Origin of the sequence: Natrialba sp. PRR66 (genome assembly GCF_034808065.1) — an archaeon.
Classification (GTDB): domain Archaea; phylum Halobacteriota; class Halobacteria; order Halobacteriales; family Natrialbaceae; genus Natrialba; species Natrialba aegyptia.
This window is the reverse complement of the sequence record NZ_JAXHGN010000002.1, coordinates 279,993-394,442: the sequence shown is the minus strand read 5'-3', so window position 1 is coordinate 394,442 and position 114,450 is coordinate 279,993. Positions and strand designations below refer to the sequence as shown.

Here is a 114,450-nt window from a genome sequence, read left to right as displayed (position 1 = left end):
TGTCGACGCCGGCCGGGACGCAGACGGAGAACGCCCCACTCGAGGGCGTTCGCGTCCTCGACTGTACGCAGATGCTTTCGGGCCCCTTCGCGACGCAGATGCTCGCAGATCTTGGCGCGAACGTCGTCAAGATCGAACGGCCCGACCGCGGCGACATCACGCGAAGCGTCGGCCCCGAAATCGGCGAGTCCGGTCTCACCGCCTACTTCACGTCACTCAATCGGGGCAAGCGAAGCGTCGAATTGAACCTGGCCTCCGAGGAGGGTGCTGCCGCCCTCGAACGCCTCGCCGAAACGGCCGACGTGCTCGTCGAGAACTACCGCCCCGGCACGATGGCAAAGTGGGGCCTCGGCTACGACGACCTCCGCGAGGTCACCGACGAACTCGTCTACTGCTCTATCTCCGGCTTTCTCGAAGGCCCCTACCGCGACATGCCCGCCTTCGACATGGTCGTCCAGGCCCTCGGCGGCAGCATGAGTATCACCGGCCAGGCGGACGGCCCGCCGGCCCGCCCCGGCATTCCGATCGGCGACATCTGCGCCGGCATGTACGCCGTCATCGGCATCACGACCGCACTCTACAACGACGAGAGCCAGTACATCGACGTGCCCATGTTCGAAGGGCTCGTCTCCTGGCTCACCGAGCGGGCGGGGCGCACGTTCGTCACCGAGGAACCGTACCCGCGACAGGGTACCGTCCACCCCTCGCTGGCACCCTACCGCACCGTCGAAACCGCGGACGGCTGGTTCGCCATCGCCATCGGCAGCGACGACACCTGGACCGCGTTCTGTGAGGCCATCGACCGCCCCGAACTCGCGACCGACGACCGCTACGCGGCCAACAACGACCGCGTCGAGCACCGCGAATCGCTAACAGCTGAACTCGAGCCGATCTTCGAGCAGCGAACGAACGACGAGTGGTTCGAATTGTTCCGCGAGCGCGGCCTGCCGGGAGCGCCGGTTCAGGACACCGTCGAGGTCTTCGAGGACGAGCACCTCCGGGCGAGCGGAACGCTCGATGAGCTGACGATCGACGGCGTCGACCTTCCGTTCCCAACCTGTCCGATCGAGTTCGCCGGCAAGACGACGCGATCGGGCCACAAACCGCCGCAGCTCGGCGAGCACACGGAACCCGTGCTCTCGGCCGTGCTGTCCGACGAGGCGCTTGCGAGCGTCCTCGGGCGATAGCGCCGCTTGCTGACCGAGCTCGGTTCTCCTTTCGGTGGGACGGTATCTCTCACCAAAGAATATATACGATATCCAGTCGATGGTAGACTCACCATGGTTATTGGTAACATCAGCCGCCGGAGCGTCCTACAGACAGGTGCAGCGATCGGTGCACTCGGTGCGGCGGGCTGTTTGGGCGGCGGGGGCGGGGACACCGTTCGGATGGGCGCGTCCGCCGGCGGGACGTGGGACGTCGGACTGGCGTTCGAACAGGCCGTCTCCGACCACGGCGAGGACGTGGCGTACTCGACGATCGAGAGTCCGGGCTACGTCGGGACGACGAACCGGATGAGCGACGGCCAGGTCGACGGCGGCATCGTCGACACGAACACGATGTCCAAAGCGATGAACGGCGAGGACATGTTCGCGGACAGTTCGGTCGAAACGCTCCCCTGGCAGGGGTTTCTCGCCTTTCCCTACAGCATCTACGTCGTCGCCCGTTCTGACACCGACATCGAAACGTTCGACGACCTCGCGGGTGCCACCGTCTACCCGGCCGAGCCCGGCTACTCGACCCGCGCGACGACGCTCGACGTCTGGCAGATGCCCCAGATCGCGGACGTCTACGAGGAGATGGACATCGTCGACATGGGCGTCGACGACGCCCCCGGTGCGATGGAAGAAGGGACGATCGACGCCGCAATCGCTTACGGCACCCCCGGCGTCGGCAACACCGGCTTCGTCGTCGAGTACGACAGCCGGACCGACGTTCGATACGTCGAACACACGGACGAACTCGTCGAGGCGATCCAGGAGTACTCCGGTGCCGGGTTTTCGGAGTACGACGACGTCGTCGAAGACTTCCAGTGGCAACAGGACATCGGTGCTGACGGGATCGTCTCCTGGGACCTCGAAGTGACGTTTACGTTTCACCCCGAGACGTCCACGGATCAGGTCTACGAACTCACGCGGATCGCACACGAACACGGAGACGCCGTTCGCGACGCCGAACCGCGGTTCACCCCGGAATCGCTCGACGAGCTCACGTCGGCGGCGATCGACGATTACCCGTGGCATCCCGGTGCGGCGGAGTACTACCAGGACCAGGACGCCTGGAACGACGACTGGCTCGTCGGCGATCCCGACGAGGCCGGCTCTTACAACTGACGACGGGCGGCCGACCTGCGCGACTGACCCACCACTGCACCCATGACGACAGCACAACCGACATCGACGACCGTTCGAGAAACAACGCTCCGATACCTCAACTCCGCGATCACGATCGGCGCGCTGCTGTTCTGGGGAATCGTCCTCTTCTGGGCGAGTTCACCCGGCACGCTGAGCCGAGCGCAGTACGCCGTCGTGTTCCTCGGCAGCATTCTGGTACTGTACATCCTCAACGAGGCGGTTGGATCGATCGAAGCCGGCGACGATCTCGATCTGCTGATACTGATCGCCTGCGCCAGCGTGATGATCGTCGCCTGCGCCTACCTGTTTACGAACTTCGAAGCCGTCTACCAGCAGCGACAGGGACGGGCGCTGGAGCACGAGTACCACCTCGCCTGGCTGGTGGTCGCCGTCATCCTGTACCTGACCTGGCGGTCCTATGGGAAGATTTTCCTCGGTCTCGTCGTCGGCGCGATGGCGTACGCCCTCTACGGGTGGATGCTGCCCGGCATCTTCGGCCACGCCGGAATCGATACGCGGTACATGTTGCAGGTTCTGATCACCGATCTCGGCGGGTTCTTCGGCTCGCTGACGCAGCTTACGGCCACGCTGATCGCGCCGTTTCTCCTGTACGCTGGGCTGTTGTTCGCCTACGGCGCATTCGATCTCATCCTCCGGGTGGCGATCGCGAGCGCGAAGTACATCGAATCGGGCGTCGCCCAGACCGCCGTTCTCGCGAGCGCGATCATCGGATCGGTGAACGGGAGTTACGCCGCAAACGCCGGCATGACCGGCTCGTTCACCATTCCGACGATGATCGACAGCGGCCTCCGCCCGCGGACGGCGGCCGCGATCGAGGGGACGGCCTCGACCTCCGGGCAGGTCCTGCCGCCGGTCATGGGTGCCTCGGCGTTCGTGATGGCCTCGTTTCTCCAGATCGCCTACGTCGACGTCATCTCCGCCGGACTACTGCCCGCTGCGATCCTCGTCGCCAGCATCGTCATCGGCGTCCACTACACCTCGATCCGCGAGGTCGGGAGCCAGGACCTGCAGTTCGACGACCTCTTCGACGAGCGACTCACCCGCGGGGACAAACTCGTCGAGGGAATCCGATTCGGCGTCCCCTTCCTCGTCCTGATCGCCCTGCTCGGCGTGTTGCAGTGGACCGTCGCGACGTCCGCCCTCTGGACCATTGCCACCATGATCGGCCTCGGTATCGCGACCCCCGTGCTCCAGTCGATCTACGCGGTCGTCACCGGACGCCGGTCCGCGACCGTCGAACTCGACGACCGGCCATCGGCCCGGAGCCCGCGCCTCCGATCGGTCCGCCGATCCCGCATCGTCGACTCGCTCGTCACCGAACTCGGCAACACCGTCGCCGGCTTTCGCCGCGGCGCGATCATCCTCGCGCCGATCGCCATCATCCTGGCCGCCGTCAACGGCATCGTCGACCTGCTGATGGTGACCGGCACCCCCTCGAAGATCGCGCTGATGTTGATGGACATCTCCGGCGGCGTCCTGTTCATCGCCGCCATCCTCGGCATGCTCGTCTGTATCGTCATGGGCATCGGCATGCCGACCGTCGCGGCCTACGTGATCACCTCCACCCTCGTCGCCCCGGCGTTCGTCAACGACTTCGGCGTTCCCGAACTCGCGGCCCACTACATGGTGTTCTACGCCGCCGTCATGGCCGGCGTCACCCCGCCCGTCGCCATCGCCGTCGTCGTCGCCGCCGGCATCGCCGAATCCAACTTCTGGGAAACGTGCGCCACCGCGATGACGATCGCCGCGCCGCTTTTCGTCCTCCCCCTGTCGTTCATCTACCATCCTGAACTCGTCTCGACCGCACTCGGCGTCCAGTCGCTGATCACGGCCGGTGCCGTCCTGCTCGGCGCGGTGACGATCATCTACGGACTCAATTATCCGTTTTACTTCGACCGCCAGTACACCATCCCGATCCGCTTCGGCCTGTTCTGGCTCGGCGCGTTCATCATGGTCTACCCGACCCTGTTCGCCCAGGTCGCCGGCATCGCCGTCTTCGCACTAGTCTTCATCGCCGAAAAGTACCTCTCAGACAGCTGGACGGTACCGGTCGGATCCGAACTCAGCCGATAGTTCAACGATATATGTGATATGTTTCTATTCTGCTGACCTCACAGAATTCATAGCTATTCGCAATGGCAGATGTCCTCATCTGATCTCTGCAATACTATACGCAGCCTCAAGGAGTCTCGACCCGACTCTGATCGTTTCTCCGTTCACTCATCCTGTCGTTCATTCACGATCGGTTTCCTCACCTATTTCGCCACTATAATGCCGTACAAGGGCAAGTGACGGTGAGTCTTGAGTTCAACGGCAGTACTCAGCTTCGTTCTCTCCTCCCCAATACATCAGTACAGCAGATGGTTTGTAGAATCGGTATTAGACCGGGCTGAGTTCCTCCTGATACGCACCGTGATGATCCTCGAACACCTGCATGATCTCGCCCATCGTCGCGTAGGTCTTGACCGCATCGACGATGTACGGCATGACGTTTTCGTCCGTCGGAATCGCGTCCGAGAGGGCCGCAAGCGCCGCCTCGACCGCCTCGTCGTCGCGCTCGCGCTTGACCCGCTCGAGTCGCTCGAGTTGCCGATCCCGCGTCGTCTCGTCGATCTCGAGGATCTCCGGCGACGTATCCTCCTCGATCGTGAACTCGTTGACGCCGACGACGACCTCCTCGCCGCGCTCGACGCGCTGTTGGTACTCGTAGCTCGAGTCCTGGATCTCTCGCTGGAAGTACCCCTGCTCGATCCCGTCGAGAACGCCGTCGCGGATCGACCCGTCGCCCATCTCCCGGATTTCCTCGAGGTAGGCCATGATCTCGGCTTCCATCTCGTTCGTGAGCTTCTCGATCGCGAAACTGCCGCCCATCGGATCGACAATGTCGGCCGCGCCGGACTCGTCGGCGATGATCTGCTGGGTCCGCAGGGCGACTCGAACCGCCTTCTCGGTCGGCAGCGCGAGCGCCTCGTCGAAACTGTTCGTGTGCAACGACTGCGTGCCGCCGAAGACGCCCGCCAGCGCCTGAATCGTCACCCGAACGATGTTGTTGAGCGGCTGCTGGGCCGTCAGCGACTGGCCGGCCGTCTGCGTGTGGAACTTGAGCCGTTTCGACTCGTCGCGCTCGGCGTCGTACCACTCCTCCATGACGCGGGCGTAAATCCGCCGCGAGGCGCGGAACTTCGCCACCTCCTCGAAGATCGAGTTGTGCGAGTTGAAGAAAAACGAGAGGAGCGGCGCGAACTCGTCGACATCCAGGCTGCGGTCCAGACAGTCCTCGACGTAGGCGAAGCCGTCCGCGAGGGTGAACGCGGCCTCCTGGGCCGCCGTCGATCCCGCTTCGCGGATGTGGTAGCCGGAGATGGAAACCGGGTGGAACTTCGGCGTCTCCTCGACGGCGAACTCGATCGTGTCGGTGACGACCTCGAGCGACGGCTGGGGCGGAACGACCCACTCCTTCTGCGCGATGAACTCCTTTAACATGTCGTTTTGCAGCGTTCCTCGGATCTCCTCGCGCGGAACGCCCTGCTGGTCGGCCAGCGCGATGTACATCGCGTAGATAACCGCTGCGGAAGGGTTGATCGTAAACGAGGTCGATACCTCGCCGATATCGATGCCGTCGAAGAGGATTTCCATGTCCCGCAGCGTGTCCACCGCGACGCCCTCCTTGCCGACCTCGCCCTGACTCATCCGGTGGTCCGAGTCGATCCCCATCAGCGACGGCATGTCAAAGGCCGTCGAGAGACCCGTCTGGCCCTGATCGATCAAGTAGTGAAACCGCTCGTTCGTCTCCTCCGCCGTCCCGAAGCCGGCGAACTGGCGCATCGTCCACGTACGGCCGCGATACATCGTCGGATACGGACCGCGCGTGTACGGCGGCTCGCCGGGGAACCCCAGATCGTCCTCGTAGTCGAGTTCAGCGATGTCGTCGGGCGTATAGAGGCGGTCGACCTCGTGGTTCGAGACCGTCGCGAACCGATCCCGACGCTCGCCGTGGCGGTCGAGGGTCGGGTCGAGCGTCTCCTCGGTCCACTGCTCGCGCCGTTCGCGAATCCGGTCTATCTCTTCCTGGTCGAACATTAGTGAGGATATGTCTGGCAGGAATCTAAAGTCTTGTTGTTACTCGTTGAACGGTCGTCCGCCAGCGCCGGGGACGCCCATCTCGGACCGTTTCGACCGAGGGCGAGTCCGAGTTGAATCGGGCCGGCTCGAAATCGGTGTCGAAACCATAAAGACATGTGGTGTGATACCTACTGTCCATGGCGACCGATACGACCGCGGCGGACGGATGGGAGATTCCCGAGTCATACACAGTTACGGCGTGCGTTGCCGAGCACGCCCAGTCGTTCGGCGACCGCGTCGCCGTTCACTTCCGCGATGCGACGGGCGCGCAAAGCGAACGGACGTACGCCGACCTTCGAGACGACATGAACCGGTTTGCAAACGGGCTGGCCGAACTCGGGGTCGAGAAGGACGACCGAGTGATGCACCTGTTCCCCCGCCATCCGGACGCGTTCGCGATCCAACTCGGCGCGCTCACGACGGGCGCACTGTTGGTCCCCTGCTCGTCGATGCTGCGCGCGAACGACATCGAGTTCAGGGCGACCGACTGCGACGCGACGACGATCGTCGTCCACGAGTCGCTGACCGACATGGTCGAGCCGGTACTCTCGAAGACGCCGATCGAGCGGGTGATCGTGCTGGACGGAGACGACGCTGCGCTCGCAGATGAGCATGACGGAGAGAGCGAGAGCGACGCTCACTGGACCACCGTCCAGGCGGTCCTCGCCGACCAGCCGACCGACTACGACGGTCCCGACCTCGGTGCCGAAGACCCGATGTCGATCAACTACACGAGCGGGACGACGGGCAAGCCGAAACCCGTCCTGCACAAACACCGCTGGATGTACTGCTTCAATCGGGTCAACGCGCCCCACTGGTGGAACATCGATGACGAGACCGAACTCGCGGATGAACTCCTGTGGGCGACGACCGGAACGGGCTGGGCGAAGTGGTTCTGGAGCCCGGTCGGCGTCGGGCTGACGACCGGTGCGACCCAGCTCATCTACGACGGCGAGTTCAAGCCCGAGACGTTCCTCGAACTGCTCGAAACCGAGGGCGTCACGAAGCTCTGTGCCGTTCCGACGCAGTACCGAATGCTGGCCAATGCGGACCTCGACGCCTACGACGTCCAGGTGCGCGATGCGCTTTCGGCGGGCGAACCGCTCAATCGGGAGCCGATGGAGCGCATCGAGGACGCCTGGGGGGTGACCCCGCGCGACGGCTACGGCCAGACCGAGACGGTCGCGCTCGTGTCGAACTATCCGGGGATCGATGTCAAGCCCGGCAGCATGGGGAAGCCGACGCCGGACGTCGGCGCGACCATCATCGATGTCGACGACGAGGTGGAAGTCGAGGCGGGCGAAATCGGCGAAATCGCGGTGCCCGTCGACTCGCCGGCGATCTTCGACGGCTACTACGAGAAACCCCATCTGGACGAGCAGAAGCTCTCGGGCGAGTTCTATCGGACGGGCGACCTCGCGAGACGGGACGAAGAGGGCTACTTCTTCTTCGAGGGACGAGCCGACGACATCATCATCTCCTCGGGCTACCGGATCGGTCCCTTCGAAGTCGAGGACGCGCTCGTCAGCCACGACGCGGTCGCCGAGGCGGCCGTCGTCGGGAGTCCACACGAGGAGCGCGGGAGCGTCGTCAAAGCCTACGTGATCCTCGCCGACGGCTATGAGGGGACCGTGGAGCTCACGGACGAACTGCAGGCGTTCATGAAAGCGGAGACGGCACCCTACAAGTACCCCCGCCGGATCGAGTTCACCGACGAGTTGCCGAAAACCTCGAGTGGGAAGATTCGGCGGATCGAACTCCGCGAGCAGGAACAGGCACAGCACGGCTAACTTCCCTCGCGTTCGCGCGGTCGATTCGCTCAGCCGGCGAGTCGGCACACTTATACTGCTCGTGGCAGCAGAGACTGCGTATGCACCGGACCCCGGAGACGGTAGACCGCGTCGGCGTCGTCGGCGCGGGGACGATGGGCAACGGCATCGCACAGGTCGCCGCGACGAACGGCTACGAGGTCGTCATGCGCGACATCGAACGGGAGTTCGTCGACAGCGGCTTCGACTCGATCGACGAGAGCCTCGGCCGCCTCGACGACCGGGACGCCCTCCCGGACGACCCCCACGTGATCCGCGACCGAATCGAGGGCACGACCGACCTCGACGACCTCGCTGACTGCGACCTCGTCGTCGAGGCGGCGCTCGAAGAACTCGACGTGAAACGCGAGATCTTCGCCGAACTCGACGACATCGTCGGTGCCGAGACGCTGCTGGCGACGAACACGAGCACGATCTCGATCACCTCGATCGCGAGCGCGACCGACCGGCCGGCGCGAGTCGTCGGCCTGCACTTCATGAACCCCGTTCCGATTATGGACGGCGTCGAGGTCGTCGTCGGCGAGAAGACGAGCGACGAGGCCCTCAGCCTGGCCCACGAGTTCGCCGAGGACCTGGGGAAGACGACGTGGGAATCGGACGACAAGCCCGGCTTCGTCACGAACCGCATTCTGATGCCCTGGATCAACGAAGGTATCCGGGCCTACGACGAGGGCGTAGCCACGAAGGAGGACATCGACGCGGGGATGGAACTCGGAACGAACGTTCCGATGGGTCCGCTCACCCTGGCCGACCACATCGGCCTGGACATCTGCCTGCACGCCTCGGAGACGCTGCACGATGAACTCGGTGATCGGTACCAGCCGGCCTACCTCTTGAAGCGCAAGGTCGAGGCGGGCGAGCTGGGCAAGAAAGCGGGACGGGGCTTCTACGAGTACGACTGAGAGAGCCGCTGCGACTGTAAAAGCGGCGCAACTCAGCGCGACTTCAGCTCGCGCGCGATGATCTTCTTCTGAATTTCGCTGGTGCCCTCGTAGATCGTCGTGATCTTCGCGTCGCGGTAGTAGCGTTCGACATCGAAGTCCTTGGTGTAGCCGTAGCCGCCGTGGACCTGGACGGCCTCGTTGGCCACGTCGACGGCCGCCTCGCTGGCGAAGTACTTGGCCATGGCCGCGGCCGTCGGATCGACGCCGTCCTCGTTCTTGCGCGCGGCGTCTCGCGTGAGCAGGCGAGCCGCCTGCACATCGGTTTGCATATCCGCGAGCTTGTGGCCGATCGCCTGGTGCTCGATGATCGGCTGGCCGAACTGCTCGCGTTCGTTCGCGTACGCGGTCGCGGCGTCGAGCGCCGCCTGCGCCACGCCGACCGCCTGGCTCGCGATCGCAATTCGGCCGCCGGTCAGGATCGAAAAGGCGGCCTTGAGTCCCGATCCGACCTCGGTCAGCCGATTCTCGGCCGGAATCCGCACGTCGTCGAAGATGAGCGTCGTCGTGTCGCTCGCTCGCAGGCCCAGTTTGTCCTCCTTCTTGCCGACCTCGAGTCCCGCCGTGTCCTTCGGGATCAGGAACTGGGTGACCGTCTCGGGATCGTCCCGGTCCGTCTTCGCGAACAGCACGACCACGCCCGCCCGCTCCCCGTTCGTGATCCACTGTTTCTTGCCGTTGATGACGTACTCGTCGCCCTCGCGGACGGCCTCCGTCGTCATCTCCGCCGGGTTCGAGCCGGCGTCGGGTTCCGACAGGGCGAACGCGCCGACGGGCCGACCCGAGACCATCTCGGGGAGCCACTCCTCCCGGTGACTCTCGGACCCGAACTCGCGGATGCACGACGTTGCGAGACAGTGGACCGACAGCGCCGTCGCCACCGCGAGGTGGCCGTAGGCGAGTTCTTCGTTGACGATGCTGTAGGTCACTTCGTCGACGTCCATGCCGCCGAACTCCTCGGGGACCGTCAGTCCCGTCAGGTCGAGTTCGGCCAGCCCGTCCCACACGTCTTCGGGGAACGTCTGGGTCTCGTCGGCTTCGCGGACGTCGGTCCCGACCTCGTTTTCGACGAACTCTCGAACGGTATCCCGAACGAGTTCCTGTTCGCTCGTCAGTTCCATGGCCGAATATTCGTGAGCGGGATACTAAAGTGTCCGATTTTCAGGAAACGAACCATCGGACCGACCGCTATGCATTGTTTCCGGGAGAGTCGGAAACAGATCCGGCTCGGATCACCGCCGCTCAACACTCACGGTAGCAGCTGGGTGCCGCGCTCGACGGACGATAACAGTTAACCACCACCGTCACGAATCGCTGACTGACATGACTGACTACGAAAACCTTGCCGTCAATCACGACGACGGCGTGGCGACGGTGACGCTCGACAGCGCGGCCGGGCGGAACTCGCTCACCCTCGAGATGGCCGACGAACTGATCTCGGTCGCGACGACCCTCGGCGAGGACCGGGAGACGCGCTGTATCGTGCTGACCCACGCCGGCCAGTTCTTCGGTTCCGGTGCCGATCTCACCCAACTCGAGGGCGACGAGACCGACGCCGCGCGCCTCCGCGAACTCGCCGGCCGCGCCCACGAGGCGATCGTCCAGTGCCACCAGTCCGAAACGCCCGTCGTCGGTGCCATCAACGGTATCGCCGCCGGAATCGGCTTCAGCCTCGCGCTGATGCCCGACCTGCTCATCCTCGGCGAAGACACAACCCTGCGCTTTGCCTACCCCGGTATCGGGCTGACCGGCGACGGCGGCTCGACCTTCTTCCTCCCGCGACTCGTCGGCCTCCGAAACGCGAAGGAAATCGTCCTTCGAGACCGGCCGATTGGCCCCGAGGAAGCCGTCGACCTCGGACTCGCAACCGAGGTCATCCCCACCGACGAGTTCGACGCACACGTTACTGAACTCGCGAACGAGTTGGCAGCAGGGCCGACCCGGGCGCTTGGAACCGCGAGCCGACTCCTGACCGAGAGCTACGGTCGCGAACTCGAGGCCCAGCTCGCGGCCGAAACCGACGCGATCGCCGCGGCGGCCCGAACGGAGGACTACCAGCGCGGACTTGACGCCTTCTTCGGCGATGACGACCCCGAGTTCGTCGGCCGGTGAGCGTTCAGACGTAGTCCAAATTCACCTGCGTCACGTTCGCCGCGCGCTTGACGACTTCGGCGATTTCCTCACGGCGCGTCTCGCCGAGGCGACTCTCGGGACCGCAGACGCAGATCGCCCCCTGGATCTGCTCGCGTTTGTCGAGCACCGGTGCCGCAATGCAGACCATTCCGGCGATGCGCTCGCCTTCGTCGACCGCGTAGCCAGTCTGTCGGACCGTTTCGAGTTGCTCGAGTAGTACGTCAGGGTCGGTAACCGTCCGGGATGTTACTTCGACGAGCCCCTGATCGACGAGTTCAGCGACGCGCCCGTCGTCCATGTGAGCCAGCATCGCCTTGCCGGGTGCCGTCGCGTGAAGGGGCATCCGCGCGCCGGGGTAGGCGAACAGGTTGATCGCATCCGGCCCCTCCTGGACGGCGAGGATCACCGCCTGATCGTGCTCCTCGATCAGCAGCGTCACGTGTTCACCGGTCTCGTCGGCGACGGTCGCGAGTTCGTCGCGGACGGCCTTGACGACCTCCAGCCGGTGGCGCTGGCGGTGGCCGACCTCGAGAAACCGCGTCGAGGTCCGATATTCCTTGTTCTCGGCGGTCACGTACCCCGTTTCGACGAGCGCCTGCAGGTAGTCGTGGACGGTACTCACCGGCATCTCGAGTCGCGCCGCGAGTTCGGAGGCCCGACCGCCGCCGTTTTCCGAGAGTTCGTCGACGATCCTGAAGGCCCGTTCGACGGACCGGTTGGGGGTGTTTGTCATGACGACGACTACGACGGACGATCCACAGAAGTGTTTCGGTTGTGCCGGATAGTGTTTCGGCAGCTCCGGCGTCAATGATGTGCCTGTTTTCAGGGTAATCGACTACTAGTGAGTCGAGTTGGTAGCCTCTCTCCAATACCGGACGTGGGATTCATAAGGAAATATCCTTCCGAGAGAGTCGGATTCGAACTCAAGTGGGAATGACTTCTTCTCCGAAGCAGACCGGCTGTCAACTGTGTACTGCCATGTATTCGGTTATCCGACTGTGCCGAAATTGATTCCGTCTCTCAGTGTTACCGCTCGTACACGCACGGGTCTGTTGACCCAGTAGCCGAAGTCATCTGCGTTATTTACAATTGTACTCATGTATTCATCAGTGGTGAGTGTCACTCGTTCCCATGTATCGTTTAGCGGGAGCGATCCCCATGAACGACCGGATAGCGTATTGAACGAAATAGGATGAAGTGCATGATGATATATAGAATCGCCCAAAACGGCATATCGGAACTTCTCCCGTCCTGGATGGCTCTCGAAAAGTCCGCGACGAGTAGCGAGTCGGACACTGGCAGAACTCTCACCGCTCAAATCGGGTTCGAAATGGTCGCAGATGAGACTGTTGACACCCGCCGACGCTGAGTCTCAGTTCGCCGACGAAACAGGCTCGACCGCAGCAACGGCCTCCCCGAGCAGGTCGATTGCAATATCCAGTTCGCGATCGCGAACGTCGAGCGGCGGGAGCAAGCGAAGCGTCTTCGTCCCGCAACCGAGCGTGAGCAAGCCCCGCTGCAGCGCCGCGTCCACGACGTCGTCTCGGCAGTCCGCCGTATCGAACTCGACCGCCGTCATGAGTCCGAGGCCGCGCACGTCGACGACGGCCTCGTGTGCCGCCTCGAGATCGGCGAGTCGATCGAGTAGCGCCTCGCCCTGCTGTTCGGCGTGGGCGAGTAAGTCGTGTTCCTTGATCGCGGCGAGCGTGAGCGTCCCCTGCATCGAGGCGATGATATCGCCGGCACCCCACGTCGAAGAGAGTCGCGACTCCTCGTCCGGGAAGAGTTCAGATCGGGAGACCGTCGCGCCGACGCGCAACGCCTTCGCGGCCGTGATCACGTCCGGTTCGAACTCGTAGTGATCCGACGCCCACAGTTTGCCGGTGCGACCGACGCCGGACTGGATCTCGTCGGCGATGATCGGAATATCGTGTTCGGTACAGAGGTCGTCGACCGCGCGCATGAACTCGCCGTCGGGGACGCGGTAGCCGCCCTCGCCCTGGATCGGTTCGAGGATCAGGAAGGCGACCTGCTCGGGCGGAATGTGGCCGTGGTCGGGATCGAGTTTCTCTCGGAGGCGTTCGACACCCTCGAGACTGTGGGGCACGTCGTGGATGCCGCTGAGTTCGGGGAAGTCCCGCCGGTGGACCGACTTCGAGCGGTTCAGCGAGAGCGCGCCGAGGGTTCGGCCGTGGAACGCGCCCTCGAACGTCAGCCCGTACTTCGGCTGCTCGCAGTGGTCATAACACGCCTTGATCGCGTTCTCGACCGCCTCCGCGCCGGAGTTCGAAAGGAAGACGGTATCCATGTCGTAGTGAGCCGTGATCTCGGTCAGTTTGTTCATCAGGTGAGCGGGTCCCGGCAGCTCGGCCTCCTCGGGCGTCCCACCGGTGCTCACGTAGAAGTCCTGCCCAGCAATTTTCAGGGGGTCGACGAGATCGAACTCGCGGAGTTTGTCCGTGATCAGCGGGTTGTTGTACCCGAGCGGGGCGGCGGCAACGTGACTCGTGAAATCGAGAAGGACGTTGCCGTCCGGGTCCGTACAGAAGGGGCCCTCGGCGTCGGCGGTACTATCCCAGACGAAGTCGTAGACGTACGTACTCGTCGCAGCGGCTTGCTGGTGGTACTCGACCCACTCGGAGGCAACCGGTCCCGGCAACTGCGTTACATTCGGCACTGCTGTCTCACGTTGCATACCTTGGTTCTACTCACCAGGGTGCTTAAAACACGTGGATTCTGGACCCGAAACACGCACAACCGACGCGAGAAGACGACAGAAAAGCCAAGGAAAGCAGAGAAACGGAGGAGAGACTACAAAATCCGCTTCCCGAACGCGCTCGCAGCGAGTTCAGCCGCGACTTCGGCAGTCCGGTTGTCCCGATCGAGGATCGGATTCACTTCGACGACATCGATCGACCGCAGCAACTCCGCCTCCCGATCGCGCTCGGCGACGAGTTCGAGCGCCGCGTGGGCTTCGCGGTAGTTCACGCCGCCACGGACCGGCGTGCCGACACCCGGAACGACCGTCGGGTCGAGCCAGTCGAGGTCCAGGCTGACGTGAATCCCGTCGACGCCGTCGGTCGCGATTTCGAGTGCATCCTCGACGACGGCGGTAATGCCGCGTTCGTCGATTTCGCGCATGGTAAAGACGGTCGCCTCGCTCTCACGCAGCGCCGCTCGCTCCTCGTCGTCCAGGCTTCGAATCCCGACGAGAACGGTGTTTTCCTCGCTCACAGCCGGGGTTTCGGCCCACTCGACATCGGCGAACTCGCCGCGACCGTGAGCCGCAGCGAGCGGCATCCCGTGGACGTTCCCGCTCGGGGAGGTTTCGGGCGTGTTGTAGTCGCCGTGGGCGTCGAACCAGATGACCCCGATGCCGTCCTCGGCGTTCCGTGCCGCTCCGAACATCGATCCCATCGCGACCGCGTGGTCCCCGCCCAGAACGAGCGGCACCGCACCGTCGTCGATCGTCCCGGCGACCTCGGTCGCGAGCGTTTCAGTTACGCGCCCGATCTCGTCCAGGTACTTCGCGTTCCCCGTCGATTCCCGGCTGGCCGCTGAACTCGTCTCGAGTCGAGGGACGTCCAGATCGCCGGCGTCGGTACAGTCAACGCCGGCAGCAGCGAGTTCAGCCTCGATATCCGCGTATCGAATCGCCGAGGGACCCATATCGACCCCGCGCCGGTTCGCACCGAGATCGAGGGGCGCACCGAGCACACGGACCGATCGGGAAGTCGTCCGGTCGTGGTCACCCGTCATCGGTCTAGCCCTGCGCTGACCTCATCTCTGTTCGTGACGTTACCGGACCGAAAGACGCTCGCCTGCTCGATCGCAACCATATCCATCGTATGAACGACTCCGGGGCACAATCATATATCTTTTTTCTCTCTACAGGTTCGCTCTCGCCGGAAACCAAATGAGGTATCGATATCCGTGCCACGCCGAACCGTCGCTTACCGGTCAAACTGTGCCGTTTCGAGGGCGACCTCGATCAGATTCGCGGTTTCGATGACCTGCTTTGGCACCGCCGAATGGAACCGTTCTCCCTGGAGCCGGCTCGTTGGTCCCGTTACGCTCACCGAGCCGACGACGGTCTCGGTCGGGCCGAGCACCGGCGCGCCGACCGCTCGCATCCCCCGAATTTCCTCCTCGTCGTTGAGCGCGTATCCGCGGTCCCGGATATCCGCAAGCGTCTCCCGTAGCTCGGCTGCGTCCGTAATCGTATTCGCCGTCTGGCGTTCGAACTCCAGATCCGCGATGATTTCGTCCCGCCGCGTCGCCGGGAGGTGAGCGAGAATCGCCTTCCCAGCCGCAGTATCGTGTAAATGCTGGGGCGTCTCTCGCATCCGCAGATGATAGTCCATCGCGACGGCGAACTCGCCACGACTCTCATAAAGGACGACCTCGCGGCCGCGTTCCTCGGCGATGAGATGGGTGTACTCCCCGGTTCGTTCCGCGAGTTCGTCGACCTCGTTGTGGCCGGCCATGTAGAGGTCGGTTTCGTTCCGGACGTGTTCACCGATCGTGACGAACTGAAATCCGAGTCGATACTGGTCGCCGTCCCTAGTAACGAAGCCACAGTCAACGAGCGTCTGGAGGTACGTGTGAACGGTCGCTTTCGTCAGTTCGAGATCTGCTGTGATTTCGGCCAGCGTACCGCCCTGTTGCTGTTTAATGACATTGATAATGTCGGTCGCTGTCTGCACCGATTTGATCCGGCGTGGCCCGTCGTTCCCGGTCGAACCGGCTGTCATACCCGCGTTTACGCAATGGGATGTTTAAGTATTTGCGATTATCAAACGGCTTCGAACGGGAACCCTGGTCGGCAGTTCCGCCCACCCAGACGGTTCAGTTGTCCTGCGTGGTCATGTCGGAGAGAGACCCCGAACTGTCCGGATGCCTTTGGAATTGTTCATCGTTTGGGCGGTACGCTCAGTGATGATTTCGATGATTTCGCGGGTCGAGGGGGAACCGTTGCCGGACTTTTTGACTCCGACGAAGGGCAAGTGTACTTCGGTACCGAGACACACTTGAGCAGTAATTCGACGGTCAAGAAGTGCTATGGGGAACCTCGGCCCGAAAAACGAATAGCCGGTTTGAGACTATGAAATAGAACTCGTCCGCGGTTGCAAGGTGTCACGTGGTTTCGTGAGGAGACTACACGTTACCCGCGCTGAGAGACGACGAGTACCAACAATATCGAGAATACTGGCCGACGAAGTCATCTCTGAAAGCAATTTATTTGAGGACTGCAAACGACACCCGAATCGACCGAAATCGACCGGAATCTACGCGTTTGCTGCAGTTGCACTCGCAATGAGAGTAAGAGAGGTCACTGAAAGCCACCGTACACCCCATCACGCGATGGATGTGCGATCGGTGTGGAAACCGTTTCAGGTGTTACTATACCGGAACGCGAAGAAACGCGAATCTGAAGGAGGTCGAGCCAAAAGAGGAGAGAGCGGCCATTGTATATTCACTCGCCACAGATCCACTACGTATCAACACGGTTGAGCGCCGCTACCGCGAGAAATCCACATCGATACACTCACAATCTGCCGACTGCACTCGAGTTCCGTTTGAGGTTTACAATCTTACGGATGTAAACCCCGCCTGCTGACTCTCGGCTCACACATGATGACACTATCCGTATGTATTCGGAAAGATGTCTACTAACTAGTATCCCTGTGTCCTGCCAGCGCCGTTCGTGCGAAACCACCGGGAATCATGCAGCGACCACACCCCGTAAACGGGGTCGATTACGCCCGTATTGGTGTAAATACCACGGTCGGAACGCTTTTTAGACCGACTCGACTACGCACTAGTAGTGACCGAGCGCACTCTCGATACAGCGGCGAGTTCATCGTGTGGCTGCAAAGTTGGTCGTATCACGGACCAGTACGACCTGAACGGACTCGACGATGAACTCGTCAGCTACTGGACCGATAGAACGGACGAACGATACAGCACGCGCGATCTCGCAACGCACGTCAATCAGCGTGTACTTGAAGCGGCCCTCGACGAAGTGGGGCTCCAGTACAAGGACGGCGAGGTCGAAAACACCTATCGACTCCTGACCGGTGACGATGTCAGTAGCGGGACCCGCGTGCAGACGAGAAAAGAACTCGAGCGAGACTCCATCCCGGTCGAAGAGGTGGAGAGTGATTTCGTCTCCCACCAGACGGTCTACAACCACCTGACGGATTGTCTCGAAACGACACTCGAATCACCGAGTGACGAGGAGCGACTCGAACGGAGTCGGGATAAACTCGGTGCCCTCCGAAACCGGACGGCGGCGGTGACAGAAGACACGGTTGCACAGCTCGAACGAAGCGACGTACTCGACATCGGCGAGTTCAACGTCCTCGTGAACGTGACGGTAACCTGTGAGGACTGCAAACAGCAGTATACCATCAGAGATCTGCTTGACCAGGGTGGTTGTGATTGTGAGTGAGCGCCGTCCCGAGCGATAGTAACACCTGAAACGATTTCACACTGACCGCACACCCATCGTGCCATTCGGTCTGCACTGCTTTTCAGTAGTGCCGATAGCGAGGACAATCTGAACTCGTTTCAGTTATAGAATTCACTCACCGATTACCTACTTTTCGTAATTCGCCTTCCTCAACCAGGAGTTGAATTAGCGCCATCTATGACAGTATTTAATCTAACCTATATTATTGGGAACATAGACTAGTATATGACATGATAGCAGTAGTGTATGTGGGATGAGCTACTCAAGTGTGTCGCGTGAAGATTATGGTTATCCGAGGTGATGAGTGGGGACCAGACGAAGAACACGTCGACGGCCTTAACGGATGATTCAGTTCGTCCGCTCCGAAGGAATAGCGTCTCTTGTTGCACTCATCCACTGTGTCTTCAGCACGCCTTTTGTTGACAGTATCTGGGCAGATTCTGGTTCCATCTGGGATAACGTTCCTCTTGCTGTGATGATTGTTATACTAGTCAGCTGGGTAATAGAAGTCAGAAATCGACTTGCAAGGGTCAGCCATGAACTGAGCCCGCGATTTATTCATCACTTCCGCTTGCTGGATCGTAAGCAGCTCTGATGCTGTCGAACCTCGAAAGGTATTTTTAGGCTATCCTAAAATATAGCGTTATGCGACGTGTAGAATCAACGCGACGAGAGTTCTTAGGGACGAGTAGTGTGGTTGGCAGCATGGTCTTCGCGGGCTGTCTGAATGGTGACCCTTCGGATTTGGGCCAAAGAACTGGTGATAGAACCAGCTATACTGCTGGAATCGAGCCAGTGGGGGAAGTCGAGTTCGAGGGCCCACCCGAGCGATGGACCGCCCTACTGCCGACTTTCGCGGACATGGCGTTCGCACTCGGCGGCGGACAAACGCTCGGGATTCAGAACCACGACCGTTACGCGAACGAAGCCTTCGACGCTCTTCCTGGAGTTAAGCATAACCAAGATGATATCGTAGATCTCGTCAGTAGCGATGTCGATAAAGAACTGTTCTATGACATGAACGCCGATGCTCATTTCATAGATCCGAACATATTGAAACTCTGGTACGGATGGGACGAGTCGGACATCGAAGAAATCACGAACAACCTCGGTCCCTTTTTCGGGAGCTTCATTCGTCGTCACAGCGATAACTGGCACGACTATCGCTACTACAGCCTCTATGAGGCTTTCGAGTTGATGGCCGAAGTTTTTCAGGCCCAAGACCGTTACCAAGCGTTCGTTGAACTCCACGAGCAGATGCTCGAAACGATCGAGGAACGATTGCCACCGGCCGACCAGCGACCAACTGCCTTGCTCGTCTACCCAGCCGGCAGGTCAGGAACCTCGTTCCACCCATTCCGAATTGACGATGGTGGTGTCAGCACCAAACAGTGGCGTGATCTCGGTCTGAGTGGCGCACTTGCCGAGACGGACATAGGCCACTACAGTTACTCCGACGATGGCACGCTCGGTCCAGAAGCCTTGCTCGAAATCGATCCCGAAGCGTTACTGGTACGCAACTACGGAGGGGCATCCGAATCCAAGTTCAGGGAAGAAGTAGTCGAACCCTTGGAGGATCATTCGGTCACCAACAATATACGGGCGGTGCAGAACGACGCCGTCTACAACGCCGGGTACCTCGATCAAGGACCGATAATCAACTTTCATCACACCGAACTAGCGGCGAAAGACATCTATCCAAATGCGTTTGAGGATGCGACGCTCTTCGATCGTGAGCGCGTCGCCCAGATCGTTTCTGGAGACCTTTGAGTGATCTCGTAACTAATGTTGGACAGTGACATGATACACGGTTCACAGCAGTCTGTCTTTCGGTACATCGCATAACTTCGCGCCCATGTTGACCGTGGGCGACTGTGTCAAAATCACCGTCTCGGCGTTGATCCCAACCCAACTAACCGGTTGACCTCTCACTGAGCCCGCCGCTCGAGAGGGACAGCACTGTTCAGCAGCCCCAGAACTCACACATTTTCACACACTTGTCCGATAGATGTACCCGAAGAAAGCCTAAACCGACTCTAGGTTGGTGAAAGTAGCCACGGATCAACGAGAAGTCGACACAAAACTGGTTTATCCTCCGAAGCTGTGAAGTACATACCACAACTATTTCGTATAGTGGAATGTGATTTATCACATGTGGTGGACACAATAGTTCACTACCCGCGCCACCAACCGAGAGCGTCTGTCGATGGGAAAAGACTTCGAGAACTAGGATCACTGCGTCTCCTTCCACTCTCCCGCATCACCGCCTCTAAACTCACCCATCGCCTCGCGTTCACGAGGCCACAGTGAAACGACCAGCACGAGACTATAGAAGACGCCAACGAGTCCCGTTACGACGGTCCCTGACAGGGTCCCAACACTGGCCACAGTCAGAAAGCCGTCCCCAGTTGCAAATGCGGTAATTCGGAAGACCCAGGCGAGTAACAGAACGAGTAATAGCGCGAGGTAGATTCGCCGAAGTCGGTTGCGGAGGGCTTCGAGGAGCGTGATTTTCACCGTGGGTGTCCGGTAATCGTTGCTCAGTTTTTGTCGCCAATCTTCGTGTTCGAGTTCACTCGAGGGATCGAGCGCGTTCGCGATGAGGTTTTGCTGAATCAGGCGGACACGCGATCGATAGACATCGTAGTCACGGTAGCGCCGGGCTTCGATCATCAGAAACGTCGTTACGACCAGGACAGCGATCAGAATAATGTAGTGTGGATTGTCGGCACTCGAGAACGCCCAAGTGAGGATTGCAGCCATCACGGTGACGCTCCAGGTGGTCGTCTGGTCAAGTCTCGACCGCCAGGTCGTCTCACGATCCAATTCGCCACGATAGGTGTCCCCGAGGACGGCACTCATCGTCGAAATCTCGGTATCGATTTCGTTTCCGAGTTCGCCGTGACCCAAATCAGTGTGATCGTCTCCGGTGTCTCCACTCATGGTAGCTACTGTTGTTCACCACGGCCACGCTATAAGTAACAGAGACATCGGGTCGACCGGAAACGTGCTGAACCGCACGTCGTGTTGGTGGTATGTGGGAGAGAAGAGTGGCAGTTTTCAGACCGGCAGGCGTCTTATGCTGGACGGGGGAAGTTATCGATCGTTTCCGCGCGGAACGCCTCCTCGTCGAACTCGAACTCGCCGTCGAGGAACTCGAGGAGTGTCTGCGTATCCTGCAGTGCGTTTTGCAGACAGGTGGACGCGCCCGGCGACGGCGTGATATTGAACAGAATGTCGTCGCCGACGATTTTTGCTTCACCCATATCGAGGGATTTGCGCTTGGTATCGACGATCTGTGGTCGAACACCGCCGTAGCCCTTCGCCCGTTCGATGTCCTCGAGTTCGACGCTCGGGACGACCTTCTGGACGTGCGGGAGGAACTCGCGCGGCCCGACTGCGGGGAGGTCGTAGACGAGGTTTCGGAGAACGTACGGGAGAAGGATCCGGTCCGAAAGGATGTTGGCGTAGCTGAGGAACGCTGCGGCGTTCAACCCGAATACGTCGAAGAAGTCCCGTACCGTCGAGAGACGGCCGCGTTCGAGGGCGGGGACCAGTTTCGCAGTGGGGCCGAAGCGGGTGATGCTCGAATCGTGAACGTCCGCGTCGCCGTGGACGGCGGCAAACGGGAGTTTCTTCATCTGGAGCGTGTACACCTTCCCGTTGAGCAGATCGTCTGCAAGGAAGAAACTGCCTGCTACGGGGAGCAACACCTTGTCCTGGCCGTAGCCGAGTTCTTTCGCGATCTGGAGGCTGTGCGAGCCGGCGGCGACGGCAGCCGCGTCACAATCGAAGCGGCCGTTGGTCGTGGCGATAGTGTAACCGTCGAGCGTCGGCGTGATGTCCGTGACCTTCGTGCCGCTGTAGATGTCGACGTTGGGTTCCTCGCGGGCCTGCTCGACGAACGACTTCGTCGTTGCACCGTAGTCGACGACGTAGCCGTCCGGCGTCTGCAGTGCGAGCATGTCCTTCGAGGGATCGCGGCCTTCGACGACTTTGGGCTCGTACTCGGCGATTTCCTCGCGGCCGATCGGTTGGAGTTTCGGGAAGAGATCGCCGAAGCCTTCGGCCTCGTAGCGCCGCTCGAGCTGTGCGACTTCCTCGTCGCCGACGCCGAGAACCATCTTGCTTCGCTTGTCGTGCATCTCGCGGTCGGCGTCGTGGTTCTCCAGGTACCCCGCAAGGAGTTCCGCTCCTTCCTTTACCTCCTCGGCCTTCTCGAGCGTGTAATTGGTCTCGATGTCGCCGAAGTGAAGCGTCTGTGAGTTGTTCGTGTGGTTCGAGTTAATCGCCGCGGTCTCCGATTCCTTTTCGATGAGCGCGATGGAGTCGATATCGGAGAACTTCGCGGTTGCATACAGAAGTGATGCCCCGCTGATACCGCCCCCGACGATGATGAGGTCGTACTTGCCAGACATAATTGATTGGGAAAGTCATCTCGATAACTGTCCTCCGGACAAATAACTCGTGTTTTTTCGATCGAATTTTCGTCGATCGTCGAACCCCATGTCGGCAGTTGAACGCTGTGCGATAAAATAGCCTGTAGGCGCGTTAGCTCGGAATACTCTTCGAACAATACAGATACACTTCAAAGAAATTGGTAGTGAACTACCGTTGCTACCGGCACTGTTTCACCAGATTCCACGCGGATAGTCGAAAGCGACGGAGCTTACATTCCGAGTAGGCTTCCGTCGGCGTACTTCTCTTCGTATTCGATATCGTCGGCAACCAACATCAGAATGCCCTCGACAATGCCAAGAAGCCCAGGAATTCCCGTCCAGAAGAAACACAGGTAGATGACGCCAAGTTTGACGTTTCCCTGATAGAACTTGTGTGCGCCAAGCGTTCCAAGGAGCAGCGCCAAAATACTTGCTGCGAGCCGATCCGAATCAACACCGGATCCGCGATAGGAGGGCTGTCGAACGCCACACTCCGGACAGATCTCTGCCTGTGCGTTTATCCGCTCACCGCACTCGACACAGTACTTTTCGCCACCAGACCGGTCGGGCCCGCCATCGAGAGGCGTCGTCTGATCGACCCCACAGCTGGGACACACATCCGCTCCGTCGTCGAGTTGCTCCCCACAGTTGCTACAGTGCTTCATTCCGCTCTCGCCCGTGTTTCACACACTCGTCTTAAATAGCTGCTTGTTGGATACCGCTATCACCACGAGTAGTACAGCAGTATTCCCGCAAGAATCGCATATCCGACCCCGATTCCGAGGAGACCGACCATCGACTCGAACAGCAGATGCGCGATAGCCAGTCCGTAGCCACACCCGAGCAAGAATCCAGTCACCGTCCGAACGGGGTTATACCCACGGCGACTGCTGAACGTCGTTACGCTCCAATCGACCAGGGAGGGAACTGGCAAAAGCGCAACCAGGAACACAACGGTAGCAGGTGCCACCTCCGGGCCACCCAACGTGGCGAGTACCCCCGCCCCGATCCCCGGATAGACGCCTGCACATCGAGCACAAATGTGAACTCGGCGACCGAAGACGACGGGCGAATAACAGCGATAGAACTCGGCAGGCACGTGGTGTGAAAGTACGAACCGTCCCGTTTCGGACAGTCCTTTTCGAAGTTCCGTCGTATCGATTCTCATAGTCTGAAAGCGGATGGCAGAAAACTCCGATCGAACACTCACGAATCCCGCCGGATTGCATCGACGTTCTAGCGATGTGTCCATCCACGAACTCAAAGCAGTACCGATCTCTCAGTATGCGTTTGAGGATCGTTCGTACAACCGTCCACCGTCAGTTCTACCGGAAGGGGGCAATGGGATTAATATTGGTGTTTGAAAGAGAGGTCCCCGTGGTCGTAGGAGTAGGATTTGATTTCCGCTTCATCGCAGCGTGAACGGAGATCTGCCGGCGAAATATCCGTCCGTTCGCCGAACTCTTTCTCGAGGTGTTTGCAAAATGCGATGGTAAGATTTCGATCACCATCCCCGGTGTCTGCAACCTGAAGAACGACTGCCAGATCCGGATCGTCGTAATCCGGTTTGATGACGTAGTCGCCCGGAGTAAACGGATTATCGGGATATTCGAGATTCGTGTGTTTGTAGGTGTAGAGCTTGATGTTTTGATCGTCACAGTAGGATGCCAACTTTGCAGGGTGGATCTCCCGCCAGTTCCCTGGTCCGTCATCGAGACTATTCGGAAATGCGACGCAGACCGCCTCACCATCCATCGTCTGGCCGTAGAGGTTGACATCTTGTTCCGGCGGGAGCACCTCCACGACTACCGCGACTGATGGATCGTTATCTTCCGCTTTTACCACGCGATCACCCGGCGTAAATGGGTTCTGCGGCTTTTGGTTCATATGTGCCGTATTTGGCCCCAAATCCTGTAATTCGTTCATCGGACGAGCAGCGAGATGAGCGAGTTTTTCGGGTTCTTCACCGGAGTACGCTTCCTGCGTTCTGACTTTCGATTTGAGTGTTTCAGTTCGTTCCCATCCAAGAAGGATGAGTGCATCCTCGTTATCGCGATGCCAAACCATCACAATAATATCATCATTTGGGTCGTTTTCGAGGATCTTTGCCGGCCGGAACGCAGAAACGTCTCTCGAGGTTTTCACGTCGATCCTGTATCCGAAGACATCGAAATCGTGGCCGGAGAAACTCTCAGAATTACAGCGCCGGATCGCCGCTTCATTTTCCCATTCCCACATCTCGACAGGGAGATACTCACGACAGAACTGCTCGAATGCGAGTTCACCGAGATTCCCGATACGCTTGACGTCTAACTCGTCTGCTCCTTGGATCACCGCTTGGTGGTGAGCTCGTTTTCTATCGATTTCATCCGGTATGTAGAGATACATTAGCTGGGGATTATTCGGTTGTATAATGTATCTTCCGTACTGACAATCTCCCGTCTACTTGGTAGTCGCGAAGAAGAAACTCGGGATCGATATTTTAGTCTCCTAGGGAAGTGATGCGTAGAGAAATAGAAGATATTGGTGCTCGAACAGGTACCTATTACCGGATATCGAAGTGCTGGTCGGAGTCAGTAGTCTCCGGAAGTGACGTGTGCAATGCTCGTCGTCGACGGGCACGCCGAAAAGTTGCGTCTGGAAGCACTCTAACTGCGAGATTTCGTATTCGAGTGCCGACTCGCGATTGAATCGTACTCAGGGCCCCCAGATGGTGGGACTCGACTCGAATCCGATCGGCCCTTGGTTTTCGCTTGGTCTCGAAGGCCTCGAAGGCCGCCGCCGACGTTCCGCGCGTAGTGATTTCGTGGGCCAGCGTGAGTGCGTCTTCGATGGCCTGTGCCGCACCTTGCCCGGCGAACGGTAACATTCCGTGGGCCGCGTCGCCGGCGACAATGACTGACCCGTGATGCCACCGTTCGAGTGACGGGACATCCGCCAAATCGGTACTGAACACGGTATCGGTATCAATCGACTCGACGACAGCGGGGATCGGAGCGGGGAACGCCGAAAACAGTTCGCGTAGCATCGCTTTCGTCGGCTGCGAGTCGGTTTGCCACTCCACCGCGGACTCCGACACCGTAGCGAACCAGTAGAACCGATCCTCGTCGATGGGTGCACCACCGGTGTAGGTCCCCTCGCCCCACACCTCGATCCCTCGAGTTCGGTGCTGCTCGGGTAAATCTACCGTTGCGATGGCTCGATAGGCGATACTGTCCAGCACTCGCGGTTCGACGTTCGGCGCGACAGCGTCCCGGACGACAGAGTCGATACCGTCCGTCCCGATGAGGATGTCCGGTTCGATGTGCGTGCCATCGGTAAATCGAACGGCCGGAGTATCCGTGTCAGTCACCGCTTTGCACGCCATTCCGGTTCTGACTTCGGCATCGAGTTCCTCAAGGAGTATCCGCTGCAGTTCGGCGCGGTGTATCGCCACGAAGCCGTAGCCGAAGTCGGCCCGTTCGACGCGGTCCAGATCGAATCGCGTTAACACTTGTCCGTTCGCGGACCGAATCGAACTGTCTTCGAGGGGAACGCCTGACTCTCGGACGCGGTCGGCGATTCCGAGGCGGTCCAAAATGAGCAACGCGTTTGTCTGTAGCAGGATTCCAGCGCCGATTGGACGGAACTCGGACGCGGCCTCGTATACGGTCGGTGCCCATCCCCGCTGTTCGAGCGCGAGCGCCGTGGTCAGTCCACAGATCCCCCCACCGACGATAGCGATGTCGGGTCTCTCTGTCGTCATTGGCGCTTTCGGCACGAACTGCTGGTCATTTCGTCACTACGGAGGTGTTCGCGGCGTCCAACGAGTTGGTTTCGTTCCATATCTGTCGGTTCGCATTGAGCCGTCGAATTTCGGCTGCCGGCTATCTACGCCGGTTTAAAGCACGCCGGGTATCTTCTCGTACGTATGCGATATCTCACGGTTCTCGTTCACCCCGTCGAGAGCGGTTCGTTCCACCCGCTCGGAGAGACACTCTCGAACGCGTCAGAGATCGAGCGGGAGGCGATTCACCACGTCGAACATCTCGCCGACGACACGGTACTGTTATTCGCCGAGGGGAGCGGTGATCGGGACCGATACGAGGATATAATGCGGGACTCCCCCCATGTCGTTGATTATTTCGTCTCCGGGGTGGATCGGTGGATGGCCGTCAGTCAGTTCGAACCGACGGACGCGACTCGATGTCTGCTGGAACGTCAACGCGAGTCGAACGTCGTTATCGAGACGCCCATCTACTTCACCGCCGACGGTTCGCTCCGAATAACGTATCTGGGAAGCGACGCTGCGTTTCGAGAGTTGTTTCGCGACTCCGTCGAGGAGACGGCTATCGCGTTCGATGTCGTCGAAACGGGCGACTACAACCCGGACGAAGCGGCGCTCACGAGACAATTAACGACGCGCCAACGGGAAGTGCTCGAAGTAGCGGTCGAGATAGGGTACTACAGTGCGCCTCGGCAGTCCACGCTCGACGATGTGGCGAACGTCGTCGGAATTGCGACATCAACTGAGGGCGAGCATCTCCGAAAAGTGGAGGAGAGCGTGTTCGGTGCGTTCGTTCGGTAATTGTCGCGCATGTACGAGCGCTGCCCGTGGAATCACAGTTCCGGTAGTAGTTGGGCCTCGGCACTCGAACAGGAACGACTTACGGGTACACCGATCCTGCCGCAGTAGGTTTTTAGTTGGGACTGTGTTGTTTGTATTATACACAGCACCGAGACCACCTACGAATATAATACCGCGCAATCTAACGAAACCACACGAATGAGCGCCTTACGCCCCCATATTCACCTGTTTCTGGATGAGTTTTCCGGTGAGCCGGTCCGGTCGGCTGTGCGGCGCATTCAGGATAGCGGATTTTCGACCGTATCGACGGACAGCAGTCAGGAGTTCGTCTTCGGGACCTGGGGACAAGACGAGGTCGGATACGGTGGCTGGGAGACAACGGCGGAATTACAGTTTCTCGTCGATCGAATCCGTTCCGTCGGCCGTGGACGAATCAAGTTCTGGAGCCCCGAAAATCACGAGTACCAGTTATCCGTTCGGCTTTTCGAGACCGAGATGCGAGTTTCAGCGCCCGTCCGAATATGGGGACCACCTGCCCGGATATTCGACACCGACGAATATACTCGAGAGACGGTCGAAAAGCGGACGGAACTCCTCGTGACCCTGTTCCTCGAGTTATCAGAACGGTTCGATCCCTGGTACGCGTTCGCCGACATCTACGACGACCGGCCGAAGCGGATTTTCCCCGCCGACCGCCCTCCGGAGAGCGGTCTCGAGCAGCTCCCGTGGATAACAGTCTTTGGATTGGAGTGGTTCGACTTCTTCGGTGGTGCGGACCGGACGAAACGAGCTCCCGCGTGGAACGTCCGGCAACTGGCGACCGGAAGCGTGGTCGTTCGAGAACGCGATTTCCCCGCACCGACGTACGCGGAGTGCGATTCCGGTCCCCCTATTTCGACATACGAGTATCTGTTCGAGCGCCGATCGATCGCTGAACTGCGGTCGGAGCGGCGACGGAAGCGGAACACGATTGTCGATCCGTTTCGCGAATTCGCACCCGGGGAACGCGGCAGTGATATCGTCCTCTGCAAGGGTCACGCCTCGATCGAGACGACCGAGATCGATTACAGGGACGTGGCAACGACTATCGGTGAGTCCGATAACTGCTACGTCCTCCACGTCTATCGCGACGACCGCGATCAGCTTCGGGAGGTCAATTCTGGGCTGTTCGTCCGTCGGCTGATCGACGAAGACGGCCAGCCGATCGGAACGCTGCCCGACGATGTTCCCCTCGAGCGTGAGCTACTCTCGCTTTCGGTCAATACGGCAGTGGAACCGTTCCCACCGGAGATGTATCGAATGGAATCGGCGGCGGAGCCGAGTGTTATAGCGAAGCTATTCGGGCTCTGGGAACTTCCGCCGGACGGAACGGTTTGGGCGGAAGGCGACACCTGTCGCAGATGGGCTACTGATCCGAACTGAACGGCCGAGATACGAATTTTCGGGCGGTTCCGTTGACGGCTCTGTTCTCGTTTGCTACTGGAACCCACGATCGATCTGTTGGTCGAGAACTGACTGATACTACGCGTAAACCGAAGGCCTCAGCACTCGTACCACACGAAATTGATATCAGTTGTCACAGACATTGACTTTCTCTATAGGTCTGGTGAACGACCACGGATGCGACGTTCCACCAGAATTGTGGTGGTTCGATAGAGGTGTGAGGAGTTATTCCACCCCAAGGAAGCAGGTAAACAGTGTACTGGAAATCAGATAGATCTCGTTTGTAGCTAATATCGCGGAATATTAAACTCAGCTCGCAATCCTGTTTCTACAACTGGAACTGAAGAATAGTCCATAATTCCTGTTGTATGTCGAGCGTCTAATAGATCTTGAAGGCACGGGTCTTCAGGGATTCGAACTGCACCCGTAGCTAAGTGCTGAGGATCGTGATCCTCATCAAGGATATTCTGGTAGGTAAGCTTGATTCGATACGCGAGAACTTTGACACCCATATCCTGGAGGTTCCTTACTGCTTCACTGAAGGAGGCAGGATGACCGTCTCCTGGAGAAGCGGCAGCCCCTGAATACTGCCACAATCTCACTTCCGAAGTTAGCCGATCAGTCTCCCCAGCTGGTAATACAGTCCCAACATCTACTGATGGGGTCTTAGATTCAGAAGAGCGTGAAAGAGAGTGGGAGACTTCTTTAAAGCCCCGTCTCACTATTATTTCTCCTCTTTTTTCATCCTCATACTCTTCCGATACCACCCTCTCCTCAATAGGAACTAATCTAGTATTCTTGTTCTTTTTATTCACAAGGAAATCAATATCCAAACTAATGTTCTTCGCTAATCCCGTTCCTTTATTTGATAGTTCAAGGATGAGTATGTCTCCGTCTGCAGAAAATGTATCTTGGAGAACAAGTTCTGGTTGATGCTTGGCTTCCATGAGGCGTTGTTGCCGTCGTTGGATCTCAGTCACTTGTTCTTGAAGCTCAGCCTGTTTTTCCATCTCCTCAGTTTGCCGCTCCATGGATTCGGTCTGAAGTTCTATCGACTCCAGTTGACGTTCCATCTTCTTGGTTTGATCTACCATAGAGTCGACTTGTTCAGCCATTTGGCGAGTTTGCTTGTTATTGTCTCTCGCCATCTTCACATACACCCCGATAAGCACCAAAGTGAGGAGAGCAGTCGTAGCTACATTCATCGCATCAACACGGTTGGAAAATTGTTGGGTAACTTCCGAGGTGAGAAGCCAGCTTTGCCAGAGGAGTAGAGCAAGGATACCGAGAATAACGGCGATGAGACCGTTATCCCACGAAAAAAGGGTACTGAGACGGCTTCTGACAGTCATATCGCGGTATAGAGCAGTACTCTACTTATATCTGGACTATTCAGATTACTATCTGTTATGAACAACAGACTGACTCTCACAAAGAGACTCTCCAGTCAAGAGGCGCTCTACCAAGTTACGAAATCACCATCGACGGTAAGATCGAACTTGTTGGTGCTGACCCGCTCGAGGAAGCAACCATTGTTACAGATCACTCGGCAGAGGGTGCGGTCGATATTGACGTAATGTGGTTCCGATTCTTCGGCGGAATGGCAAACATCTACGTTGTTGACTGGAACCGCATTGCCGTCATAGATAACTCATATCAGTGGTCAGTACTATCGGATAGCATGACGGTAACGCGATACCGAGTGGGATTTGTGGTTATAATCGTCGCTCTGATTGTCGGAAACGTTGTAGCAGTCAAACTCCTTCCGTTCGAGGTGGTCCGTAGAATTGTCGGTCTAGAGGGCTTGGTGTTCGCCGGAATTGGGTCAGTGTTCTTCCGGTTGAGCAACTTGCCGCGTGCAGAAGAGTATCTGCGGGATACGGATCTGGACGAGCGGGTTGAAGCTGCTCGGCGGACACTGTTCGTTAACCAAGACACGCTGAAAGCGGACGACGGGGGGTTCGAAGAAACAGTGGACGTGATCTTGGAACATTCGGAGCTTTCGGAACGGCCTGATTTCGTTCATCCGCGAGAACCAGGTGCGATGGGGGCTGTCGGCTATGTGAGTTTTATATATGGTGATGAAGTCTCGCGGGATGAAGAGGTGAAGAGCACTGCTCCTCAGCCCGTTGTCGACGGGTGGTTGAACCAGTTTGTAGAAGGGCAGAAACAGCAGATGGAGGTGCGCTGGCTGCATCGAGGAGCATCCCTGTTTATCGTCGGATTCGGGCTCCAGATCATCGCGGCAGTGAGCCTGTTCCTGTAATTGTGGATTCCATCATCTGAAGTGTAGCGGTTTCATAGCGCCTCGAGATTCGTATTTTAGAGGTATCGCGCCGCCTGTCGGGGGTGCTCTGAGGATGGTATTATCGGTTGTTCAGTGGTCAGTAAGGTAGCCTTTGATGTCGGTGATATCGGTGAGAATAGTGGTGTTGAAGCGTTCGTGAAGGTCGTGTTTGTAGGCGACACCAGCGAAAAATTCCTCGGTGACAACGACGTCGCTGTAGGGAATGGCGGCGGCTAAAGACATCATGTCTTCAAGATCGTTGGCTTCGATTTCGCGATCCCAGTGGAAGTCGCGTCCATGAGAGAGCACGAACTGGCAGTAGTAGGCCGGGAACTGGGCAAGGAATTCTTCGAGGTCAAAGCCGTATTCCCGCAGGTCTTGGTGGACCGATCTCTGGATGTTGAGGTCGACTTGTTGAGCGTTGTGATAGAGGAGCGGAAAAAAGTTTTGAGCGAGATTTCTGGCGACTAGAATATTCCAGCGTTCCTCGTCGGTGTCACCAAGTTCTTTGGATCGTTGTCGGACGTCCTCTCGCTTCTGAAGATCTTGTTCGTCGATTTGCTGCTGGAATTTGGCGGCCTCCGTAAGGTAGTCGTCGTCATGTATCATCAGGCGGCTAACGCGTTCAGATCGGAGAAGTCGATGCAACATCTCGTTATCTTCCTTGGGAATCCCCTTGACCCGAGGCATGCCGAGGGGGGAGACAAGACCGCGATCGAACATGTCGTCAGTGATATCCGGTACAGTTTGGCCGGGGATGCAGCCCGTGATATATGCGCGACGTTCGGCCTTAGTAACGAGAAAGTAGTTTTTGAAGCAGATGTTGCGGGAGAGATCAAGCATTAGCTCGTAGAGTTCGCGGCGGAATCTGAGATCAGGATGTTCGTCGGTTTCTGCCTGCCGTACCAATGAGAACGGGTAAACAGCGGTTCCGTTATTGGCAGAGGCGGCAACGGTTTCGTATGTGTCGCGATACGGGGATTCTGGGTCGTGGCGACCTTCGTGGAGATTACCCCATTTGTTCTGATCAAGAAAGATGACAGTAGTATCGGCTGGATCAAACGCTGGCGGTGACTTGTTTATGATGTCCTCGGCTGTCTCCCTGTCGAGTTCGTCGAGGAACACGGTATCATGGTCATAGACACGCAATTGATATGAATTGTATGGGTTCTTCAACTAATGTACAGTCCTCCTCCGCCAACGGCGAACGAGCTTGCATCTCTCACCCGAAAAAGCAGTGCTAACCGGAATGATAAAACTCCTTTATAAACGAGGTCCAATATCAGGTATGGTGTGGGATTTACTGGTTACGGCCGGGTCGAAAGTGTCTGGTTTCGTTGTGAGATTGGGTGGAGGATACTGGCGTCAGCGGAAACTGGCGAAGCAGCTGCATACGCAGTTGTACCGGATTGTGCATGACCGACCCGAGATGAAGGGACATCCGCCGCGCTTCTATGAGAAGACGGCTGATAATCTGGATCAGGCTGTCGAAACCGGCCTGTTTTCGACTGATGAACTGGAATATCTGGCTGACCGATTGGCAGCGTATTGCCGAGCCAAGCAAAACGGACAAACGGCAAAGTCGGTAGTGATGGATAAATCGTTCTTGGAGTGGACGAGAAGTCTTGAGACCGAAGGAATGAGTCCGTTTGACGTATCCGAGATTGAGAAACGGTTACGGGAGGATATCGAGGGAACGTATCGGTTGCAGCGGTTTGAGCATCCTGTGGACGAGGATTGACTAGAAGGGTATTTTCCGATTGTTCTAATGTTCAGATGGAACGCTGCATCGGGTATTTTGCCTCTAGAAGGTTCACAGATGGTGCTCGATCCAGCTAATCGACCGGAAAATGTCGTAGAGCAGTATTGCACACATCCGGGGAGCGGCCAATCCATATTCGGCACGTCCGTGGGCAACCTGGTTTCGGACGCGTTGCCCCGAAATATCGGAATACCTGAATCGAAGATACTCCACGAGGTCTTCATCGATGTCCTCCTCAAGCATGTTTAGTAATCCCGGTAATGGGACCGGTGTCGTGTACCCCTCTTGTAGGCTGGCAGTTTCATATCCTCGCGCTTTCAGGATAGACGCGATCGCTCCCTCTAGGCGTGGAACTCCGATATGCAGTGCGTCGGCGTATCGGTCATCGAACACGGCGATGATGAAATCGGTCAAGTAGGCGATGTCGTGGACAGTCAGATCGTCCACTGACCAGAGATACAGGTACAGATCGCCCTCGGTGATAATGTCCTCTTCAAGCACGCGGAACAAGATGCTGGTCAAAACACTGTCTCGGAGTTGGACGGAGATATTGTAGTTGCCGGGTCGTGTTCGATCCTCCGGGTCCGGGATCGCATCTCCCTCTTTCGTCATGTGGCGCTGGCTCACCAGTTCCATGATCGAAGCCCCTTCTCTCGTCTTCCGTAGCTCCTCTAACTGCGGGAGGAAGTCTTTCCGGGAGAGGAGAAACATCAATGCAGCGCCGCCAAACTCGTTTTGCGAGATTTCACGGGCTTGGTCAACAATTTCATCAATATAGTTTTCGAGCTCCTCGATCTCGTCTTCACTCGGTTCGTGCTCGAATTCCACCATCTCGTCGCGAATCGCCGCCCTATTTGCAGCTCGTAGCTCTTGCTTCCATTCCCTGATCTGCTCCTCATCAGCGAACTCGGTGCAATCATCCAAGGCTCGTTGGAACACGATTGCTCGGTACATCTGACCGCGCTCCTCAGTGGCCTCGGCCTCGGCATTATACGAGTCGATGAGCGCCTCCTGCTGCGGAGTGAAATCTCGATCGCGGTGCCGCCGAAGATCTACGAGAGCATTGAGGAACCGCCGTTCGGTATCGTACTCCTGTTTCTCATGCGAAGCCTGTGCTGCTGACTCAAGGACCTCTTCGAAGTCGTCGAGTGTATCTTCGTCAGCAAAGTGCTGTAACCGTGGAAATGCGTGCAGTAAATTTCCCCGAGTATTGGGCGTGATCGTTTCCCAGTGCTGGTCAAACAGGTCCACTATCCGCGGTATCCAGAAGTCGAGTTCGTCGTTGTCATTGATGTCTGCTGCTACCATCGCCGCCTGTTGAGCGGCATGGACAGCAACGTTGTGCCATCCGTCGTCAACAGTCTCATCGACTGCGTCACGGTACGCGTCTAAGGCGGGTACAGCGCCATCCTGGTAGTCTCGCTCGGCCTCCCATCGGACTAACCCCTTAAGTGCAGGTACTATGGGATGGTCGAAATCGATCTTATCTAACTCCTCCAGTGCGTCGTCGGCCGAAGAGGGAGTGTCTTCATCATCTCTGGCTTGCCGCTTGATCCGCTCCATCTCTAGTTGGATATGTGATTCTTTGTTTTCACCTCCTCTTATACGGGATACGGCTCTTTGTAACCTGGATTCATGCATATGTTGGTATGATTGGATTCCTCTTCTTTAAGTGACTAGGTAATACGCCAATTTCAACGAAATACAGGAAAGCTAGCTTTCAGACGGCAGGCTGGGACTGCCGTCATGCAGACCATACGTTCATTGGAATTGACGTACAACACCGTTTGTAGATGCCGTTCATCGCCTGTAAGGACGACCGCACGGTCATACCCCAAGATGTGGATGACAGTGACACCGTCTACTGCACCAGCTGCGGTGGCCGGATGCGGGTACGCGGCCCGTTCGATGACGGCCGCGTCCGACACTTCTACCACATCGACAACGTCGGTGGCTGTGCCGCCGCTACTGCTTCAGGCGGTGATCCGGGACCGGCCGAGTCCGACACCCACGAAAAGCTGAAAGCGTTCGCGGTATCTGGACTCCGGCAACGGTTCGAGGACTATGCGCGGTGTGGGCCGGAGATCACGGTTGACGTGGCAGCGACGGACACCAGTGTGGATCAGCGCCGAGCCGATGCACTCCTCGAGTTCACGGACTCGAACCGGTTTTTCGGGGATGGCGTGATCGTTGAGGTCCAGCATTTGAACGTGGAGAAGGATATCCGGACGACGACACACGACTACCTCGCGCAGGACTTCAGCGTGTACTGGGCGACGGTCGAGGATTTCACGGATGACCGATTCCTGGTGGAGGAGATGGATGCGGCGTTCGATGAGCGACAGGATACAGCGTTTGCGTCGTATTGGGATGCGCCGCCGGCATTGGATGCACCGGACCGGTTGATTACACCGGACGAAGAAGAGGATGCGCGATATACGACGACTGACTTGGTGCCGGAGTGCAGCCATCTGTTGGTACCGGCGGATGAGGCGTACCGTGTCTGTGTCCGGTGTGGGGTCGAGATCGAGACGTGCGTGTTTGATGATCAGCGTGGGCGGCTGCGGAGTACGGACACGGTGCCGTCGTATTTTGAAGGTGAGCGGGTGTTGGCGGCGGATCGGCGATCGGTAGAATATCCGGTGTCGATCCGGCCGGTTGACGAAGAGGGGACGCCGCCGGATCATACGCATATCTGGGGGAGGTCGTCCGGTATCTTTGGCTGAGATAAGTATCGGTGTACGCGGTGTGATAGTACGTTGCTGGTGTCACCGGATCGTATCCAGTTGACGCATGAGGCGGCGGAGCCGTGGAAGCCGGATGAGGCGCCATGGGAGTAACTTCTGGTGGCCCTCTGGGGCTTGGCGAGTATGTGCACGTCCTTCCCGCAGTAGCGGCGAGCTTGCTGCAGTAAGGGAATTGGTTGATTCTGTAAACTCCGAACGTTCGAAGCGTCATGGCGGCTGGATCATTCATTTAAATATTATTACATAGTATGTACTCATGGCGGTGGAGCAGTGAGTGGAGACCCGGGACGCAGACCCGTACGGCAATAGCGCTCACATCCGGGTTCCGAAACGGTTCCGCGGCAAAACCTTCCAGGCAGAGCTGGTAGACGGGACTGAGGAGTGGCGTGAAACGCTGGAGGCCAAAGCCTGCGGCAACAGCGCCCACATTTTGGTGCCTGAGCGGTTCTGTGGAAAGACGTTCCGCGTCGAACTGGCCGGAGATGAGCAACAGAACACTGGCAGAGAGGGTGATTGAACTGGACGAGGAAGAACTACGAAACGCAGTACGCGAAGAAGTCCGATTTGAACTCCGGAGAAGGGATGTGGAGAAGGCGATCAAGGAAGTAGTCGAGGAACGGTATTTCCACGCACTCCAAGAGCAGCCGCGTACGGTGACTCGAGAAGAACTGCGACAGCTGAAGCAAAAGGCCGAACGATACGAACTCAACGGCTTGGCCGAGAGTCTTCAGATCTTGATCGACGACCTCACACGAGAAATCGAATCCATGAAAGAGGAGATGAAGGAGTTCTATGAGAACACCCACGAAGCCATCTGCGATGTTTGTGGGGAGAGCTTCCGATTCCATGACCGCCGTGATTTTGAGGAACGTGCACTGGAACACGCTACCAGTCACGAAGAATTCGAGATCGACTGGTCCGGTCTCTCTATCCGGCGACCCTCAAAACGCTCCTTGGAAAGCCTTTTTGATGACTTTAAAGAGGCGGGATACGTCCAGAACGGTGGTGCTAATTGGGATTAGAGCATACATCACAAGTCTTGTCGAAGTATGGGCTGATATTCACGAAGAGCTTCGCCGGATGATGTCATTCTGGTTCGTGTTAGGGTTCTTCTTCGGAGCCATGTCATCCATGTTCCGCATCACGGGTGATCTAACGGTGGAAAAACTGGTTGGCTCTTTCTTTGGTCTCGTGTTCGTGCACGGGCTGCTGGTACTGACGATCGGGAGAGCGGTTCTCGAGGATGCAAAGGAGGTCTCTGACCGATACTTTCCAGACTATATCCCAAAAAGAGGTGATACAACTGAGTGAGGACTACGAAAACGTCTCGGTCGATTGCTCTCATTATCCCGAAAGTATCCGTTAGAACCTCACATAGACATTTCAAATTTCTTCATATCGTAATTTTACCTTTCACTTTTACGTGTCAATGGTTTATTCAGAAATGTATGGCGATCAGTCTCCTCGTCACAGGGGTAATTGCAGCGATAGCCGCTATACTGCTATCCCCCGTATTTGGATACTCGACCAGTGCTGGCTACCACCTTGGAGGTGGGAGTTTGACGAGTAAGGAAAAGGCTGCACTCCTCAAACTCGCCAAAATCGGGGCAGCTGGTATTATTGCCGCATACACGGCGCCAATCTTTCTCGCGATGAGTCCGCTACTCATCGGCGCTACCATGATCGGAGGAGTAGTACTGGTGCTTCACTACGACATCCCGCACTGGAGGATACTATGAGTCAGAACAATGTAGGTGATGCGCTTGTGACTCTGGTTGTTGGCCCGTTCATAGGATTGGCTATCGGTGTTCTCTTCTACGCTGTAGCGCAGATGTATGTGATTATGAGGCCGACAGAAGGGTCGTTTACGGCAGCCTATGACACGATCGGTACATCGCTCTCTATCAGTTACAGCTTGTTCCAGTTGGCTTCAAGCCTTGAAACCTGGATCGCGATTGCAGTGATCGCTTTCGCGAGTTACAGTTTCTTTGCGAGTCTAGGTGGCAGCAGAGGCCGTGGCGGTCTCGGCGGTCGATAGAAGCAATTCATCATACTACGGAATTGCAGCAATATATCCCGGTAGGATTTTTGTGCTGGCCGTGTGATTGTGTGACACACGGCGTTGTGATCAGCAGTCAGTAATCAGATAATGATGTACTGTCAATGGGAGATAACCAAGGTTAGAGCCGTGGCCTATGGTGACCGAGGCCACTAACTGATATCAGGTACAGCAGGAAAATGCCACAAGTACGTAAGTTTGGCCCCAGTCTGACGGAAATTTACCAAGGTGTACAGTTATTCTCCGGTAGGGGAGTTGTATTTATGCAAAATGGGGGTGTAATGGGGCCTCGGCACTCATAGGGCTCGTCGTTACCGGGTGCCGAGTCCGGCTCGGAGCAGGTGTATCGTCATCGGCCGGCCGATCGTAAGAGGGAGACGACCAAGACGGTTTGGATCGAGTTCAGTCGTGGTCGGTGTGGGCGTCGGCGAAGGCGGTGTTCCACTCGTCGATGAGGTTTCGAAGGCGGTCGGTGTGAGTGGCGGAGAAGGTTGCGGGTGCGCGGGACGGTGATTCGATCTCGGTAGTCGACGGCTCACTTGCGGTGGTCGATTGCGAGCGAGCGATCGAGTCGGCTTGAGCGGGCGGCCGAGTAGTGGATCGAGTGCTGGACGCGGTCGGTGTCGAATCAGTCGTCTGTGAGTGTCGTGTGCTCATATCGGTCGGGATGGGTGGAGTGTGTGATGTGGTTCGGCGAGAGCGTTCGGCGGTCGAAGCGGGCGGAACGAGCTGCGTGAAGGCCGGCTACACGTACACGTGGCATCTGTACGCGGACCGTTACGCCCAACCATAATAAATGTTAATGATGTATCGGCACCAGCCGTAACCGCCACGACTAAACTCACGGCAGATAACCGAGCGCAGTACGTGGACGAGAGCGAGGATACCGAGGCGAACACCGGAATGCGAGCGCATGCGAACCGAGAGCAAGACATGATCGACGTCTCGAGTGAACTGGCTGCCGACAACACCGATAGCACTGCCGATGAGCCACCCGCTGTTGCGGTGAGCATTATCGTTCCGGCGCGAAACGAGGCCGAGTTCATTCGCGGCACGCTCTCGAGTCTCGCCGCGCTCGACACCGCACTCGAGTTCGAGATTATCGTCGTCGACGGGAACTCGGACGATGGGACGCGCGCGATTGCACGGGAGTACGGATCGACAATCGTCGAAGAGGCCGGTGGGAGTATCGCGACGGCGCGCAATATGGGAGCGAAACGTGCAAGCGGCGAGTGGCTCGCGTTTATCGATGCGGATACGCGGGTCCGGGCGGACTATCTGACGGAGATGTGTGGCTTCGTCGAGGCGAACGGGTTGGCAGCCGCGAGTTCGCGCTGTCGGATAACGGGACCGTGGCGGGCGAAGGTGATGGAGGCGACGATCAACCACGTGTTTCCGCGACTCGAGCGGCCCGTCTTGCCGGGGTTCAACTGTTTCGTCCATCGGCGGGCGTTCGAGGATGTCGGCGGCTTTCCGGATGTCCCGAACGAGGACACGGCGTTCAGTCGTCGGCTTGCGCGCCGGTATCCGACGGCCTACGCCCCGGACGCGCTGGTCGCGAGTTCAGGCCGGCGGATCGCCGAGTCGGGGTTGACGGGAACGCTCTGGCACTACGTTCGGTTGGATGCGCAACGACTGCGGTCCTAACTGCGGTTATCTTCTCTCGGGTGGCGTGTCAGCGACCGGTCTCGAGAACGGGCATGGACCCGCCGGGGAACCGCTTTTGGCCGTCCTCGTCGGTCAGGGAACCGTGTCCACTGTCCCCCCAGAAGTCGCGGACCGTCTCGAGAGCGAACCGCTCATGGCCCATCTCGGGACCTGTGTCGAGGGACGCCCGCACGTCGCCCCCGTCTGGTATCGGTACGAGGACGATGTCGTTGAACTCGTGACGACGGGGCGAAAGCTGGAGAACATCCGGACGAATCCGCGCGTGTCGCTGTCGGTACAGGCGGACGACGAGGGACGAACGCGATGGATGGTGACACTGCTCGGGACGGCGACGATTATCGAGGGCGACGCCGAAACGGCAGCGGCGAGACGGAAAATTAACGAGAAGTACGGCGCGAGACCGGATGCCTACGACGAGAACACGCTCGTTCGAGTCGAGGTGGGGTCGGCGACCTACGAGACTTACTGACAGCGCCGGAGTGATTCCAAGCCGGACCGTACCGCTCGTGTGGAATCAGAGACGGGCGGTCGCCCGAAGAAGACGGGTATCCACTCAGTGAAGCAGTAAAGCGACGATCGTGCGGTGAGAGCGCGTCGCGAGAGCCCCGAAGGACGGCGATCGAGGGACGGCTACTCGTCGCGTCGCTCACGGCTGCGATCACACGCACCCAGTGTCGACTGTAACAGGCGAGTCGGCACCGTCACGGGATCGGCGCGTCCAACGCGAACTGGAAGCGGACACGAGTTGACGGTGGCGCTCGATCGGTCAGCGATCATCGCGCCCTCTCGAAACAGTTGCACTGCGACCGGACCGTCGGCCGCATCGACATCGGCGGTGAAACACGTCGTCGCACCCGCCGGGACCGTCACCGTCTCGAGCGTCGCCGGATCGGGACCGGATTCCTCGTCGCTCTCGCTCTCGGCGACCCGCTCATCCGATTCGTCACCGACCGCTACCTCGCCGAAGACCACCTCCTGACACGCACTGAACTGCGGATTCGACGCCGTAAGCGCGCCGATACCGGGAACGACCGGTTCCTCCCGGAACGCCTCGACGGAGCCGATAATCGCACCGTCGGGGAACTGTTCGAGTTCACGTACGTCGATCGTCCGCTCGCCGTCGACCGCGCCGACCGGCTCGATGACGTTTCCGACTTCATCGCCGGCACCGACGAACGTCGCGGTGACGATCACGTCGGCGAACTTGCCGAAGACGCGAATCCGCCGGCAGTCGATGAACTCGATCCGTTCGTCGGGCGGTGATACGGCGCGCCACTCGAGTGAGACCGCGTGCTCGCTATCGTTGGTGATGCAGAAGACCGGCCCGTCTGCGTTCTCGTCGGTATCGCCGCACGCAGGGGTCAGCCGAATCGGCGGTGCACGAGCACAGATAGCGTCTGCAGTATCGGCTTCGCTGGTGTCCTCGTCACCATCGTCCGCGGTATCGCCGCCGGCAACGATACCTGCGGCAGTTCCCGATACGCCGCCGATCACCGCGGACGTAACGGTGACCCTTCGCAACCACTCTCGTCTGGAAGGTATCTCTTGAGACATTGGTTTCTGTGATTTCCCCGGGAGCCGCCCCGAGAACGCGAGTGAATTGCGACGCATCACCTATTGTTATCGACAGGCTGCAGACCGTTCACGAGAGCAAACAGTATCCTGGCGTTCGAGTATCACACGCAGCAGCCGATCAATACGCAGACCTCCTCTCAAGCAGTGACAGCGACATCTAGCCACCCACCGCTAATAGTACGGTATCGCTACAGCGCCTCGTCACGGCGTATGCCGTCACATCGCGGGTCAATGACGGCCTACACCGAGATTCCACCAACGAGAAAACCCGCGAGGACTACTCGGCTACAGTCCTGTCGGAACGTCGAAGTAACTCGTCTCGAGTTCAGTCTCCCACCCCTCGACCCGCTCCTGGATCGCCCGGACGCCGAACGTCTCGGTCGCGTAGTGGCCCGCCAGCGCGACGTGAATACCCGCCTCCCGCGCTTCATGGTAGACCTGCTGTTTGCCCTCGCCGGTCACGAGCGCGTCCGCGCCCGCATCGACGGCTTCGTCCAGCCAGTCAGTGCCGCTGCCGGTGACGATCGCAATCTCGTCGATCTCGTCTGGACCGAACTCGAGCAACTGGACCGAGTTGCCGTCGGGTTCGAGTTCGGTATCGAGTCGCGAGCGCAACTCCGCGGGTGTGTACGGCTCCGACGCGGTGCCGCGCTGGCCGATGAACTCGGGACCGAGTTCACCGAACGGGGTTCGATTCTCGAGGTCGAGCGCGTCGGCGACGCCGGCGGCGTTCCCGAGTTCCTGATGGCCGTCGAGCGGGAGGTGCGAAACGTACAGTGCGAGGTCGTGGTCGATCAGTGGGGCGAGTCGATCGTAGGTGCGGCCGGTGACGCGGTCGAAGCCGCCCCAGGAGATGCCGTGGTGGACGACCAGCGCGTCCGCGTCGGCCGCGATCGCCCGCTCGAAGGTCTCTTCGACGCCGTCGACGGCGAAGGCGACGTGTTCGACGGTGCCCTCGTCGGGGCCGACCTGCAGGCCGTTCGCGCTGGCGTCGAGGTCGGCGTAGTCGGCGGTTCCGAGCGTCTCGTCGAGGCGGTCGACGAACGCCGAGAGTTGCATGCTCATACTCCCGCGTTAGGCCGGCGGCGGCTTGTATCCTTGCGATCGAGCGCGACGCAGTCGGCGAGCGGCAAGCAGTGGCCAGCCAGCGGCAAGCCGCCGACCTAACGGTCAGACTCCGGTGGCTTCGGTGCATCATCGACACGAAACGCGCGGAGCGTGTGGCGCTCGAGTTCAGTTTGCTCGCACTCGGCCGGGTGGAGTCCGCGGTCGGTGAAGACCTGGGTCCAGTCGCGGACGTAAAGCGGCACGCCGTCGACGTGGCGGATTTCGCTGGCAGACGAGTCGGCGGGTGGGGTGGACGAAGATTCATCTCGGGTGGGACGTTGTCCTTCGTTCTCCGCCGTCAGAAGGGTCGTGCCGGCCACTCGAGCGAGTTCGTCGAACACCCATTCGTTGTCCGGGTGGACGTGCTGAAGCGTTTCGACCGAGTAGACGACATCGAATCGATCGGCCGAGACGGAGCGAGCCAGGCGCTCGATCGGACAGCAGTAGAACGTTCCCGCGGCGAACAGATCGGGCGAATGGCGTTGCATCACGTCGAAGGCGGTCTCGTTGATATCGATGCCGAACAGGTTCTCGTAGCCGTGGTCGTGAAGGTGTGCGAGGTGGCGGCCCGAACTACAGCCGAGTTCGAGCACGGTGGCATCGGGGTCGACGAAACGAGCCAGCGTTCGGCGAATCGCCTCGCTCGTCGCGTTCGGACCGTAGTACGCGTAGTATTCGGGTGAATAGGCACCCGAGCGTGATTCCCAGCGGTCGTGGACATCGGTTACGTTCATGATTACATCAGCTCGGTACCGCAACGTTCCGCTGCAGTCGCCGCCACACCGCGACGGCGACACGTCGGCTCATCCGCTCGTCTGCTTCCGTTATCCGCTATTCACTCATCCGCTGTCCGCTCGAACAACGCCCGCGAGTAGCCTACCGCCGCCGCGGGTCATATAGCTGTGGTCACAGCCGGCTCGCCACCGCCGGCGCGCCGACCGCGGGACCCCAATTTACTACCAGCGCCTCGTATCACTTCCCATGTCACGGCGAACGATCAGCCACGAGACGGGTGCCATCTACGAGTTCACACCTGAACTCGAGCCGATCGCGACGGTCGAGTCGGGCGCGCAACTGACGGTCGAAACCAGAGATAGCTTGGACGGGGCAGTCCAGTCGGAGTCGGACGTGCTCGAGTCGGTTCCGGCGGAGGTAAACGCCGCGACGGGACCAATCGCGGTCGAGGGGGCCGAACCCGGCGACGTGCTGCGGGTCGATATTGACGACATCCGACTGACGGAGGATCGTGGCCGCGTCATCTCGGTCGACGGCTTCGGGCTACTCGACGGCCACGAGGGAATCGAGGCACCCCGGTCCCGGATCACGCCCGTCGAGAGTGAGAGCGACGGAGACGGAAACGGAAACGGAAACGGGGAACGAGCCGAAAGGAGCGACGCGACGCTCTCCATCGCGGGAATCGACGCCGACGTTCCAGTCGAACCGCTCATCGGCACGATCGGCGTCGCGACCGAATCCGAATCGCACACGACGCTCGTCCCGCACGACCACGGCGGCAACCTCGACACGACGGATCTGTGCGCCGGAAACGCGGTCTACTTCCCCGTTTTTCAGGCGGGTGCCATGCTCGCGATGGGCGACTGCAAGGCCGCGATGGCCGACGGCGAGATGTGTGGCACCGGCGCGGAGATCCGAACGGCCATCGACGTGACGGTCGAGGTGCTCTCGGACCCCGAAACCGAACTCGAGCGCCCGCTGATCGAAACCCCCGAGGCCTGGAAACCGGTCGCGAGCGCGGACACGCTCGAAGCAGCTTGCGAGATAGCGACTCGGGACGCGATCGAACTGCTGGCCGCGGAACACGAGGTCGACACGACGGACGCCTACCTGTTCGCAAGTCTGGTTGGCGGCCTCGAAATCAGCCAGGTCGTGGACCCGCTGGTCACGGTTCGAAACGCGGTTCCGAAGGCGTATCTCTCCGCGCCGTTCTGAGCCGACGGCCCGTCGTTAGGAAGACTCGGCGGCCGCGCGTTCGTAGATGAACTCGCGCACCAACTTTCCGGCGAGCGAGGCCGCCTGGCCGTCGTCGCGGTCGTTGACTTCGACGACATCGACGCCGGTCGCCTGCGGCGCAACCGAGCGCACCGCGTCGCGCAGTTCGCGCGGCTCGAGTCCGAACGGCTCCGTCGTCCCGGTTCCGGGCGCGTAGCCCGGATCGGCGGCGTCGATGTCGACGCTCAGGTACACGTCCCGATCCTCGAAGCGATCACCGGGGTCCCAGTCGGCCACGTCCTCGGGCGGAACGACGGTCACGTCGGCCGCCTCGGCCCGGTCCCACTCGGCCTCGCTCCCAGCGCGAGCCCCGAGGACGAACAGCTTGTCGACCGAGTCGAGTTCATCGTCGTCGAGCACTCGTCGCATTACGCTCGCGTGCGAGAGCGGATTGCCGTCGTAGTCCTCGCGCAGGTCCAAGTGAGCGTCGAGCGAGACGACGATATCCGGTTCGACGGCGCGGACGCCGGCCAGCGAGACCGTGTGTTCGCCGCCGAGCGTAACCGGGACGGCGTCGTCCCAGGCGATATCGCGCAACACGCCCTCGAGCCACTCGAGGTACTCCGGAACGTCGTCCCACGCGCGAACGTCGCCGTGGTCGACGACGCCGAGGTCGGAAAAGTACTGGTCCGTCCGGTGGTCGTAGTCGTCGAACGGCTCCGCAAAAGTCCGAATGCGCTGGGGTCCGAATCGGGTCCCCGGCTGAAAGGTCGTCGATACGTCCAGGGGCGCACCGACGACCACGAAGTTCGCGTCCGAACGGCCGGTTGCCGCGTCGGTTCCTTCGCGTTCGTCCGTCGCCCCAGGAAACATTAGACGATCTTTCGCTGATCTTCCATCTCGAGGTATTCGATGTTCTCGTCGGGGGAGGCGTCGACATCCTCGGGCATGCGCATCGTGATGGTCTCGTACGTTTCTAGGTCCATGACCTGCATGTCGTTGCCGTCGACGGAGACGACCTGGCCCTGTTTGCGCTCGATGATCGGAACCCAGATCTTCGCGTCGACCGGCTGGGAGAGCGAGCGCTTTTTGCCGTCGAAGACGCCTTTCGCTTCGATACGGGCCTTGGCGCTGCCGTGTTTGCCCGGTTTCGCCGTCGAGTAGGCGTTGATCTTGCAGGCTGCGTCGTCGATGATTACGTAGCTTCCTTCCTGGAGATCGCGAACTTCTTGCTGCTGTTTCGCCATGTCCCGGGGTAATCAACCGACGGCCATAAACCGTTTGGAATGCCGGCTCGAGTGTGCGATACGTGTCACCAGTGTTCTTAAACTCCAGTATCCGGATGCCTGCCGGAGATCAAATCGGTGAAAGCGGACAGAACGCATGGAGAACATTCAATTCGACCTGCGAGCCAGTTTACGTTCACCAGGGACGCCGGCTCACCACCGAAATCCGGTGGAAGCGACGGGCGGTTCGAGCGGACTCGGCGGCAGGCCGTCCCCGACGGTGGGATCGTTGTACGCACCCGGTGCAACATCGTTTGGCGTCGCCGGGTAGCAAAGCGATGCGAGCAACTGGATGTGGCCGCGGCCGACGCCGAGTTCGAACTGGCCGCCGCCGTACATGCTGATGTCGCGTTCCTCGCAGTAGGCGATCGTCTCGAGTAGCGATTCGACCGACCCGAACCGGGACGGTTTGACGTTCAACCACTCGGGCTCCCAGGGAAGCGCTTCGATATCCGACACGCCGTGAATCGGTGCGTCCCAGGACACGCGCTCGCGGACGGCCGCTTCGTCGAACAGCGATTCCGTCTCATCGGTCAGCGCGGGGTCCTCGATGACGGCGTCGGGAAATGACTCGAGGACGAGTTCGTACAGCGTCGGGTCGGCGGGGGCGTCGACGGCGGTGCCCGCGTACTGCCCCTTGAGGTCGAGGATCTGTACTGCGTCGGTGCCGACCGTCTCGCCAACGCGGGTGACGAGTTCTCGATCCCACGTCGTCGTCGGGTCGAGCTTGAACTCGATCTCGGGGACCCGTTCGCGCAGTTGCTCGAGTCGGTCCGTCGTCGGCGGCTCGCCGAGTCGGGTGCTGGTGACGAACCGGACGGGGTCGCGCGACCGATCGAGTTCACTCGCGAGCGTCGTCTCGGCCTGTCGCAACGCGAGGTCGAGGGCCGCGCTCTCGAGGCCCCAGCGGCGGTAGTTTCGAAACACCTCGCGGTCCGGAGCGGTCGGAAACAGGTCGAGATCGACGAGTCGCTGGGAGAACTCCCCGAACGTGAACTCGCCGGTCAGATCCGGGAGTCCGTGCTCGGCGAGGGCGTGGTGGTCGTCGGCCTCGTAGGTCACATCCTCGCCGACGCCGGACTCGCCAGCGCCGGTGAGCGTGAATTCCGTCGTGACGCGGGTGAACTCGCTCGAGGTCTCACTCGAGAGCCGTTCGGTGGTCGCGTCGTCGATCGAGAGCGAGAGATCGGCGAGGTGGTCGAACGCTGTCTGCAGGTCCATAGCGTGTGACTCACCGGCCAGCGAAAAGTACGTTCGCCCGTTTCGTTCCGTCCTGTCCCGTTCTTGCCGTCACTTCTCACGCTGGCGCTGTCGGAGGTTCTGCCTGGTAAACTGCGGTTTTGCCTGAATGGACCGCGACTCGCGGAACGTCCGATAGAGTTGGATCGAAAGAACGAACGCGAAGATCGCCGCGACGACTGCAGCCCACGGGGCCTCGAGGGCATAGAGAACGCCCATCGAGAACAGCGCCATCGTCAACAACATGCCGTAGATCAGCCGTTTTGCGAGTTGATCGAAGACGTTACCCGAATCCTCGACGCCGACGCGAACGTACAGATCGTCCCGGTCGAGTCGATCGAGCGTCCGCTCGAACTTCGGGGCGATTCGAGTCAGCGACTCGCCGCTCCGACGGATCTGACCCGCGGTTTCGGCGGCGTACTTCCGGGCGGTCTCCTCCCGATACCCCTGTTCGGTGAGGTAGTCCGTCGCGGTCTCGATGAAGTCGAAATCCTCATCGAGGGTAACGCAGACGCCCTCGACGACGGTCGCGACTCGCAGGACGAGCGCGAGGTTCTTCGGCAACCGGAACGGAAACACGTAGATCGAGTCCTCGATCTGGCCGACGATCTGGTTGACGCGATACTGTTCGACGTCTTCGCCGCGGGCGTCCTGGATCGCGATTTCCATCACTTCAGCCATCACGCCGCGATCCGCATCGGGCGAGAGCGTGCCGATTTCGATCAGCGCGTCGAGAATGCCGTCGATATCCTGGTTGGCGACGGCGATGTAGAACTCGATGATCTTCTCGCGGACGAAGTCGTCGACCCGACCGGACATGCCGAAGTCGTAGAAGACGATCCGCCCCTCGTCGGTCACCGCGAGGTTACCCGGGTGCGGATCGGCGTGAAAGACGCCGTCGTCCATGATCATCTGCATGTATGCCCACTGGAGGTTCTCCGCGATCGTGCTGCGGTCGATTCCCTTCCGCTCGAGTTCAGCAACGTCGTTGATCTTGGTCCCTGGAATGCGTTCCATCGTCAGCACTCGCGGCCCGGAGTGACTCTCGATGACGGCGGGAATCCGGTAGCGGTCGTCGCCGGCGAAGTTGCCCCGGATCTCCGCGAGCATCTCGGCTTCTCGCTCGTAATCCATCTCCTCGCGGATCGTCTTCGAGAACTCGTCGGCGAGGTTTTCGAGCGAGAAGGCCCGGGATTCGTCGACGAAGAACAGGATGAGCGGCAGCGACCAGCGGATCACGCGTAGGTCGGCTTCGACCAGTTCTTCGATGTCGGGGCGACGGACCTTGACTGCGACCTCGCGAACGTCGTCGTCGCGGGCGGCGACCGTTTCCGAATGCAGTTGTGCTTGATAGACCTGCCCGAGGCTCGCGCCGCTTATCGCCGCCGTGTCGAAGGAGTCGAACTGCTCGTCGATCGGTCCGAGTTCGGCTTCGATGACTGCGCGGGCCTGCTCCCACTCGGCGGGCGGGACCTCGTCTTGCAGTGCGGCGAGTTCGTCGATGTACTCGGGCGGGAGCACGTCGGGGCGGGTCGAGAGCAACTGGCCGAGTTTGATGAACGTTGGCCCGAGCGTCAGGAGCGACTCGAGGAGGACGGACGCCCGATGGCGGCGCGTTTCAGGGGCGACCGATCGGGAGCGACCAAAGAGGAGGAATCGATGACGGTCTCGTGCATACGCGAGGAGCAGGGGCAGGAACTGCCAGGCGACGAGGACGAACCGTTTGTACGCACGGAGGGAGACCAGTCTCGGTCACCTCGAGTTGGTGTCAGTGTCGGCGTCGGTGTCAGTGTTGGTGTCGGCGTCGGTGTCAGTGTTGGTATCGATGTCAGTGTCGGTGTCAGCGTCGATTCCAGTATCGCTTGTCCTATTCGCTGTTGTCCCTGCGTCGCCCTCTGAAGCGATATCTCCGTTCTCATCCCCCGCAGTCTTCGTCTCGATAATATCGATCGTGGTCTCTTCGCTCCCCGGTTCGCTTTTGGGAAGCGTCAACTCCAGGACGCCACGCTCGACGACCGCGTTCGCCTCGACATCGGCCGCACGGACCTCGTCGGGAAGCGGCAGGTCGACATCGAGGAACAGCGAGCGGTTCTCCTCGAGGTAGTGATAGTCGTCCGGAACGGCTTTCGCGCGTTGTCCGGTGATCGAGAGACGACCGTCTTCGACCGTCCAGCCGAGCGAATCAGCCGTAATTCCTGGCACGTCAAGAACGAGCAGATACGCTTCGTCGCTCTCGAGCAGATCGAAGAAGACGTCCTCGGTGAGATCCCGCAGGGCGTCGCGGAGCGCTGGCATAGATACAGGTTCGAACGCCGATACGAAAAAGCCCGCGGTAGCGGTCATCGTGCGAGCGGCGTCCAGGGCGACGGCCCAGATCCCGACCAGGATCGAACTCGGCAGAGTCGGAGCCGTGACGACCGCGTCGTCCCCTACGCTTTTGCCGTCCCGCAACCCGCGTTCGAGTATGAACGGAGCCGATCACGATCGCACGACGGCCGGGTTCAAGGTCCGGACCCCGGTCGACGAGGCCCGAGAGACGTTCAAAGAGGCCATCACGGAGCGCCTCGACGGTGACAGACCGTTCACCGGGGCGGAACGAGTCCCCCTCGAGACCGCCGACGGCCGAACGCTCGCTGCGACCATTACGGCCGACCGGAACGTCCCGCACTACGAGCGCGCCGCGATGGACGGCTACGCCGTCCGCGCTGCAGACACCTTCGGTGCCAGCAACCGCTCGCCCGAGCTGCTTCGCATCGCTGACGACGCTGGCGGCGGTGACGATGAAGAGGGGACTCCCGCGAACACGACCGTCACGCCCGGAACCGCCGCCCGCGTCCACACCGGCAGCGCCCTCCCCGACGGTGCCGACGCCGTCGTGATGATCGAACACGTCGACGAGTTCGACTCGGCGGCCGAACTCGAGGTGACGGACGCCGTCGCCGAGGGAGAAAACGTCGCGCCGGTCGGCGAGGACGTCGACGCGGACCAGCACCTCTACGACGCGGGCCACCGGCTGCGCCCGTCGGACCTCGGCCTCCTGCGGTCGGTCGGCCGCCGCGAGGTCACCGTCGCCCGACCGCCGACCGTCGGCGTGATCCCGACCGGCGAAGAACTCGTCGAGCGCGATCCGGGACCGGGCGAGGTCATCGAGACGAACGGCCTCACCGTCTCGCGGCTAGTCGACCGATGGGGCGGACGGGCGACCTACCGCGACGTCGTCACCGATGATGCCGACTCGCTGCGGGTCGCGATCGAGCGGGACCTGACGAAAGACATCGTGGTGACGACCGGCGGCTCCTCCGTCGGCGAGCGCGACCTCCTTCCAGAGGTGATCGACGACATCGGCGAGGTCCTCGTCCACGGCGTCGGTCTCAAGCCCGGCCACCCGGTCTGTCTCGGCCTCGTCGAGGACACGCCCGTCCTCGCGCTGCCGGGGTATCCCGTCGCCTGCATCGTCAACGCCGTGCAGTTCCTCCGGCCGGCGCTGCGCTGGTTCGAGGGAACGACTCCCGATCCGCACCCGACGACCCAGGCACGACTCGAGCGCAAGATCCCGAGCGAACCCGGAACGCGAACGTTCGCCCGAGTTCAGGTGTCGCGACGCGACGACGACACAGACGCGGCCGAACCCGCGGTCGTCGCGACGCCGACGCGGGCAAGCGGATCGGGCGTGCTCTCGAGCGTCGCGCTCGCGGACGGCTGGGTCGTCGTTCCGGACGGCCGCGAGGGAATTCCGGCGGGCGAGACGGTCGCGGTGGAGAACTGGGAATCGAACCCGTAAGGAGCGCCACGATCGGCAGACGGACCGACGGACCGACGTTTTTACCGTCCGCGCGCGAAGGACCGCTATGAACCGCAAGGAGTTTCGCGATCTCGCTTCACCGACCGAGGCGCGCGAGGCCATCGACTCGCTATCGCTCGAGGGCGGCATCGAGCGCGTGCCGCTGACGGATGCCCGCGGCCGAACCCTCGTCGCGCGGCTCGACGCCGAACTCGACGTGCCGGGGTTCGACCGAGCGAGTCTGGACGGCTACGCGCTCACCGCGCGGGATACGTTCGGAGCCGACGAGGCCGATCCCGCCGAACTCGCGGTCGTCGGCTCGGTCCACGCCGGCGAGGAACCCGCGGTCGAACTCGAAGCCGGCCAGGCGGTCGAAATCTCGACCGGCGCGGTGATGCCCGACGGCGCGGACGCGATGGTTCCCGTCGAACGAACGGACACCATCGACACCGACAGCGACGGCGACAACACGACCGTCCTCGTCCGCACCGCCGTCGCCCCCGGCGACAACGTCATGTTCGCCGGCGCGGACGTCGCCGCCGGCGAGCGCGCGCTCGGCCCCGGCACCCAGATTACGCCGCGGGACATCGGACTCCTCTCCGCGCTGGGTATCGACGAGGTCCCCGTCCGCAGTAAACCGCGGGTCGGCATCGTCTCTACCGGCGACGAACTCGTCCGGCCCGGCGACGAACTCGACAGCGACCGCGGCGAGATCTACGACGTCAACAGCTACACGATCGCCGCCGGCGTCGAGGATGCCGGCGGTGAAGCCGTGCTCTACCCCCACGCCGGCGACGAGCAGGACGAAATGGAGCGCGTCCTCAGAGAAGCCGCGGCGGAGTGCGATCTCGTGCTCTCCTCCGGGTCGACCAGCGCGAGCGCGGTCGACGTTATCTACCGGGTCATCGAGGAGCAAGGCGAACTCCTCCTCCACGGTGTCAGCGTCAAACCCGGCAAACCGATGCTCGTCGGGCGGCTAGCCGACTCCGCCTACGTCGGTCTCCCCGGCTACCCCGTCTCCGCGATGATGGTCTTTCGAACGTTCGTCGCACCCGCGATCCGCGAAGCCGCGGGAGTTCCCGAGCCGGAATCCGCGACCGTCACCGGCCGAATGGGTCGCGAGGAACGCTACGGGGAGGGTCGGCTTCGCCTGATGCCCGTGGGTCTCGTCCAGCGCGGTCCCGACGCTGAAGACGACCGCGACACAGCCCCACGTGTGGACGACAGCGACAATGCACCCCTCGTCTATCCCGTCGACAAAGGCAGCGGCGCAACGACCAGCCTCGCCCAGGCCGACGGCGTCGTCGAGGTCGGCCCCGAAACGGACTACCTCGAGGCGGGCGAATCGGTCCGCGTTCAGTTGTTCTCGCCCGCCGTTCGTCCACCCACGCTGCTCGGCGTCGGCGAGGACGACCCGACGCTCAACCGTCTCCTCGATCGTCTGGAGAACCCCCGCTACCTCCCGGTCGGCTCCCGCCCCGGCCTCCGACGACTCCGCGACGGCGTTCCGGACGTGGCCGTCACCGCCGGCCCGATCGAGCGCGACACCGACGCAACCGAACTCGGCGGCTGGACCCGCGAGTGGGGACTGGTCGTCAGACCCGGCAATCCCGCCGAAATCGAGGGCCTCTCGGATCTGATCGACCGCGACCTCCGGTTCGTCAACCGCACCAGCGATTCCGGACTTCGGGTCAGTCTCGAACGGGCACTCGCCGAACTCGCCGACGACCGCGGCGCGGGGCAACACGAACTCGCCGACTCGATCAACGGATACGACATCGGGCTCCGCGCCCACGAAAGCCCCGCCCGAACAGTCATTGCAGGCGAAGCCGACGCCGCCCTCGGACTGCGCGAGACGGCGGACCACCTCTCGCTCGAGTTCGTCCCGCTCGGCGAGCAGTCGGTGCGAGTGTTTGCGAACCCGGACCGGACGGCGAAGGCGAGCGTTCGTGAACTCGAGACGGCGCTTGCGGAGAACTCGAACGAGGGCACGTAACTGGGTCTGGGTCCGCACGTTCCCGAACGAGACAGTCAGGGCAGCCTGAACAGCGATTTTTAGGGGATGGTGCTGTACATAGCGTGATGTCGACGATAGCCGAGCTTCGGCTTCCAGCCACTGAGACGACCCTCGTGACCGCGTTCGAGCACGCCCCCGAGATCACCGTCGAACTCGAGTCATCGGTCTCGAAGACCCGGCCCTGCCTCTGGGTTGCGGGCGTCGATCGAGAGCGGGCAACGGGTGCGTTCGATGTGGACCCAGCCGTAATCGAGTATGATCTGCTCGTCGAATCGGACTCCAGACTACTGTTCGACGTCGAGTTCGCCGATGGAGCGGGAACCGACCAGTTGTGTGAAGAATTGCTTATCGACGGCGGCTCACTCCTCGAGATGTGGGGCACCGACGGCTGGTGGCAGGCCAGAGTTCGGTTCCACAACCGAGAGACGCTGACGCAGGCCTATGATCGACTCAACGAGATGGGGATCAGTGTCGATCTCCGGCGAATCACGGACGTTGCCGACTCGGAAAGCGGCGAGACGCGACTGACGCCCGAGCAACACGAGGCGCTGGAGGCAGCACTCGAGTACGGATATTTCGAGATTCCGCGGCGGATCTCGATGGAGGAGTTAGCAGATGAACTCGGTATCTCCCATCAGGCGCTCTCCGAGCGGTTCCGCCGCGCGTACGAAACGCTGGTCAACGAGGAGTTACAGCATGTCGAACAATCGTCGTCGTAGTTGTCGTAGTAATTGCAGCCGTAGTCGTAATCGCAGTCGTAGTCATACGCTCACGCGCTGAGCGGTTAGAAAAGTTCGTCGAACGACTCGACGCGGTAGTCACCGAGGACGCACCGACCACGGCGGTCGTGGCCGACCCGTTCGACGTGAATGGCGTCGAGACCAGCGTTCCAGGCCGCGCCCACGTCGTTTGCACCGTCGCCCGCGAGCACGCCCAGGTGGCCGTTTTCCCCGACGCCGAGGTCGTCCATCACCCGCTGCACCGGCTGTGGGTCCGGTTTCCAGCCCGTCTGTTCGGTACAGCACAGTCGCGCATCGAACCAGTCCCGAATGCCGACGTTGTCGAGGACGGGTTCACAGAGGAACTCCTGACAGTGCGTGACCAGTCCGACCGGCGCATCGAGTTCGGCGACGAACGCAGCGTCCTCGTGAAGATAGGTCTGTTCGGCACGGACCAGCGGGTCCTCCTCCGCGTGGAAAGCCTCCCAGAACGTCGTCGGATCGACTCCCCACTCGAGGAGCTGTCGGTCGCGAGACCCGGTCAGGCCGCTCCAGAGGATATCCGCTTCCTGATCGCTGAACTCGCGACCGAGACGATCGCCGACCCGGTCGAAGACGCCCCGGGTGTACGACCACTCGACATCAACGAGTGTGCCGTCGAGATCGAGAAGCCAGAAGTCGTAGTCGTCGTCGACATCGAAGGCGTTGTCATCGGCGTCGAAAGCGGATGCAGATGCGGACGCAGAGGTGGCAGCGGAAGCGGGACTGGAGGCAGCGTCGACTTCGAACTCGTTTTCGTTCTCGTTCTCGGTGACCATCGGGACACAACCGTACGGGAGTGGCGAGTAAATGTGTACCGATTTCCTGAACGACTGCTGACTCGTCGATTCGTCACGGTGGCAGTCGACAGGTCGGAATCCCACAGCGAGATCGGCTATACGTCCTGCACTCTGATACTCGAGCCGAGGTACTTCGAGAGCGTTTCGGAGACCGTCTCAGCGTTGAACGCGTCGAGGTCGGCCGCGATGGCCGATTTCATGGCGTCGAAGTACGCCGTATCGACTTGCAGTTCGCTGAACGAGACCGATTCGACGGGCAGATCGAGCCAGTCTTCGGCGAGCCGTCGGACGTGGGCCTCGTCGGCAACCTCGCCGCGCCAGAGCGTGTCGCGGAAGAAACGCCAGCCATCGGTTCCCGGTTCGGGTGCCCCACGACGGACGGTAACCGTCGTCGTTTCACTGCCGGGTTCGAGCGAGATGGACGGCTGCGCGGGTTCGAGTCGAACGCGAACCGTGAAGACGTACTGGCCGTGCATCGCGTGTAGATAGACGATGGAGCCACTCAACTGTTCAGGCGACTCATCCAGGTCCGGACCCGAATTCAGGTTCGGGTTCGGGTTCAGCTTCGGGTTCAGGTACCGGTATCGGTGTCGGTACAGACACAGCTACAGGGACGGAGAGACCAGAGACAGAGACCCAGCGACCGCACACGCCCGAGACGAACAGCTTTGCCAGGAGTTCAGGCGTTGCGTTCGGACTCGATCAGTTCCGCCATCTCGATGTCGTCGTCCGTAATACCGCCTTCCTCGTGGGAGGTCAGCCGAATCTCGACCTCGGAGTAGCGGATGATGATCTCCGGATGGTGAAACTGCGATTCGGCGATCTCGCCGACCATCTGCGCGAAATTGACGCCCCGAAGGTAGTCGTCGAACTCGTACGTACGGACGATCTCGTCGCCGTCCCGGGTCCACTCGGCGGGAAGCTGTGCCTCGATTTCCTCGTCTGAAAGGATGTCAGCCATGGTCGCCCGAACGAAGGCCAATCAAATAATGATTGTGCCACGTGGGTTTTCGTGACACGCCGTCGTGATCCACCCCGACACACTGAGGTGTCGACAGCATAACTGAACTCGGTCTCCGAAAACCATTGTAAACCATTGTGGACGTTGCGATTCCGCGATGCCCCGCCCACTCGTTAATCGTCGTCGGTCGCCTCGAACTGCACCGCCGAGCGCGTTTCGGACCTCGCGTTCGCGAACAGCGACGGCACCTCCTCGTCGCCGAAGTCGGGATCGAACAACTGGAGTGCCGTATTGATCGTGCTCCAGTCGTCCTCGGCCGCCGCCTCGCGCAAACTTCTGGTCGGGGGCGCAAGCAACTGGTTGACCAGCGCATCCGCCATCGACTCGATAACCTCGCGCTGTGCCGGCGTCAGCGAATCGTCCTCGAGCTGTGAGATCGCCGTCTCGAGTTCACGTTCCTTGATCCGCGCTGCGGACTCGTACATCGCGCCGATGACCTCGTCGGCGCGGGCCCGTTTGTACTGGTCGCAGAGCAGATCGAACTCGCGGTCGATCATGGTCTCGACTTCGCGAGCGGCGTCGGCCCGCTTGACGTGTGTTTCCTCCGTAACGGTTTCGAGGTCGTCGAGATCGTAGACGGTGACGGTTTCGAGCGTGTCGGTTGCGGGAGCGACGTCGCGGGGCTGACCGAGATCGACGACGACACGACCGGCGTCGGTCGGAGTCGTGGCGTCCCGGTCGCCAGCCAGGTGCCAGCGTTCGAGGAGCGGCTCGTCGCTCCCGGTCGCCGTCACGATTACGTCCGCCTGGATCGCGATGGTACCGAGGGATTCGAGCGGAACGGCGCGCGTTTCGGCGTCGGTCCGGTCGCCGAGTTCGGTAACGAGGTGGTCGGCGTGAGAGACGGTACGGTTTGCGATGATAAGTTCGTCGACGTCGGCGTCCGCGAGGCTTCGGGCGGCGAGTTGGCCCATCTCGCCCGCGCCGACGACGAGTGCGGTCGCGCCGTCGAGCGAGATTGTGGTGGCGGCGAGGCGCGTCGCGGCGGAGCCGAGGGAGACGACGCCCTCGTTGATCGCGGTTTCGGTCCGGGCGCGTTCGCCGACGTGGATGGCCTTCGTCACGGCGGATTCGAGCATCGAGCCGATGCCGCCGGCGACGCGGGCGTCCTCGTAGGCGGTTCGGACCTGGCCGATGATCTGGTCCTCGCCGAGGACGACCGATTCGAGGCCGGCCGCGACCCGGAGCAGGTGGCGCAGGCTCTCGTCGTGGTCGGTACGAACGATCGCCTCGTCGTCGATACCGGAGAAAAGTTCCGCGAGTGCGGCACGGCCGACGGCGGCGTCGGTGCCGACGACGTAGGCTTCGACCCGGTTACACGTCGAGAGGACGTAGGCCTCCTCGATTCCGTCGACCGAGACGAGGTCGGCGACGGCGTCCTGCTGACTGTCGGGACTGGCCGCTGCAAGGTCGTCGACGCTCCCGCTCTCGTGGGTAACGCGGGCGGCGGTGATGACGCCGGCCGACATCACGAACGATCACCCGCAGATGGCAACTTCTCGCCCAACACGTCCTCGATCACTTGTCGTGTGTTTGGGTCTCCGTTACGTAAAGCTGTCCAAACGGCCGGAGAATTGACGACATCGGTGACGAGTTCGCGTCGCCGCGCCGGGGCCACGTCGCGAGCCTTGAGTTCGGCCCGCAACTCGCCGCAGAGCGTCGCCATTGCGCCCGCGCCGTCGAGTGTCGCTTCGAGTTCCTGTCGGAGGTACTTGCTGAGCGCCGGCGCGGTTCCGCCGGTTGCGACAGAGACGACGACAGGGTCCTCGCGGACGGTCGCGGGGACGACGACGCTGCCCGGCTCGCGGCCGCCGGCGCGGTCCGCGCGGTTGACGAGAATGCCCCGCTCCTGCGCGGCCGCCACGACGGCGTCGTTGACCGCGTCGTCGTCGGTTGCGGCGACGGTCAGGGCGGGAGCCGTGCGCTCGATCCAGTCCGGCACGTCGTCCGGGTCAGGGGCGGCCCGACACCGCTCTGCCCCGCCGAAATCAGCGTCGCTGAACTCGGGGCTGACGACGATCACGTCGGCTTCCCGAGCGAACCGGCGCGCCTTCCGCGCGCCGACGGGGCCGCCGCCGAAGACAAGTATCGTCGCGTCCGTAAAGTCGTGAAGCAGCGGAATCATCGAGTGCAGTTACTCCGTGCGCGTGTTCGCCGCGGCGCGTTCGTCGAGTCGAATCCCGGTCTTCTTCAGGATCTGCGTCGAGAACAGCGAGTCCCAGTCCTCGTCGGTCACGTCCCAGAACTCGGCCATCGTCTCGCGAACCTGCTCGATGCGGCGTTGGCTCTCGGCCTCGCTGCGGCCGTGGGTCATCGCGAAGAAGTTGTATGGCCAGACGCCCTCGTGGCGCGGGCGTTCGTAGCAGTGGGTGACGAAGGGGAGTCCGGCGATCTCGGGGCCGACTTCGGGGACGAGTTCGTCCGGAACGTTCCAGACGGTCATGCCGTTCTCGGTGTAGCCGAGCGCGTAGTGGTTGGGGACGACGCCGATGCGGCGGATCTTCCCCTCGCGTTCGAACCGTTTCGTCGTCTCGAGGACCCACTCGAGATTCTGCTCGATAGCGGCGGCCACGTCCGCGTACGGCGTGTCGGTGAGCGGGAGGCCATCCTGAATTTCGAGGACGAGGTCGCGTTCGGCGGGCGACAGCGTGGACTCGTCGCGCGGCGAGACGTCGGGACCCAGTTCCGTGAGGTCGATGCCGGCGTCGGTCGGATCGCCCGCGTCGGCCGGCGAAAGCGGACCGTCGACGTAGAACTTCGCCTCGACGCGGAACTCGTGCTGTTTGGGGAGGTTGTACGTCTCCTGTCCGGTTTCGTCCTCGATCGCGGCAAGCACCTCTTCGACGCGCGATTCCTCGGCGACTGAGACGACGAACCAGACGTTTAGATGCGGGTGCTCGCGCTCGTAATTGTGCGCGACCTCGCGGTGGTCGTTGACCCGCTCGACGATCTCGTCGAACCGGTCCGCGGGGGCGTGCATCGCGACGAGCGTCGCCGTGCCGCCGATCTCCTGGGCGTTGACCAGCGGGCCGAATCGAGAGAGAACGCCGCGGTCGTCCAGGTCGCGAATCGTCTCGAGGAGTTCGGTCGCGGTAATGTCGACCCCGCGTTCGCGCACGGCCGCTGCGGCGGGTTCGAACGGCCGGTCGACGACGGGAAAGCCGCCCTGAAAGGCGTTGACGACGGCCCGTTCGCGGTCCGTGAGGTCGACCTCGGGTGTCATATGGTGTACTCACGACTGGCGGTGCATAAGCCAATCGGGGTAATCGAACGACCGCTGGCGTACGTGTTCGGCCCGGTTCGGTTACCGCTCTCGTTCCGGTGTCCGCGTCTCGTCCGCATGGTCGGCGGCATGATTATGACCCCGACTCGGCTCTCGTTCGGTCCCAGCGGTGGTTGCATCCGTGCCGGAAAGGAGTTCATCAATCCGTTGTTCGAACGTCTCGTCATCGATCTCGCCGGCCATGTATCGCTCTCTGAGTGTCGCAACCCGATCGTCGGACGCGTCATCAGATCGTGCGTCGTGACCGCCATCGCGTTCGTCCTCACCGCCTCTCAGTGCCAGCACGACCGCGATGGTCGGAACGGTAACGATGGCGAGACCGAGCAGTGCGGCGAGAACGCCGAGCATGGGGCTCCCGAGTTCCATCCCGACGGCGATACCCGCAAACACGATCCCGAGAACCATCGAGAGCCCGGTCAGGACGACCAGGAGCCCGAGCACGGACGCGAGCACCGCCGCCCACGCCGGCAGGTCGCGGAACCGGTCGGGTAGGTCCATACTATTGACATTTGTGGCAGAGACGCATATACCTTCGGCTCCGGTCGGTTTCGACGACTCGGCGGAGCGCTGCACGTATCGCCCGTTACGGTGGTGAAAGTGCAGATCAGCCGCGTTCGAGTTCAGGTTGAGTTCGGTTGCGGCGTTCGGTATCGGTCGCGCGTCGCGATTACGGGCCGAGTTGTGCGGTGGTGTCGGTGGTTTCGATGGTGGTTGTGGTGGTCCTCGAACAGCCACCGACAACTCGGCTGGCCGCCGCGACCCGAGTTCACCGTCGCAGGTTGCCGTGTGGCTGCGGTGAACTCGTCTCGCGGTGGCTCAGTCGGATCGGTCGGGGACCGGCGGGGCGACGCGACAGCCGCAGGGACCGGCGATCGCCTCGGTCGGGCCGATCACGGTGGTCCGCAGGATGGGCGTATCACAGCGGGGACAGCGCCGTCGGTCGTCCGAACCGGGGCTGTCGTCTCGGTCGGCACTACTGTCCGGGTCGCTGTCCGTTTCGGCGGTCGACCGATCCGACGCGAACTCGTCGGTCATACCGACTGCCACCCCGTTGGTCCCGTTCTCTCGGTGAATAGCGCCGCTGCTCGCTGTTTGTGACGATGCATCAGGCGTGCGGGATGTTTATATCCCGTGAGAATGTACGCAATCATGGCTTCAGCCGCGATTGGAAGCCACGTCTCGGATGTTCCAGCATCCGGGGCACTTTCGTACCCTGTTATGGCTTCCGTCCTAATTGTTGAACGGTAGTGACTTATATCTACCGCTGAGCGGCGGGAAGGAGCCCATTCTGCTCCTCAATTACTGTCTCACGCCGCAGAAGATCGACCGATCGCTTGGAGATACCGATTGTCGATTCCGGCTTCGTCCGTAAACGCACCGCTCAGGCGTTGGCAGATATGCGCCGATCCGAGTTCGCGGATTGATGCGCGAACGCCGCGCCGGCGAAGCCGATCAGCGCCGACTGGATTCCGAATCCGATCGTTTGTCCGGTAACCTGCAACAGAGACAGAGGCATTCTCACCCCACCCAGCGCCGTTCCACCGTCGACCACCGACAGGACGACGACGACGGCGATAACCGGCAGCGCATACCCGATCACGCTACCGAGACCAACGACTAGTGCCAACCGACGAGCGTCCGCACTGAACTCGAGTTCAGCGCCAGCCCGGTAGCTGAGCGCGAAGATGCCGACGACGCCGAGGGCGAAGGTAGCGGCACCGACGACCGAATGGTACAGGATGAGTGTGTGGCTGACCGGCTCGAGTTGCGGGAACCACCACCAAGTCCGTCGACGATCCGCTGGATTGTGTACGGCGGTGAGAGGTGGAGGAGCGAAACGACGAGACCGAGGATGCAAGAGCCGACGCCGCTCACGTATGAACCCATACGCAACGGTAGGACAGAACGACACTAAAGTGTCTGCGATGTTGATTGTACTGTACGATAACTGGAAACGGAGATCGATCCCGTCTACTCGCCTTCGACACCGGTCACGTCGAAGCCCAACGCCTCGATATCTGCGAGGATCGCCTCGTGGTCGGCGCTGGCCTCGTAGTAGATCACAATGTCGAAACTCCCCTCGCGCAGCAGTTGTTGGCACTCCCAGACGAACGCCTCGTCCTCCAGCGTGAGCCCTTGGTGCTGGTTCGAGGAGAAGTCCGTGTCGTCGTTGCCGGAGTAGACGTAGCAGTCCTGCGGATCGTATCCGGAATGCTCGGCGATGATGTCCCCCACGTCGATCGTCGCCTGCATCATCTGTACGTCCTCGCTGCCGTCGTACTCGGTGTGAACGATCGCGCCGTTGAGTCGAACGTCACCCGGTTCGAGCAGCGCCTTGGTCCGCTGGTACAGATCGTCGTCGATCGCGTTAGCCATTGGCCGACTCGAGAACCTGCGGACTGATAGCCATCACGATTCAGTTGCAGCCCGCTCGATCGATACCGCACACCCCCTGCAGTCGATCGTGCGTCAGAGCCACGGGCTCTCACTGTCGGAGAATACCACACAAGACACATAATCCTCGATACCGTCTCGTCAATCGATGAAGCGGTGGTTCCGTCAGCACGTCGATGCCGTCTACGAGCGGTTACTCTCCCGTGAAATCGCCGGTGCGCCGACCCACGTCGCGGTGATTCAGGACGGCAACCGCCGGTATGCGCGACAGAACGGCGGAGACGCCCACGACGGCCACCGCGCCGGTGCCGAGACGACCGAACGAGTTCTCGAGTGGTGCCAGGATATCGGCGTCGAAGAACTGACGCTGTATACCTTCTCGACGGAAAATTTCGAACGGGCGGACGAAGAAAACGAGGCGCTGTTCGACCTCCTCTGTGACAAACTGTACGAGTTCGCCGACGCCGACCGCGTCCACGACAACGACGTCTGTATTCGCGTCATCGGCGAAACGGAGATGCTTCCCGACCGGGTCCGAGACGCCGTCGACTACGCGGAGGGAAAAACGCAGGGCTACGACCAGTTCGTCCTCAATATCGCGCTCGCCTACGGCGGTCGATCTCGACTGCTTGAAGCGACGCGGGGTGTCGCACACGATGTCGAGGCGGGTGAACTCGATCCCGACGAGATCGATGTCGAGACCATCGAACAGCGGCTGTACGATCAGCCGGTCCGGGACGTCGACCTGATTATTCGTACCGGCGGTGCCGAGCGCACGTCGAATTTCCTCCCCTGGCACGCAAACGGCAACGAGGCGGCCGTCTTTTTCTGTACGCCCTACTGGCCCGAGTTCTCGAAGGCGGACTTCCTGCGCGGGATTCGGACGTACGAACACCGCGCGGAATCCTGGCGTCGCACGCGGGCTCGACGAGCGCTCGCCCTCCTCGGAGCCGTCAGCGAGACGGAACTAACCGAGGCCCAATCGATCGTCAACCGGTTTCGCGACTCGCTGCCGACGGGCGAGCGCCCGCACGAGGACGACATCGATGCGACGGCCGTTCGCGAATCGGACGACGCCGGCGGGACGGACGGGGATAGCCTCGATTCGAGTAGTCGCGCAGCTGACTGATCCGGAGACGTTTCGCCCGTCCATCCCGGAGCTATCGCCGGAGAAGCGATGTATTACCGAGAACTCGTCAGCTAGATAACCAGAAGTATTTTATTAATTAGTATGACAATAGTAGCTGAATGTCGTCTCGCAGCGCTCCCGTCGACGTCCAACGGTTCGTACGATTGACGGACGTGCCACTCGACGAGGCCTATACGCTCCTCGCGAACGTCCGGCTTCGTATCACACTCCACGTCCTTTCAGCGTGTGAAACGCCCGTTTCGGTCGACTGGTTGAGCGAGACGCTCGCCCAGTGGGACGACGACTCCCCCGAGGCGATCGAGATCGAACTCGTCCACACTGTCCTGCCGAAACTCGAGGATTTCGGTATTCTCGAGTACGATGCACGCTCGGGTATCGTTCGAATGGATAACCCCGTCGTCGCGTTCGATCACCCGCGCGCAGAAAGCCTACTCGCTCCCGTCGACGACGCCCGCGACTCGACCGCCTCGACACGGTCTGATTACGCGTACTGACTGACCGGCGTGCCAAGCCAGCAAGCCGCGGAGAAACAGCCCGACGACTCAACGGCCGAACCGTCGCGACCGATTGCAGTACTCCCGAACCGCTCGCAGGAAGTCCCGCTTGCGAAAGTCCCGCCAATTGATGTCCGTAAAGTACAGCTCCGAGTACACCGACTGCCAGATCATAAAGTCCGAGAGTCGCTCTGCACCCGTCTTGATCACGAGATCCGGCTCCGACGGAAACACCAGATGGTTCTCGACGCGCTCGTCATCGATCGCCTCCGGCTCGAGCGAAGCGTCGTCAACGCGCTCTGCGAGCGTCCGGACCGCGCTCGTGAACTCGTGTTTGCCGCCGAGGCCGATTCCGATCTGGATGGGGGCATCAGCCGGCGTTCTGTCGTCGGGACCGCGGACCGCAACGTCGCGCGGGGCGTCGATTGCTTCGAGTTCACGACGGAGCGCCGGGACGGCCGCGGCGTCGAGGACGCTGACGTAGACGGTCAGTTGAGTGGCGTACTCGAAGGCCCACTCGAAGAAGTCGACGAGCGTCTCGTAGGCACCGCGTTCGAGGAGGTCCCGCTCGGTGATGACGAGCGCGACGTGCTCGGGTGGAGCGGCATCGTACTGGCGGATTCGACGGGCGAGATACCGTTCGTACAGTCCCACACGTTGGCTTCTTCGTGAGATGCCATACAGGTTACGGGACCGGTTGACGGCGTCACCGTCCCAGATCACAGGTAGAGGAACTGTCGACGGTGAAACACGGGAAGAAGCGTGTTCGGGAACCTTCAAGTAACCGCCACAGAAAGACACCGATATCGTGACATCACCCGTTCGGCGAGCCGGCGTCTTCGCGGCTCTCAGTACGCTCTCGCTTGCCGTACCGCTTGCCGGGCCGGCGATTGCAACGGGCGTCGCGGCCGTCGTTCTGCTCGGTGCCTTTCTCGTTACCGACGTTACCGGCCCGGCGTTCGAGGCGCTTGCCTACCCCGGCGACTACGAGGACGGTCGCCTCTACGGACTCATCACATTCGTCCTTTCGGCCGTCGTCCTCGGCCTTCTGGCGGTCGGGTCGTCGATGCCGCTTTCCGTCTTCGTCGGGACCGTCGTCCTCGTCGGCTACGGCAACCTCGCCGAGCGGCTCGTCCGCGCTCGGACGGCGACGGGCACAGACGCGGACAGCGAAACCGAGACCGAGACCGAGACCGATACCAATACCGACAGCGACACTGACAACGAAATCGCCGCCGTCACCGGATTCTGCCTGGTCGCAACCGTCGCTGCCGTCGCCGGCCAGGCCGCCGTCTACGCCCTGACAAACGTCCCCATCGAGCCCCGACTCCCGACCATCCTCTTTCTCGCCGCAAGCGGTGCGCTCCTTGCCGCGCTTCTTCGCGACGCCTTCCTGATCTACGACGACCCCGTCGTCATGCTCTCGGTCGGCCTCCTGCTCTGGCTGCTGGCCGAACTCGGACCCGAACTCGGAGCGATCGAAATCGTCGGCGCACTCGCAGTGACCGTGGCGCTCGGCTACGTCTCCTACGCCCTCGATACCGCCTCCATCGCCGGCATGATCACCGGCATTCTCCTCGGCCTGTTGACGGTCGTTCTCGGCGACTACAACTGGTTCGTCGTCCTCATTGCCTTCTTCGGCATCGGCGGCCTCTCGACCAAGTTCCGCTACACCCGGAAAGAAGAACTCGGCGTCGCTGAGGAGAACAACGGCGCTCGCGGCAGCGGCAACGTCCTCGGCAACGCCGCCGTCGCCATCGCCGCCGTCCTCGGCTACGCCGCGAGTTCAACTGCCCTCCTGTCGATCAGCGCCGAACTCTTTCTCTTTGCCTTCGCCGGCTCCGTCGCAACCGCGATGAGCGACACGCTCTCGAGCGAGGTCGGGAGCGTCTTCGAGACGCCGCGATTGATCACGACGCTCGAGCCCGTCGATCCCGGCACCGACGGCGGCGTCACCTGGCAGGGCGAAGTTGCCGGTCTCCTCGGCGCAGCCATCGTCGCGGGCCTGAGCTACGTCCTCTTTCCCGTCGTCGATCCCATCGGTGCGGTGATCATCGTTGCGGCCGGCGTCGCCGGCATGACGGTGGATAGCCTGCTCGGAGCGACCCTCGAAGGGTCGGTCCTCGGCAATCAGGGCGTCAACTTCCTCGCGACGTTAGCTGGTGCGCTCGTCTGTGCGCTGCTCATGATCCCGATCGCCGTGCTCGGGTGACCGCGAGAGATCGAAACCCCATCTCACAACGAGGACGGCGGTCACGAGTGTCCCCACACCCGGACAGAAGAGTTCCGGACGGAGCAACGTCACCGGTAACGGCAACTGCACGTCACCGGCTGCCGCCGCTATTACGAGACGAGCCTCCACAGTGACAGTACTACCAGGATGACGAGGATTCCGAGCGCAGTTACCCGCAGGGCACTCGCTACGTATCGGTGGTCCGTTGGGAGCAGTTCAGCGATCCCGGACATCCCCGTTGCGGTCCCGAGTACAAGCGTCGCGACTGTCCCGCTAGCATGTAGAAGTTCGAAATAGGCGTAGATACTGAAGAACGCGAGTGAACTTCCAAGCGATATGCGAGCCGCTTCCCACCCATTCGGCTCGGAAAACAGTGGCTTGAGTTCCATTACGAAACCTAGATGAGGAATTCTGAAGGCGAAATGATAAGTCTACCGTTCCGCTCCTGTTCTCGTCTGTCGCGATGATGCGTTCCCGCTGTACTGCTTGCCGATCCATAATCGAGGCGGGAAACGAGAACGAGTACTCACGCCGACAACTGCAACTGCGATGACAACACGGAACCAACGCCAACACGCCGATACGCCACGCGTTTTCTCGCTCGGAAGCTACGCCACCCGGTATATATACGACCGGTCGAGACATCGGGTATGGGATCGAGACGTGCATTCGTTCGGCGCGCGACCGCGGCCCTCGGCAGCCTCTCACTGATCGGCCAGGCCGCCGGCAGCGACCGAACGCAATCGTCCGCACAGACTAGTCCGGCAAATACCGGCACCAAGGGAACCGCGACACGCACCGCCAGTCGGACCGACCGCTCGTCGGCCGGAACGACCCTCACCGCCAGCGCCAACCGCACCGCCCTCCAGGCCGCCCGCATTCCAACCCACCTCAGGCCGCTCATCGCCGAACTCGAACGGCGACTCGACGGCGTCTCACTCACCGATCTCGAGCACGCCACCGGCACTGCGACCGTTGCAGGTGCCACCCCCCTCGCGGGCGCAGCCGTCGTCACCGGCTCGCTCTCCCGACCCGCGCTCCGCGCGGAACTAACCGACCGCGAGTTCACCGCCGTTCCGGAGTCAGGGGATGGCCGGCCCGCCTCTCGGTCCGCCGAACGGTTCGTCGACGACGAGTTCGCCGTCGCGCTCGCGGACGGTGCGATCGTCCTCGGCTACGACGCGCGGTCGGCGACCGGAACGAGAACGCAGTCACCCGCCCTCACACACGTCGACGCGGCCCTCGAGAGTCGTGCAGGCGAGTCGTCGCTGTCAGCAACGCCAACGGCGTCCGCGTCGGCCACCGCGTCGACGCCGACGGCAGCGACCCTCCCGCGCCGGACGACCGCCCACGAACTCGCAGGGACGCTCTCGGGAGACGTCGTCGGTGCCGGCACGCTCGATGGCCGAACTCGCGCCCTCCTCAAATACGCACTCGACGGGGCGTCAGAAACGGACGCACTGTTCTCCGTTATCGATGCAGCCGAGGCCATCGGAACCGCCGCGACGGTGCATTCGGCCGACCGAACGACGGCAACCTACGGCGTCGTCGCCGATCCATCACAGCTATCGACCGACACCGTCGCAGCAGCGCTCGAAACGGACCGCGAGGACGCCGCTGCGCTCCGGAACGTCCGCGTCGAACGCGAGCGCGGCAGCCGCCTGTTCCGTGCCACCGCCACCGTCGACACCGAGACGGCCCTGCAGGCTCACGCCGCGACCATCGGCATCCAGCGCTGAACTCGACTGCAACAGCGACAACGGATAGTGACGGATGGGGATGCGACGGAACTCTTTCACAGCGTGTTGGGCCGTATATGGCCGACGCGTGATCTCGCCGTCCATCGTTCGCCTCCGGTGGGGGCGGATGGACAGGATGGAGAATGATAGAACGGATAGAAAGGTTTGGGTGCTATCCATCCCAACGTTCGAAAGAGGAATCCGTTCGTGGACGACCCAGAAACTAAGCCCAGCCCCTTCATCGAACAGACACCGACGCGAGAGGTTCTCGATTCGTTGATCGAAAGCGGGCTCCACGAGATCAACCGTGAGCGATCCGGGCTGTTACTCTCTAGCCTCTCGGCGGGGCTAGATATCGGATTCGGTCCGCTGATGATGGCCGTCGTTCTGACGCTCTCCCAGAACGGTCTCGATGCTCCCACGACGGAACTACTGCTGGCGAGCGTCTATCCGATCGGGTTCGCCTTCGTGATCCTCGGGCGCTCGGAGCTGTTCACGGAACACACGACGTTAGCCGTCATTCCGGCGCTCGACGGGCAAGCATCGACCCGGCAGGTCGCCCGTCTCTGGGGGCTGGTATACGTCGGCAACATCGTCGGCGGCCTCCTGTTTACCTGCCTGGCCGTCCTCCTGATGCCGGGCGTCGGCGTCGTCTCTCCGGGCGCGTTCGAAACGATCTCCCTGACCCTCGTCAGCCACGAGTTCCACTGGTTGTTCGTCGGCGGGATCTTCGCGGGCTGGTTGATGGGGTTGTTGGCGTGGCTGATCACGGCAGCACAGGGAACGACGAGCCGGTTGCTCATCATCTGGATCGTAACCGCCACGATCGGACTCCTACATCTTCCGCACTCGATTGCGGGCAACGTAGAGGTCCTCTTCGGTCTCGTCACCTCCGCCGCGGTCTCGCCGCTGGATTATCTCGCGTTTCTCGCGCTCGCGACGCTCGGCAACGCGTTCGGCGGGGCGATTTTCGTCGGTGTCCTCAAGTACGGCCACGTGGTCCGTGGCGCGCGATGATTCGCCGGGTCGAACCTGCAGCGTTCGCCGACAGCGCTTTCATACTCACTGCAGCGGTCGAGACGAAACGCGGGGAGCCGCCACCGAGATCCTACTCCGGCGGTTCGGACGCAATGTCTTCGATCGCGTGAATCTGGACGCTCGTCGGTCGCTTCGTAAACTGCCCCAGCGACCGCGCGATAATCCGATCGACGCCTCGATCGGCCGCCAGATCGAGTACCTGCTGACTGAGGATCCCATCTAATACGATCGTCGTCGGGACCGACTCCGACACCGACTCCGACTCTGGTTCTGCCTCGAGTTCAGCGAGTTCGTCTCCCACTGAACTCGCGTCCGTTTCTGCGATGATATCGTTCTCGGCATCGAGAAACCGAACGCGGTCGGTTTCCGAGCGGATAATCGCTGTTGCGTGTTCGTATACCGTTTCGAGCGACTGGTCGTCGGCCGTCGCAGAGTCGGGCTGGCGGGCGTGTTCGTTCGGGGTGGACGAGGACGCCGTGTCGGCGTTGCCGTGCGTTTCGGCATCGTCCTCGGTCGTCGAGGGGTGGGTAGCCGTTGTGGGTTCAGCGAGTGTGTTCTCGGTTGTGCTCTGCGCATCGGTGTCCGCTTTTGCGGACGAGGGGGGCCCAGATGCGTGGGGAGTGTCGTCGGTGGCGTTGGATGCAGTATCCGTGCCGTGGGGGGATTCGACGGGAGATCCGCTGTTGAGGCCGGGACCGGTATCAGATCCAGGGGCAGGAGCGGGACTCGTACTGCCGTCGGTTGCGGCGATGGCTTCGCGGGGTTCGTTGAGCCCCGAAACGGTGTCATACGGGACTTTGTTCCGGAGGGCGGCGAACAGTTGGTGGTGGTCGAGTTCTTCGACGGAGGTGCCCGAGGGGGCGAATGCGACGTAGTCGACGTCGCCGACCTGTGAGAGTTCTTCGAGGATGAGGTCGCCGCCGCGGTCGCCGTCGAGGAACGCGGTGACGGTGCGGTGGGCCGTGAGGTCGGCGATGGGGTCGGGGACGTTCGTGCCTTCGACGGCGATGGCGTTTTTGACGCCGTATTTGAGCAGGGTAAGGACGTCAGAGCGGCCTTCGACGACGATGATGGCGTCGCTGTCGGTGACGCGTGGACCGGCGGGGAAGCCGTCGTATTCGGTGATGTCTTCGACGCGGACGTGTTGGCGCACCTCGGTGAGGATTTCTTCGGAGGACATGACGGAGTCGTCGAAGCCGGTCCGGAGCAGTTCCTTCGCGCGGTCGACGACTTCCTTGCGTTTGGCTGCCCGTACGTCTTCGATTTCGCTGACATCGAGGGTTGCCCGGCAGGGGCCGACGCGAGTGATCGTTTCGAGCGAGGCGGCGAGCGTCGCGGTTTCGACTTTGTCCAGACTCGTCGCGATGGTGACGTTGCCGTGGGATTGGCCCTGTGTGCTCGTGATTTCAACATCGATACGGCCGACTTTCTGTGATTGGCGGAGATCGCGCAGATCGAGTTCGTCGCCGAGCAGGCCTTCGGTCTGCCCGAAGATAGCGCCGACGACGTCGCTGCGCTCGACGACCCCGTCAGCCGTGACGTCCGCGTGAATGAGGTATTTCGAGGTGTCTTCCATGGGAGATCTGCCCCGGTGTGGGGCGCGGTGACGCGAGAGACGCGTGCAGAGACCGGTTTACTGAATAATTGGTTCGTGAGCGGCAAATAGCTGTTGACATGCGAAACTGCTGTTCGGTCGGTTGGGGATCGAACGACGTGTCGAGGATCAACACACAAAAATATGGATAAACTGAGAGGTTGTGTGCGAAACTGGCGGAAGGGCGATCGTTCCGAGCCGGCCGGTCAGCGGACGGGGCGGGGAGAGAACCAGTACCAGTAGGCCGTGACGGCGAGCAAGACGGTGAGTCCGCCGAGGAAAAAGAGCAGTCCCGGCGGCATTGTCGTCAGAAGGGGGTCCGTAACGTCGGTTGCGAATCCCTGCACGTGATCGACGATATCGGTCGCGAAATCGTGAACGTGATCGATGATCCCGTCGTTGCCTCCGGTGTCGCCGTGGGATGCGCCCGGATCGGACGTGTCGGTGCCGGTGGCGTTGTGCGAGTCGTTCGGAGTGGCGTCGGTACCGGTACTGCCGTCGGCCGCGTCGCTCGTTCCGTTCGAATCGGCGGTTCCGTTCGAATGGCCGCCGTCGGTTCCCGCGATCTCAACGTCCGCATCGTCGGCGCCGCTACTGTTCGAATCGGTTCCGACGCCGGTATCCGCATCACCGCTCGTCGACTCCGCCTGATTTCCACCCCCACTGTCGCTTCCCTGTTCGCCGGTCTCCCGGCTCGACCCCGGCGAATCGGCTGGGTCCGATGAAGCCGAATCGTCCGAACCCCAAAACGGTGCCGACTGCCCGCCGGTAGACGATGCTCCGGCCCACCGAGCCACGCCGTACTGAACGAGCAGGCTTCCGCCGGCGAGCGCGCCGACTCCGCCGATAAGGCGCGAAAGAGCCGTTTTGAGCCGCGAGCCGGTCGACTCGTCGCTCGTCACGATCAACGGTCCGTCGGTCGTGGCGTAGACGCTCATCTCGTTGCCGCGCGAGGAGTACCAGGTGTCGACAACCTCGACGAGACCGGCGTCCTCTAAGTTCTCCAGATGGTACCGAACGTTCTGGATCGACGAATCGATCGCTTCGGCGATATCACTGGGCGTTCCAGGCTCTCCATCGAGACAGGAGTAGATTTGGCGAGCCGTCGTCGAAGACAGCGCGCTGAACACCGCGTCAGCGTCCTCGCCCTCGAGATCGACGATTCGGGGTTGCCCGTCCTGGGCGGGTGTCTCGCTCCGGCGTGGAAACAGACGGGCCATATCGGTCGTATTCTCATTCTCTCGCCGACACATATACTCCTTTTCCTACGTGAAAGAGCGATTTTACCTACGAGAAAACGCAAGACGGAGTCGACCTGCCGTATCGAAGGCTATCTGTCTTCAATACCGGCTGTCGAAGGAAAGTTATTACTCGTCGAGGCTGCGACCAGCGGGTATGGGGTCTCTCGAACTCGTCGGCTGGATCACAGTCGGTGTCGTCCTCTGTGCGCTCGCAATTCCGTGGTTCCTGTGGGGGAACAGCACTGTCGTCGCCGGCTTGCCCGTGTGGCTCTGGTGGCACGTCGGCTGGATGGGACTCGCGTCGATCGTCTTCTGGTATTTCGCCCGCCGCGCGTGGGGACTCGGCATCGGCATTGATCCGAGGCCGAATCCGAGTCCGAGTTCGAATTCGGGACCGGAATCAGAACGGAAATCGAAACCAAAACCGGCCGACGCTGAACTCGAATCTGAACGGCGAGGTGAGCCACCGTGACGCTGTCAGCACAACTCGGGATCGTTGTCGGCTATCTCGTGCTGGCGCTGCTGATCGGACTCAGCGCGTACCGACTGACGGATCGAACCGCGGCAGACTTCTACCTCGCGAGCCGAACGCTCGGAACGGTCGTTCTCCTCTTTACGACCTTTGCCACGCTACTCTCGGCGTTTACGTTCTTCGCCGGCCCGAACATCGCCTACCACGAAGGACCGGAGTGGATACTGGTCATGGGGCTGATGGACGGCATCATCTTCGCCATCCTCTGGTACGCTATCGGCTACAAACAGTGGCTCCTCGGCCAGCAGTACGACTACGTTACGCTGGGTGAGATGCTCGGCGACCGGTTCGGATCCGGGCCGCTCCGGGGCCTTATTGCGGCCGTCAGTCTGCTCTGGCTCTTTCCGTACGTCATGCTTCAGCAGGTCGGTGCCGGCACGGCCCTGGAAACGCTGACCGACGGCGCGATACCGTACTGGGCGGGCGCAGGGCTGATCACGGCGTTTATGATCCTCTACGTCGTCCTCGCCGGGATGCGCGGGATCGCCTGGACCGACACCCTGCAGGGCGCGTTCATGCTCGTCGCCACCTGGATCGCGATGCTCTGGCTCCTGACTGTCGTCGGCGGACCGACCAGCGCCACGGCGGCACTCGAAACCGAGGCGGCCGCCCACGTCGCGCTCGGAAGCGACCACTACACGCCCCAATGGATGCTTTCGAGGGCGCTCGTGATCGGCTTCGGCGTCGCCATGTTCCCGCAGGTCAACCAGCGCTTTTTCGCCGCCGGCTCGCAGACCGTTCTGAAGCGATCGTTCGCGCTCTGGCCGATTCTCTGCGTGCTCCTGTTCGTCCCCTCGTTCATGATCGGCGCGTGGGCGCACGGTCTCGACGTGACGGTTCCGGCCGACGGAAACGTCCTCCCTATCGTCCTCACCGAGTTCACCCCAGGTTGGTTCGCCGCGCTGGTCATCGCCGGCGCGATGGCCGCGATGATGTCGTCCTCGGACTCGATGTTGCTGTCCGGCTCGTCGTACTTCACGCGGGATCTCTACCGCCCACTCGCTGAGTTCAGCTCGCGCGACGTATCAGACCGGCGCGAAGATCTGCTCGCCCGTATCGGCGTCGTCGTCTTCGCGACGGCGGCGTTCCTCGTCAGTCTCGTGAACCCGGCAACGCTGTTCGAACTCGGCGATGCGGCCTTTAGCGGATTCGCCCAGCTCGCACTGCCGGTACTGGCCGCGCTCTACTGGCGGCGGACGACGCGAGCGGGGATCGGAGCCGGAATCCTCCTCAGTCAGGCGTTCTACCTGTTGAGTCACTTTACGACGGTCGTTCCCGGCACGTACGCGGGATGGTCGGCCGGGGTCGTCGGCATGGCACTCGGACTGGCCGCGACCGTCGCGGTGTCGCTGGTGACGACGCCAGCGGCGGCCGAACGACGCGCGCTGTACTTCGATAGGAACGAGACCGGCGCGGAGTGACGAGAGCGACACACCGAAAGGACCCACCGCCGTATCCACGGGCGATGCCAACCGATCTCCCTGCAGCCCTTGCCGAAACCTGGCGACCGCTCGGCACTCGAACCGGACAGACCACCGTCCTGGTGGCGTCGATCACCGCCGAGACGACGCTGTACGAGCCGGCCGAGACGACGCCCGCCGCCTCGCTCGGTCCGAGCGACGTCCCGCTCCGATCGCTGTTCGCCGTCGATCTGTCGATCTCCCCGTCGCTGTCGACCGTCGGCATCGCGCCCGACGCTGCGCTCTCGAAAGCCGCGCCGAAGGCGAAAGCGCAGTTCGCTGAAACCCTCAGGGATGAGGGACTGACGATCGAGGGCACCCGGGAGACGCTCGAGTTCGAGGGCCCGAACGGGAAGGCGGGCCGCTGGTACGTCCTCGACGTAGCCTATCCGATTCCCGCCTCGGCGAGGGATCGAGGCGACCGAAAGGGCAGTGACGGGGGCGAAACCGAAACCGAAATCGAGTCCGGGAGCACGGACAACGAGCCGGACGGAACCGGGATCGCACACCTCGCCGCCGAAGCCAACGTCGCCGTCTGGCCGACCGAAACGAGCTACGGCGTCGCCGGCGGCATCCTTCCGCTCGAATCGACCACCGTCGCAAGCGGGACCATCGAAACCGCTCCCGAACGGGACCGCGAGACGATTTCCGAACTCGTTCGGACCGTCGAGTTCAGCCGGGACGAAGGCGAGGAAGAACACACCGACGACTAGTCAATGTGGATAGCCCTGTCGTACTAGGTGGTTCCGTCGCACCAGTGTGGTCCCGCCGGACACCAATACTGTTAGGGGCGAACCCACCCAAGTCGGGGCCATGCAAACGCACATCGTCCCGGTCGGCTTCGACTACGACCGGCTGATCGCCCCGCTCGTCCGCGATCAGATCGACGTCGACAGCGTCATCCTTCTCGAGGGAGCCGTCGGCAGCGAGGCCAACGTCGAGTACTCCCGGCATCTCTCTGAGAAACTCGAAACCGACTTTCGGAGCCTGCTGGGGGCCGAAACCGAGCGGTTCGTGCTCGAAGACGTCTACGACTACGACGAAGCCTTCGAGCAGGCTTACAACCGCATCACCGCCGAACTCGACCGCGGCAACGAGGTCTGGGTCAACGTCGCCGCGATGCCCCGAACCGTGAGCTTCGCCTTCGCGACCGCGGCGAACTCGCTGATGGTCGAACGGGAGGACGACCGCGAGCAGATCCACACCTACTACACCGCCCCCGAGAAGTACCTCGAAACCGAACTCGCGGAGGAACTACGCGAGCAGATCGACCTCCTCGAAACGATCGATGCCGACGGCGACGCCACCGACCTCGATGCGGAGCGGCTTACGACCCGTCTCGAAAGCGCCCGCGCGCTCCTCTCGGAGTTCGACGAACGCGGCACCACGATCGGCGCGAAGGAGATCGGCGGCAGCCACATCGTCGAACTCCCCGTCACCTCCTTCTCGAACGTCAAACCGTTCGAGGAACTGATCCTCTACAAACTCGGCGAAGACGGCGAGTTCGACTCCGTCTCTGAACTCGCGGAGTCGCTGGCCCGCGAGTTAAACGAGGAGTACACCGATAGCTTCCGTTCGAAGGTCATCTACAACGTCGACCGACTCGGGCCGGGCGGCAAGGAGTACATCGAACGCGAGGAACACGGGAAGTCCTACCGAACGCGCCTCTCCCGGATCGGCGAACTGTGGGTGCGGGCACACTCGGGGAACTCGGAGGCCCAGTGACCGCCGGGTCGGAGTTCGTCGACGACCAGTGACGGCACGGTATCGACGACGGCAATCGGGCGGCAATCGGGCCGCTACGACGCGAAACACCTAACACCGATCCGATGGAATAACACTGTATGACCGATTCCGTCGCGGTCGTGCCCGTGGCCAGTCAGTCTGACGGCCCGCGCGAGACGGTGTTCGTAGGGGCCCCGTAGCCCCCTATCCCCACCCTGTTTCGACGGATGTATTGTCGGCGACCAGCATTCACCGAGCAACGACCGGTATCAGCAATGGATCACAGTCACTGCTACATCGCACTGACGACGTATCGACGACGCCCGATTCGGGCGGTGAGAGCATGAGTATGGACGCACAAACGGACGAAGACCCCGAACCATCGCTTGAGGGCGGCTACGACCCCGAAACGGTCGAGTCGCGTTGGCAGGACCGCTGGGTCGACGAGGAGATTTACGCCTACGAGAGCGACCCCAAACGCGATCCGAACACTGTCTACGCCATCGACACGCCGCCGCCGACGGTCTCGGGCAGTCTGCACATGGGCCACCTCTACGGCTCCACCCTGCAGGACTTCGCCGCCCGGTTCCAGCGGATGGCGGACGGCGACGTGCTGTTTCCGTTCGGCTACGACGACAACGGGATCGCGAGCGAGCGCCTGACCGAGAAAGAACTCGACATCCGCCACCAGGACTACGAGCGCCGCGAGTTCCAGGAACTCTGCCGCGAGGTCTGTACGGAGTACGAGGCCGAGTTCACCGAGAAGATGCAAAATCTCGGCACCTCGATCGACTGGTCGAATACGTACAAGACGATCGAGCCGCGGGTTCAGCGGATCTCCCAGTTGTCCTTCCTCGATCTCTACGAGAAGGGCCGAGAGTACCGAAAGAAGGCCCCTGCGATCTGGTGTCCGGAGTGCGAGACGGCGATTTCCCAGGTCGAGATGGAAGACGACGAGCGCCACTCGCACTTCAACGACATCGCGTTCGACATCGTCGGTGACGGTGCGGACCGCGACGAGTTCATCATCTCCACGACGCGACCCGAACTCATCCCGGCCTGCGTCGCCGTCTTCGTCCACCCGGACGACGAGGACAATCAGGATCTCGTCGGCGAGACGGCTCGCGTGCCGATCTTCGGCCACGAGGTGCCGATCATCGCGGACGACCGCGTCGACATGGAGAAAGGAAGCGGCGTCGTCATGTGCTGTACCTTCGGCGACCAGAACGACATCGAGTGGTACCAGGCCCACGACCTGCCGCTTCGCGTCGCCATCGACGAGTCGGCGACGATGACCGATCTGGCGGGCGACTACGAGGGTCTCTCGACGGAAGAAGCGCGCGAGGCCATCGTCGAGGACTTAGACGACGACGGGTACCTGCGCGACCGCTGGGAGATCACCCACGCCGTCGGCGTCCACGAGCGCTGCGATACCCCCGTCGAGTTCCGCGTCTCCAAGCAGTGGTACGTCGAGATTCTGGACCACAAGGAGGAGTACCTGGAGGCCGGCCGGGAGATGGACTGGTACCCCGAGAAAATGTTCACCCGCTACAAGCACTGGATCGAGGGCTTGGAGTGGGACTGGCTCATCTCGCGCCAACGCGACTCGGGGATTCCGTTCCCGGTCTGGTACTGCGCCGAGTGCGACCACGAGATCATGGCCGACCGGGAGGACTTGCCGGTCGACCCGCTCTCGGACGAGCCGCCAGTCGACGCCTGTCCCGAATGCGGCCACGACGAGTTCAGCGCTGAAGAGGACGTTTTCGACACCTGGGCGACCTCCTCGCTGACCCCCCTCATCAACGCCGGCTGGGACTGGGACGCCGAGGCTGAGGCGTTCCGGATGGACAAGCCGGAACTCTACCAGTTCGATCTGCGCCCGCAGGGTCACGACATCATCTCGTTCTGGCTGTTCCACACCGTCGTCAAGTGCTACGAGCACACCGGCGAGGTTCCCTTCGACGCAACGATGATCCACGGCCACGTGCTGGACGAGAACCGCGAGAAGATGTCCAAATCCAAAGGGAACATCGTCGCCCCCGACGAGGTCCTCGCGGAGTATCCGGTGGACGCTGTGCGCTTCTGGACGGCGAGCGCCGCCGTCGGCGACGACTTCCCGTACCAGGAGAAAGACCTGCGCGCCGGCGAGAAACTCCTGCGCAAGCTCTGGAACGCCTCGAAACTCGTCGACACGCTCGCGCCCGCCGAACCTGGCGAACCCGAGGAGCCAGCTGAACTCGAGCCGATCGACCGCTGGCTGCTCGCCGAACTGGACGACGCGGTCGACGAACTCACCGCGCAGTTCGAGGACTACGAGTTCGCCAAGGCGCGCGACCGCCTGCGCACGTTCTTCTGGAACACCTTCTGCGACGACTACCTCGAAATCGCGAAGGGCCGCGAGGACAATCCCTCGACGCAGTACGCGCTGCGGACCGCACACCGAACCTTCCTCGAACTCTGGGCCCCGTTCCTGCCGCACGTGACGGAGGAGATCTGGCAGGCGGTGTACGCGGACGGTGACGCTGCTCTCGACGACACGAGCATCCACACTCGCGACTGGCCCAGCCCGCAGGGCTACGAGGCCGACCTCGAAGCCGGCGAGACCGCACTCGAAGTCATCGGCGCGCTCCGACGCTACAAGAGCGAGCACCAGTTGCCGCTGAACGCCAACCTCGAATCGGTCTCCGTCTACGGCCCGATCGAGGGCTTCGAGGACGCCATCCAGAACGTGATGCACGTGCAGGACCTCGCGGTCCTCGAGACCGAACCGGAGGTCACCACCGAAGTCGCGTCGATCGATCTCGACTACTCGACGCTCGGACCGAAGTTCGGCTCCAAAGTCGGCGACATCGACGCCGGCATCGAAAGCGGCGAGTACGAGATCGACCGCGATGTCGGCGTGCTCCGCGTCGCCGGCGAAGAACTCGACGACGAGTTATTCGAGGTCGAACTCGAACGCACCTACTCCGGCGAAGGGGACATGATCGAGACCGAATCGGCGGTCGTCATCGTCGACTAATCGACGGCGACGAACTCGCCGGCTCGGTTCGCTTCGAGTTCAGCAACGGAGCCGGCGGGAAATTTCCGATGCTGGTGCTGACCGGAACCGGGCGCGAAACCGCGACAGTCAAACCGTTCTTTCAGTTATCCGTATCCTCTTGAAGACGGGTTGCGTTCGCGACGCTATGCAACGAGTCACCCGCCGCCGCGTGCTCGGACTCGGCGCGGCGAGCCTCGGGGCCGTCGCCGGTTGTCTGGACGAAACGCCGGGGACGGCCTCCGAAGACGGACCGAACAGCACTGGGGGAGACGAAAACGGAGACGGCGAGTGGCACCGCGTCGCCCCGCGCAGCTACGCCGAGCCGCTGATGTACCTCGAATCGGGCGAGGCCCACATCTGGACCGTCACGCTCGACAACGACGGGATTGCGGACGGCGATTACGTCGCGTCGATGGGCGGGACGGACGAACTCGCGCTCGAAGGCGTCGGGCCGGGAACGTACGCGTTCCGTGCTCGCGGCTGGTTCGAGGACCGTCGGGAGGCGGAGCAAATCGCGTTCGCGGCGACGTTCGAACTCGAGGCCGATGAGTTGACACTGACGCCGACGGACGCGATCGCGGACACCGAAATGGAAGCCGAGGGCGGCGGCGATACCGACGCGCTCGTCGCCACCTCGACACGTGGCGATCCCGACGACGAGTACCAGCGACTGTGCGAGTTCGAACTCGAGGTCGTCGACGAACCGGACGGCGGGACGGAGCCACGGCGGCTGATCACGGAGCAACTGCTCCGGCACAGCCAACTCTGGGATGCGGTCGCACTCGCAGCCGAGCGCGACGTATCTACCGTTCGCATCGAGGAATACAACGGCACGCACCCGGCGTTCGGTCACGACAGCGACGGTCTCTACGAGTTCCGGGGTCGGTACTACCGCGTTCGGACAGCTGAACTCGAGTAGTCGGGCGATGAACTCGTTTTCCAGAACTCGTTTCCGAGAAGGTGTGGCCGCCGTCCGTTACGGTCGCGTCGTGCTCTCGACGCCGCCAGCCGGCTCCGTTTCTGTCTCGGACGCCGCTTGAGTCGCCCGCTCCCGGTCGAGTTCGCGTTCGCAGTGTTTGATGCGCGTCGCCAGCGCGAGAAAGAGCGCGAGGAGGGTGAACGTGACTTCGCCGCCGGCGACGACGCCGAGCGCGTCGGCGCCGAGGAACATGGGGGTATCACGCGCCACGGGGATAATCGTGTGATGGAGGTCGCCGGCGACCGGGACGAAGTAGTCGACGAGGAGGTTGCTCGCGTACCAGACGAGTGCGACGGCGACGGCTCGAACGGGGAAGTCGGTGATTCGGTGGAGGACGAACGCCTGGACGACCATCGCGAGGTGGCTCCAGAACAGGAACTGGTACATGAGCGGATCGAGGGGGGCGTAGGCGTCGGCGAACGCGAGCAGCGTGTACGGCGTCCAGAGGCCGAGGATGACGTTCCCGAAGAACGCGAGTGCGGTCAGCCACGGGAGTTCGTGGCCGAGCTTCCAGGCGGCGATGGCAAGCGCGATCAGCAGGGTCGCCATCGGACTGTCGGGAACCCACGGCCACAGTGCCGGCGGCGTTCCAGCGAACTGGCCGGAGTAGTACCAGAACCCGAAGGCCGTTCCGGCGAGATTGATCGCCACGACGAGCCACGCGAGGCGGAGTCCCAGATTTTCGATCGATCGCGGGACAGGTGCGAGATACCGCGGCAATCGGTCGCGGTCGCGGGTCGACTGCCTGGTCGACGGAGTCATCGGTTTCGTCCAGTTCGACGGACGGAGTCCGCAAAACAGTAGCGATTAGGTGCGAGCGGAGTTTCAAACACTGAACTATGTCCAAGATGATTCTATAAAACTGGACGTGGGCCGACCCACCATGGACCACGATAAACGAGTTGTAACAGAGACGTATCCGCAACAGACACGCGTAAGTGCGATGGGTGAAAACCCCACACTATGGCCGAGACCACCGATCTCGAGGAACTGCGACGCGGGACCGACCTCGTCAAGCGCGGCTTCGCACAGATGCAAAAGGGCGGCGTCATCATGGACGTCGTCAACCCCGAACAGGCCCGAATCGCCGAGGACGCCGGTGCAGTCGCCGTCATGGCGCTGGAAGCTGTCCCCGCAGATATCCGCAAGCGCGGCGGCGTCGCCCGCATGGCGGACCCCGCCGATGTCGCGGAGATCGTCGAGGAAGTCTCCATCCCGGTGATGGGCAAGGCCCGCATCGGACACACGAAGGAAGCCCAGATCCTGGAGGCCGTCGGCGTGGATATGATCGACGAGAGCGAGGTTCTCACGCCCGCCGACGACGCCTACCACATCGACAAGCGCGACTTTACGGCACCCTTCGTCTGCGGCGCGCGCAACCTCGGCGAGGCGCTGCGCCGAATCAACGAGGGTGCGGCGATGATCCGTACCAAGGGCGAAGCCGGCACCGGCGACGTCAACCAGGCCGTCCACCACCAGCGGACGATCAAGGGCGCGATCCGCGAGTTAGAGGGCATGACTCACGAGGAGCGTGAGGCCTACGCGCGCGAGATCGAAGCGCCCGCCGAGTTGGTCCACGAAACCGCGGAGATGGGCCGTCTCCCGGTCGTCAACTTCGCCGCCGGCGGGATCGCGACGCCCGCAGACGCGGCGCTCATGATGCACCACGAGTGCGACGGTATCTTCGTCGGCAGCGGGATCTTCGGCGCGGAGAATCCGCCCGTGATGGGCGAGGCGATCGTCCAGGCGACGAACAACTGGGACGACCCCGAAACGCTCGCCGAGATCTCGAAGAACCTCGGAAAAGGGATGAAGGGCGACGCGAACGCCGACCTGCCAGAAGAAGAGAAGTTGCAGGGGCGGGGCGTCTAAGACGAGTTCACCGTCGAATTGGTCCCGAATTGGCTGTCGGCGCAAAGATCTTCGGTACGTGGCCTCCAGTCGAACGACGGCTGCGCAGGTGACCGGTTTCTACTATCGACTCGAACGCCTGCGTTCGGCCAGTGTCAGTCCCAGGAATCCGAGATACGTTACCAGCGCACCCGCCATCGCCGAGAGGACGGGCGAGGGTGCGACCGTCGCCCCGCCGACGATCGCGAAGAGTGCAAGGCCGACCGCCGTGACCTGCACGGCCGGCCGCTCCCAGTACTCGCGGACGAGGGCAGGGTCTCGAGCGGCGATGAACTCGAACGCGATCGTTCCACACCCGCCACCGGCGGCAGAACGCAGCGATACCGACGCCTCGACGATCGCGAACGCGAGGCCGACGGCGGCGAGAACGAGTACCGAAAGAACCGCGTCAGTTCGTGTCCCCATTCTGCTTGCTCGGGCGAGACGACCGTACTCACTCCCGGTACAGCTGCGCGCCCGCACCGACGCGCGTCTGGTAGGCGCGACTCTCGATTCCTGCGGTGTCGAAGGCGTCGAGCATCGCCGAGGCGACCTGCCCTCGGTGGTCGGGGTGGCGACAGACTGCGAGCACGCCTGGCCCGGCACCGCTGACGGTCACGCCCGTGGCACCTGCATCAAGGGCGGCTTCTCGAACGTCCCCGTAGCCGTCGATGAGCGCGCTGCGTTCGGGCGTGACGATTTCGTCCGTCATACCCTGTCCGACGAGTTCGGGATCGTTCCGGGCCATACCGACGGCGAGCGTGGCGGCGCAGCTGACGGTGTCAACGATGTCGGAAAGCGGTGCCTGGTCGGGTACGACGTCACGCGCATCGCGCGTCGAGACGGTCGTTTCGGGAAGACAGACGACGAGCGGCAGGGAAGCGTCCACCTGTGTGACGTTACTGCCGGTATCGATATTGGAAACGATGGTAAAGCCGCCGAGAAGCGACGGTGCGACGTTGTCAGCGTGGGCTTCGCCCGAGACGAGCGCTTCGCCCTCCGCGGCGATCGGCACGAGTTCGTCGCGCGAGTAGCCGCGGTCGTAGAGTTCGTTGAGCGCGACGGCTGCGCCGGCCGCGCTCGCGGCCGAAGAGCCGAGGCCGGACGACGGGCGGATGCCCTTGTCGATCTCGATCCGAGCGGGGGCGTCGAGTGCGTCCGCGACGGCCCCGACGGTGTTCTTTGCCGGGTCCTCCGGGATGAATTCGCTGCCGGTGCCGGTCACGGTGATCGTCGTTTCTGGCGCGCGTTCGACGCGAACGATGTCGGCGGGTGCGCCGAGCGCGATACCGAAGACATCGAAGCCGCTGCCGAGGTTTGCGCTCGTCGCCGGAGCCCGCACGGTGAGCATGCCGTCTCATTTCCAGACTGCAGGCAAAAAGGTAGCGGACCGGACCGAACGCGACGGTGAACGGGTTCCGTTTCCAGTGCTGGTTCGGGTTCGGTTTCAGTACCGGTTCTGGCGTCAGTGCCAGTTCTGAGTGCAGTACCGGTAGCGGTGCCAATGACAGACAATCAGTGCTGGTCTCGAGACACTGACTGTCGACGGTGATCGTCAGGCGTCGTCGGCTGTGTCGTCGTCCGCTGCGTTGCCAAACGTGAACACGTCGTCGTCGGTCTCTGTTTCGTCGGTCGACTCCGTCTCTGTGTCCGCGGACTCGTCGACCTCACGATCCGCTTCGACTGATCCAAGCGGATCGATACTCTCGGTGTCGTCTTCGTCGAACGTGACAGCCTCGTCGGCCGTATCGTCACCGACGGCATCGTCAGCAGCCGCACCGTCGCTACCCACACCGAGTTCGGAATCGGTTTCGGCCGCCCCGTCGGCGTCGGTCTCGAACGCCAGCGGGTCCGGCGTCGCGTCTCCCGCGTCGGTCTCGTCACTCGTAGCCGTCGAGTCGTCGAACACCGGTCCGTCGAACGCCGACTGCTCGACCGTCTGCTCGCTGAACTCGTCTGCGTCGGAGCCGGACTCGCGCCCGGTTGCGACATCGGCAGTATCGACGGGTCCATCATCGTCAGTCTCGGCTTGAAGTGCAGCCGCGGATTCCGGTTCTGGCTCGGGTTCGTCTTCGACGGTGATGCTGTCGGTGGGGGTGTCGTCCGTGGTGTCGGTATCGGTGTCGGTGTCGACGGCACCGTCAAACGTCGGCTCATCGAACTCGAGTCCCGTTTCGGTCTCCTCGATCGTCACGTCCAGATCGAGTGCAGCCTGCTCGACGTCGGTCTCGAACCGATCGAGGGCGGCGGAGAGCTGGGCGGACTGCTCGGAGAGGTTCGAGGCGGAGTTCGTGACTTCCGTCAGCGCCGTCGTCTGTTCCTCGGCGGCCGCGGCGACGTTTTCGGCCTCCGAGGTCGTCTCCTCGGAGACGGTTGCCGCGTCGTCGACCATCGCAACGACCTCCTGGGTCGAGGCCGCCTGTTGTTCGGTCGCCGCGGAGATTTCCTGTACGCCGATATTCGTCTCCTGGGCGAGATCGGTGATTTCTTCGAGTGCATCGACGGCCGCCGTGACGCGCTCGCTCGCGGCGTCGATGTTTGAACTCGTTCCCTCGACCTCGGCGGCGGACTGTTCGGTGCGCTTGCGGATCGCTTCGAGGCGGTCTTCGGCTTCGTCGGCCGCCTCCGCAACGTCCTCGGAGAGCGCCTTGACTTCCGTGGCGACGACGGAGAAGCCTTCTTCGTCCTCGCTGGTGACCGTGCGGGAGGCCTCGATATTCGCGTTCAGCGCCAGCATGTTCGTCTGGCGGGCGATTTCGGAAATCGTGGCGATCAGGTCGTCGATCTGCTGGACCTCGTCTTCGAGGCGCTGTATTTCTTCGACAGCACCGCCGGCCTCGGACTCGATGTCTTCCATCGCGGTGATTGCTTCTTGGGCGGCTTCCTGGCCCTCCTGGCCGGTTTCGACCGTCCGTTCGGCGATGTCTGCGACCTGGTTCGAGGAGGCCGCGATCTCTTCGGTCGTCGTCGAGAGGGCACTCATCTCCTGGTTGACCGACTGCAGCGACTCGTTCTGCTGTTCTGCCCCCTCGGAGATTTCCTGAATCGACTCCGAAACCTGTTGGGAGGCCGATCGGACCTCCTCGCTCGAGGCGGTCACCTGCTCGGAGGCCGTCGCAACGTCGGTCGCGAACTGGTTCAGTCCGGCCACCGTCTGCTCGATTTCCTCGAGCATGACGTTGAAGTCCGTCGCGATGTCGGCCATCGCCTCGTTCTCGCTGTCGGCGTCCATCCTGGCGGTCAGGTCGCCGTCGGCGGCCGCCTCCATCACGTCGCTGTACTCGTCCGCCTGCCGTTCGAGGTGCGTGTTGATCTCCGCGATCCGCTCGCGCTCGAGTTCAGCTTCTTCGCGGGCCGTCTCCGCCTCCTCGATCTGTTCGCGCAATGCGCCACGCATCGAGTCAAACCCGTCGTAGAGGCGGCCGATATTGTCGATACGCTTGGTCTCGAGGTCGACGTCGAGATCACCCTCTTCCATCTGTCCGGCTTTGTTCGTTAGCCGGTCGATCGAAACGGCCGTATTCCGGCCCAGCACCGCACCGACCATTCCGACCATCAACACGCCGATGAAGGTCGCGATGTATCCCCACTCGCTGATCGTGCTGACGAAGCCGTAGGCCTGATCGGTCGGCTCGTGGGTGAGGACGACCCAGTCGGTGCCGTAGACCCGTGCCGAACTGGCAACGTACTCCTCGCTATCGAACTCGTACGTGTCGAGGACGCCGGCGGCCTCGCCGGAGACCTCCCGCGTACTTGCACCCTCCGTCAGTGCCGAATCGATCAGGTCAGTGTTGCCGTCGTAGGGCTGACCGAGTGTCTCGTAGTCCCCGCCGTAGTCGGCGTTGTCGAGGATGATTTCGTTGTTGGATCCGGCGTCGACAACGACGGTTGCGACCTGGTCGTCGTCCTGGAATTGGTTGCCGTACGCTTCGAGTTCAGCCGTGTAGACGAGCGCCCGGTCGTCCGCGTTGGGAACGGAGAGGACGTAGGTGATGACCGACGACTCCTCGCCGAGTTCACCTTCGAGAACCTGTGGGCTGGAAACCCAGGGGACCTGGGTCGTTGCCTGGTCGTAGGCGTCGTCCGAGACGGTTTCGAGTCCGGTTGCGGATTGGCCCCGGAGTTCGTCCTCGGTGCTCGCGAGGACCGTCTCGTCGGCGGTGTCGACGTAGCTGATCGAGAAGGTGTCGACATCGAGGTGTTCCTCCCAATCGAGGAGGCGCTGTTCGATCGCGTCGGCGTCGTCGCTGGCGACGACATCGGAGTGAGCGAACGTCGCGATCGTCTGTTCGTTCTGTTCGTTCCACATCTGCAGTCCCTGTGCTTCTTGGCCGGCGAACGCGGTCTGATCGGCCTGGGTGCGCTGTTCTACCTCGTTGGTAATGCCAGCGGTCGCACCGATTCCGATCAGGCCGATCGACAGTCCGATCACCAGCAACGCGATCCCGAATTTGACCGCGTACCGGCGTCGAATTGCCGACGGCACTACACGTCGAATATCCATCGATAGTCAACGCGTGCGGTGGTCGGTACATAAAAGGTGATCCACAGTTATCAGCACCGATAATCGAACGGGGGTGTTGCCCGCTCGTCTGGCAGCATCCTGGTATGTGCGAACGTGACTCGTATCAAGCGTCACAGTGAGGGTTCGTGTCGGGATAGTTTCTAAACGAGCTTTTGAGTGATAGTTGATAAAACGGGGTGACGGTGTAGATGCGCGCCAGTCCCGCTCTCGCGTAAACCTCTCCGGAACCGTTAAGAAACATAGGTCGAAAGAACAGTCCAGTATGACGGACTTTGATCGGGAACGGACGACCCCGACCGCTGCTGGGAAGCAGTCCCAGCACAGTCTTCGGCGGCGTCAACTTCTCGCGACGGCGGCCGGCACGGCCGCGCTCTCCACGGCAGGGTGTACGGACACGTACGAAACTATCGTCGGCAGTGAAACCGAGGACGGAGAGACGGTGACGATCGGCGTCCTCGCTCCCGAACCAGAAAGCGACTTCAACGGTCGCGCGATCGCTCGCTCGGCCCGTGTCGCCCGCGATCTCCTCAACGAAACAGGCGGTATCAACGGTCGCACGGTCGAACTGGCGGTCGGGAACACGAGCGGCAGCCCGCTTGAGGCCCGCCGGGAATACCAGCGGCTCGTTCTCGAGGAGGACGCGGCCGTCACGATCGGCGTCTCGACGAGCGAAGTCCTCGAGGCGATCATCGACGATATCGCGGAACAGGAGACGCTTCACATCACCGCCGGTGCCGCAACCTCCAGCGTGAGCGAACTCGTCCGCGAGGACTACGAGCAGTACAAGTACCACTTCCGCGCCGGGCCGGTCAACGACTACGACCTCGGGCAGGCCCAGATCGACTTCCTCGGCGACATGGCACCCGACCTGGGCTGGGACTCGATCGCGCTGCTGGCCGAGGATTACGAGTGGAACCGCGGCGCGTGGGAAACCTTCCACGACGAACAGTCGGCGATCGATCTCGAGATTGCTATGGAAGAGCGATATCCGCCGGCAACCGACGACTTCTCGGGCATCTACGAGACGGCCGAAGCCGAGGGTGCCGACGCCGTCTTCATCTCGACCGCCCACACCGGTACCGACGCCGTCGTCGACTGGACGGCCCAGGAACCTGAACTCGAGTTCGGCGGGATCCACGTGCCGATGCAGCTGCCGACCTACTACGACGCGGTCGGCGGCGCCTGTCGGTTTGCGGTCGGACAGAGCAGCGCACCGCTCGGTGCGGAGGTAACGGCGGAAACGCCGACCTTCGAGGACGCGTATCAGGACGCCTACGGCGAATCCTCGCCGGTCTACACTGGCTACTTCGCCTACGACGCGGTCGCGCTGTTCGCCGAGGCGGCCGCGCAGGCGGAGACAGTCGATTCCGCCGACCTCGTGCCGGTGCTCGAGGACATCGAGTTCACCGGCAGCGCCGGGCAGATCGAGTTCTACGGCCGGGATCACGAGTTCCCGCACGACCTCGCGTACAACCGGGGCGACACGCTGTACTTCCAGTGGCAGGAAGACGATGCAGGGAACGGCACCCAAGAAGTCATCTGGCCTGACGAGCACGCGACGACGGAGTACGTCGAACCGGACTGGCTCTACTGACCGGTTCGAAGGCGAGCTGAACTCGACCGCGGTTGACGCATCTCGAGCGATTGGTCAGCGCCCGGAACTGATACTATCCGTGACTTATTATGTGAGGAGTGAGGCGAGTGCCGGCGGTCAGCAGGGGTGAAGCGGGATCGACCACACTGGCCGCGTCGGCGAAGCACCGTCTCGGAAACAGCGCGAGGTGATCGACCGTCCCGGCGCTCAGTTCTCGCCGTCGCCGCCGCTCTCGTTTTCGTTCTCGGGCGCGTTCGTCCCGGCGTCATCGCGGACGCCGACCGCCTGCGAAACGTCAACGTCAGCGGGTTCGTCCCGCCCGCCGACGACGGTCTCACCCGACTCGGTTTCGACGTAGACGTCGTCCGCAAAGCCGCCCTCCGCGTGGGGATGGACGGGATCATCGAGTTTCTCGGGCGTCGATGGGGCCTCGGTCAGTCCCGCCGGCGGCGCGAACTGGCCGAGCGGCTCATCGATCGTAATGTCCCAGCGCTCGAAGAACTCGCGGTAGCGGTCGTAGTGGGCGTCGAGTTCGTCAGTGGGGAATTCCATCATTTCGGTCCAGCCGTGGTTGTAGAAGTCGAACGCGGCCTGGATGTGGGTGATTTCGCGGGCTTCGGCCTCGGAGTAGCCGTCCTTGAGCGCCCGCAGGTAGGTGTCGATCGTGGCCTCGAAGAGGTCGTCGAGGTGGTCCTCGCGCTCGTCGGCGTGGGCGGGGTCTGCTTTGTCGAGGAAAACGCCCGTGTGGAGACGGACGAGTCCGGCGGTGGCGACGGATCGAACGACGGGCGTCTGGAGCGCCGTTCGGGAGGCGAAGTGGCGCGCGTTCTGGCGGAGTTTCATAGCGGATAGTACGGTGGCGTCCCTAAAGAGCGGTTCGGGACGGTGTTGATCACGCGGTTCGGGTGTCGGTTCAGCACCGGACTGGTATTACCAATGTTCACAAGCATCGGGCTGAAACTGACAATTGTTGCAATCTTCAGGGTCGAACGGGAAAATGAACGAGATAGCAATCCACTTTAACCCGCATTACGAACGGTCGAGATATGACAGACTACGTCATCATCGGGGACGGTATCTCGGGCAGTTCGGCTGCCGAGACCCTCCGGGAAGAAGACCCGGAGTCATCGATCACCGTCATCACCGATGAGGGGGAGTCGCTGTACAATCGCATTCTCATCAAGGAACACGCGAAGGGCAAACTTCCCGAAGCACCGATCTCGATTCACGACGAAGAGTGGTACGAAGAGCGTGACATCGACCTCTCGCTCAACACGCACGTGACGACGGTCGATCCGGACGAGAAGATCGTCCACACCCACGAGGGGGAGGACATCACCTACGATAAGCTGCTTATCGCGACCGGCGGAACGCCGACCCAGCTGCCGGTCGACGACAGCGATGCCGAGGGCGTCCACCACTTCTGGACGTTCCAGGACGCCCGTCGCATCCGCGAGAGCGCGGAAGCCGCGGAGAACGGCGTCATCGTCGGTGCTGGACTCCTCGGTATCGACTTCGCCGCCGTCTGTGGCGCACAGGGCGTCGAGGGCAAGTACCTCATGCGCGGCGACCGCTGGTGGCGCTACGCGCTCTCCGGGGACGGCGCGGAGATCATGCACGAGGGCATGCGCGAGAAGGGCGTCGAACCGGTCTTCGACAGCGGCGTCGACCACTTCGAGACCGACGCGGACGGACAGGTCACCGCCGCCGTCGACCCGAACGGCGAGCGATACGAGTGTGACTTCGCCGGCGTCGCGATCGGGCTGACGTTCAACACCGAGTTCCTCCGCGGGGTCGGCCTCGAGATGAACAACGGCATCGTCGTCGACGAGTTCATGCAGACGAACGTCGACGATATCTACGCGGCGGGAGACATTACTCGCTTCTACGACGTGCTGCTCGACGAAGAGGCCCAGAACGGGTCCTGGGGATCGGCGAAGGAGCAGGGTCGCGTCGCGGCGGTCAATATGGCTGCAGACGACGAGGACGAAGTGTTCGAGTGGGTTTCGTCGTACTCGATTACGCACTTTGACTTCCCGTTTCTCTCCTTCGGTCATCCGACGCTCGGTGACGAACACGTCGAACGCCGGTACAGCGACACCGAGTGGCGACGCATCGCGATCAAGGACGGCAAGATCGTCGGCGGTGTGCTCATCGGCGATCTCTCGCCGCAGCGGACGCTCAAGCAGTTGATGCGCGAACAGCGCGATATCGGCGAGCAGGCGGAGGTCCTTCTCGAGCCGTCCGTCGAAATCGACGACCTCGCGCCTGCACAGAGCCAGGAGCAGTAAGGTTCCTTCGCAGTTTTGCGTCGGTACCGATCTCAGCCCGTCATCGAACGATCGTCACTGGAACCGGTGCTCGACGAACGACCTGTTCCGCGACACTTCCCAGTAGCGCCCGCGAGACTCCCGTCCGGCCGTGACTGCCGATGACGATCCGATCGACGGCGTGTTCGCGAGCGTAGTCGACGATCGTGCGGGCCGGTCGTCCCTCGACCAGTTCGGTCGCCACCGACTGCTCGGCCGCCGCGGCGCGGTCGTGAGCCGCCTCGAACAGGCCCGTCGCTCGCTCTCGGCGTTGCTCGAGCAGCGGTCCGGCACCCAGATGCGCGAACTCGCCGTAGCTGCTCTCCGAGAGGGAGATGGTGTGAAGAACGGTAATCTCGTCGTCCGGGTGCTCCCTGAGGGCGTACTCGAGCGCGGCCCAGCCCGGCTCGGAGTCGTCGAGCGCGACGAGCAGGTGCATAGGTGGTTCTACGGCACCTGGCTACTTGAATGACACTTAGTGACACACGCTCTGTGAACTGGGACTGTAAGGACGCGATTTCGAGGAGTGCGTTGGTCTGTCCCCTATCCGATCCTTGCAAGGCCAACGCTCGAAACAAACTGTGTCGCTGCGGTACGACGTGTGAGAAACTCACAATGAGCACGAAATCACCCACCGAGGCGGACGTGCTTCGGCCGATCCGGCAAACATCGACCGTATACTACGTTCTCGTTGCCATTGCCGGGTTGGCGTTCGGGCTCTTTCTCCTCGGGTGGGGCTATCAGCTCACGGAGGGGATGGTCGTCACCGGGCTGGGTGACTGGGGGACCGGCGGCGGCGTCACGTGGGGAATCTACATCGGCGCGTTCATCTGGTGGGTCGGGATCGCCCACGGCGGCATCATCCTCTCCGCTGCCGTCCGACTGCTCGGCATGGACCGCTATATGCCGATCGCTCGCCTGGCCGAACTGCTTACCATCGGTGCGCTCTCCGCCGCCGCGTTCTACATCGTCGTCCACCTCGGCCGACCAGATCGGATGGTCACGAGCATCGCCGGTCACTACCACATCACCGTCCACGCGTCGCCGCTGGTGTGGGACGTGACCGTCATCACGGCCTACTTCGTGCTGACGGCGACGTATCTCGCCCTGACGCTTCGGTACGACATCAGCCGGCTGCAGTCCGATCTGCCGGATCGCTTCAATCCGATCTACAGCATGCTGACAATCGGCTACACCGAACGCGAGGACGAGGTCGTCCAGCGGATGGTCTGGTGGATCGCACTGGCCATCATCATCATGGCACCACTGCTGCTCCACGGCGGCGTGATCCCGTGGCTGTTCGCCGTGCTCCCGACTATGCCGCGGTGGTTCGGCGGCGTCCAGGGACCGCAGTTTCTCACCATCGCCCTGACCTCCGCGATCAGCGGCGTTATTCTCCTCGCCAGCGCCTTCCGTCGCGCATACGACTGGGACCACATCATCACCGACGACATCTTCCGCGGACTCACGCTCTGGCTCGGCTTCTTCAGCCTCCTGTTCCTGTGGCTCCAACTACAGCAGATACTCACCGGCACCTTCTCCCCGCCGACCGACCTGGGTCACGTCTGGGCAGCGTCCCTCGGTAGCCCCATCTACCTCACCTCGATGACGCTCGTTAGTCTCACCCTCGCGTACATCTTTGCACAGACGATTCGCCCCGCGCTGTTTACCCGCCGGCGCGCCGCCATCGCCGCCGTTGCGATCCTCCTCGGGACGATCCTCGAGAAGGTCCTATTCGTCGTCGAGGGCCTGGAGTACCCCGCGTTCGAAATCTACGCCGCAACACCCGGCCACTACATTCCCAGCCTGATCGAGTTCGCCTCGCTCACCGGGACGATCGGCATGGTCTCGTTGTTCTTCCTCCTCGTCGCCAAGGTCGTCCCCGTCGTCGAACTCCACGCGATCGAACACCTCCGCCTCGAACGCGGCGAAGACGACGAGCACCGAGAGTCCGGCACCGGATCACCGACGCGCGACTGACCGAGTCACCCTCCCGCGTCGCCGTCGCGCCGTCCCTGCGCTCGCCCGCGATCCCGTTCCAGACATCGAAACGCAATCATCCAACAGGCACCGTGCACCGAAACTTGATTACCCAGTAGACGGATCGTCGCCCATGGTCGACAAGACCGCCGTTCGACGCGGGTACGACGAACTCGCGGAGACGTACGCCGCGGAACGAACGGCGAACGAGGACGGGCGCGAACGCGACGTGCTCACGACCGTTCTACGCTCGCTGGAGACGCCGACGCGGGTGCTCGACGCCGGCTGCGGGCAAGGAACGCCCGTTCTCCGCGACCTCGACGGGGACGGACCTCGAACCGGCGACGGGAACGGAGACGGGAACGCGAACGAAGACGGAAACGGAGACGGAGACACCGACGAAAACGGAACCCGCGACGCAATCGGCATCGACGTCTCGCGCACCCAACTCGAACTCGCCGCGGAGAACGCGCCGACGGCATCCCTCTCGCAGGGCGATATGACGCGACTCCCCCTTCGCGACGACTGCTGTGACGCCGTCACCGCGCTCCACTCGCTGATCCACGTGCCGCTCGCGGACCACCGGGCGGTCATCGACGAGTTCAGTCGCGTCCTGCGGCCGGGCGGTCGCGTGCTCGTCTCGGAGGGGGCGAGCGAGTGGACCGGGACGAATCCCGACTGGCTCGACAGCGGTGTCGAGATGCAGTGGCACATCGCCGGCATCGAGGCGACGCGAGAGCAGTTACGGGCGGCCGGCTTTACGATTACCGACGAGTGGGGGACGACGGAGTCGTTCGCCGACCAGGACGAGCACTGGCGGTATCTGGCCGCTGAACTCGACGCCAAAAGAGCGACGTCCGGGCTGCCGACAACGCGTCACTCGGAGTAGCCTTCCTGCAGGAAGGTCCCCTCCGTCTCGTACATCGACACCAGTTCTGCGATGAGTTCTTCGGGGGACTGGCCCGGCTCACGGTGTTCGTCGAGTCGGTCCTTGAGATCGTCGCTGATTTCGAGTGTGTGGCTCATTGTAGCGTTGATCTGGTGGTCTGCTCTATCGAGCCGAGGCTCCGATTCTGCGTTTTGGCTCGAACCGCGCTCGCGGCGGTCAGCGTGGAAAGAGCACCGCAGTAGCGTCCACGGGTGCCAGCAGTATATACTCCGGGGACGCTATTGCCACGCCGTGCGAGCCAGCAGGAGACGGCCGGAGCGTTATCCGCGATATCGACCTATCGGTTCGTATGACAGCACCACTGACCGAAGACGACGTCGGCAAGACGGTCGTCGATGCGGAAGGAAAAGAACTCGGGATCGTTGCGAAAGTCGACGGGAATCGCGCCGCCGTCGATCCCAATCCGTCGATCGCAGAACACCTGCTTGCCTCCCTCGGCTGGGAGGGCAAAGACGAAGAGGACTACACCGTCACGGAGGAGATGCTCGCGTCGGTCGGCGACGACGTCGTGCTTCGAGGCGACCTTTAACTGTTCTCGTCCGGCCGCTTGTCACCGCCGGTGACATCGCTTCCGTCCGCCGGCTCGCCGCTCGAACTCGCAGCCGCGGCCTCGTACACCGTCTGCCGATCCTCGAAGTATACCGGTGCGTCGCGGTCGGCCTCGAAGTGGATGACCCGTTCCAGCGCTTCCTGCCCGTCCGTTACGTCCGACTGGAGTTCGGCCCCGAGTTCAGTGTAGTCGGCCGCGAGTTGCTGGAAGGCTTCCATTCGCGTCTGCTTTGCCTCGACGAGAAACTGTTTTTCCTCGACGTCGTTCTCAAGGGCTTCGATCTCCTCGAGATCGGTATCGGTTGCGTTCGGACCCGCGGCTCCGGTAGCGCCCGTCGGCGACGGTGTCTTCGTCCCGTTGACGCCCGACGACTGCGCCTCGAGTCGCGACCGGATCTCGGCCATGTCCGCGTCGATGTCGTCGAGCAGGTCGTCGGCCTCCTCGCGCATGGTCTCGACGTGACCGCTGAGCAGCCCCGCCTGCGTCCGACAGTACTCGACGAACTCGTCGACCGACAGTGTCGGCTCGTTCCCGCTGTCGTCGCTCATGGATGACTGTTCGGGCTACCGACCGAAGATACTTTGGTCGGACCGGGCCACCGCACAGTACAGCAGGAATAGTTACCAATGACCACGTCATTCGGCTTTCAGACCCGTTAAGTTGCTTCGGCTACTGACACAACTACAATGAATCGAGCACCGGTACTGCGACCACCGTTCTCCCGTCGTCCGACGAGTGCAGACCGATGAGCAAGGAGACAATCGAAGTACGCGGGGCGGAAGAGCACAACCTGAAGGATCTCGACGTGACGATCCCCCGCGAGGAGTTCACCGTCGTCACCGGCCTCTCGGGATCGGGCAAGTCTTCGCTGGCGTTCGAGACCGTCTACGCCGAGGGCCAGCGCCGGTACATCGAGAGCCTCTCGGCCTACGCCAGGAACTTCCTTGGGCAGATGGACAAGCCACAGGTCGAGACCGTCGAGGGCCTCTCGCCGGCGATTTCGATCGACCAGAAGAACGCCGCGAACAATCCGCGCTCGACGGTGGGGACCGTCACGGAACTCCACGACTACCTTCGCCTGCTGTACGCCCGCGTCGGCACGCCACACTGTCCCGAGTGCGGCCGCGAGGTCGGCGAGCAGTCGGCCCAGAACATGGTCGAGCGCATCCTCGAACTCCCCGAGGGGACGAAGGCCAAACTCGCCGCGCCCGTCGTCCGCGACCAGAAGGGGGCCTTCGAGGACCTCTTTGATGAACTCGTCTCGGAGGGCTACGCTCGCGTCGAGGTCGACGGCGAGGAACACGATTTGACGCTCGATACGCCCGACCTGGACGAGAACTTCGATCACACCGTCGACGTGATCGTCGACCGCGTGACGGTCTCGACCGAGGATCGCCCGCGGATCGTCGACAGCGTCGAGACGGCGCTGGACGAAGCCGAGGGCGTGCTGAAGGTCATCCTCCCGGACGCGCCCGAGGAAGTTGCGGCTGAACTCGGCGAGGAGGCTCGTCGGACGGGCGCGCTGGGCGAGGAAGTCGAGGAAGACGACCGCTTCGTCGTCGAGTTCTCGAAGGATCTGGCCTGTACCCACTGCGGGATCGACGTGCCGGAGATCGAGACGCGCTCTTTTTCCTTTAACTCGCCCCACGGAGCCTGTCCCGAGTGTGAGGGCCTGGGCGAGACGAAGGAGGTCGACGAGGACCTGGTCGTCCAGGATCCCTCGAAGCCGGTCAAGCACGTCTTCGAGGCCTGGAGCTACAACCGGTCGTACTACCAAACTCGTCTCGATTCCGTCGCCGAGCACTTCGACGTGTCGCTGACGACGCCGTTCGAGGACCTCGACGAGGACGTACAACGGCAGTTCCTCTACGGTACCGACCGCGAAGTCGTCTTCAAGCGCAGCACGAAAAACGGTACTCGACGCAAACAAAAGCGCTTCGAGGGCGTTATTCCGAACCTCGAACGGCGGTACATCGAGACCGATTCGGACTCGACCCGCGAGCACATCGAGGACTACATGTCGGTCACGGAGTGTCCTGCCTGCGACGGAACGCGGCTGAAGCCCGCCTCCAGAGCAGTGCTGGTCGACGACGCCGCCATCACCGAGATCAACGCGATGAGCATCGGCGACGCGCTCGCGCACTTCGAGTCGATGGAAGCCGACCTCACCGAGCGCGAGCGGGTCATCGCCGAGGAGATCCTAAAGGAGATCCGCGCCCGCCTCAGTTTCATGGTCGAAGTCGGCCTCGAGTACCTCACCCTCGATCGGGAGGCCTCGACGCTCTCGGGCGGCGAGAGCCAGCGCATCCGCCTGGCGACCCAGATCGGTTCCGGTCTCGTCGGCGTCCTCTACGTGCTCGACGAGCCCTCGATCGGGCTCCACCAGCGGGATAACGACCGGCTGCTCGATACCCTAGAAGAGCTTCGCGACCTGGGCAACACCCTGCTCGTCGTCGAGCACGACGAGGAGACGATGCGCCGCGCGGACAACGTCATCGACATGGGGCCCGGCCCCGGCAAGCGCGGCGGCGAAGTCGTCGTCAACGGCTCCGTCGAGGACGTCAAAGCCTGCGACGAGTCGATCACCGGCGACTACCTCTCCGGCCGCCGGCAGATTCCGGTCCCAGAGGAGCGCCGCGACCCCGACGGGGCGCTGACGATACTCGGCGCGCGCCAGCACAACCTCTCGAACCTGGACGTGGACATCCCGCTCGGAAACTTTACGGCGATCACCGGCGTCTCGGGCTCCGGCAAGTCCACGCTCATGCACGACGTGCTCTACAAAGGCCTCGCCCGCGAGATGAACGACAACACGAGCGTCATTCCCGGCGATCACGACGAACTCGAGGGACTCGACCAGATCGAAACCGTGCGGCTGATCGACCAGTCGCCGATCGGTCGTACCCCCCGCTCGAACCCCGCCACGTACACCGGCGTCTTCGACTACATCCGAGACCTGTTCGCCCAGACCAAACTGGCGAAACAGCGCGGCTACGAGAAGGGCCGCTTCTCCTTCAACGTCAAAGAGGGACGCTGCGAGGAGTGTGGCGGACAGGGCACCGTGAAGATCGAGATGAACTTCCTCTCGGACGTCTACGTCCCCTGTGAGGAATGCGGCGGCGAGCGCTACAACGACGCCACCCTCGATGTCACCTACAAAGGCAAGACCATCTCCGACGTGCTCGATATGAGCGTCGAGGAAGCCTACGAGTTCTTCGAATCCTCGAGCCAGATCCGCCGCCGGCTCAAATTGCTGCAGGATGTCGGACTCGATTACATGAAACTCGGCCAGCCCTCGACGACGCTCTCGGGCGGCGAGGCCCAGCGGATCAAGCTCGCAGAAGAACTCGGCAAGAAAGATTCCGGCGAGACGCTGTACCTGCTCGACGAGCCGACGACCGGCCTGCACTCGGCCGACGAGCGTAAACTCGTCGACGTGCTCCACCGGCTGACCGACAACGGCAACACCGTCGTCGTCATCGAACACGAACTCGACCTCGTGAAAAACGCCGATCACATCATCGACCTCGGTCCCGAGGGCGGCGAAGACGGCGGCAACGTCGTCGCCACGGGCACCCCCGAGGACGTGGCCCGACTCGATGACTCCCACACCGGGCGCTACCTACGCGACCTGCTGCCCGACGTTGAACTCGACGGACCGCGCGGCGAGCGCGTCGAACCGGTTTCGGCACCGATGGACGACGACTGATACCGCGCGCAACGCCATCTCGCACACAGCCGCAAATCCGAACGATTACCGAGGTCGACTACAAAGACGGACAACGAACGTCGAATGTCGATACTCACGACGAACTCGCTTCGACGGCGACTCGGTGTGTGCGGAGGAGTGACGCTTGCGGTCGTCGCCGGACTGTTCGCACTCGGCGGGCCGACGACGACGATCGATCTGTTTCTGATCGGGTGGCTCGCGTTCGGCGGCCTCGCGCTGCTCGTCGTCGGCGTCCGCGATCGTCTCGCGCTCGGCGTTACGACGGTTGGCTGGCCGCGAATCGCCGCAGTCGGGCTGGCCGTCCTGTCGGTCGCGGCGAGTTCAGCTGGCTTCCTGCAACTGTTGACCGCGCCGGGCGGGTGGGGGATACTGACAGCCTGTCTTGCCCTCGGAACCTCGCTAATTCTCGCGTTCGGGGCGCTCGAGTGCGGATTGGGCGGGGTGCAACTCGACGAGGAACTGTTTACTGTCGAGTAACCGGCCGTGCATGCGAACGCACCGCGACTCGTTTGAGGATCGAACGCCTACGACAGTGTATGCGTATCGCTATCGCCCTTCGAGATCGGCTTCTCGTCTGTACGACTGACGCTGCAGCGCAGTCGTCATCACAGTCCTCGTTCTCGTCCTCGTCGGACACAGCCACCACGTCGGAGACGACGAGCACGGTGGAGACGGCGGCGGAACCGACCGCCGACTGGACGACGACCACCCGGCTCTCCGGTCACAAACTCCGGTGCGTTGCGGCCTCCCCCGACGCGCCCGAACGATTGTTCGTCGGCACATTCGAACATGGTCTCTTTCGAAGCACCGACGGCGGCGAGACGTTCGATCGACTCGAAACCGGCGACGTGTTCGCGAGCGAAGCCGTCATGTCGCTCGCGATCAGCCCGCACGACCCGGCCGTGCTTTACGCCGGCACCGAACCCAGCCGCGTCTACCGGAGCACGGACGGCGGCGACTCCTGGACTGAACTCGGCGGGCTGACCGACCTGCCCTCGGAATCGGAGTGGTACTTCCCGCCGCGGCCCCACACGCACCACGTCCGCTGGCTCGAGGTCGATCCGTTCGACCCGGATCGACTCTACGTCGGCATCGAGGCGGGCGCGTTCGTCTACAGTACCGACGGCGGCGAGACGTGGCACGAGCGGCCCGACGGCTCGCGGCTGGACAATCACAGCCTGGCGACGCATCCCGATCGGGAAGGACGACTCTACGCCGCAGCCGGCGATGGCTACGCCGAGAGCGACGACGGCGGCGAACACTGGGAGAATCCGCAGGACGGTCTCGGCCACCGCTACTGTTGGAGCGTCGTCCCGAACCCCGCCGATCCGGACCAGGTGCTGCTCTCGAGTGCGAGCGGGGCGTCGACGGCTCACACCGCCAGCCGCGCCGAGTCGTACGTCTACCGCCGCACAGCGGGTGCGTCGTGGGAGGGTCTCGACGACAACGGATTGCCGACCGGCGACGGCGTCGTTCGCGCCGTCTTCGCGACGACAGGCGACGACACCGTCTACGGCGTGAACAACCGAGGGCTGTTCGTCACCGATGACTTCGGGGACCGATGGGAACGGGTCGACATCGAGTGGCCCGATGAACTCGAGATGCAGACGCCGCGAGGAATCGCCGTCGTCTCGGCGTAACGCGATACGCCGTCACCGTCACACCCAAGCAATACGACGATCACGACGGCGTAAACCGGCGCGACGACGGCAGTGCTCAGGACGGTTCCGAGAGTTGGAACACTTGCGAGGAGTTCCGCCGCGAGTAGCAGCAGTCACTGGTCGCTTCGAAATCCTTTTAGGCGCTACACGGGGATAGTAGGGTAACTGAGTGATATCATGGACGTCGACATCATCTCCGAATCGGAGAACCCCATGTTGCACCGGACGGACGTGACGTTCGAACTGACCCACGAGGACGCAACCCCGGAGCGCCTCCAGGTTCGTGACAGCCTCGCGGCGAAACTGAACAAGGACGCCGACGAGGTCGTCATCCGCAAACTCGAAACCAAGTTCGGGATGCGAAAGACCGTCGGCGAGGCAAAGGTCTACGACACCGCAGACCACGCCCGGGACGTCGAGCAGGACCACATGCTCGAGCGAAACAAGATCGGCGTCGAGGAAGAGGCCGAAGCAGACGCTGATCCGGAGGAAGCATAAATGGCGCGCTACGAACTCTACGGCGACGACGGCAGCATCGAGGGCGAGCAGTGTCCCCGCTGTGGCGACGTCTTCCTCGCCGACCACGGCGACCGCAAGCACTGTGGCAAGTGCGGCTACACCGAGTGGGCCTAACGACGAGCACCGCTGAGTCGTGAGCCCGAGTTCAGCCCCGCGAGTACTCGGCATCGAAGGCACCGCCTGGGCGGCCAGCGCGGCCGTCTTCGACGCCGAGACCGACGACGTTTTTATCGAAACCGACGCCTACGAGCCGGAAAGCGGCGGCATTCATCCCCGCGAGTCAGCAGAGCACATGCACGACACGATTCCGGCGGTGGTCGAACGGGCACTCGACCATGCCCGCGAGACGTTCGGCGGCCCCGATTCGGAGCCGCCGGTCGACGCCGTCGCCTTCTCCCGCGGTCCCGGGCTCGGCCCCTGCCTGCGAACCGTCGGAACGGCCGCGCGGGCGCTGAGCCAATCGCTTGGCGTCCCACTCGTCGGCGTGAATCACATGGTGGCTCACCTCGAAATCGGCCGCCACACCGCCGACTTCGACTCGCCGGTCTGTCTCAACGCCAGCGGCGCAAACGCCCACCTGCTGGCCTACCGCAACGGCCGCTACCGCGTCCTCGGGGAGACGATGGATACCGGCGTCGGCAACGCGATCGACAAGTTCACCCGCCACGTCGGCTGGTCCCACCCCGGCGGGCCGAAAGTCGAGGCGGCCGCGGAGGACGGCGAGTTCATCGATCTCCCCTACGTCGTCAAGGGAATGGACTTCTCGTTTTCGGGGATCATGAGCGCCGCGAAGCAGCGCTACGACGACGATGTAGCGGTCGCGGATATCTGCTACTCGCTCCAGGAGACCATCTTCGCCATGCTGACCGAGGTGGCAGAGCGCGCGCTCTCGCTGACCGGCAGCGACGAACTCGTGCTGGGCGGCGGCGTCGGACAGAACGCCCGCCTGCGCGAGATGCTCGCGTCGATGTGCGACCAGCGCGGGGCCGACTTTCACGCGCCCGACCCCCGGTTCCTGCGGGACAACGCTGGCATGATCGCCGTCCTCGGCGCGAAGATGTACGCGGCCGGCGACACGCTCGCGGTCGAAGATTCGCGCGTCGATCCGAACTTCCGGCCGGATCAGGTGCCGGTCACGTGGCGAGGGGGAGCCGAGCGAAGCGGGGACCTCGAAACCGCAAGCGGTAGCGGAGGGGACCGCGAACAGAGCGACGAACCCAAACCCGAACCCGAACCCGAACTCGCCCCCGGACGCGGCGCTTCTCGCGACGATCAGGTCCGCGGTGCCGAGGCGCTCGTCGACCTCGACCCCGCAACGGGGCGGGTGCGCAAACGCCGCAAGCCGAAGACGTACCGCCACCCGACCCTCGACGATCGACTCCGCCGCGAGCGGACGACCCTCGAGGCCCGGCTGACGACCCTCGCGCGCCGCGAGGGCGTCCCCACGCCGGTGCTCTCGGATGTCGATCCGCTGGAGGCGCGACTCGAACTCGAGTTCGTCGGCGCGGCCGATCTCCGCGACGAACTCGATAGTGATCGCAGGGTAGCGTACGTCCGCGATGTCGGTCGCCACCTCGCACGATTGCACGAGGCGGGGTTCGTCCACGGCGATCCGACGACGCGAAACGTCAGGGTGAACGCGGATCGGACGTACCTCATCGACTTCGGACTGGGCTATCACACAGACCACGTCGAGGATTACGCGATGGATCTGCACGTTTTCGATCAAAGTCTCGTCGGCACCGCCGACGATCCCGAGCCGCTTCGGGACGCAGTCCGCGAGGGCTATCGCGATGTCGGTGACGAGCGGGTACTCGAGCGGCTTCGGGATGTCGAAGGTCGGGGACGGTACACCTGAGTCGGGAGGAGGCCGACGCTGGGACACATCACATGAGGACGAGAACGGAATCGAACTCGGATGGTCGAAGGGCCGTTCGGGTGCTTCTCGTCGCGAATCTGCTCCCGCTTGCGGGCCTCGTCGGTTTCGAGTGGCAAGTGTCACAGGCGCTGTTCGTCTACTGGGTCGAACTGGGAGCGACGGTACTCCTCTATTTCGGCGTGGTACTGTTCGCACAACGAGAGTCGAAACCGAATCTGAAACGCGGGGGATCGTACCCTGGACCGATACCGATCCCCCGTCGGTCCGGGTCGATACAGTTGGGTTCGTGGCTGCCACCGATCCGCTATCAAAACGTCCGATTCGTTCCCGCAGCCTTCGTCCTAGTGGCTCTCGTCTGGTTCGTTAGTTCTCGAGCGTTTCTCGAATACCCGAATTTCGATCTCTTTGTAACCACCGACGGAAATATCGAAGCGTACCAGGCGTACATTACCGCGGCGTACTCGCTCGAGGGACTCGCGATGGCCGTGGCCCTGTTCGGCGTCCGGGCCGTCTTCATCGCTCGCGACTTTTTCGGTCGCCGGCTGGTCGACCAGTACTCGGCAGCGATGGTGGTGGAGATTCCCTGTCGGATCGCACTCTTCTGGTTCGGCGTCCTCATCCCCCTGACTCCGATCTATCTACTGGCAGCCGCCACTGGTTCCAGTTCTGGTACGTTTCCCGCGATTGCAAGCGGTAGTATCGCCACGATCGTCGTCCTCTCGAAACTAGCAGTCGATCGCGCGCTCGTCCAGCACCGCCATCGAGACGAGCCCGGTCGATTCGCCGACCTGTTCGCTCCGAACCAGCGCAAGCCCGAGTCCCAGCTCGATACGGAACGGCCGTCTAACGATCGACTGCAGTGATTGTCTCGATCCCCTCGTCAGGAGCTGGGTTTACCGACCTGCTGTACACCGCTCGTCACGTTTCGGCGACGACGGCCACGGACCACGAGTTCAGCGCCGGCTTCATCCACGTTCCGCTCTCGCACGAACAGGCGGCGGTTCGCGACGAGGGCGAACCGAGTATAGCACTCGAGACGATGGAGGGGGTTCTCGCGGAACTCGAGGTGGCCTGTTCTCATACTGTTGGACAGAACTACGTGAAGATCGGTCGCTCCGCTGCGGCCGTCGTCGGTGGAGACAGCCGCGAATTTGCGACCGACTTCGTATTGACTTCTGCCCAATAGTATCAATAACGCGCTGTGCGGGCGACGCCGACGCGCTGTGCGGGCGACGCCGCAACTGATCGCGTATCGAGAGTGACCAATTTCCATAATCGAGGCGAGCACACAATACTCTTAATACGGGAGGTCGTACTGGCGGGTATGGCAGACAAACCGACCTCCGGTGAGATTCTCGGAGTACCGTACAACTTCGAACGGCCGAGCATCGGTCGCATGCTCTCGTCGTACTGGCAGCCGGGCGAGGGAATGCTCGTCGAGAAGCCCTTCGGCGTCGGCTACACGCTGAATCTCGCGAACTGGCGCTCGTGGATCGTCGTCGTTGTCGCCGGTGCGCTGCTGTGGCAACAGGAGCAGGGCTCGTCCACGGACACCGAGGAGCAGGAAGACGAACCCGTCGAAGTCATCGTCGACGACGACCACTGAGCGGCGAGTTCAGTTGCACGCGCCGTTTCTCTCGGTTCTGTAGGTTCTGTAGGTTCTGTAGTGGATAGCGTAGCGGGTAATAACTGCCACACCGCCCGTGATCGGGGCGTCTGTGCGTTCGAGTTCGCTCTCGCGTTCAGTCACAGTCCCAGGGTCGAGTGTCTCCTCGTGCTCGGTTCGAGCGGTCGGTTGCCCGTCGGGCACCGATTCGACCCACAGCGGGCGCAACCGACGGCTATATTCCCGCGGCGACCGCTGCCTCGAATATGGCCATTCGGTTCGTCACCGGGAACGACGGAAAGGCGCGCGAGGCCCAGTCCTATCTCGAGGGGATCACCACCGTCGAACAGGTGCCCTACGACTACACGGAAATCCAGAGCGACTCGCTCGAAGCCATCGCGATTCGCGGCGCAGAGGAAGCGTACGAAGAACTCGGGGACGGCGATCCGATTCTGGTCGGCGATACGGGCCTGTTCGTCGATGCGCTCGGAGGCTTCCCGGGGCCGTACTCGGCATACGTCGAGGACACGGTCGGCGTCGAACGCCTCTGGCGACTCGTCGAGTCGGAGGACGATCGCAGGGCACGGTTCAAGACGGTTCTCGGGTTCACGGACGGCGACCGGACGGAAACGTTCGAGGGAACGCTTGCGGGGACCATCGTCTCGCCGCGCGGCGACGGTGGCTTTGGCTACGATCCGATCTTCGAGTTCAACGAGCAGACGCTGGCCGAGATGGATGTCGAAGAGAAGAACGCGATTTCACACCGCGGGCGGGCGCTGGCGGCGTTTACCGAGTGGTACGCCGATCAGTAGTCGGTCAACTTATTCGCGCGGGTCGCGGTCCGGTCCCGGATATGTTCCGCCTTCGACCGCCGGATAGAGGTTTTCGGGATCGAACACAGTCGCGAACGCGTCCGGCGTCCGTACGCTAAGCGAGAGCCGCGGCTGCATGGAGAGTCCGGCGGCCGCCGAGTTCAGCGACTCGTCGTAGGAGAGTAAGTGCGCCGCCTCGCCGCGGTAGGCCGAGGCGAGCGCCGGGTGATCGTCGACGGGGTGGTCAACGGCGACGCGATCGGCTTCGAGGCGCGCTCGATGGTCGGCCGCGAGGTCGGGGTCGGCGAGGGCGGCGACGAGGCGTTCGGTCGCCGCGAGCAGGTGATCGCTCGCGACGAGATCGATCCAGGAGTGGCGGCGGACGTGATCCAGCGCCCTGCGGGCGTCGCCGTCAAGCAGGAGATCGGCGGCCAGAACCGCGGGATCGGCGGCGATACGGGCAGGATTCGGTTGCGCGGATGTCTGATCGGGATCGGAATCCGGATCGGGATCAGGATCAGTCATCCCGCTCACCTGAACTCGACGCCGGATGGTCGTCCAGTTCGTCGGCGGTCGCGCGGATCCGGTCGAGGTCGACGTCGTAGCTCGCTCCGCGGTCGAAGAGGTCGCCCCAGGTGGTGGTCATCGGCGGTGGTTTGTCCTATCGGGAGAAAAGTCGCCCGGGTTTTCGCGCCCGGTTTTCCCACCGCGTTTGCGGACGATTCATACGGACTGCTGTAAGTCATTTCCGGCGCAACCGCGCCCGTCCTGCGGTTGTGCCGGCAAATCGTTACAGCAGACCGTATCACGCGTAACGCGACAGCAGCCAGAACGCGACGGCACCGAGGACGAACGCGACGCCGACGTTCACCGCGAGGCCGACGACGCCGACGCCGACGACGAGGCAGAGCGCGCGGGTGTCCGCGGCGGAGATCGGAGCGAACGCCGCGCGGCCGAGTTCGATTGCGACGACGACGAGCAAGACGCCGAGCAGGGCGACCGGGAACGCGGCCAGCAGCGCGCCGGTTGCGACGAGCGCGAGGGCGACGTACCCCAGGCCGAGGAGGACGTTCGCGCCGGCGGTTCGCGCGCCGAAGGCGTACTTGCCGGCGAGGCCGCCGCTGCCGTGACACATCGGGACGCCGCCGAACGGAATCGCCGTGAGACAGGTCACGCCCATGCTCTGAGAGAGCCTGTCGGCAGAGATATCCCGGTCGTAGAGGTCGCCACAGAGCAGCGCGGTCGCGATAGCCGCGTTGCCGACCGTCATCCCGAGTTGGGCGACGGTGCCCTCGATCGCCGCGGCGGAGAGCGTCGGCGCGCCGGCGGGAAAGAGTTCGGCTGCGGGAACGCGGGGCGTCGGGACGCCGGCGGCGAAGATCGCGGCGACGCCGCCGAGTGCGAGCACGACGAGGACGCTCGACTGCCGGTAGCCCGCGAGGGCAAGCGCGCCGACGACGGCGAGGCCGGCGGCGGCCACGCCGGGCGCGCCGACCGAGAGGTCGACGGCGGCCTCGAATAGGAGCAGGGCGACGGCGAGTTGGATGCCACGGATCACGGGTTCGCCGACGACCCGCTGGAGGTAGCCGACGAGGCCGAGCGACCCGACGCCGAGCAGGACGACGCCGGCGAGCAGCCCGGCCGCCGCGAGTTCGGCGTAGGAGAGCGACCCGACGATGGCGAGTCCGATCAGGGCTTTCATCGGTTCGACGGAGAGCGGTAATCCGTAGTACAGCCCCCAGACGAGCTGGAAAACGCCGAAGCCGACGAGGACGTGGGGTAGCGAGACGGTCGTGGTAGCGGCGAGGGCGATCAGCAGCGGCAGGACGGTAACCGAATCACCTAGCGCACCCGAGAGCTCACTGACCGAGAACTCGAAGTCGGACCGAGTCGGCGACGGGAGCGAGTGCGCCATTCACACGCCCTTTGGCGGGGATCGGTTTTACTGTTTGCAGAAACTGGTTGTGGTTTCCTGTTCGGCGTGAGTGAATCGTTGGTGGTTACGCCGCGTGTCGGGCTCGTGGACGAACGGAACGGTCCGCGTCGGCGGCGAGAACTCGTCCGGGGCGGGCGTGCACGTCGGCGATCAGTACGCTGAAGATCGGTCGGCCGGCTGGTTTGCGTATGACCGACCTCGGGAAGATCGACCGCGAGTTCTTCGAGCACCGGATCGCGCCGAATCTGGGCGCGTCTCGTGATGATGTCGTGATCGGGCCGACTCACGGCGTTGATTTCGGCGTACTGGATATCGGTGGGCAGGCGCTCGTTACTGCGACGGACCCGCTCTCGATCCTGCCGGCACTCGGCTTCGAGCGCGCGGCTCGGTTCGCGCTCGATCTCGTGCTCGCGGACGTTGCCGTCAGCGGCGTCGCGCCGTCGCATCTCTCGATCTGTTTTACTCTCCCCGAGACGATGACCGACGACGAGTTCGCGACCGTCTGGGAGACGATTCACGGGGAGTGTCGCGACCTCGGCGTCTCGGTCGTGACGGGCCACACGGCCCGGTACTCCGATCCGTCCCACCCGTGGGTCGGCGCGGCGACCGCGATGGGCGTCGGCGAGCACGACGAAGTCGTCCGTCCCGACGGCGCGCGCGTCGGCGATCGGCTCCTCCTGACGACCGGGCCAGCCGTGGAGGCCGTCGGTCTCCTCAGCACCCTCTTCGGCGACCAGTTGGATCTCCCACGGACTGTGATCGCCGACGCGCAGGACCGCCTCGACGAGGTCTACGCGGTCAGGGACGCGCTTACGGCGGCCGCGTCGGGACCCGTCACCGCGATGCACGACGTGACCGAGGGCGGGCTCGCGGGCGCGCTGAACGAGATGGCGGCGGGTGCCGACGCCCGATTCGCGATCGACCGGGAGGCGGTGCCGGTGCGTCCCGGTGTCGCCGAGGTCTGCGAACGCCTCGAACTCGACCCCTGGGCGATGACCAGCTGCGGCTCGCTCGTCATCGCGGTCGACCCGGACGGCGTCGACGCGGTGCGGACGGCGCTCGAAGACCGAGGGACCGTCGTCGCGGATATCGGCCGCGTCGAATCGGGGTCCGGGGTCGCGGTCGATGGCGAACGACTCGAGCATCCGCGCACCGATCCGTCGTGGGCGGCCTACGCGGAGCTTGCACGTGAGTAGCACAGACTGAACCGCTTCCGAGTCGTCGAGTCGACCGATGAGGGCTCACTCCATCCGTCCAGCGAGTTCGTCGATCGGCTCGGGTTTCGGACCACTATCGATTTGTATAACCAGCGAATATCCCTGGCTATGAGAACTCCAGCACCCGACAGTCGCCCCGTCGCGCTGACGATCGCGGGCAGCGACTCCGGCGGCGGGGCCGGCATCCAGGCCGACCTCGCGACGATGACCGCCCACGGCGTCTTCGGCACGTCGGCGATCACCGCCGTCACCGCCCAGCACACCCGCGGCGTCGAGCGCTCGTTCGCCCTCCCCGCCGAGGAGGTCGACGCCCAGATCGGGGCTGTCACCGGCGACTTCGACGTCGGTGCCGCGAAAACGGGGATGCTCGCGACGACCGAACTCGTCGAGACCGTCGCCGAGCGCGCGAGTTCGTTCGCGTTCCCGCTGGTCGTCGATCCCGTGATGGTCGCGACCTCGGGGGATCGGTTGCTCGAACCCGAGGCCGAACGGGCCTACGAGGATCTCCTGTCGGACACGACGCTCGCGACGCCGAACGCGGACGAGGCGGAGGTGCTGACTGACATCGCGGTGACGGACGAGGAGAGCGCCCGCGAGGCCGGCGAGGCGATCCGCGAACTCGGCGTCGACGCGGCGCTCGTCAAGGGCGGGCACGTTCCCGGCGAGACGGTTCGAGACGTGCTCGTCACCGACGCGGGCACCACGACGTTCGAGCACCCGCGCATCGACACGGCGGCGACCCACGGCTCCGGCTGTGCGCTGTCGGCGGCGATCGCAGCCCGCCTGGCGACGGGGGACGACCTCGAGACGGCCGTCAGCGGCGCGACCGACTTCCTCGTGCGGGCGGTACGATACGCCTACGACGTTGGCGAGGGCGACGGGGCGGTCAACCACGCCGTCGAATTGCGAAACGCGGCCGCCCGGGAGGCGACGAGCGAGGAAGTGCAGACCATCGTCGACCGACTCGTCGACGCCGACGTCTCCGAACTCGTCCCCGAGGTCGGGATGAACGTCGTCGGCGCGACCCCCTACGCCGAAGCGGTCGACGAGACGGCCGCCGTCGAAGGCCGGATCACGCGCACGCTCTCGGGCATCCAGCCCAACCGCGGCGTTCGATTCGGCGCGTCGAGCCACGTCGCCCGCTTTCTCCTCGCCGCCCGCGAGTTCAGCCCGGACTGCCGATTCGCCGTCAACTGCCGGTTCGGCCCGGACGTGGAGGCGGCGCTCGCTGAACTCGGGTGGGAGCGCGCCGAGTACGACCGCGCCGACGAGCCGACGGCCGACGAGGAGGGCGAGACGATGGGCTGGGGCGCGCGGCAGGCGTTCGCTGATCGGAACGACGAGGAGCCGCCGACCGCCGTGATCGACCGCGGGGCGGTCGGCAAGGAGGCGATGACGAAATTGCTCGCGGACGACGCCGCGACCCTCGCCGAGCGCGTCGTCACACTTGATTCGGAGGTGCGCCGATGAGCGCACCCGACGCCGCGGTCGAGACGGCGACCGAACTCGACGTCGGCGTCATCCTTCCCCAGTACGGAACCGAGATCGACGCGGTTCGCGAGACGGCGATTCGGGCCGAATCGCTCGGCTACGACGCGGTCTGGCTCGAGGACCACTTCCAGTCGTGGATCGGCGACCCGCGTCGCGGGGCCCACGAGTGCTGGACGACGCTCAGCGCCGTCGCCGAGGCGACCGACCGGGTCCGCGTCGGCACGCTCGTCACGAGCCAGTCCTACCGACACCCCGCACTGCTGGCGAAGATGGCGGCGACGGTCGACCGGATCAGCGACGGCCGACTCGACCTCGGCCTGGGCGGGGGCTGGTACGGCGACGAGTACGACCGGTTCGGCTACGAGTTCAGGGAGCCGCCGGCAGAGCGGCTCCGGCGGCTCGCCGAGACGGTCGAAATTCTACAGAGGCTGTGGACCGAAGAGAGCTACAGCCACGAGGGCGAGCATCTCGATATGGAACTCGAGGACGCGTTCTGCGAGCCGCGGCCGGTCCAGGACCCGCACCCGCCGGTCTGGATCGGGGGCGGCGGCGAGGAGTTCACCCTCCGGTACGCGGCCGAACTGGCCGACGGCTGGAACTTCGGGACTCTCTCACCCGAGGGATTTCGGGAGAAACTCGACGTACTGCGAGGCCATTGCGAGGACGACGCGCGGTACGACGAGATCCGCAAGTCCGCCGAACTGTTCGTCTTCGTCGGCGAGACGACCGCGGACGCGGAACGCAAGCGGGCAGCGTTCGCGGACGAGTTCCTGCCGGACGAGCCGAGTGAGCCACGGGAGTTCTTCCTTTCGGGATACGTCGAGACGGCACCGACGGGGACGCCGGCGGAGATCCGCGAGCGCCTCGATGCGTACGTCGACGCCGGAATCGAGACGGTCATGCTGGCGGTGCCGGACGCGGCGGCCGACGAGGACGAGAGCCTGGCGCTGCTGGCCGACGAACTGCTCGCGTGAGCCCGCGGTCCGAACGCCTCGCTGCGGTCCGCAAGACTACCGGAAACCGAACGCTCATTCGCCGGGCGGACGATAGCACTGTGCATGGTCGAGAGTCCATTCGACGCCGAGATTCGCGTCGGCGAGGTACTGGAAGCCGAATCGTTCCCCGAGGCGAACAAACCGAAGATGACCAAGCTGTGGATCACCCTCGGCGAGGACCACGGCGAGATTCAGTCCGCGGCGCAACTGGATCACCACTACGACCCGACTGAACTCGAGGGCCGGCGGGTGCTGTGTGCGACGAACTTGGGCTCGGTGCGGATCGCGGGGTTCAAATCCGAGGCGCTGACCGTCGGCGTCCCCGACGAGGACGAGTTCCCGGTGCTTGTCGAACCGGATCGGGATGTGGATGTCCCGCTCGGCGGGTCGCTGTATTAACTCGACACCGATCCCGTCTCGGGTACTGATCGGGCTGTTCGGGTCGTTTTCCGGCGAACTCTTCACCGAAAACGTATTCGAAAGTGTGATGTTTTTCGACCCGATTTCGGTCCTTCGAAGAGAGCGTGTTTCCCGGTCAACGAAGGAACGTAGCGGCCGGCCAGTTCCCCAAGATCAGTCGACGGTGGAACAGTCAAATGATCTCCAGATACTGAGTCCAGCGCCACTGTCTGCTCGTGCGTCGCCAATATATATCCGCACCTGAACACATTCCTGATCGTACGCGGCGAAATCAAGAGTTACGGCGTCTTCCTTGGATTGATCACCTCGCCACGTGTGTAAAATATACGAACCGGGCTCTGTCGGATAGTCCTCAAACGCTACTCCGCTCCACTTCCCGTCTCCCAATCCAGTCGATTCATCCGCAGCTGACGGGATTTCGACCGCTCTCTCGTATACCACCTCACCGTTCTCAGTTATTTCAACAGAGAGCTCATACGCATCAGATTCATGATTGATCGCCTGAAGGTGCAGCAATCGGGTATCTACTGTGGAACTCTCGCGGCCGGAACAACCAGCGAGTACCACAGGGAGACCACCGCCCATCAACAGTAGAGTTTGCCGCCGCGTACGGAGGGACATACGAGTGAAACTCGTAGATATTACATATGCTTTCCTAAATGAATCGGTTTGAGAAAGACGATACTAACCGGTAGAAGGGGCGGTCACGGTTGTGGACGAGAGAGGCGAGATTCTTCGGGGAGTGATTCGGGCGCTATCCCGAGTGGGCGTTTCCGGTCAGTTCCGCTCGAAGAGATCTCGTCCACTCGACAGGTGTCCCGCGTTCGGTTTCGATCACTTCCACCACGGATCCCGCAGGGTTTTTGTGATGGAAAGCCAGGCTCCGAGTATGACAGAGGCGACGGGCATCGTCGGCGAGTTCTTCTCGCTCAAGGAGGACACCGACGCGGAGCTGTTGGCGATGCAGTGTGGGGATTTCTACGAGTTCTTCGGCGAGGACGCGGAGACCGTCAGCGACGAACTCGATCTCAAGGTTTCCCAGAAGTCCTCGCACGGCTCGTCGTACCCAATGGCTGGCGTGCCGTTAGACGACCTGACGCCGTATCTCAAGGCCTTAGTCGAGCGCGGCTACCGGGTCGCCGTCGCCGACCAGTACGAAACCGAATCGGGCCACGCGCGCGAAATCGTTCGCGTCGTCACGCCCGGGACGCTGCTCGAGACGAGCGACGCCGACGCGCAGTACCTGGCGGCGGTGGTCGACGGCGGCACCGCTGCGAACCCGCGCTACGGGCTCGCCTTCGCCGACGTGACGACGGGGCGCTTTCTCGTCGCCGAGGCTGCGGACACCGACGCCGCGCTGACCGAACTCTACCGGTTCGATCCCGTCGAGGTGCTGCCCGGCCCCGACAGCCGGACGGACGACGACCTGTTGGGGACGGTCCGCGAGCGCATCGACGCGGCGCTGACGCTTCACGAGACGGAGGCCTTCGCCCCGAAGCGCGCCGCACACGCCGTTCGCGAGCAGTTCGGCAGCGAGACCGTCGAACGCCTGGCGGTCGGCCCCGAGGCGACGGCCGCCGCGGGCGCGATCCTCGCCTACGTCGAGGAGACCGGAGCCGGCGTGCTCGCGTCGATGACGCGCATCCAGGCCCACCACGGCGACGATCACGTCACCCTCGACGCGACGACCCAGCGGAACCTCGAACTCACCGAAACCATGCAGGGCGAGCGCGACGGCTCGCTGTTCGCGACGATCGATCACACCCAGACCAGCGCCGGCGGCCGGCTGTTGAAGGAGTGGCTTCAGCGCCCGCGGCGCGCGCTCGAAACGCTGGAGCAGCGCCAGGAAAGCGTCGCGGCCCTCTCGTCGGCGGCGCTCGAACGCGATGAGATGCAGGATACGCTTGGCGAGGCCTACGACCTCGCGCGCCTGGCATCGAAGGCGACCCACGGCAGCGCGGACGCGAGAGACCTCCTCGCGGTTCGAGAAACCCTCGCCGTGCTCCCGGTGCTCGCGGAGACCATCGACTCGACGCCCGATCTCGCAGAGTCGCCGCTGGCCGAAATTGTCGACCGACCGGACCGCGCCGCCGCAGCGGACCTTCGGGAAACCCTCGAAGACGCCATCGCCGAGGACCCGCCCTCGACGGTAACCCAGGGCGAACTCTTCCAGTACGGCTACGACGACGATCTGGACGAGGTCATTGACCGCCACGAGGAGGTAAAACAGTGGCTCGACACGCTCGACGACCGCGAGAAGCGCCAGCACGGCCTCTCGCACGTGACCGTCGACCGGAACAAGACCGACGGCTACTACATCCAGGTCGGCAAATCCGCCGCCGACGGCGTCCCCGACCACTACGAGCAGGTCAAGACCCTCAAGAACTCCAAACGGTTCACCACCGACGAACTGGCGGAGAAAGAACGCGAAATCCTCCGACTCGAGGAGCAACGCGGCGAACTCGAGTACGACCTCTTCGAATCGCTTCGCGACGACGTGGCCGCGCGAGCCGAACTCTTACAGGACGTCGGCCGCGCCCTCGCGACGGTCGACGCGCTGGCGAGTCTGGCGACCCACGCGGCCGAAAACCGGTGGGTCAAACCCGACCTGCACCGCGGCGACGCGCTCGACATCGATCAGGGCCGCCATCCCGTCGTCGAACAGACCACCGAGTTCGTCCCGAACGACATCCGGATGGACGACGAGGATCGGGGCTTCCTCGTGGTCACCGGCCCCAACATGTCAGGGAAGTCGACGTACATGCGACAGGTCGCCTGCATCGTCCTGCTCGCCCAGATCGGGAGCTTCGTCCCGGCGAAGGAAGCCGAGATCGGCCTCGTTGACGGCATCTTCACCCGCGTCGGCGCGCTCGACGAACTCGCGCAGGGCCGCTCGACGTTCATGGTCGAGATGAGCGAACTCTCGAACATCCTCCATACGGCGACCGAGGAGTCACTCGTTATCCTGGACGAGGTCGGGCGCGGAACCGCGACCTACGACGGCATCTCGATCGCCTGGGCGGCCACCGAGTACCTCCACAACGAGGTCGCAGCCAAGACGCTGTTTGCGACCCACTACCACGAACTCACCGGCCTCGCGGAGAACCTCCCGCGGGTCGCGAACGTCCACGTCGCGGCGGACGATCGTGACGGCGACGTAACCTTTCTCCGAACCGTTCGAGACGGCCCCACGGACCGATCCTACGGCATTCACGTCGCGGATCTCGCCGGCGTTCCCGGTCCCGTCGTCGACCGCGCACGGGATGTCCTCGAGCGTCTGCGCGAGGAGAAGGCCATCGAGGCGAAGGGAGGACACTCGAGCGACCCCGTCCAGACGGTGTTCGACGTGAGCAACGGGCAGTTCCGTGGCCCAGCGAACGCAGATGGTGGGGAACGGAACGACGACACGGGCGACGTGATCGACCCGGAGACCGAAGCCGTCCTCGACGACCTCGAAGAACTCGACGTGAACGAGACGCCGCCGGTCGAGTTGATCACGAAGGTCCAGGAGTGGCAGGAGAAACTATCGGAGTGATGCTCGACGGAAGGACGCGCGAACCCGTCCATTGTACAGTTTTCGACCAGCTGTGTTTCCATCGGTAAATCTATAGGCGAATGCGGCATCGGGTAGCACGATGCACGAACCAGACTACGGTGTCGCGGGCGAGACCGCCATCGTCACGGGCGCGAGTCAGGGAATCGGAAAGGCGATCGCGGAGACGCTCGCCGCGAGCGGGGCGAACGTCTCGATTTGCTCGCGTTCGATGGACCGCATCGGGCCGGTTGCCGAGGCGATCACCGACGCCGAGGACGTCCCGGGCGAGGCCCTCGCGGTCGAATGCAACGTCCGCGAGCGCGACCAGGTGCAATCGTTCGTCGACGAGACCGTCGAAACGTTCGGCGACATCGACGTACTCGTCAATAACGCCGGCGGTGAGTTCGTCGCGAACTTCGAGGACATCTCGGAGAACGGGTGGAAGACGATCGTCGACCTCAACCTCCACAGCACCGTCCACTGCACCCAACTGGTCGGCGAGGTCATGCGCGAGGGCGACGGCGGGTCGATCGTCAACCTCTCGTCGGTCAACGGCCAGCACGCCGCACCGGGCGAGAGCCACTACGGGGCCTCGAAGGCGGCGATCATCCGGTTGACGGAGACGCTGGCGACCGAGTGGGCCGGCGACGGCATCCGCGTCAACTGCATCGCACCGGGATTGATTCAAACGCCCGGCGTCGCCGAGACGCTCGGCATTCAAAGCGAGGACATGCCCTCGCGCGAGAAGACCGAGCGCCGGATCGGCCACGCCGAGGAGATCGCAGACGCCGTCCAGTTCCTCGTCAGTCCGGCCGCGTCGTTCATCACCGGCGAGACGCTCACCGCGAAGGGCGTTCCCCGCGCCGGGAACTCGATGTCCCAGGACCTCGGACTGGAGTAAGCCGCTTCGAGACCGCCCGCGGTCGACTCCCGCGCTTGCACCGACACGAGACGTTTTGTCGACGGCCCCGGAAGACGGACGTATGCCACCCACCCTCACCGCAGCGCTGTCCGGAATCACCTGTCCGCTCGTGACGCCGTTCGACGAGAGCGGCGACATCGACGCCGACGCGTTCGGCGACCTGGTCGAGTTCACCGTCGACGGCGGTATCGACGGGATCTTCCCCTGCGGAACGACGGGCGAGTTCGCGAGCCTCTCCCCGGCCGAACGCCGACGCGTCACTGAACTCGCGGTCGACCATGCTGGTGGCGAGGTGCCTGTTCTCGCGGGGGCGGCCGCGACGAGCGTTTCCGAGACCGTTGCGGCGGTCGAGGACGCCGCCGCAGTCGGCGCGGACGCGGCGGTCGTCACGCCGCCGTACTTCCACACCGCGAACGACCCGGCGGGCAATCGACGGTTCTTCGAGGCCGTCGCCGACGAGTCGCCGCTGCCGCTGCTGTTGTACAACATCCCGTCCTGTACCGGTCGGGGGCTCGCACCGGAGACGATCGACGCGCTGGCGACCCGCGAGGACGTGATCGGACTGAAGGATTCGAGCGGCGACCTCGAGTTCGTCTGCGATACGATACGACGGACGCCGGCGGAGTTCCGCGTGGTGCAGGGCTACGATGCGTTGCTCGTCCCGGCGCTTCGGATGGGGGCCGACGGCGGGGTGAACGCGCTCGCGAACGTCGTTCCCGAGGTCTACGCCGAGATGACGGAGCGATCTGCCGACCAGCGCGGCGGCGAGTTGCAGGGGGCCGTGTCACGCCTGTTCGACGCCTGCGGCGAGTACGGGTTCGCACCGGCGACGAAGACGGCGCTTACCGCCCGCGGAGTGATCCCGGCGGACGCGGTTCGCCCGCCGCTGGTCGAGGTGCCGGCGACGGGCCGGACGGCGATCGAGAACAGCCTCGAGGAGGTGCTGTCGCTGCGCGCGTAGGGGAGCGAGGATCTCGGGGACTTCCATCGTTCGGCGGACGGGTACGGAACCGCAATTCTGACCACCCTCGAGCACCAGTGGAAACTAGACACCGATCGATCGGAACGACGGAGACGGGGCGAGACGAGTTCACGACGCCGCCCCGCTCGGGATCTCCGCGTTCGGGAGCCACCACCGCCGCCACCACACCCACCACAGACCATGAGCGACACACAACCGCCACGGGACGAGACGGACATCCACCGGCTCGACGACGATACCGTCGCCCGCATCGCCGCCGGCGAGGTCGTCGAACGGCCCGCAAGCGCCGTCAAAGAACTCGTCGAGAACAGCCTGGACGCCGACGCCTCGACCATCGACGTGACAGTCGACGCCGGCGGCACCGAACTCGTCCGCGTCGCCGACGACGGCCGCGGCATGTCCGAGGCCGACGTTCGGGCGGCCGTCAGAGAACACACGACCAGCAAGATCGACGGGCTCGACGACATCGAATCCGGCGTCACCACCCTCGGCTTCCGCGGCGAGGCCCTCCACACCATCGGCTCCGTCTCGCGGCTCACCATCCGGTCGCGCCCGCAGGACGGCGACGACGCCGGCACCGAACTCGTCTACGAGGGTGGCGAGGTCGAGTCGGTCGAACCCGCGGGCTGTCCGGCGGGAACGACCGTCGAGGTCGCGGACCTGTTCTACAACACGCCCGCCCGTCGGAAGTTCCTCAAGACGACGGCGACCGAGTTCGCCCACGTCAACCGGATCGTCACGCGCTACGCGCTCGCCAACCCGGACGTGGCCGTCTCGCTGACCCACGACGGCCGCGAGGTCTTCTCGACGACGGGCCAGGGCGACCTCCAAGCGGCCGTCCTCGCCGTCTACGGGCGCGAGGTCGCCGCCGCGATGATCCCCGTCGAAGCCGACGGCGACGAACTCCCGCCCGGACCGCTCGAGGGGGTTTCCGGGCTCGTTTCGCACCCCGAGACCAACCGGGCGAGCCGGGAGTACCTCGCGACGTACGTCAACGACCGCGCCGTCACGGCGGACGCGGTCCGCGAGGGGATCATGGGTGCCTACGGAACGCAACTGGGAAGCGATCGATACCCGTTCGTCGTCCTCTTTCACGACGCCCCCGGCGAGGCCGTCGACGTGAACGTCCACCCGCGAAAGCGCGAGGTGCGCTTCGACGACGATGATGCGGTCCGCCGGCAGGTCGACGCGGCGGTCGAGAGCGCGCTGCTCGACCACGGCTTGCTCCGTTCGCGGGCACCGCGGGGTCGATCCGCGCCGAGCGAGGCGCGAGTAACACCCGACCAGCAAACGCCCGAGCGAGAGAGAGGCGGGCCGGAACCGGAATCAAACCCGAGTTCAGCCGGCGATGAGGACGGGACTGGGAGCGAGTCTGGCGGTGCACCCGCGGCCGACGATACCGAGAACCGGACCGAGGCGACGCCGACGGGGACCGCGACCGACGATACCGAACGGGGCGGCTTCGAGTCGGCGGCCGAACGGCGGGAGGCTGAGTCGGCGGATGCTCGGGAAGTGGCGGACACCGATTCTGCCGACCGCGCGGCGGGGCAGAAGCCGGGACGGGAGCCGAATGACGGCAGTCCCACGACGTCCACCGCAGCGGGCGCATCGTCGGATACGGACACGAACACGGATCCGGATTCGAGCGCCGACGCCGCACCCGCG

Annotated in this window: 107 protein-coding genes and 2 pseudogenes (2 of these 109 running past the window's edge); 59 read left to right on the top strand and 50 right to left on the bottom strand. The window is 62.7% G+C overall.

What is annotated here, in order from left to right; all coding sequences use genetic code 11:
- The 3 genes from SM755_RS08095 to SM755_RS08085 form a co-directional block, all read left to right on the top strand.
- On the top strand, positions 1 to 1,187 hold the 3' portion of the coding sequence (locus SM755_RS08095) for a CoA transferase (RefSeq protein ID WP_323172220.1). The gene continues 16 nt to the left of window position 1, outside the view; only the last 1,187 of its 1,203 coding nucleotides appear in the window; the start codon falls outside the window, past its left edge; its stop codon occupies positions 1,185 to 1,187.
- Positions 1,188 to 1,280: 93 nt separating this feature from the next.
- Complete coding sequence (locus tag SM755_RS08090) at positions 1,281 to 2,333, top strand: TAXI family TRAP transporter solute-binding subunit (RefSeq protein ID WP_323172219.1); 1,053 nt, start codon at positions 1,281 to 1,283, stop codon at positions 2,331 to 2,333.
- Between the two features lie 42 nt (positions 2,334 to 2,375).
- Positions 2,376 to 4,448 (top strand): TRAP transporter fused permease subunit, encoded by a 2,073-nt coding sequence (locus tag SM755_RS08085; RefSeq protein WP_323172218.1) that lies wholly within the window; start codon positions 2,376 to 2,378, stop codon positions 4,446 to 4,448.
- A 306-nt stretch (positions 4,449 to 4,754) separates the two neighbouring features.
- Here SM755_RS08085 and SM755_RS08080 read toward each other — a convergent pair whose 3' ends face one another.
- Entirely contained in the window at positions 4,755 to 6,455 is a 1,701-nt protein-coding gene (locus SM755_RS08080; RefSeq protein ID WP_323172217.1) for a methylmalonyl-CoA mutase family protein, read from the bottom strand.
- A gap of 179 nt (positions 6,456 to 6,634) precedes the next feature.
- Here SM755_RS08080 and SM755_RS08075 point away from each other — a divergent pair, with 179 nt between their 5' ends.
- Together SM755_RS08075 and SM755_RS08070 are read left to right on the top strand one after the other, a co-directional pair.
- The gene (locus SM755_RS08075) at positions 6,635 to 8,287 is read left to right on the top strand and encodes an AMP-binding protein (protein WP_323172216.1); all 1,653 of its coding nucleotides are present in this window, start codon (positions 6,635 to 6,637) and stop codon (positions 8,285 to 8,287) included.
- Positions 8,288 to 8,367: 80 nt separating this feature from the next.
- Positions 8,368 to 9,228, top strand: coding sequence for a 3-hydroxyacyl-CoA dehydrogenase NAD-binding domain-containing protein (locus tag SM755_RS08070; RefSeq protein WP_323172215.1), 861 nt, complete (start codon positions 8,368 to 8,370; stop codon positions 9,226 to 9,228).
- A gap of 32 nt (positions 9,229 to 9,260) precedes the next feature.
- On the opposite strand, the gene SM755_RS08065 is transcribed toward SM755_RS08070, so the two are convergent.
- On the bottom strand, positions 9,261 to 10,388 hold the full coding sequence (locus SM755_RS08065; protein ID WP_323172214.1) for an acyl-CoA dehydrogenase family protein: 1,128 nt from the start codon (positions 10,386 to 10,388) through the stop codon (positions 9,261 to 9,263).
- A 202-nt stretch (positions 10,389 to 10,590) separates the two neighbouring features.
- Here SM755_RS08065 and SM755_RS08060 point away from each other — a divergent pair, with 202 nt between their 5' ends.
- A complete protein-coding gene (locus tag SM755_RS08060) occupies positions 10,591 to 11,379 on the top strand; it encodes an enoyl-CoA hydratase/isomerase family protein (RefSeq protein ID WP_323172213.1) in 789 nt (262 codons plus the stop codon).
- Positions 11,380 to 11,383: 4 nt separating this feature from the next.
- Here the strand turns inward: SM755_RS08060 and SM755_RS08055 are convergent, their stop codons facing one another.
- From SM755_RS08055 to SM755_RS08035, 5 genes and pseudogenes are all read right to left on the bottom strand, one after another.
- On the bottom strand, positions 11,384 to 12,133 hold the full coding sequence (locus SM755_RS08055) for an IclR family transcriptional regulator (RefSeq protein WP_323172212.1): 750 nt from the start codon (positions 12,131 to 12,133) through the stop codon (positions 11,384 to 11,386).
- Between the two features lie 639 nt (positions 12,134 to 12,772).
- On the bottom strand, positions 12,773 to 14,095 hold the full coding sequence (locus SM755_RS08050) for an aminotransferase class III-fold pyridoxal phosphate-dependent enzyme (RefSeq protein ID WP_323172211.1): 1,323 nt from the start codon (positions 14,093 to 14,095) through the stop codon (positions 12,773 to 12,775).
- A gap of 116 nt (positions 14,096 to 14,211) precedes the next feature.
- Positions 14,212 to 15,159: an arginase gene (rocF, locus tag SM755_RS08045; protein WP_323172210.1), complete on the bottom strand. Its 948-nt coding sequence runs from the start codon at positions 15,157 to 15,159 to the stop codon at positions 14,212 to 14,214.
- 194 nt (positions 15,160 to 15,353) lie between these two features.
- Positions 15,354 to 16,154, bottom strand: a complete 801-nt coding sequence (locus tag SM755_RS08040; protein ID WP_323172209.1) for an IclR family transcriptional regulator — start codon at positions 16,152 to 16,154, stop codon at positions 15,354 to 15,356.
- A gap of 111 nt (positions 16,155 to 16,265) precedes the next feature.
- Positions 16,266 to 16,427: pseudogene (locus tag SM755_RS08035) on the bottom strand (aldehyde dehydrogenase); the annotation flags it as partial.
- 800 nt (positions 16,428 to 17,227) lie between these two features.
- Between SM755_RS08035 and rdfA the strand changes: the two are divergent.
- Entirely contained in the window at positions 17,228 to 17,854 is a 627-nt protein-coding gene (gene rdfA / locus SM755_RS08030) for a rod-determining factor RdfA (RefSeq protein ID WP_323172208.1), read from the top strand.
- 816 nt (positions 17,855 to 18,670) lie between these two features.
- Complete coding sequence (locus SM755_RS08025) at positions 18,671 to 19,645, top strand: ABC transporter substrate-binding protein (protein ID WP_323172207.1); 975 nt, start codon at positions 18,671 to 18,673, stop codon at positions 19,643 to 19,645.
- Between the two features lie 462 nt (positions 19,646 to 20,107).
- Here the strand turns inward: SM755_RS08025 and SM755_RS08020 are convergent, their stop codons facing one another.
- The 6 genes from SM755_RS08020 to SM755_RS07995 all read right to left on the bottom strand — a co-directional run bounded on the left by SM755_RS08020 (position 20,108) and on the right by SM755_RS07995 (position 26,059).
- Positions 20,108 to 20,818, bottom strand: coding sequence for a DUF2270 domain-containing protein (locus tag SM755_RS08020; protein ID WP_323172206.1), 711 nt, complete (start codon positions 20,816 to 20,818; stop codon positions 20,108 to 20,110).
- Between the two features lie 134 nt (positions 20,819 to 20,952).
- Positions 20,953 to 22,293, bottom strand: coding sequence for an FAD-dependent oxidoreductase (locus SM755_RS08015; protein ID WP_323172205.1), 1,341 nt, complete (start codon positions 22,291 to 22,293; stop codon positions 20,953 to 20,955).
- A gap of 251 nt (positions 22,294 to 22,544) precedes the next feature.
- Positions 22,545 to 22,979, bottom strand: coding sequence for a TM2 domain-containing protein (locus SM755_RS08010; protein WP_323172204.1), 435 nt, complete (start codon positions 22,977 to 22,979; stop codon positions 22,545 to 22,547).
- Positions 22,980 to 23,038: 59 nt separating this feature from the next.
- Positions 23,039 to 23,482, bottom strand: a complete 444-nt coding sequence (locus tag SM755_RS08005; RefSeq protein WP_323172203.1) for a DUF2085 domain-containing protein — start codon at positions 23,480 to 23,482, stop codon at positions 23,039 to 23,041.
- Between the two features lie 179 nt (positions 23,483 to 23,661).
- Positions 23,662 to 24,702: a hypothetical protein gene (locus tag SM755_RS08000; RefSeq protein WP_323172202.1), complete on the bottom strand. Its 1,041-nt coding sequence runs from the start codon at positions 24,700 to 24,702 to the stop codon at positions 23,662 to 23,664.
- Positions 24,703 to 24,859: 157 nt separating this feature from the next.
- Positions 24,860 to 26,059, bottom strand: coding sequence for an FAD-dependent oxidoreductase (locus SM755_RS07995; protein ID WP_323172201.1), 1,200 nt, complete (start codon positions 26,057 to 26,059; stop codon positions 24,860 to 24,862).
- A gap of 165 nt (positions 26,060 to 26,224) precedes the next feature.
- Here SM755_RS07995 and SM755_RS07990 point away from each other — a divergent pair, with 165 nt between their 5' ends.
- Positions 26,225 to 26,881 (top strand): helix-turn-helix domain-containing protein, encoded by a 657-nt coding sequence (locus SM755_RS07990; protein WP_323172200.1) that lies wholly within the window; start codon positions 26,225 to 26,227, stop codon positions 26,879 to 26,881.
- Between the two features lie 198 nt (positions 26,882 to 27,079).
- Complete coding sequence (locus tag SM755_RS07985; RefSeq protein ID WP_323172199.1) at positions 27,080 to 28,303, top strand: hypothetical protein; 1,224 nt, start codon at positions 27,080 to 27,082, stop codon at positions 28,301 to 28,303.
- Between the two features lie 308 nt (positions 28,304 to 28,611).
- Here SM755_RS07985 and SM755_RS07980 read toward each other — a convergent pair whose 3' ends face one another.
- Positions 28,612 to 29,676 carry a hypothetical protein gene (locus SM755_RS07980; RefSeq protein ID WP_323172198.1) on the bottom strand — a complete coding sequence of 355 codons (1,065 nt, stop codon included), beginning with the start codon at positions 29,674 to 29,676 and terminating at the stop codon, positions 28,612 to 28,614.
- 248 nt (positions 29,677 to 29,924) lie between these two features.
- On the opposite strand from SM755_RS07980, the gene SM755_RS07975 reads away from it, so the two are divergent.
- Positions 29,925 to 30,590 (top strand): hypothetical protein, encoded by a 666-nt coding sequence (locus SM755_RS07975; protein ID WP_323172197.1) that lies wholly within the window; start codon positions 29,925 to 29,927, stop codon positions 30,588 to 30,590.
- A gap of 111 nt (positions 30,591 to 30,701) precedes the next feature.
- Here SM755_RS07975 and SM755_RS07970 read toward each other — a convergent pair whose 3' ends face one another.
- Positions 30,702 to 31,736 (bottom strand): hypothetical protein, encoded by a 1,035-nt coding sequence (locus SM755_RS07970; protein ID WP_323172196.1) that lies wholly within the window; start codon positions 31,734 to 31,736, stop codon positions 30,702 to 30,704.
- Between the two features lie 163 nt (positions 31,737 to 31,899).
- On the opposite strand from SM755_RS07970, the gene SM755_RS07965 reads away from it, so the two are divergent.
- Positions 31,900 to 32,352 (top strand): hypothetical protein, encoded by a 453-nt coding sequence (locus tag SM755_RS07965; protein WP_323172195.1) that lies wholly within the window; start codon positions 31,900 to 31,902, stop codon positions 32,350 to 32,352.
- A gap of 72 nt (positions 32,353 to 32,424) precedes the next feature.
- Here the strand turns inward: SM755_RS07965 and SM755_RS07960 are convergent, their stop codons facing one another.
- Positions 32,425 to 33,936 carry a hypothetical protein gene (locus SM755_RS07960; RefSeq protein WP_323172194.1) on the bottom strand — a complete coding sequence of 504 codons (1,512 nt, stop codon included), beginning with the start codon at positions 33,934 to 33,936 and terminating at the stop codon, positions 32,425 to 32,427.
- Positions 33,937 to 34,214: 278 nt separating this feature from the next.
- On the opposite strand from SM755_RS07960, the gene SM755_RS07955 reads away from it, so the two are divergent.
- The 6 genes from SM755_RS07955 (at position 34,215) to SM755_RS07930 (ending at position 37,158) form a co-directional block, all read left to right on the top strand.
- Entirely contained in the window at positions 34,215 to 35,099 is an 885-nt protein-coding gene (locus SM755_RS07955; RefSeq protein WP_323172193.1) for a hypothetical protein, read from the top strand.
- A gap of 295 nt (positions 35,100 to 35,394) precedes the next feature.
- On the top strand, positions 35,395 to 35,637 hold the full coding sequence (locus tag SM755_RS07950) for a DUF2080 family transposase-associated protein (RefSeq protein ID WP_323172192.1): 243 nt from the start codon (positions 35,395 to 35,397) through the stop codon (positions 35,635 to 35,637).
- Positions 35,603 to 36,142 carry a hypothetical protein gene (locus SM755_RS07945; RefSeq protein ID WP_323172191.1) on the top strand — a complete coding sequence of 180 codons (540 nt, stop codon included), beginning with the start codon at positions 35,603 to 35,605 and terminating at the stop codon, positions 36,140 to 36,142. The genes SM755_RS07950 and SM755_RS07945 overlap by 35 nt, the downstream gene beginning before the upstream one ends.
- A complete protein-coding gene (locus SM755_RS07940; RefSeq protein WP_323172190.1) occupies positions 36,123 to 36,431 on the top strand; it encodes a hypothetical protein in 309 nt (102 codons plus the stop codon). The genes SM755_RS07945 and SM755_RS07940 overlap by 20 nt, the downstream gene beginning before the upstream one ends.
- Before the next feature lie 137 nt (positions 36,432 to 36,568).
- Positions 36,569 to 36,859 (top strand): hypothetical protein, encoded by a 291-nt coding sequence (locus tag SM755_RS07935; protein WP_323172189.1) that lies wholly within the window; start codon positions 36,569 to 36,571, stop codon positions 36,857 to 36,859.
- Positions 36,856 to 37,158, top strand: coding sequence for a hypothetical protein (locus SM755_RS07930; RefSeq protein WP_323172188.1), 303 nt, complete (start codon positions 36,856 to 36,858; stop codon positions 37,156 to 37,158). The genes SM755_RS07935 and SM755_RS07930 overlap by 4 nt, the downstream gene beginning before the upstream one ends.
- 423 nt (positions 37,159 to 37,581) lie before the next feature.
- Here SM755_RS07930 and SM755_RS07925 read toward each other — a convergent pair whose 3' ends face one another.
- On the bottom strand, positions 37,582 to 37,836 hold the full coding sequence (locus SM755_RS07925) for a hypothetical protein (RefSeq protein WP_323172187.1): 255 nt from the start codon (positions 37,834 to 37,836) through the stop codon (positions 37,582 to 37,584).
- Between the two features lie 276 nt (positions 37,837 to 38,112).
- Here SM755_RS07925 and SM755_RS07920 point away from each other — a divergent pair, with 276 nt between their 5' ends.
- Together SM755_RS07920 and SM755_RS07915 are read left to right on the top strand one after the other, a co-directional pair.
- Entirely contained in the window at positions 38,113 to 38,826 is a 714-nt protein-coding gene (locus tag SM755_RS07920) for a glycosyltransferase (RefSeq protein WP_323172597.1), read from the top strand.
- Between the two features lie 76 nt (positions 38,827 to 38,902).
- Complete coding sequence (locus SM755_RS07915; RefSeq protein WP_323172596.1) at positions 38,903 to 39,316, top strand: pyridoxamine 5'-phosphate oxidase family protein; 414 nt, start codon at positions 38,903 to 38,905, stop codon at positions 39,314 to 39,316.
- Positions 39,317 to 39,477: 161 nt separating this feature from the next.
- Here SM755_RS07915 and SM755_RS07910 read toward each other — a convergent pair whose 3' ends face one another.
- The 3 genes from SM755_RS07910 to SM755_RS07900 form a co-directional block, all read right to left on the bottom strand.
- On the bottom strand, positions 39,478 to 40,368 hold the full coding sequence (locus SM755_RS07910; protein WP_323172186.1) for a hypothetical protein: 891 nt from the start codon (positions 40,366 to 40,368) through the stop codon (positions 39,478 to 39,480).
- Between the two features lie 339 nt (positions 40,369 to 40,707).
- Positions 40,708 to 41,481, bottom strand: a complete 774-nt coding sequence (locus tag SM755_RS07905) for a Nif3-like dinuclear metal center hexameric protein (RefSeq protein ID WP_323172595.1) — start codon at positions 41,479 to 41,481, stop codon at positions 40,708 to 40,710.
- Positions 41,482 to 41,585: 104 nt separating this feature from the next.
- Positions 41,586 to 42,263: a class I SAM-dependent methyltransferase gene (locus SM755_RS07900; RefSeq protein WP_323172185.1), complete on the bottom strand. Its 678-nt coding sequence runs from the start codon at positions 42,261 to 42,263 to the stop codon at positions 41,586 to 41,588.
- Between the two features lie 247 nt (positions 42,264 to 42,510).
- On the opposite strand from SM755_RS07900, the gene SM755_RS07895 reads away from it, so the two are divergent.
- Positions 42,511 to 43,479 (top strand): acetamidase/formamidase family protein, encoded by a 969-nt coding sequence (locus SM755_RS07895; protein ID WP_323172184.1) that lies wholly within the window; start codon positions 42,511 to 42,513, stop codon positions 43,477 to 43,479.
- A 15-nt stretch (positions 43,480 to 43,494) separates the two neighbouring features.
- Here SM755_RS07895 and speB read toward each other — a convergent pair whose 3' ends face one another.
- From speB to SM755_RS07870, 5 genes are all read right to left on the bottom strand, one after another.
- Positions 43,495 to 44,352, bottom strand: coding sequence for an agmatinase (gene speB / locus SM755_RS07890; protein WP_006665842.1), 858 nt, complete (start codon positions 44,350 to 44,352; stop codon positions 43,495 to 43,497).
- Complete coding sequence (locus SM755_RS07885; protein WP_006665841.1) at positions 44,352 to 44,726, bottom strand: translation initiation factor IF-5A; 375 nt, start codon at positions 44,724 to 44,726, stop codon at positions 44,352 to 44,354. Before SM755_RS07885 ends, speB begins: the two co-directional genes overlap by 1 nt.
- A gap of 192 nt (positions 44,727 to 44,918) precedes the next feature.
- Complete coding sequence (locus SM755_RS07880; protein ID WP_323172183.1) at positions 44,919 to 45,986, bottom strand: hypothetical protein; 1,068 nt, start codon at positions 45,984 to 45,986, stop codon at positions 44,919 to 44,921.
- Positions 45,987 to 46,055: 69 nt separating this feature from the next.
- On the bottom strand, positions 46,056 to 47,693 hold the full coding sequence (locus SM755_RS07875) for an AarF/ABC1/UbiB kinase family protein (protein ID WP_323172594.1): 1,638 nt from the start codon (positions 47,691 to 47,693) through the stop codon (positions 46,056 to 46,058).
- Between the two features lie 63 nt (positions 47,694 to 47,756).
- Complete coding sequence (locus tag SM755_RS07870; protein ID WP_323172182.1) at positions 47,757 to 48,299, bottom strand: Hsp20/alpha crystallin family protein; 543 nt, start codon at positions 48,297 to 48,299, stop codon at positions 47,757 to 47,759.
- A gap of 169 nt (positions 48,300 to 48,468) precedes the next feature.
- Between SM755_RS07870 and glp the strand changes: the two genes are divergently transcribed.
- The 3 genes from glp (at position 48,469) to SM755_RS07855 (ending at position 52,521) form a co-directional block, all read left to right on the top strand.
- Positions 48,469 to 49,785: a gephyrin-like molybdotransferase Glp gene (glp, locus tag SM755_RS07865; RefSeq protein WP_323172181.1), complete on the top strand. Its 1,317-nt coding sequence runs from the start codon at positions 48,469 to 48,471 to the stop codon at positions 49,783 to 49,785.
- A gap of 67 nt (positions 49,786 to 49,852) precedes the next feature.
- Positions 49,853 to 51,781, top strand: coding sequence for a molybdopterin biosynthesis protein (locus SM755_RS07860; RefSeq protein WP_323172180.1), 1,929 nt, complete (start codon positions 49,853 to 49,855; stop codon positions 51,779 to 51,781).
- 86 nt (positions 51,782 to 51,867) lie between these two features.
- Positions 51,868 to 52,521, top strand: a complete 654-nt coding sequence (locus SM755_RS07855) for a helix-turn-helix domain-containing protein (RefSeq protein WP_006824979.1) — start codon at positions 51,868 to 51,870, stop codon at positions 52,519 to 52,521.
- Between the two features lie 65 nt (positions 52,522 to 52,586).
- Here SM755_RS07855 and SM755_RS07850 read toward each other — a convergent pair whose 3' ends face one another.
- The 10 genes from SM755_RS07850 to SM755_RS07805 all read right to left on the bottom strand — a co-directional run bounded on the left by SM755_RS07850 (position 52,587) and on the right by SM755_RS07805 (position 60,040).
- Positions 52,587 to 53,339, bottom strand: coding sequence for an HAD family hydrolase (locus SM755_RS07850; RefSeq protein WP_323172179.1), 753 nt, complete (start codon positions 53,337 to 53,339; stop codon positions 52,587 to 52,589).
- A gap of 116 nt (positions 53,340 to 53,455) precedes the next feature.
- Positions 53,456 to 53,836, bottom strand: a complete 381-nt coding sequence (gene lwrS, locus SM755_RS07845; protein ID WP_006665833.1) for an LWR-salt protein — start codon at positions 53,834 to 53,836, stop codon at positions 53,456 to 53,458.
- A 203-nt stretch (positions 53,837 to 54,039) separates the two neighbouring features.
- On the bottom strand, positions 54,040 to 54,321 hold the full coding sequence (locus SM755_RS07840) for a 4a-hydroxytetrahydrobiopterin dehydratase (RefSeq protein ID WP_323172178.1): 282 nt from the start codon (positions 54,319 to 54,321) through the stop codon (positions 54,040 to 54,042).
- A 173-nt stretch (positions 54,322 to 54,494) separates the two neighbouring features.
- On the bottom strand, positions 54,495 to 55,853 hold the full coding sequence (hemA, locus tag SM755_RS07835; protein ID WP_323172177.1) for a glutamyl-tRNA reductase: 1,359 nt from the start codon (positions 55,851 to 55,853) through the stop codon (positions 54,495 to 54,497).
- On the bottom strand, positions 55,850 to 56,506 hold the full coding sequence (locus tag SM755_RS07830) for a bifunctional precorrin-2 dehydrogenase/sirohydrochlorin ferrochelatase (protein WP_323172176.1): 657 nt from the start codon (positions 56,504 to 56,506) through the stop codon (positions 55,850 to 55,852). Before SM755_RS07830 ends, hemA begins: the two co-directional genes overlap by 4 nt.
- 9 nt (positions 56,507 to 56,515) lie before the next feature.
- Positions 56,516 to 57,604 (bottom strand): Lrp/AsnC family transcriptional regulator, encoded by a 1,089-nt coding sequence (locus SM755_RS07825; protein WP_323172175.1) that lies wholly within the window; start codon positions 57,602 to 57,604, stop codon positions 56,516 to 56,518.
- A gap of 81 nt (positions 57,605 to 57,685) precedes the next feature.
- Positions 57,686 to 58,162, bottom strand: a complete 477-nt coding sequence (locus SM755_RS07820) for an SHOCT domain-containing protein (protein ID WP_323172174.1) — start codon at positions 58,160 to 58,162, stop codon at positions 57,686 to 57,688.
- A 318-nt stretch (positions 58,163 to 58,480) separates the two neighbouring features.
- On the bottom strand, positions 58,481 to 58,699 hold the full coding sequence (locus SM755_RS07815) for a hypothetical protein (RefSeq protein WP_323172173.1): 219 nt from the start codon (positions 58,697 to 58,699) through the stop codon (positions 58,481 to 58,483).
- A 346-nt stretch (positions 58,700 to 59,045) separates the two neighbouring features.
- Complete coding sequence (locus SM755_RS07810; protein WP_323172172.1) at positions 59,046 to 59,522, bottom strand: hypothetical protein; 477 nt, start codon at positions 59,520 to 59,522, stop codon at positions 59,046 to 59,048.
- Between the two features lie 113 nt (positions 59,523 to 59,635).
- Complete coding sequence (locus tag SM755_RS07805; protein ID WP_323172171.1) at positions 59,636 to 60,040, bottom strand: DUF5778 family protein; 405 nt, start codon at positions 60,038 to 60,040, stop codon at positions 59,636 to 59,638.
- Positions 60,041 to 60,206: 166 nt separating this feature from the next.
- Between SM755_RS07805 and uppS the strand changes: the two genes are divergently transcribed.
- Positions 60,207 to 61,187 (top strand): polyprenyl diphosphate synthase, encoded by a 981-nt coding sequence (gene uppS, locus SM755_RS07800; protein ID WP_323172170.1) that lies wholly within the window; start codon positions 60,207 to 60,209, stop codon positions 61,185 to 61,187.
- A 119-nt stretch (positions 61,188 to 61,306) separates the two neighbouring features.
- Positions 61,307 to 61,702 carry a hypothetical protein gene (locus SM755_RS07795; protein WP_323172169.1) on the top strand — a complete coding sequence of 132 codons (396 nt, stop codon included), beginning with the start codon at positions 61,307 to 61,309 and terminating at the stop codon, positions 61,700 to 61,702.
- 48 nt (positions 61,703 to 61,750) lie between these two features.
- Here SM755_RS07795 and SM755_RS07790 read toward each other — a convergent pair whose 3' ends face one another.
- Entirely contained in the window at positions 61,751 to 62,356 is a 606-nt protein-coding gene (locus tag SM755_RS07790; RefSeq protein WP_323172168.1) for an undecaprenyl diphosphate synthase family protein, read from the bottom strand.
- 154 nt (positions 62,357 to 62,510) lie between these two features.
- Between SM755_RS07790 and SM755_RS07785 the strand changes: the two genes are divergently transcribed.
- Positions 62,511 to 63,914 carry a DUF92 domain-containing protein gene (locus SM755_RS07785; RefSeq protein ID WP_323172167.1) on the top strand — a complete coding sequence of 468 codons (1,404 nt, stop codon included), beginning with the start codon at positions 62,511 to 62,513 and terminating at the stop codon, positions 63,912 to 63,914.
- Positions 63,915 to 64,045: 131 nt separating this feature from the next.
- On the opposite strand, the gene SM755_RS07780 is transcribed toward SM755_RS07785, so the two are convergent.
- Entirely contained in the window at positions 64,046 to 64,324 is a 279-nt protein-coding gene (locus SM755_RS07780) for a hypothetical protein (RefSeq protein WP_323172166.1), read from the bottom strand.
- Positions 64,325 to 64,585: 261 nt separating this feature from the next.
- On the opposite strand from SM755_RS07780, the gene SM755_RS07775 reads away from it, so the two are divergent.
- Together SM755_RS07775 and SM755_RS07770 are read left to right on the top strand one after the other, a co-directional pair.
- On the top strand, positions 64,586 to 65,674 hold the full coding sequence (locus tag SM755_RS07775) for a hypothetical protein (RefSeq protein ID WP_323172165.1): 1,089 nt from the start codon (positions 64,586 to 64,588) through the stop codon (positions 65,672 to 65,674).
- Positions 65,675 to 65,914: 240 nt separating this feature from the next.
- A complete protein-coding gene (locus tag SM755_RS07770; RefSeq protein ID WP_369335243.1) occupies positions 65,915 to 66,691 on the top strand; it encodes a formate/nitrite transporter family protein in 777 nt (258 codons plus the stop codon).
- A gap of 91 nt (positions 66,692 to 66,782) precedes the next feature.
- On the opposite strand, the gene dnaG is transcribed toward SM755_RS07770, so the two are convergent.
- Positions 66,783 to 68,288, bottom strand: a complete 1,506-nt coding sequence (dnaG, locus tag SM755_RS07765; RefSeq protein ID WP_323172163.1) for a DNA primase DnaG — start codon at positions 68,286 to 68,288, stop codon at positions 66,783 to 66,785.
- 224 nt (positions 68,289 to 68,512) lie between these two features.
- The gene (locus SM755_RS07760) at positions 68,513 to 69,526 is read right to left on the bottom strand and encodes a helix-turn-helix domain-containing protein (protein ID WP_323172162.1); all 1,014 of its coding nucleotides are present in this window, start codon (positions 69,524 to 69,526) and stop codon (positions 68,513 to 68,515) included.
- A 175-nt stretch (positions 69,527 to 69,701) separates the two neighbouring features.
- On the opposite strand from SM755_RS07760, the gene SM755_RS07755 reads away from it, so the two are divergent.
- From SM755_RS07755 to SM755_RS07730, 6 genes are all read left to right on the top strand, one after another.
- Complete coding sequence (locus tag SM755_RS07755) at positions 69,702 to 70,019, top strand: DUF3311 domain-containing protein (RefSeq protein WP_323172161.1); 318 nt, start codon at positions 69,702 to 69,704, stop codon at positions 70,017 to 70,019.
- On the top strand, positions 70,016 to 71,500 hold the full coding sequence (locus SM755_RS07750; RefSeq protein ID WP_323172160.1) for a sodium:solute symporter family protein: 1,485 nt from the start codon (positions 70,016 to 70,018) through the stop codon (positions 71,498 to 71,500). The genes SM755_RS07755 and SM755_RS07750 overlap by 4 nt, the downstream gene beginning before the upstream one ends.
- 44 nt (positions 71,501 to 71,544) lie before the next feature.
- Positions 71,545 to 72,252, top strand: a complete 708-nt coding sequence (locus SM755_RS07745; protein ID WP_323172159.1) for a hypothetical protein — start codon at positions 71,545 to 71,547, stop codon at positions 72,250 to 72,252.
- A gap of 100 nt (positions 72,253 to 72,352) precedes the next feature.
- On the top strand, positions 72,353 to 73,264 hold the full coding sequence (locus SM755_RS07740; RefSeq protein WP_323172158.1) for a DUF6293 family protein: 912 nt from the start codon (positions 72,353 to 72,355) through the stop codon (positions 73,262 to 73,264).
- Positions 73,265 to 73,496: 232 nt separating this feature from the next.
- Entirely contained in the window at positions 73,497 to 76,283 is a 2,787-nt protein-coding gene (locus SM755_RS07735; RefSeq protein ID WP_323172157.1) for a valine--tRNA ligase, read from the top strand.
- Between the two features lie 166 nt (positions 76,284 to 76,449).
- Positions 76,450 to 77,223 (top strand): hypothetical protein, encoded by a 774-nt coding sequence (locus tag SM755_RS07730; protein WP_323172156.1) that lies wholly within the window; start codon positions 76,450 to 76,452, stop codon positions 77,221 to 77,223.
- A 57-nt stretch (positions 77,224 to 77,280) separates the two neighbouring features.
- Here the strand turns inward: SM755_RS07730 and SM755_RS07725 are convergent, their stop codons facing one another.
- Complete coding sequence (locus SM755_RS07725; protein ID WP_323172155.1) at positions 77,281 to 78,045, bottom strand: DUF1405 domain-containing protein; 765 nt, start codon at positions 78,043 to 78,045, stop codon at positions 77,281 to 77,283.
- 201 nt (positions 78,046 to 78,246) lie between these two features.
- Between SM755_RS07725 and pdxS the strand changes: the two genes are divergently transcribed.
- The gene (gene pdxS / locus SM755_RS07720; RefSeq protein WP_323172154.1) at positions 78,247 to 79,155 is read left to right on the top strand and encodes a pyridoxal 5'-phosphate synthase lyase subunit PdxS; all 909 of its coding nucleotides are present in this window, start codon (positions 78,247 to 78,249) and stop codon (positions 79,153 to 79,155) included.
- 102 nt (positions 79,156 to 79,257) lie between these two features.
- On the opposite strand, the gene SM755_RS07715 is transcribed toward pdxS, so the two are convergent.
- From SM755_RS07715 to SM755_RS07705, 3 genes are all read right to left on the bottom strand, one after another.
- A complete protein-coding gene (locus SM755_RS07715; RefSeq protein ID WP_323172153.1) occupies positions 79,258 to 79,599 on the bottom strand; it encodes a hypothetical protein in 342 nt (113 codons plus the stop codon).
- 28 nt (positions 79,600 to 79,627) lie between these two features.
- On the bottom strand, positions 79,628 to 80,524 hold the full coding sequence (locus SM755_RS07710; RefSeq protein ID WP_323172152.1) for a homoserine kinase: 897 nt from the start codon (positions 80,522 to 80,524) through the stop codon (positions 79,628 to 79,630).
- A 204-nt stretch (positions 80,525 to 80,728) separates the two neighbouring features.
- Positions 80,729 to 83,677: a methyl-accepting chemotaxis protein gene (locus tag SM755_RS07705; protein WP_323172151.1), complete on the bottom strand. Its 2,949-nt coding sequence runs from the start codon at positions 83,675 to 83,677 to the stop codon at positions 80,729 to 80,731.
- Positions 83,678 to 83,960: 283 nt separating this feature from the next.
- Here SM755_RS07705 and SM755_RS07700 point away from each other — a divergent pair, with 283 nt between their 5' ends.
- A complete protein-coding gene (locus tag SM755_RS07700) occupies positions 83,961 to 85,292 on the top strand; it encodes an ABC transporter substrate-binding protein (protein WP_323172150.1) in 1,332 nt (443 codons plus the stop codon).
- A 207-nt stretch (positions 85,293 to 85,499) separates the two neighbouring features.
- Here the strand turns inward: SM755_RS07700 and SM755_RS07695 are convergent, their stop codons facing one another.
- Positions 85,500 to 86,135 carry a DUF6149 family protein gene (locus SM755_RS07695; RefSeq protein ID WP_323172149.1) on the bottom strand — a complete coding sequence of 212 codons (636 nt, stop codon included), beginning with the start codon at positions 86,133 to 86,135 and terminating at the stop codon, positions 85,500 to 85,502.
- Positions 86,136 to 86,338: 203 nt separating this feature from the next.
- Here SM755_RS07695 and SM755_RS07690 point away from each other — a divergent pair, with 203 nt between their 5' ends.
- Positions 86,339 to 87,583, top strand: a complete 1,245-nt coding sequence (locus tag SM755_RS07690) for an NAD(P)/FAD-dependent oxidoreductase (protein ID WP_006665803.1) — start codon at positions 86,339 to 86,341, stop codon at positions 87,581 to 87,583.
- 40 nt (positions 87,584 to 87,623) lie between these two features.
- Here the strand turns inward: SM755_RS07690 and SM755_RS07685 are convergent, their stop codons facing one another.
- Positions 87,624 to 88,040: a universal stress protein gene (locus tag SM755_RS07685; RefSeq protein WP_006665802.1), complete on the bottom strand. Its 417-nt coding sequence runs from the start codon at positions 88,038 to 88,040 to the stop codon at positions 87,624 to 87,626.
- Between the two features lie 176 nt (positions 88,041 to 88,216).
- Between SM755_RS07685 and nrfD the strand changes: the two genes are divergently transcribed.
- Both nrfD and SM755_RS07675 read left to right on the top strand, forming a co-directional pair.
- Positions 88,217 to 89,581 carry an NrfD/PsrC family molybdoenzyme membrane anchor subunit gene (gene nrfD, locus SM755_RS07680; RefSeq protein ID WP_323172148.1) on the top strand — a complete coding sequence of 455 codons (1,365 nt, stop codon included), beginning with the start codon at positions 88,217 to 88,219 and terminating at the stop codon, positions 89,579 to 89,581.
- A gap of 133 nt (positions 89,582 to 89,714) precedes the next feature.
- Positions 89,715 to 90,470 carry a methyltransferase domain-containing protein gene (locus tag SM755_RS07675; protein WP_323172147.1) on the top strand — a complete coding sequence of 252 codons (756 nt, stop codon included), beginning with the start codon at positions 89,715 to 89,717 and terminating at the stop codon, positions 90,468 to 90,470.
- Here SM755_RS07675 and SM755_RS07670 read toward each other — a convergent pair.
- Positions 90,458 to 90,607: a hypothetical protein gene (locus tag SM755_RS07670; RefSeq protein ID WP_006665799.1), complete on the bottom strand. Its 150-nt coding sequence runs from the start codon at positions 90,605 to 90,607 to the stop codon at positions 90,458 to 90,460. The genes SM755_RS07675 and SM755_RS07670 overlap by 13 nt on opposite strands.
- A gap of 212 nt (positions 90,608 to 90,819) precedes the next feature.
- Between SM755_RS07670 and SM755_RS07665 the strand changes: the two genes are divergently transcribed.
- Positions 90,820 to 91,059, top strand: coding sequence for a PRC-barrel domain-containing protein (locus tag SM755_RS07665; protein WP_006665798.1), 240 nt, complete (start codon positions 90,820 to 90,822; stop codon positions 91,057 to 91,059).
- On the opposite strand, the gene SM755_RS07660 is transcribed toward SM755_RS07665, so the two are convergent.
- Positions 91,056 to 91,628, bottom strand: coding sequence for a hypothetical protein (locus SM755_RS07660; protein WP_323172146.1), 573 nt, complete (start codon positions 91,626 to 91,628; stop codon positions 91,056 to 91,058). The two genes, SM755_RS07665 and SM755_RS07660, sit on opposite strands and share 4 nt — an antisense overlap.
- 197 nt (positions 91,629 to 91,825) lie before the next feature.
- On the opposite strand from SM755_RS07660, the gene uvrA reads away from it, so the two are divergent.
- From uvrA to rdgB, 10 genes and pseudogenes are all read left to right on the top strand, one after another.
- Positions 91,826 to 94,789, top strand: a complete 2,964-nt coding sequence (gene uvrA, locus SM755_RS07655) for an excinuclease ABC subunit UvrA (protein ID WP_323172145.1) — start codon at positions 91,826 to 91,828, stop codon at positions 94,787 to 94,789.
- Between the two features lie 84 nt (positions 94,790 to 94,873).
- On the top strand, positions 94,874 to 95,287 hold the full coding sequence (locus tag SM755_RS07650; RefSeq protein ID WP_323172144.1) for a hypothetical protein: 414 nt from the start codon (positions 94,874 to 94,876) through the stop codon (positions 95,285 to 95,287).
- A 59-nt stretch (positions 95,288 to 95,346) separates the two neighbouring features.
- Positions 95,347 to 96,450, top strand: a complete 1,104-nt coding sequence (locus SM755_RS07645; protein ID WP_323172143.1) for a hypothetical protein — start codon at positions 95,347 to 95,349, stop codon at positions 96,448 to 96,450.
- A gap of 198 nt (positions 96,451 to 96,648) precedes the next feature.
- Positions 96,649 to 96,969, top strand: a complete 321-nt coding sequence (locus tag SM755_RS07640; RefSeq protein ID WP_006665793.1) for a 30S ribosomal protein S24e — start codon at positions 96,649 to 96,651, stop codon at positions 96,967 to 96,969.
- Positions 96,970 to 97,104 (top strand): 30S ribosomal protein S27ae, encoded by a 135-nt coding sequence (locus tag SM755_RS07635; RefSeq protein ID WP_006107993.1) that lies wholly within the window; start codon positions 96,970 to 96,972, stop codon positions 97,102 to 97,104.
- A 19-nt stretch (positions 97,105 to 97,123) separates the two neighbouring features.
- Entirely contained in the window at positions 97,124 to 98,848 is a 1,725-nt protein-coding gene (locus SM755_RS07630) for a bifunctional N(6)-L-threonylcarbamoyladenine synthase/serine/threonine protein kinase (RefSeq protein ID WP_323172142.1), read from the top strand.
- 32 nt (positions 98,849 to 98,880) lie between these two features.
- Positions 98,881 to 99,732, top strand: a complete 852-nt coding sequence (locus SM755_RS07625; protein ID WP_323172141.1) for a DUF6498-containing protein — start codon at positions 98,881 to 98,883, stop codon at positions 99,730 to 99,732.
- Positions 99,733 to 99,767: 35 nt separating this feature from the next.
- Positions 99,768 to 99,947, top strand: a pseudogene (locus SM755_RS07620) (pyrrolidone-carboxylate peptidase); the annotation flags it as partial.
- 246 nt (positions 99,948 to 100,193) lie between these two features.
- On the top strand, positions 100,194 to 100,475 hold the full coding sequence (locus SM755_RS07615) for a DUF5808 domain-containing protein (protein ID WP_006665790.1): 282 nt from the start codon (positions 100,194 to 100,196) through the stop codon (positions 100,473 to 100,475).
- Between the two features lie 266 nt (positions 100,476 to 100,741).
- Positions 100,742 to 101,287, top strand: coding sequence for an RdgB/HAM1 family non-canonical purine NTP pyrophosphatase (gene rdgB / locus SM755_RS07610; RefSeq protein ID WP_323172140.1), 546 nt, complete (start codon positions 100,742 to 100,744; stop codon positions 101,285 to 101,287).
- 9 nt (positions 101,288 to 101,296) lie between these two features.
- On the opposite strand, the gene SM755_RS07605 is transcribed toward rdgB, so the two are convergent.
- From SM755_RS07605 to SM755_RS07595, 3 genes are all read right to left on the bottom strand, one after another.
- Positions 101,297 to 101,812 carry a hypothetical protein gene (locus SM755_RS07605; protein WP_323172139.1) on the bottom strand — a complete coding sequence of 172 codons (516 nt, stop codon included), beginning with the start codon at positions 101,810 to 101,812 and terminating at the stop codon, positions 101,297 to 101,299.
- Positions 101,805 to 101,933, bottom strand: coding sequence for a hypothetical protein (locus SM755_RS07600; RefSeq protein WP_323172138.1), 129 nt, complete (start codon positions 101,931 to 101,933; stop codon positions 101,805 to 101,807). The genes SM755_RS07605 and SM755_RS07600 overlap by 8 nt, the downstream gene beginning before the upstream one ends.
- A 159-nt stretch (positions 101,934 to 102,092) precedes the next feature.
- Positions 102,093 to 103,202 (bottom strand): putative sulfate/molybdate transporter, encoded by a 1,110-nt coding sequence (locus tag SM755_RS07595; RefSeq protein WP_323172137.1) that lies wholly within the window; start codon positions 103,200 to 103,202, stop codon positions 102,093 to 102,095.
- 209 nt (positions 103,203 to 103,411) lie between these two features.
- Here SM755_RS07595 and SM755_RS07590 point away from each other — a divergent pair, with 209 nt between their 5' ends.
- The 8 genes from SM755_RS07590 to mutL form a co-directional block, all read left to right on the top strand.
- Positions 103,412 to 104,419: an AIR synthase family protein gene (locus SM755_RS07590; RefSeq protein WP_323172136.1), complete on the top strand. Its 1,008-nt coding sequence runs from the start codon at positions 103,412 to 103,414 to the stop codon at positions 104,417 to 104,419.
- Positions 104,420 to 104,548: 129 nt separating this feature from the next.
- Positions 104,549 to 105,910, top strand: coding sequence for a bifunctional hydroxymethylpyrimidine kinase/phosphomethylpyrimidine kinase (thiD, locus tag SM755_RS07585; RefSeq protein ID WP_323172135.1), 1,362 nt, complete (start codon positions 104,549 to 104,551; stop codon positions 105,908 to 105,910).
- On the top strand, positions 105,907 to 106,905 hold the full coding sequence (locus SM755_RS07580) for a TIGR03560 family F420-dependent LLM class oxidoreductase (RefSeq protein ID WP_323172134.1): 999 nt from the start codon (positions 105,907 to 105,909) through the stop codon (positions 106,903 to 106,905). The genes thiD and SM755_RS07580 overlap by 4 nt, the downstream gene beginning before the upstream one ends.
- Before the next feature lie 84 nt (positions 106,906 to 106,989).
- Positions 106,990 to 107,325, top strand: coding sequence for a tRNA-binding domain-containing protein (locus SM755_RS07575; RefSeq protein WP_006825031.1), 336 nt, complete (start codon positions 106,990 to 106,992; stop codon positions 107,323 to 107,325).
- A 910-nt stretch (positions 107,326 to 108,235) separates the two neighbouring features.
- Positions 108,236 to 110,881, top strand: a complete 2,646-nt coding sequence (mutS, locus tag SM755_RS07570) for a DNA mismatch repair protein MutS (RefSeq protein WP_323172133.1) — start codon at positions 108,236 to 108,238, stop codon at positions 110,879 to 110,881.
- Between the two features lie 100 nt (positions 110,882 to 110,981).
- Positions 110,982 to 111,782, top strand: coding sequence for a glucose 1-dehydrogenase (locus SM755_RS07565; protein ID WP_323172132.1), 801 nt, complete (start codon positions 110,982 to 110,984; stop codon positions 111,780 to 111,782).
- Positions 111,783 to 111,864: 82 nt separating this feature from the next.
- Positions 111,865 to 112,764: a dihydrodipicolinate synthase family protein gene (locus SM755_RS07560; RefSeq protein ID WP_323172131.1), complete on the top strand. Its 900-nt coding sequence runs from the start codon at positions 111,865 to 111,867 to the stop codon at positions 112,762 to 112,764.
- Between the two features lie 201 nt (positions 112,765 to 112,965).
- On the top strand, positions 112,966 to 114,450 hold the 5' portion of the coding sequence (mutL, locus tag SM755_RS07555; protein ID WP_323172130.1) for a DNA mismatch repair endonuclease MutL. 717 nt of this gene lie beyond the right edge of the window; only the first 1,485 of its 2,202 coding nucleotides appear in the window; its start codon is at positions 112,966 to 112,968; the stop codon falls past the right edge of the window.

What these genes read in the sequence shown, in the direction of transcription:
- SM755_RS08090 (WP_323172219.1), top strand. Translation starts at nt 1,281, where the DNA reads ATGGTTATTGGTAACATCAGCCGCCGGAGCGTCCTACAGACAGGTGCA.
- SM755_RS08085 (WP_323172218.1), top strand. Translation starts at nt 2,376, where the DNA reads ATGACGACAGCACAACCGACATCGACGACCGTTCGAGAAACAACGCTC.
- SM755_RS08080 (WP_323172217.1), bottom strand. Translation starts at nt 6,455, where the DNA reads ATGTTCGACCAGGAAGAGATAGACCGGATTCGCGAACGGCGCGAGCAG.
- SM755_RS08075 (WP_323172216.1), top strand. Translation starts at nt 6,635, where the DNA reads ATGGCGACCGATACGACCGCGGCGGACGGATGGGAGATTCCCGAGTCA.
- SM755_RS08070 (WP_323172215.1), top strand. Translation starts at nt 8,368, where the DNA reads ATGCACCGGACCCCGGAGACGGTAGACCGCGTCGGCGTCGTCGGCGCG.
- SM755_RS08065 (WP_323172214.1), bottom strand. Translation starts at nt 10,388, where the DNA reads ATGGAACTGACGAGCGAACAGGAACTCGTTCGGGATACCGTTCGAGAG.
- SM755_RS08060 (WP_323172213.1), top strand. Translation starts at nt 10,591, where the DNA reads ATGACTGACTACGAAAACCTTGCCGTCAATCACGACGACGGCGTGGCG.
- SM755_RS08055 (WP_323172212.1), bottom strand. Translation starts at nt 12,133, where the DNA reads ATGACAAACACCCCCAACCGGTCCGTCGAACGGGCCTTCAGGATCGTC.
- SM755_RS08050 (WP_323172211.1), bottom strand. Translation starts at nt 14,095, where the DNA reads ATGCAACGTGAGACAGCAGTGCCGAATGTAACGCAGTTGCCGGGACCG.
- rocF (WP_323172210.1), bottom strand. Translation starts at nt 15,159, where the DNA reads ATGACGGGTGACCACGACCGGACGACTTCCCGATCGGTCCGTGTGCTC.
- SM755_RS08040 (WP_323172209.1), bottom strand. Translation starts at nt 16,154, where the DNA reads ATGACAGCCGGTTCGACCGGGAACGACGGGCCACGCCGGATCAAATCG.
- SM755_RS08020 (WP_323172206.1), bottom strand. Translation starts at nt 20,818, where the DNA reads ATGAGTGGAGACACCGGAGACGATCACACTGATTTGGGTCACGGCGAA.
- SM755_RS08015 (WP_323172205.1), bottom strand. Translation starts at nt 22,293, where the DNA reads ATGTCTGGCAAGTACGACCTCATCATCGTCGGGGGCGGTATCAGCGGG.
- SM755_RS08010 (WP_323172204.1), bottom strand. Translation starts at nt 22,979, where the DNA reads ATGAAGCACTGTAGCAACTGTGGGGAGCAACTCGACGACGGAGCGGAT.
- SM755_RS08005 (WP_323172203.1), bottom strand. Translation starts at nt 23,482, where the DNA reads ATGAGAATCGATACGACGGAACTTCGAAAAGGACTGTCCGAAACGGGA.
- SM755_RS08000 (WP_323172202.1), bottom strand. Translation starts at nt 24,702, where the DNA reads ATGTATCTCTACATACCGGATGAAATCGATAGAAAACGAGCTCACCAC.
- SM755_RS07995 (WP_323172201.1), bottom strand. Translation starts at nt 26,059, where the DNA reads ATGACGACAGAGAGACCCGACATCGCTATCGTCGGTGGGGGGATCTGT.
- SM755_RS07990 (WP_323172200.1), top strand. Translation starts at nt 26,225, where the DNA reads ATGCGATATCTCACGGTTCTCGTTCACCCCGTCGAGAGCGGTTCGTTC.
- SM755_RS07985 (WP_323172199.1), top strand. Translation starts at nt 27,080, where the DNA reads ATGAGCGCCTTACGCCCCCATATTCACCTGTTTCTGGATGAGTTTTCC.
- SM755_RS07980 (WP_323172198.1), bottom strand. Translation starts at nt 29,676, where the DNA reads ATGACTGTCAGAAGCCGTCTCAGTACCCTTTTTTCGTGGGATAACGGT.
- SM755_RS07975 (WP_323172197.1), top strand. Translation starts at nt 29,925, where the DNA reads ATGGCAAACATCTACGTTGTTGACTGGAACCGCATTGCCGTCATAGAT.
- SM755_RS07965 (WP_323172195.1), top strand. Translation starts at nt 31,900, where the DNA reads ATGGTGTGGGATTTACTGGTTACGGCCGGGTCGAAAGTGTCTGGTTTC.
- SM755_RS07960 (WP_323172194.1), bottom strand. Translation starts at nt 33,936, where the DNA reads ATGGAGCGGATCAAGCGGCAAGCCAGAGATGATGAAGACACTCCCTCT.
- SM755_RS07945 (WP_323172191.1), top strand. Translation starts at nt 35,603, where the DNA reads ATGAGCAACAGAACACTGGCAGAGAGGGTGATTGAACTGGACGAGGAA.
- SM755_RS07935 (WP_323172189.1), top strand. Translation starts at nt 36,569, where the DNA reads ATGGCGATCAGTCTCCTCGTCACAGGGGTAATTGCAGCGATAGCCGCT.
- SM755_RS07930 (WP_323172188.1), top strand. Translation starts at nt 36,856, where the DNA reads ATGAGTCAGAACAATGTAGGTGATGCGCTTGTGACTCTGGTTGTTGGC.
- SM755_RS07925 (WP_323172187.1), bottom strand. Translation starts at nt 37,836, where the DNA reads ATGAGCACACGACACTCACAGACGACTGATTCGACACCGACCGCGTCC.
- SM755_RS07920 (WP_323172597.1), top strand. Translation starts at nt 38,113, where the DNA reads ATGATCGACGTCTCGAGTGAACTGGCTGCCGACAACACCGATAGCACT.
- SM755_RS07905 (WP_323172595.1), bottom strand. Translation starts at nt 41,481, where the DNA reads ATGCAACTCTCGGCGTTCGTCGACCGCCTCGACGAGACGCTCGGAACC.
- SM755_RS07900 (WP_323172185.1), bottom strand. Translation starts at nt 42,263, where the DNA reads ATGAACGTAACCGATGTCCACGACCGCTGGGAATCACGCTCGGGTGCC.
- SM755_RS07895 (WP_323172184.1), top strand. Translation starts at nt 42,511, where the DNA reads ATGTCACGGCGAACGATCAGCCACGAGACGGGTGCCATCTACGAGTTC.
- speB (WP_006665842.1), bottom strand. Translation starts at nt 44,352, where the DNA reads ATGTTTCCTGGGGCGACGGACGAACGCGAAGGAACCGACGCGGCAACC.
- SM755_RS07885 (WP_006665841.1), bottom strand. Translation starts at nt 44,726, where the DNA reads ATGGCGAAACAGCAGCAAGAAGTTCGCGATCTCCAGGAAGGAAGCTAC.
- SM755_RS07880 (WP_323172183.1), bottom strand. Translation starts at nt 45,986, where the DNA reads ATGGACCTGCAGACAGCGTTCGACCACCTCGCCGATCTCTCGCTCTCG.
- SM755_RS07870 (WP_323172182.1), bottom strand. Translation starts at nt 48,299, where the DNA reads ATGCCAGCGCTCCGCGACGCCCTGCGGGATCTCACCGAGGACGTCTTC.
- glp (WP_323172181.1), top strand. Translation starts at nt 48,469, where the DNA reads ATGAACGGAGCCGATCACGATCGCACGACGGCCGGGTTCAAGGTCCGG.
- SM755_RS07860 (WP_323172180.1), top strand. Translation starts at nt 49,853, where the DNA reads ATGAACCGCAAGGAGTTTCGCGATCTCGCTTCACCGACCGAGGCGCGC.
- SM755_RS07855 (WP_006824979.1), top strand. Translation starts at nt 51,868, where the DNA reads ATGTCGACGATAGCCGAGCTTCGGCTTCCAGCCACTGAGACGACCCTC.
- SM755_RS07850 (WP_323172179.1), bottom strand. Translation starts at nt 53,339, where the DNA reads ATGGTCACCGAGAACGAGAACGAAAACGAGTTCGAAGTCGACGCTGCC.
- lwrS (WP_006665833.1), bottom strand. Translation starts at nt 53,836, where the DNA reads ATGCACGGCCAGTACGTCTTCACGGTTCGCGTTCGACTCGAACCCGCG.
- SM755_RS07840 (WP_323172178.1), bottom strand. Translation starts at nt 54,321, where the DNA reads ATGGCTGACATCCTTTCAGACGAGGAAATCGAGGCACAGCTTCCCGCC.
- SM755_RS07830 (WP_323172176.1), bottom strand. Translation starts at nt 56,506, where the DNA reads ATGATTCCGCTGCTTCACGACTTTACGGACGCGACGATACTTGTCTTC.
- SM755_RS07825 (WP_323172175.1), bottom strand. Translation starts at nt 57,604, where the DNA reads ATGACACCCGAGGTCGACCTCACGGACCGCGAACGGGCCGTCGTCAAC.
- SM755_RS07820 (WP_323172174.1), bottom strand. Translation starts at nt 58,162, where the DNA reads ATGGACCTACCCGACCGGTTCCGCGACCTGCCGGCGTGGGCGGCGGTG.
- SM755_RS07815 (WP_323172173.1), bottom strand. Translation starts at nt 58,699, where the DNA reads ATGACCGACGAGTTCGCGTCGGATCGGTCGACCGCCGAAACGGACAGC.
- SM755_RS07805 (WP_323172171.1), bottom strand. Translation starts at nt 60,040, where the DNA reads ATGGCTAACGCGATCGACGACGATCTGTACCAGCGGACCAAGGCGCTG.
- uppS (WP_323172170.1), top strand. Translation starts at nt 60,207, where the DNA reads ATGAAGCGGTGGTTCCGTCAGCACGTCGATGCCGTCTACGAGCGGTTA.
- SM755_RS07795 (WP_323172169.1), top strand. Translation starts at nt 61,307, where the DNA reads ATGTCGTCTCGCAGCGCTCCCGTCGACGTCCAACGGTTCGTACGATTG.
- SM755_RS07780 (WP_323172166.1), bottom strand. Translation starts at nt 64,324, where the DNA reads ATGGAACTCAAGCCACTGTTTTCCGAGCCGAATGGGTGGGAAGCGGCT.
- SM755_RS07775 (WP_323172165.1), top strand. Translation starts at nt 64,586, where the DNA reads ATGGGATCGAGACGTGCATTCGTTCGGCGCGCGACCGCGGCCCTCGGC.
- dnaG (WP_323172163.1), bottom strand. Translation starts at nt 68,288, where the DNA reads ATGGAAGACACCTCGAAATACCTCATTCACGCGGACGTCACGGCTGAC.
- SM755_RS07760 (WP_323172162.1), bottom strand. Translation starts at nt 69,526, where the DNA reads ATGGCCCGTCTGTTTCCACGCCGGAGCGAGACACCCGCCCAGGACGGG.
- SM755_RS07755 (WP_323172161.1), top strand. Translation starts at nt 69,702, where the DNA reads ATGGGGTCTCTCGAACTCGTCGGCTGGATCACAGTCGGTGTCGTCCTC.
- SM755_RS07745 (WP_323172159.1), top strand. Translation starts at nt 71,545, where the DNA reads ATGCCAACCGATCTCCCTGCAGCCCTTGCCGAAACCTGGCGACCGCTC.
- SM755_RS07740 (WP_323172158.1), top strand. Translation starts at nt 72,353, where the DNA reads ATGCAAACGCACATCGTCCCGGTCGGCTTCGACTACGACCGGCTGATC.
- SM755_RS07730 (WP_323172156.1), top strand. Translation starts at nt 76,450, where the DNA reads ATGCAACGAGTCACCCGCCGCCGCGTGCTCGGACTCGGCGCGGCGAGC.
- SM755_RS07725 (WP_323172155.1), bottom strand. Translation starts at nt 78,045, where the DNA reads ATGACTCCGTCGACCAGGCAGTCGACCCGCGACCGCGACCGATTGCCG.
- pdxS (WP_323172154.1), top strand. Translation starts at nt 78,247, where the DNA reads ATGGCCGAGACCACCGATCTCGAGGAACTGCGACGCGGGACCGACCTC.
- SM755_RS07715 (WP_323172153.1), bottom strand. Translation starts at nt 79,599, where the DNA reads ATGGGGACACGAACTGACGCGGTTCTTTCGGTACTCGTTCTCGCCGCC.
- SM755_RS07710 (WP_323172152.1), bottom strand. Translation starts at nt 80,524, where the DNA reads ATGCTCACCGTGCGGGCTCCGGCGACGAGCGCAAACCTCGGCAGCGGC.
- SM755_RS07705 (WP_323172151.1), bottom strand. Translation starts at nt 83,677, where the DNA reads ATGGATATTCGACGTGTAGTGCCGTCGGCAATTCGACGCCGGTACGCG.
- SM755_RS07700 (WP_323172150.1), top strand. Translation starts at nt 83,961, where the DNA reads ATGACGGACTTTGATCGGGAACGGACGACCCCGACCGCTGCTGGGAAG.
- SM755_RS07695 (WP_323172149.1), bottom strand. Translation starts at nt 86,135, where the DNA reads ATGAAACTCCGCCAGAACGCGCGCCACTTCGCCTCCCGAACGGCGCTC.
- SM755_RS07690 (WP_006665803.1), top strand. Translation starts at nt 86,339, where the DNA reads ATGACAGACTACGTCATCATCGGGGACGGTATCTCGGGCAGTTCGGCT.
- SM755_RS07685 (WP_006665802.1), bottom strand. Translation starts at nt 88,040, where the DNA reads ATGCACCTGCTCGTCGCGCTCGACGACTCCGAGCCGGGCTGGGCCGCG.
- nrfD (WP_323172148.1), top strand. Translation starts at nt 88,217, where the DNA reads ATGAGCACGAAATCACCCACCGAGGCGGACGTGCTTCGGCCGATCCGG.
- SM755_RS07675 (WP_323172147.1), top strand. Translation starts at nt 89,715, where the DNA reads ATGGTCGACAAGACCGCCGTTCGACGCGGGTACGACGAACTCGCGGAG.
- SM755_RS07670 (WP_006665799.1), bottom strand. Translation starts at nt 90,607, where the DNA reads ATGAGCCACACACTCGAAATCAGCGACGATCTCAAGGACCGACTCGAC.
- SM755_RS07665 (WP_006665798.1), top strand. Translation starts at nt 90,820, where the DNA reads ATGACAGCACCACTGACCGAAGACGACGTCGGCAAGACGGTCGTCGAT.
- SM755_RS07660 (WP_323172146.1), bottom strand. Translation starts at nt 91,628, where the DNA reads ATGAGCGACGACAGCGGGAACGAGCCGACACTGTCGGTCGACGAGTTC.
- uvrA (WP_323172145.1), top strand. Translation starts at nt 91,826, where the DNA reads ATGAGCAAGGAGACAATCGAAGTACGCGGGGCGGAAGAGCACAACCTG.
- SM755_RS07650 (WP_323172144.1), top strand. Translation starts at nt 94,874, where the DNA reads ATGTCGATACTCACGACGAACTCGCTTCGACGGCGACTCGGTGTGTGC.
- SM755_RS07645 (WP_323172143.1), top strand. Translation starts at nt 95,347, where the DNA reads ATGCGTATCGCTATCGCCCTTCGAGATCGGCTTCTCGTCTGTACGACT.
- SM755_RS07640 (WP_006665793.1), top strand. Translation starts at nt 96,649, where the DNA reads ATGGACGTCGACATCATCTCCGAATCGGAGAACCCCATGTTGCACCGG.
- SM755_RS07635 (WP_006107993.1), top strand. Translation starts at nt 96,970, where the DNA reads ATGGCGCGCTACGAACTCTACGGCGACGACGGCAGCATCGAGGGCGAG.
- SM755_RS07625 (WP_323172141.1), top strand. Translation starts at nt 98,881, where the DNA reads ATGAGGACGAGAACGGAATCGAACTCGGATGGTCGAAGGGCCGTTCGG.
- SM755_RS07615 (WP_006665790.1), top strand. Translation starts at nt 100,194, where the DNA reads ATGGCAGACAAACCGACCTCCGGTGAGATTCTCGGAGTACCGTACAAC.
- rdgB (WP_323172140.1), top strand. Translation starts at nt 100,742, where the DNA reads ATGGCCATTCGGTTCGTCACCGGGAACGACGGAAAGGCGCGCGAGGCC.
- SM755_RS07605 (WP_323172139.1), bottom strand. Translation starts at nt 101,812, where the DNA reads ATGACTGATCCTGATCCCGATCCGGATTCCGATCCCGATCAGACATCC.
- SM755_RS07600 (WP_323172138.1), bottom strand. Translation starts at nt 101,933, where the DNA reads ATGACCACCACCTGGGGCGACCTCTTCGACCGCGGAGCGAGCTACGAC.
- SM755_RS07595 (WP_323172137.1), bottom strand. Translation starts at nt 103,202, where the DNA reads ATGGCGCACTCGCTCCCGTCGCCGACTCGGTCCGACTTCGAGTTCTCG.
- SM755_RS07590 (WP_323172136.1), top strand. Translation starts at nt 103,412, where the DNA reads ATGACCGACCTCGGGAAGATCGACCGCGAGTTCTTCGAGCACCGGATC.
- thiD (WP_323172135.1), top strand. Translation starts at nt 104,549, where the DNA reads ATGAGAACTCCAGCACCCGACAGTCGCCCCGTCGCGCTGACGATCGCG.
- SM755_RS07580 (WP_323172134.1), top strand. Translation starts at nt 105,907, where the DNA reads ATGAGCGCACCCGACGCCGCGGTCGAGACGGCGACCGAACTCGACGTC.
- SM755_RS07575 (WP_006825031.1), top strand. Translation starts at nt 106,990, where the DNA reads ATGGTCGAGAGTCCATTCGACGCCGAGATTCGCGTCGGCGAGGTACTG.
- mutS (WP_323172133.1), top strand. Translation starts at nt 108,236, where the DNA reads ATGACAGAGGCGACGGGCATCGTCGGCGAGTTCTTCTCGCTCAAGGAG.
- SM755_RS07565 (WP_323172132.1), top strand. Translation starts at nt 110,982, where the DNA reads ATGCACGAACCAGACTACGGTGTCGCGGGCGAGACCGCCATCGTCACG.
- SM755_RS07560 (WP_323172131.1), top strand. Translation starts at nt 111,865, where the DNA reads ATGCCACCCACCCTCACCGCAGCGCTGTCCGGAATCACCTGTCCGCTC.